Genomic DNA, 113,194 nt, shown 5'->3' with positions numbered 1-113,194 from the left:
CAAGGCGATCGCGCCCCATCAGGCGTGCTGCCGCCTCGCGCATCGCACCCAGGCGTTGCAGTCGCAGCTGCAGGCGCAAGGCCAGTTCTTCCGGCCCCGGATCGGCCTGCTCCTCTTTGGGGAGCAGCAGCGCGGACTTGAGGTAGGCAAGCCAGGCCGCCATCACCAGATAGTCCGCCGCCAGTTCCAGCCGCAGCGCTTCGGCCTGCTCGATATAATCGAGGTAAGCCGCGACCAGTTCGAGGATCGAGATACGGCGCAAGTCCACCTTCTGCCGCCGCGCAAGGTCGAGCAGCAGGTCGAGCGGCCCTTCCCAGCCGTCGATCTCCAGATAGAGCGCTTCCTTGCGGGCTTCGGCCCGTTCCTCTCCATCCCAACCGGCATCGACGGCGGAAACGTCAAGGGAAAGCTGCGAAGGCGCGTCCATGCTCAGGCCGCCTGCGCCAGCAAGGCATCGCGCCGGGCGAGAAGTTTGGCGTGAGTGCCCGTCGGCGTCGCACCGGCGACCGAGGCCAGCGCACGCTCCATCCGCTCTGCCGCCTGCACCGGCATAGCCGGCACGCGATTGGCGATGCCGACCATGTCGTCCATCTTCGCCCAGCAGTTGAGCGCCAGGTCGCAGCCCGCGGCGATCGCGCGCTCGGCCAGTTCGGGCACGCTGCCGGACAGCGCCTGCATGTCGAGGTCGTCGCTCATCAGCAGGCCGGTGAAGCCGATGCGCCCGCGAATGATCTCCCGGATCACCACGGGAGACAATGTCGCCGGATTTTCCGCATCCCAGGCCGTGTAGCGCACATGCGCGGTCATTCCGAACGCCGCGTCCTTCAGTGTGCGGAACGGCGCGATGTCGCGTTCCAGTTCCTCTTCGCCGGCTTCGACGGTCGGCAGTTCCTTGTGACTGTCCGCCATGGCGCGGCCGTGGCCGGGGATATGCTTGACGCAGCCGACGATCCCGGCGCGGGCAAGGCCCTGAAGCGTGGCGCGACCGAGCGCGGCAACGCGCATCGGGTCGGCGCCGAAGGAGCGGTCTCCCACGATGTCGTGCGCGCCGGGATGGCGCACGTCGAGCGGCGGATGGCAATCAGCGGTGACGCCCACTTCCGCAAGGTCGAGCCCCAGCGCTTCGGCATTGTCCCGCGCCGCCTCGATCGCACTGGCGGGGGCGAGGTCGTAAAGCCTGTCGAACACCTCGCCCGGCGGATAGGCGCACCATACCGGCGGCTTCATCCGCGCGACGCGGCCGCCTTCCTGGTCGATGGTGATGTAAAGCCGATCACGCCCGTGGATGGTCCGCAGTTCATCGGTAAGCGCGCGAAGCTGCTCGCGGTCCTGCACGTTGCGGCCGAACAGGATGTAGCCGGCGGGGTCGGCATCGCGAAAGAACGCGCGCTCGTCGGCGCTGAGGGTCAGCCCGGAAAGGCCAAAGATGGCGGGTGTCATAAGCGCGCTTGGTCACAGGATTCTGCGATTTTCGCAAGAATTCGGGCTTCGGGAAGTGTGGACAGGACAGGGAGAACCCCCTCCCCGGCGCCCCGCCATGGGGGACGGGGGAGCCCGGAAAGCCGGGAGCTCCCTGCTTTCCCCTGCCTTACTGCTTCACCTGGCAGCTCAGCCCGGCCGATTTCATGCCGCTGCACAGCGCCCGCGCTGCCGCGAGATCACCCGGTACGGCCTGAAGACGGTAGACCTTGCCGATGTCCGCCTGCCCTTCGACGATCCGGTGGCTGACGCCGGAGAGCGCGGGATATTGCACCTTGAGCGCATTCCAGCCGGCTTCGGCGGTGGGCTTGGAGGTATAGGCGCCGACCTGCACGCCGACACCGCTCACGACCGGTTCCGGCTTCGCCGCGGCGCTGGCAGCCGGCGAAGGCTTGGCGGCGGGCTTCGCGGCGGGCGAAGGCTGCGGGGCGGGCTGACCGTCGAAGCCCGGACCCGGCGTATCGCCCTGGCCGATCTGCGGGATGCGGCTCTGGCCTTCGGCGACGGCGTAGCTCGTATCCCCGGTGCCGGCCACGACGTCTCCGCCGGGATTTTCCGGCCGGGTCTTGTAAGGGGTCTTGGGCGCTTCGATCACGCCGCCGCTGGCGACCAGCGGCTGCTCCGAACTCTGGCGCGTAGCCCACCAGATACCGCCGACGATGACGAGAATGGCAACGACCGCCAGCGCGACGAGCAGCAGGGTCTGGCCTGAGCCGCCACCCTGCTGGTCTTCGAATTCCTCATCCTCGCCTTCGAGCCAGGGCAGGCGGACATCCTCGTCGCCCAATTCCAGCTTACCGGGTTCCATCTGGCCGGGTTCCATCTGGCCGGGCTCGTCGTAGCCCGAGATGCTGCCGGAGCGGTTCGCGTTCAGGTCGTCGTGAAACGTGCCCCTGCGATCCTCTCCGCCTTCCTGATTCTGGCCCCAGTTCGCCATGGCTTACATTTCCTCCACTGCCTCGACGCCCAGCAGCGCGAGACCATTGCGGACAAGCTGCCCGATCTGCGCCGCCAGGAAAAGCCGGGCGCTGGTAAGATTACCGTCGGCGGCGTTAACAAAGCGCTTTTCGACGCGGTCGTTGCCGAGATTCCAGTAGCCGTGGAACGCGGCCGCCACGTCGCCGAGGAAGAAGGCGATGCGGTGCGGTTCGCGCGCGGCGGCGGCGGCTTCGACGATGCGCGGGAACTGCGCGGCCAGCTTGACCAGCTCCAGTTCTTCCGCGCCCAGCAGTTCGAGGTGCTCGGACGAAGGCTTGAATCCGCCCTCGGCCTCACCCTTGCGCAGGGTCGAGTGGACGCGGGCATTGGCGTACTGCACGTAGAACACCGGGTTGTCCTTCGAGGCTTCGACCACCTTGGCGAAGTCGAAGTCCATCTGCGCTTCCGGCTTGCGGGTCAGCATGGTGAAGCGCACGACGTCCTTGCCCACTTCGGTGACGACTTCGGCCAGCGTGACGAAGTTGCCCGAACGCTTGGACATCTTCACCGGCTCGCCGTCGCGCAGGAGCTGGACCATCTGCACCAGCTTGATCTCGAACGGCGTGGGTTCTCCATCGGCGCCGGTCATGGCAGCCACGGCGGCCTTGATGCGCTTGACGGTGCCTGCGTGGTCAGCACCCCAGATGTCCACCAGCGCGTCGGCGCTCTGGGCCTTCTGGAAGTGGTAGGCGAGGTCGGCGCCGAAGTAGGTCCAGGTGCCGTCCGACTTCTTGATCGGGCGGTCCTGATCGTCGCCGAACTGGGTGGACCTGAACAGCGGCAGTTCCACCGCTTCCCAGTCCTCAAGCGTCTTGCCCTTGGGCGCTTCGAGCACGCCGTCGTAGACGAGGCCCTTCGAACGCAGCCATGCCTCGGCCTCGTCCGGCTTGCCCGAGGCCTGAAGCTCGGCTTCCGAGGAGAACAGGTCGTGATGGATGCCCAGCAGCGCGAGGTCCTGCTTGATCATCACCAGCATGGCGGCAACGGCCTTCTCGCGGAACAGCACAAGCCATTCCGATTCCGGCGCTTCGGCGTAAGTGTCGCCGAATTCGGCGGCAAGTTGCTGGCCGACCGGGATCAGGTATTCGCCCGGATAGAGCCCCTCGGGGATCGCGCCGACGTCATGGCCCAGCGCTTCACGATAACGCACATGCGCCGAGCGGGCGAGCACCTGCACCTGCGCGCCGGCATCGTTGACGTAGTATTCCTTGATGACCTTGTGGCCCGCGAACTCCAGCAGAGTCGCCAGTGCATCGCCGACGACCGCGCCGCGGCAGTGGCCCATGTGCATCGGACCCGTGGGGTTCGCCGAAACGTATTCCACGTTGACGGTGGCGCCGCCGCCCATGGCCGAGCGACCATAGTCCGCGCCCATCGCGCCGATCGCGCGCAGTTCGGCGATCCAGGTGGCGTCGGAAAGGCGAAGGTTGATGAAACCGGGTCCGGCGATCTCCGCCGAAGTCACCGAATCGAGCTTCGACAGCTCCGTCACCAGCGCTTCGGCCAGGTCGCGCGGCTTCATGCCGGCGGGCTTGGAGAGCACCATCGCCGCATTGGTCGAAAGATCGCCGTGCGAAGTATCGCGCGGCGGCTCGACCGTGATCGCGCTTCGCTTCAGGCCGCCGGGCAGCGTGCCGGCTGCTTCGAGCGCATCGAGCGCGGCGTTGAGGTGGCCTGCGAAGGCGGCGTAAAGGGTCTGGTTATCGCTCATCCGCGCGCGGATAGCCGAAGTGCGGCGAAAGGGAAACAGGCTGCACGAGGACGGACGGGTTTACGCGGCACGCCCGATCGGGGCAGACCCCGGTCAATCCTGCGGAGCCACGCTCGCGCCGCGATGCGCGATGGCGCCTCGCGGGAGCCCCGGCCGCCCCGGAAAGCGCAGGATCAGGAAGCCCCGGCGTTCACGAATGCCTGGACGCGCAGGCGCGGGAACACTTCCTCGATCGGCTTGGTATCGGGCAGGACATAGACATATCCGCCCTTCTTCTCGAACAGCGGGCGAACCTTGCCGTAGAAGGCGACCGGGACGTTGATGCACCCGAAAGTGATCCGGTTGTCCTCGATCGTGGGCGACAGCATTCGGTCGCGGCGGTGTTCCTTGTTGGCGGGCGGAATGGTGTGAAGCGCCACCGAGGTCGCATAGTCCACCCACAGCACCCGCTGGCGTCCCGCGGCCCAGCCGAACCGGGCAAGGAACCGCCCGGCAGGCGTGGTCTTCTCGGCAGGCCCGATCTCGGAAAGGGATTTCGCCCCGACGCCGGGCGTGGCGTCGTCGCCCAGGGCGATGCCCACCAGCGCAGGCCCTTCGGAAACCAGTTCGCCCTTGGCATTGAACAGGAAGACCGCAGCGGACTTCTTGTCGACGATGACATAGGGCAGCGAACGGTTGTCGCCGGAGGAGGCCACCCAGTCGGCGACCCGCGCGGTATCCTCGGAACGCGCCATCGGCGGCTTCGGTGCGGGGGCAGCCTTTTTCGCCCGCTTCTTCCCGGCGGTCTTCGCAGAAGTGCCGGTCTTCCCGGCAGGCGCCTTGGCCTTCTTCGCGGCAGTAGTGGCGGAAGCGGGCGCATTCGCCGCCTGCGCGGCCGGGGCAACGGCCAGCGTGGCCAGACCGACCAGCGCCAGGAACACCTTCATCATCGATCGGAGCACTCGGGAAGAACGGTCGGCGCCAGGAGCGGCGCCGACGCTTATAGTCAGCCTGTAACCGGCAAGTGTCCGGGGCGAAACCCCGGACGTGCCGTCAGAAGCGGTCCGTCAGTTGCGAGCGCGCTTGCGCTGGGCCTGGGCCATCTGCTGCTCGACGCCATCGACGCGGCCGTTGAGCTGGTCGATGCGCTGGCCGTTGTTCTGGGCCTGGCCCGATGCAGCCTGCGCTTCGGCAAGAGCCTGCTTGGCGGTGCCGTCGGTCTGCTGGAGACGCGAGTCGAGCCCGTCGATGCGCTGGTTCACGGTCGCGATCTGTTCGCGCACGAAGCCCTTGCTGGCGCAGCCGCCCAGACCCATGGCGCCAACCATGACGACGACGGCGGGAGCAAGCTTCAAAAGTGACGGCGACATGGAATTCTCCTGATTGTTAACAATTGTGCAATTGTCCAAGCCCAGCAGCGCTTTTCCGACAACGCGATTCTGGCCGGTCGTGCTTCTGCTCAGGTGAACGGAGGCCCGCGCATTCCGTGGGTTTCGAGTATGAACAACGGTTCATTTCCAGCCTGAACAACGGTTAATCTCCAACATTAACAGTTGTTCATATTGCAACCGCAAAATGCCTGAGTCGGCACCGTTCCGACCGCGCGGCGGCGCCCCTTCAAAAGCCGCGCGAAGGCGTGTATTCGCCCGGCCATGCCTTCCACCCAGAATCCCAGGACCTACCGGGTCAAGAGCTTCGGCTGCCAGATGAACGTCTATGACGGCGAACGCATGGCCGAACTGCTCGCCGAACAGGGCATTGCCGCCGCGCCCGAGGGCGAGGATGCCGATCTCGTCGTCCTCAACACCTGCCACATCCGCGAAAAGGCGGCGGAGAAGGTCTATTCCGATATCGGCCGCCTTCGCCGCGCCGACGGGTCCTCGCCGCTGATCGCCGTTGCCGGCTGCGTCGCGCAGGCCGAAGGCAACGAGATCATGAAGCGCGCGCCCGCGGTGAAGATGGTGGTCGGCCCGCAGGCCTATCACCGCCTGCCCGACATGATCCGCGAAGCCGGCGAAGGCCGCCGCGTCACCGATACCGACATGCCGGCGGAAACCAAGTTCGGCGCCCTGCCGAAACGCAGGCGCTCGGGCCCCACCGCCTTCCTCACCGTTCAGGAAGGCTGCGACCGGTTCTGCACGTATTGCGTGGTTCCCTATACCCGCGGCGCCGAAGTCTCGCGCCCCTACGCCGATCTGGTCGACGAGGCGAAGCGGCTGGTAGACGCCGGCGCGCGCGAGATCATGCTGCTGGGCCAGAACGTCAACGCCTGGACCGGCGAGGACGCCAGGGGGCGCCGCGTCGGCCTTGACGGGCTGATCCGCGAACTGGCCGGGATCGCCGATCTCGCCCGCATCCGCTATACCACCAGCCATCCCAACGACATGGTGGACGGGCTGATCGCGGCCCACGCGGAAGTCGAAAAGCTGATGCCCTACCTTCACCTGCCGGTACAGGCGGGGAGCGACCGGGTGCTGAAGGCGATGAACCGCAGCCACACCGCCGAAAGCTATCTCAAAGTGCTGGACAAGGTACGTGCGGCGCGGCCGGACATCGCCCTTTCCGGCGACTTCATCGTCGGTTTCCCCGGCGAGACCGATGCCGAGTTCGAGGATACGCTCAAGCTCGTCGATGCGGTCGGCTATGCCCAGTGCTTCAGCTTCAAGTACAGCCCGCGCGCAGGCACGCCCGCCGCGACGATGGCAGGCCAGGTTCCCGCCGAAGTCATGACCGAACGGATCCTGCGCCTTCAGGCCGCGCTGGGCCGGGACCAGACCGCCTTCAACCAGGCCTCGGTCGGCAAGACCTGCGACGTACTGGTGGAACGCAAGGGCAAGTTCCCCGGCCAGTGGCTCGGCAAGTCGCCATGGCTGCAGTCGGTCTATTTCGACGGCGATGTCGCGGTGGGCGATCTGGTGACGGTGGAACTGACCGAAGCCGGCTACAACGCGATCTCGGCAAGGCTGCTGAGCCCGGGCCACCCGTGAGGGAAGAGCGGGCGGCGGAACAGCGGGCGGCACTGGTTCTCATCCCCGGCCTGTCCTGCGACCGGCACGTCTGGCAGGCGCAGGTCTCGGGCCTTTCGGGGATCGCGGATATCTCCATCGGCGATACCCTGAAGGACGATTCGATCGCCCTGATGGCCAGCCGCGTGCTTGAAGCGGCACCGGCACGGTTCGCCGTGGCCGGGTTCTCGATGGGCGGTTATGTCGCCATGGAAATCTGGCGCCGCGCGCCCGAGCGGGTGCTTCGCCTCGCCCTTGTCGACACCAATGCGCGGGGGGACACCCCGGAACAGGCGGACTTGCGCCGCGCCGCGATCCGCACCGCGCAGACCCGCGGCTTCGAAAGCGTGCTGCGCGGTTCGCTGCGCCAGCTCGTCGCGCCGGAATGCCCCGAAGCGCTGTTCGAGGAGGTCGTGCAGATGGCCCAGCGCGTGGGTTTCGGCACGTACATGGACCAGCAGGCCGCGATCATCGACCGCGCCGATTCGCTGGAGACGCTCGCCACCGTCACCGTGCCCGCCATGGTCATGGTCGGAGCGGCCGATGCCCTCACCCCGCCCCGGCTTGCCGAGGAAATGGTGCAGGCCCTGCCCGGCGCCACTTACGAAGTGATCGCGGGAGCCGGGCACATGGCGCCGATGGAGCAGCCAGACGCCGTCAACGCCGCCTTCCGCCGCTGGCTTATCAGTCGAGCGGCTTGAGCGCGCCTTCCGCGATCAGCGGCTTGCTTACCGGCTCCGCGTCGGCGCTCACTTCCACGCTGGCATTGGTGGGATAGCTTTTGCCGGTGAAGCGCAGCCGCGAGACACCTTCCGCCATGCCGCCACCCGAAACGGTGACGGCCAGATCGCGCCAACCGTGGGACTTGCTCTCCAGCACGCCCACCGGAAGCTGGACGACGCTGGTTTCGCTCACCTTGCGAAGATCGGCGCCCTCGCGCTTCAGCACCACGAGATTGCATCCGCCGGTGCCGCAGAACATCGGCCCGCCGAGATAGACGAGCACCTCGGGCATGCCGTCGCCGTCGAGGTCGGTCTCGGCGGCGGCGTACTGCAACTTGCCGAGGTCGGTGGAGAGCGCATCCTTGTGATTGGCGCGAATCCAGTCCTCCACCGTCATCGTTGCGGGTGCGGTGACATCCTCCGCCGGTTCCGCCGAAGCGGTGGCCTCGGGCGGGGCGGCATCCTTCTTGCAGCCCGCCAGCGAGAGGCCAAGGACCAGAACGGGGGCGAGCGCCAGAATCCTGGCGGCGGGAGTTTTCCTGCTCATGCCCGCAAGGCTAGCCGCTTGCCCACCCCTGCCGCAAGATCGCCCTGTCGCAGACGGCGCACGAACGGCACGCATGGAAAGGGCCCCCGGCTTTTGCCGGAGGCCCTCCGCGACCCGCCCGGGTCAAGCCCGGCGGCGGTATTCTTACCAGAAGAAACCATTGTGGATGGTGACGACCCGGCCCGAACGCATGTTCACCATGGCCACGTCATTGCCGTAACGAACCCAGCGATGGCCGGCGCGCGGCGCGGGAAGGCGATAGCGGCCATAGTCGTTCACCCAGTAGCGGCTGCCGTAGTAGGACGGCTGGAAGCGGTGGCCGACGGCGACCGGGCGATAGTGATAGCCGCGCGGGCCGACATAGGCGGGACGGCGGTAATCGCCGCGATGGGCCTGGCGATAGTCGCGCCAGTCTTCGCGCAGTTCGCGGCGGTCGCGGTTGAGCTGGCGCTGCGACTTGTCGGCCGCGCGGTAATCGCCGCGGCGCACGTCGCGATCGACGCGGCGTTCGCTCTGGCGGACATCGCGGGCGCTTTCGCGGACTTCGCGGGCGCTCTGCGCCGAAGCCATGGTCGGCACCGCCGCTGCGGGAATGATGACGCTTGCTGCCAGGGCGGCCATGATGAACTTGCGCATTATGCTTCTCCTTGAACCGAGCGACCCATGATCCCCGAAGGGGCCTGGTCGGTCTGTGAGTTCAGGTTTGCACCCCGCAAGCTGAACGGACTTAAAATGTTGTTTGCAGGAAAATTTCAGGTGTGTCGCAAGCCTGCGACAAATCGCGGGCAGCGCGCCGAAACGGGAGGTTATCCCCCATGAAGCGAGCAATTTTCGAATAGAAGCGCCTTGCAGGAAACGATGCGCGGAGCCATCTTCGAGACAGAACGAAGCATCCTCATTCGAAAGGAGCACATGGCCCGCAAAGCAGCACGTGCCGGCGAACCGGCGCAGTTCAGGCCCGAAGCACACCGCCGGGCGCGTGTCGAAGTCGAGTTCGACGAACAGACTTTGCTGGGGGCCTTGTTCGGCCAGTTCGATTCAAACCTCGTGCAAGTCGAAAACCGGCTCGGCGTCTATATTGCCGCGCGCGGCAACAAGATCCAGATCGAGGGCCCCGAAGATGCCGTCGCCCGCGCGCGCGACACGCTCAAGGGCATGTATCACCGCCTCGAACAGGGTCAGGCGCTCGATTCGGGCGCGGTCGAATCGCTGATCGCGATGTCGGCTGAGCCCACCCTCGAAGGCATCATCTCGGGTGACACCGGCGCCCCGCCGATCATGATCCGCACCCGCCGCAAGACGATCGTGCCCCGCTCCGCGATGCAGATCGAATATATGCGCGCGCTCAACCGGTCGGACGTGATCTTCGCGCTCGGCCCGGCAGGTACGGGCAAGACCTACCTTGCGGTGGCCCAGGCCGTCTCGCAGCTGATGACCGGTTCAGTCCAGCGGCTGATCCTTTCCCGCCCGGCGGTGGAGGCGGGCGAAAAGCTCGGCTTCCTCCCGGGCGACATGAAGGACAAGGTCGATCCCTACCTGCGCCCGCTTTACGACGCGCTTTACGACTGCATGCCGCCCGAACAGGTGGAGCGCCGTCTGGCAAGCGGCGAGATCGAGATCGCGCCGATCGCCTTCATGCGCGGCCGCACACTGGCCGATGCCTTCGTCATTCTCGACGAAGCGCAGAACACCACGCGCGAGCAGATGAAGATGTTCCTCACCCGCTTCGGCCAGAACAGCCGCATGGTCGTCTGCGGCGATCCCCGGCAGGTGGACATCCCCGGCGGTGACCGCATGAGCGGCCTGGCCGACGCGGTGAGCCGGCTTGAAGGCGTCGAAGGCATCGACGTGACGCGCTTCACCGTGCAGGACGTCGTGCGCCACCCGATCGTGGGCCGGATCGTCGAGGCTTACGAAGGGCCTTACGTCGATCCGTCGGCACAGAAGCCGGAGTAGCGCCGAGCGGCATTTTGCGCCAAGGGGCCAGGGATGGATCTCGAAATCGATATCGAAGCGCCCTGGCCCCCTGCGACCGACTGGGCCGACCTTGCCGAAGCCGCGCTGGAAGCGCTGGTGGAAGTGGCCCCGGAGCTTGAAAATCCGCGGCTTCTCGCCAGCCTGCTGTTCACATCGGACGAGGAAGTCCACGTCCTGAACCGCGAATGGCGGGCCAAGGACAAGCCCACCAACGTGCTTTCCTTCCCCATGCTCGAACGCGCCGACCTGCTGGCCCTCGCACCGGACGGCCCGCCCGAAATGCTGGGCGATCTCGCCCTCGCCTTCGAGACCTGCGCGCGTGAGGCGCAGGAGAAAGGCGTGCCGGTGGAACACCATGCCAGCCACCTCATCATCCACGGCCTGCTGCACCTTGCGGGGCACGATCACGAGATTTCGGACGATGATGCCGAGGCAATGGAGGCCCTCGAAACAAAGGCTCTTGCCCTCATCGGCATTGCCGACCCATATGGCGACAGATCTTAACCTGTAGGGGTATCATAAAACGATGGCCGACAATGGCCGCCATACCGAGTCCGGCTCGGGAGATGGGGACAGTACAGGCACGCTCTGGCGTGTCTTCAGGCGACTTTTCCAGAACGACGGCGATCAGTCGCTTCGCGCACAGATCGAGGACGTCATCAACGAGCACGAAGGCGACGCCGACGATAGCGGTCCCGCCAACGGCGATCTATCCCAGCTTGAACGGCAGATGCTCCGCAATCTGCTCCACTTCAGCGAGCACGATGCCGACGACGTCGCCGTGCCGCGCAGCGAGATCGTGGCGATTCCAGCCTCGGCAAGCTGGGCCGAAGTGGTCGAGGCCTTTGCCGAACATGGCCACAGCCGCATGCCGGTCTATGGCGAATCGCTCGACGCGATAAAGGGCATGATCCACATCAAGGACGTGTTCCCGATCCTCGCCCGCGGCGAACAGCCGCCCGAGGACTGGTCGGCCCTGCTGCGCCAGCCGCTCTACGTGCCGCAGTCCCGCGGCGCGCTCGACGTGCTGGTGGACATGCGGGCCCAGCGCACGCACCTCGCCGTCGTCATCGACGAGTATACCGGCACCGACGGTATCATCACCATCGAGGACCTCGTCGAGGAAATCGTGGGCAATATCGAGGACGAGCACGACGACGCCCCCGAGGAGTTGCTAATTTCGCAAGAGAGCGGTATCTGGGACGCCGATGCCCGCGTCGAACTCGATGACGTTGCGGAGCGGATCGACCCGCGCCTGGCCGAAGTCGAGGAAGCCGTGGATACCCTGGGCGGACTTGCTTTCGTGCTGGCCGGACAGGTTCCGCAGGTCGGCACCGTCCTGGAGCATGACAGCGGCTGGCGCATAGAAGTCACCGACGGCGACGAGCGACGCGTCACGCGGCTTCGCCTCCATCCTCCGGCCACGGAATCGGCCGAAGAGACAGATTAACCCATGGTGCCGCCCTGCCGGCGGCTCCAGACCCCGAGTGAAAAGACAAGCCATTGCCTGTACGTCGTCTCCCACCTCTGCGCGCGCTTGAAGCCTTCGTCCGCGTCGTCCGCCTCGGTTCGGCCAAGGCGGCGGCCAACGAACTGGCACTCTCGCCTTCCGCCCTCTCGCGCCGCGTCGCCGCGCTGGAGGACTTCACCGGCAAGCGCCTGTTCACGCGCCAGCACCAGTCGATGAAGCTGACCGACGAAGGCATGGCCTTCTACAACGTGGTCGGCCCCAAGCTGGAAGAACTGGCCGAAGCGGTGGAATCGCAGATCGACCGTGGCCAGGTGCTGCGCCTTCATCTCGGCGTGCCTTCGCTGTTCGGCGGCCAGCGCCTGTTCCCGCGCCTGCCGGAACTGCGCAAGCTGCACCCGCGCCTGCACATCGACATCGACACCGGCGCCCATCTGGAAGACCGCGTAGGCGACACGCTGGACGCCGCGATCATCCTCTCGCCCGAGCCGGACCCGGCCTATTACCGCATCCAGCTTGACCACAACAAGGTCTACGCGATCACCTCCAAGGAGATGGCGCAGGAGATCGGCAACGTCCCGGACGAGGCGATCCTGTCCAAGCAGACGTTCCTGATCCATCAGGACCTCCCGCAGAGCCTCGACGCGTGGAAGAACGCGATCGGCCTGTCTAAGCTGGAACCGGCATCGGTGGACCGTTTCGACTCCGGCCAGCTCGTGCTCGAAGCGGCGGCGCAAGGCCTCGGCATCGCCATCATGCACGACGACCACTTCCGCCGCAGCCACGACAACCGCCTGGCGCGGCTGTTCGATATCGATGTGGAAAGCCCCTACCGCTACTGGTTCGTCTGCAAGCCCAAAGCCCTGGAATCGCGCCCGGTGCGCATCTTCCACGAATGGCTGCTGCAAGCGGGTCTCTGACGCCCGAATACCATTCCCCCGGATCGCCGCGCGGTCTATGTTGCAAGCGACTTTATCGCGACATCCGGGGGCCTTGCATGAAATCCGCTTTCCTTACCGCTGCCACGGCGGCCGTCCTTGCATCGACGGCGCCGGCATGGGCCGCGGAGCCTGCCGCACCGGCGGCTGCCACCCCCGTCACCGACCCCGCCCGCATCGCCGCCGCCCGCCAGACGGTGGACTACGTGTTTCCAGCCGGGACTTACGCCCGCCTGATGAACGGCACGCTCGACAAGATGATGGACTCCATCATGGATTCCACCATGAAAATGCCGCTCCGGCAGCTGGCGGGGCTGAGCGGCGTCGATCCCGGGAAGCTTGGTCCCGCCTCCCTCGCCGAGATCATGGAAATCTACGATCCGGCCTTCAAACAGCGCATGCAGATCTCCACGCGCACCATGATGAGCGAGATGATCCCGCTGATGACCCAGGTCGAACCGGACGTTCGCGCCGGGCTGACGCAGGCTTATGCCGGGAAGTACACCGCCGCCCAGCTCGACGAACTCAACACCTTCTTCGCGACGCCGACCGGCAAGGCCTATGCCGCCGATTCCTATCTCATCATGATGTCGCCCGAAGTCATGGAGAAGATGCAGGCCTTCGCTCCCAAGCTGATGGAACAGATGCCGTCCATCGTCGAAAAGGTGAAGGCCGCCAGCGCCGGACTGCCGGCACCGCGCAGCTACACGGACCTTTCGAAGAGCGAGAAGGCCCGCCTCGCGAAACTGCTCGGCATATCGGAAACGGAGCTCGAGAAGAGCGAAAAGGCAAAGGCCGCGCAGTAACGAAGGGGTAACGAAAAAGGGCGGCGCCAGCGGCACCGCCCTTTTCACTGTCGGCAAGAGCCCGGAAAGGATCAGCCTTCCGAAACGGTCGCCTTGACGATCTTGCCCGGCTCGCGCGGCGGCTCGCCCTTGGGCAGCGCGTCGACGAGTTCCATGCCTTCGACCACCTGGCCCCACACGGTGTACTGCTTGTCGAGGAAGCGTGCATCGTCGAAGCAGATGAAGAACTGGCTGTTGGCCGAGTGCGGATAGCTGGTGCGGGCCATCGAGCAGACGCCGCGCACGTGCGGTTCGGCGTTGAATTCCGCCTGCAGGTCGGGCTTTTCCGAACCGCCCATGCCGGTGCCGTTGGGGCAGCCGCCCTGCGCCATGAAGCCCGGGATCACGCGGTGGAACTTGATACCGTCGTAGAAACCTTCGCCGGTCAGTTCCTTGATGCGCTCGACGTGGCCGGGGGCGAGGTCGGGGCGCAGCTTGATCTTGACGTCGCCGCCTTCGCCGTTGCCGGTGTCGAGAGTGAGCGTCAGGTATTCGTCAGCCATTGCCTATCTCCTTCTGCCGGCGCGAGCTGCGCGCCGGTCGGGCATTGGCGCCCGATATAGGGAATGGCGCGGCAATGTCACGTCAGGACATGGTAGTTTGGCCTCGGCCCGGCAAATCGAATGCGCGCTGTTGCAATTGCGAAAATGGCGCGTAGACCGGCCAGCATGACGGAAACGGACCTCGAAGAAGAGCTGAAGGATCGCGCCCATGAAGCGCAGGACGCTCCTCCCGAAGCGCCGTCCGAAAGCCTCGACGACGACAACCGCCTGAAGGCCGAATTCGTCCGCAGCGTTAAGGACGCGCTGGACGACGAGGATTTCGAGCGCGTCTACGATCTCGTCGAACCGCTCCACCCCGCCGACATCGCCGACTTGTTCGAGCTGGTCGACGAGAACGAGCGTCTCGGTCTGGCCCGCGCCATCCGCGACCTGATGGGCGTTGAGGTCATCGCCGAGCTGAACGACTGGGTGCGCGAGGCGCTGATGGAGGCGCTGCCCGCCGAAGTCGTCGCCGAGATCGCCGAACAGCTCGATACCGACGACGCGGTCGCCATGCTGGAGGATCTCGACGAGGAGGACCAGCAGGCCGTACTCGCCGAGATGGAGCCGGAAGACCGCGCCGCCATCGAAAACGCGCTGTCCTATCCGGAAGAATCCGCCGGCCGCCTGATGAGCCGCGATTTCGTGGCCGTCCACGAATCGATGACCGTCGGCGACCTCATCGATTTCCTGCGCGAACACCGCGAGCTGCCGACCGAGTTCTGGGAAGTGTTCATCGTCGATCCGATGCACCGCCCGATCGGTACTTGCGCGCTCTCCTGGATCCTGCGCACCCCCCGCAACATCCCGCTCTACGACGTGATGGCGCGCGACCAGACCCTGATCCCGGCCGACATGGACCAGGAGGAAGTCGCGCTGCGCTTCCAGAAATATGCGCTGATCTCCGCCGCCGTGGTCGACGAGGCCGGGCGGCTGATCGGCCAGGTCACGGTCGACGACATCGTCCACATCATTCAGGAAGAAGCGGGCGAGGATACCCTGCTGCTGTCCGGCGCGGGCGACGGCGACATCAACGAGCCGATCCGCGATGCCTATTCGGCGCGCGTGCGCTGGCTGATCGCCAACCTGCTCACCGCCACTCTCGCCTCGTCGGTCATCGCGATGTTCGAAGGGACGATCTCGAAGATGGTCGCGCTGGCCACGCTCATGCCGATCGTGGCGGGCCTCGGCGGCAATGCCGGTACGCAGACGCTGGCCGTCACCGTTCGCGCGCTGGCCACCAACCAGCTTACCGCGTCCAACGCCTGGCGCGCAGTGCGGCGCGAGATGTCCATCGCGCTGCTGAATGGCTGCACGATCGCTGTGGTCATCGGCATCGTCGTCAGCCTGATCTTCGGCAATGTCACGCTGGGCCTGGTCATTGCGCTGGCGATGATGACCAATATCCTGATCGCCGGCATGGCGGGCGTGTTCGTGCCGCTGACACTGGAACGGCTCAAGGCGGACCCGGCCATCGCATCGTCCATCTTCGTGACGATGACGACGGACTCGATGGGCTTCCTCGTCTTCCTCGGGCTGGCGACGGTTTCCGGTCTGGTGGGTTAAACCTCCAGTACCTATCTAGCGCCCATGCCGCTGCACATGACCAAGATCGCCTTTTCCGCCGAGAGCCCGGCGGACTTGCGCGCCTGGCTGGAGAGCCACGAAGCGATCGGTGAAGCCCGCCTGACCACCCGCTACCTGCCCAAGCGGCAGGAAGAGATGGTCGGCGGCTCGCTCTACTGGATCTACGAACATGCGCTGATCGGCCGCTCGCCCATCCTCGGGTTCGAGCAACGCGAGGACGGGCGCTGGCACATCCGCCTCGCCCCCAGCCTGATCCCGGTCGTCACCCAGCCCAAGCGCGCCCATCAGGGGTGGCGCTATCTTGCCGAGGAACAGGCCCCGCGCGACCTTGGCGAGGGCGAGAGCGCCGGCGATGCCATGCCCCCTGCGCTCGCCCGCGAACTGGCCAAGCTGGGACTGGTCTGACAGGGACGGGTGCAAAAGGCCTGTCCCGCGCCAAAGCGGAGCATTCCTGATGTTCAGTGACGGAAGAACAGGGACACCGAGGCGACGTGGTTCACTCGCGTCCGGCCCCGGCTCTGGTCTATCACCTGGTTGAGATAGCCCAGTTCCACGGTCGTCGCCTCCTTCACGCCCAGTTCCACGCCCACGAAGGAGCGGAGCTGATCGAAGCCGCCGCGCGCGCCCCAATCCGTGTCGTTGAGCGCAAGGAAGCCTTCGGCATAGACCAGCGCGTTCACGGCATTGCTTCCGGGCTGCAGCGGCTTTTCGTAACGCAGCATCTCGCGCAGGCGCCAGCCGGTATCGCTGCCGTCCGAACGCCAGCGCTGCTCCAGCCGCGTACGTGAGGTGAGTTCGCCGCCCAGCGGCCTGCCCATGAACCAGTTGAGCTGCTGGAAGCTACGCTCCTCGTTCACGTCCCTGCCGCCGTCCACCGGCACCACGACATGGGCATAGCCCTGATAGAGCGTGACGGAGGGAGAAAGCTTCAGGCCCACCGCCCCGCGCAGCAGGAGCTGGTCCAGCCGCGAGGCTCCATCACCCATGCGCGGCTGAAGCTCGGCGAAGTAGACGACATCGCCCGAGATCGGCCCCATCGCCGTAAGATTGACCCAGACCTGTTCGTCCTCCCGCGTTTCGGCAGCGGCGGCTACCGGCAGGAACGAGGCGAAAGCCATGGCGAAACGGCTGGCGAGGCGGATGGGGGAAGCGCGGCGCATGAAATGTCCAGATCGAGGAAGCGGGTCATGCTCCTCTATGAACCGTCCGTTGCCCGGTCGTGTCCTGCCTGTATTCGCTCGTGGCCGCGCGTTCTTCGGCCACCCCCCGATGCTGGCATACGAACGGCATGCCGACACGCGAACGGGCCCGGCGCTCTGGGGACTGGCGCCGGGCCCGCGCGGCCGGTCACGCAGGACCGGCCGCCAGTCGATGAGCTTCGCTTAGCGGAGCAGCGACAGCACGTTCTGCTGGCTCTGGTTGGCCTGCGCGATCATCGCCGTGGACGCCTGGCTCAGGATCTGGGCCTTGGCCATCTGCGTGGTCTCGCTCGAATAGTCGGCATCCTCGATCCGCGAACGCGCGTCCGACAGGTTGGTCACGTTGTTGGTGAGGTTGTTCACCGCCGATTCCAGTCGGTTCTGGCCGGCGCCGAGCGAAGCGCGGGTCTTGTTCACATCCGCCAGCGCGAGATCGACGCTGTCGATGGTGTCCGAAGCGGCCGAGGCCGAGGAGACGTCGAGCGCAGAAGCGTCGATATTGGTGCCGTCGATCGCCGAGGAGGTCAGCGTGATCGTCTCGCCCGAATTTGCGCCGGTCTGGATGTCGAAGGTCACGTCGCTGCCCGAAGTGGTCGAGAACAGCGTGTTGCCGTTGAAGGTCGTATCCGAGAGGATATCGTCGATCTGGCTGGTCAGCGCCGTCACTTCCGACTGCATCGCCGTGCGATCCGAATCCTGGTACGTGCCCGAGGCCGACTGGATCGCCAGTTCGCGAACGCGCTGGAGCATGTTGGAAACTTCCGAAAGCGCACCTTCCGCCGTCTGGGCGAGCGAGATGCCGTCATTGGCATTGCGGATGCCCTGGCTCATGCCGCGGACCTGCGCGGTCATCGAAGTGGAGATGGCAAGGCCGGCGGCGTCGTCCTTGGCGGAATTGATGCGCTTGCCGGTCGACAGGCGCTCCATGGCGGTGCCGAGCATCTTGTTGGCGGAATTCGACGCATTGGCGGCGCGAATCGCGCTGATGTTGGTGTTGATGACGGACATGTATTGGCTCCCGTTGAGTGTCTCGAGGTGGAAACAGCGTCTGCCGGCCCATCCGGTGCGGCTGTCGGGGCTAAGACCGGCAACGGGACGGCAAATTTAAGCCCGCCTGCCGCACGGTTCGTCCCCGAAACCCCCGGACTTCCGCGAAAATTCACTTTCACTAAGGGTCGCTACGGGGCCTTAAATTTCCCAAAGATTCGCCGTTAGGCACGCATATCGAACCCCGGAACTTGTTAATTCCACGGGGACGCGAGACATGGTCGAACCGGTTTTCGACACGGAATTTAATCGCCGGCACGGACCGCTCGCTCACCGGGCAGTGGCTATTGCCGGATCTTTGCTCGACTGTTCGGCGATCGAACTTCGGGACGGTGCGGACGCATCCATCGGCACGATTTCGGCCATGCCGACCTCGCGCAAGGTGCGGCTGTCGCGCGGCGCCGTGCCGGCGCTCTCACGCGAAGGCGGATCCGAAATCGCGCTGACTTACGCCGACCCCGTGAGCGAGGCGTCGCTCGCCATGCTGCTCGCCGCCATGGCTGCGCCTGACGAGCCGATCGCCGCCGATCCCGAGAGCATCTCGGTTTTCGCCCTGGCGGACCGTCTAGCGAACAGCGACATTCCCGTGCTCGTCAACGGGCCGACCGGCACCGGCAAGGAAGTGCTCAGCCGCTTCATCCACAACCGCAGCCCGCGCCGCAGCGGCCCGTTCATCGCGGTGAACTGCGCCGCCATGCCCGAAACCATGCTGGAGGCCATGCTGTTCGGCCACCAGAAGGGCGCCTTCACCGGCGCCACCCAGTCGAGCGAGGGCTTCATGCGCGCCGCGGACGGCGGCACCCTGCTACTGGACGAGATCGCCGAACTGCCGCTTTCCCTCCAGGCCAAGCTGCTGCGCGCCTTGCAGGAACAGGAAGTGGTGCCGATCGGCTCGACACGCCCGATCAAGGTGGACATTCGCGTGATCGCCTGCGCCAACCGCGACCTGCCGACCGAAGTGGCCGAAGGCCGCTTTCGCGCCGACCTCTATTACCGCCTCAACGTCTTCCCGCTCACCCTGCGCCCCTTGCGCGAGCGGGCGGACGATATCGCCCCGCTCGCCTTCGGCATGACCCTGCGCCATGCGCCCGATCCGGCACGCGTGCCCTGCCTGAACGATGCCGCGCTGGCCCTGCTGCGGCTTCACCCCTGGCCGGGCAACGTGCGCGAACTGGAGAACGTCATGCGCCGCGCCCTGTTGCTGGCACATGGCAAGGGCACGATCACGCCCGCGCACATCGTGTTCGACAGCCCGGCGCGCCTGCTTCCCTTCGCGGCAGGCGGCGGAACCGGCCCTGGCGCAATGCCGGGCGACGGCCCCGAAAGCGACGGCGGCCGCAAGCTGTCGAGCATCGTCCAGAACTCCGAGGCCCGCGCCATCGCCGAAACCCTTGAAGCCTGCGGCGGCAACCGCGTGCGCGCGGCGCGCGAGCTGGGCATTTCCGAGCGGACCCTGCGCTATCGCCTCGCTTCCCTGCGCGAAGCCGGCATCGAGATCGGCCGCAGCGCGGTGGGAGGCATCCGGTGAGCGCCATCCCCGCCCTTTCCGCCAACGCGGGCGGTATCCAGCAGATCATGGCCATGCGCCAGCAGATCATCCAGCGCAGCGACCTGCTCCAGCAAATTCACGCCGCCCAGGGCGCGGCGCCCACCGCGGTCGGCTCTGCCGGGACGACGGCGGCTCCGGCGCAGGGGTTCGCCGATACGCTGAAGTCCGCGATCGACGGTGTGAACGCGGTCCAGTCCCGCGCCGACGGCGTGACCGAAGCCTACCAGAAGGGCGAAGTCACCGATGTCGCCAAGGTCATGCTCGCGCGGCAGGAGGCCGGCGTCGCCTTCGAAGCGACCATGCAGGTGCGCAACAAGCTGCTGTCCGCCTACCAGGACATCATGCGGATGGGAGTCTGATCCAGCATGGCCGACCTCGTACCCGCGGCCGCCGATGGCGGCGCCCGGCTTCCCGCCACCACCTCCATGTTCGCGCCATTCACCGATCGTTCCGGCGGCTCGGTGCTGACACGCCTCGGCACATTCACCGCGCAACCGGCGGTGAAGAAGATGCTGCCTGCCTTCATCGGGCTTGCCGCCGTGGGCGGGGCGCTGCTGGCGTGGACCATGCTGGCCCCGTCATCGCAGCGCGTGCTCTACGCTCAGCTCGGCGATGCCGACCGCGCCGGTGTCGCCGCGGCGCTGGACCAGGCGGGGATCGACTACCGGATAGACAACCGGACCGGCGCTCTCACCGTGGGCGAAGGCGATTTCTACAAGGCGCGGATGCTCGTGGCCTCCGACGGCGCACTGGCTACGCCCGAGAGCGGCGACCAGATGCTCGACAAGCTGCCGATGGGCGCCAGCCGCACGCTGGAAGGCGAGCGCCTGCGTTCCGCCCGCGAGCATGACCTGCAACTGACCATCGGCGAGATCGACGGCGTGGAATCCGTGCGCGTCCACGTTGCCGAGGGCGAGAAGTCCGTGTTCGTGCGTGACAACGTGCCGCCCACCGCCTCGGTGATGGTGCGGCTGAAGGCCGGGCGCCAGCTTTCCGAGAGCCAGGTCTCCGCCATCGTCAACCTCGTCGCCGGCTCGGTGCCGGGCCTTTCCCCCGATGCGGTGAAAGTGGTGGACCAGCACGGCCAGCTCCTCTCGCAGGGGGGCGGCGCGCAGTCCGACCGGCTCGACCTGCAATCGCGCATGGAGGCGAAGATCCGCGAGCAGGTCTCGCAATTGCTCAGCCCCGTGCTCGGCGCCGACAACTTCACCACCGAGGCGCAAGTGGCGCTCGACATGGACGAGGTGACCTCGGCCCGCGAAAGCTACGACAAGGACGGCGTGGTCCGCACCGAGACTCAGGAACAGTCGCAATCGACCGGTACGGCGCCGGCTGCCGGGGTGCCCGGCGTGCTGTCCAACACGCCGCCCCCCGCAACCCAGGCCCGCCCCGGCCCGCCGCAGGGCACGCAGCCCGCACCCGCCGCCACGCCGCCCAGCAACGGCGAATCCTCCTCCAGCCGCACTTACGAACTGGGCCGCCAGGTCTCTGTCGCCAATACCCGGCCTGGCGGGGTCCGGCGGATTTCCGTGGCGGTGGCCATCAAGGCGGACGCCATGAAAGGCGCGCGCGCGCAGGAGGCGCAGGACATCCAGTCGCTGGTGAGCGCGGCCGTGGGCGCCGATCCCCAGCGCGGCGATCAGGTCAAGGTCGTCGTGCGGCGGTTCGAGCAGGAAAGCGGCGAGACCCTGCCCTTCTACGAGGCCCCGTGGTTCGCCATGGTCGTGCGCAACGGCGCCGCATTGCTGGCGGTGCTGATGGTCCTGCTGCTTGGCGTTCGTCCGCTGATCGCGGCGATGCGCGGTGAAAAGGCCCCGCCGAAGGGACGGAAGCGGCGCAAGTCCGGCGCCGCCGCCGACGAGGAAGACCGGGACGATGCCGTCCAGCTCGCCCTCGAACGTGCGCTGGAGCGTCCGCTGGACGCCGTGCCGCTCGCCGGGGCCCTGCCGCACCGCCCGGAAATCCCCGGCGCCGACGGGCTCGACATCGACTTGCGCCGGGCCGACCTGCTTTCCCGCCAGGTCAACCTCGCCCAGCGCCTCGTTTCCGAAAAGCCCGACAGCGCGGTGGCGGCGCTGCGCCAGATGATCAACGAGCCCGCCCCTGACGGCCAACCGGGACCGGAAGCATCCGGGCGGGCGAAAGCGGCCTGATGAGCGAACCTCCAACCCCGCCCCCCGCCACGTCAGACCTGCCCGCCGCCGACAATGCCGCGATCATGATGATGCTGCTCGACGAGGACCAGACAAGCCGCATCCTCTCCGAACTCGAACCGGAAGAATTGCGCCGTCTTGGCGAGAAGATGTGCGCGCTCGGCGAGATCGGGCCGGACGTGATCGCGGAGGCCATCGCCGGATTCGTCTCCCGGACCGAGGCGCTCGGCCTCGTCGCGCATGACCGGGTGGGGCAAGTGCGCGGCATGTTCGCCAGAGCGGTGGGCGAGGTGAAGGCGGACAACATGATGCGCCGCATCCTGCCCGGCGCCGCGCCGCATTCGACCCTCGAACTCGCACGCTGGCTCACGCCTGAATCGCTGGTTCCGCTGGTGCGCGGCGAACATCCGCAGGCCATCGCCGTGCTGCTGGTGCAGCTCGATCCCGAAGTGGCCGCCGCCGTGCTTCATGCCCTGCCCGCCGAATCCCAGCCCGAGATCGTCCACCGCATCGCCACGCTCGGCCCGGTTTCGCCGCAGGCCATCATGATGCTGGAGGAACTGCTTGCCCGCCGCATCACCGAATGCCACGGCCAGCGCCCGCTCACCATCGGCGGCGCGCGCGAGGCCGCCGAGATCATCAACGGTGTCGGCAAGGTCGTGGAAAAGCGCGTGCTGGGCGAACTGACCCGCCGCGACAAGCTGCTGGCCCGGCGCATCGAGGACGAGATGTTCAAGTTCGAGCATCTCTTCGTGCTTGATCCCAAGTCCATGGGCACGCTGCTGCGCGACGTGCCCAACGATTCGCTGATCGATGCATTGAAAGGCGTGAGCGAGGACGAGCGCGAGCACTTCTTCCGCGCCATGTCGAGCCGCGCCGCGGACGGCGTGAAGGACGAGATCGTCGCACGGGGGCGGACACGCCTGGCCGACGTGGTTGCCGCGCAGAAGGAGATCGTGGCCATCGCCCGCCGCCTTGCCGCGGACGGCGCGATAGCCTTCGGGTCGGGAGACGACGACTATGTCTGACCTCGCCTTCTCCCGCCGGACCGAACCGGGCCGGGCCTCCGCAAGGCTGCTCGATACGCTGGCCCGGCCGCCCCGTCATCAGGTTCCCGGAATCCAGCCCGAGGGTTTCAAGGCGGATGCCCGCTTCGGCAGCAAGGCGCAGGCCCCTTCCCCGCACGAACCGGATCCGGCCCCTGCTGCCCCGGAAAGCGAAAGCGGCGATCCCGTTGCGGAGGCCTTCAGCCATGGCTTCGCGGTGGGCCACGAACAGGCCTCGCACGAAGCCCGGCTTCGTGCCGAAACCGACGAAGCCGCGCGGGAAAAGCTCTCTCTCGCATTCGCGCGTCTCGACGAGGTGCTGGAGGAGGAACTGCGCCTGCGCCTGCGAGACACGGTGTCCGCCCTGTGCGAATCCGCCATCGCGCCGCTGGCGATCGATCCCGATGCCCTCCTGCGCAGGGTGAGCGTGGCGGTTTCCATGCTGACCCGCGCCGAGGACGAGCGGCTCGTCCGGCTCCACCCCGAAGACCTCAGGCTTGTCTCCTCCCGCCTTTCGGCCGAATGGCAGGTCCAGCCCGATACCACGCTCGAACGCGGAACCGTTCGTGTCGAAACGGCGACCGGCGGCGTCGAGGACGGTCCCGCCAACTGGCGCCGCGCCATCGCCGAGGCGCTTCACCGGTGCTGAAGCTCTGGGAACCGATCCTCGCCGATCTCGCAGCGGAACCGCTGGACCTCGCGCCCCGTCGCTTCGGCCTTGTCGCCGCCTGCGACGGCGGGCTTCTGGAAGTGAGCGGCCTTTCCGTGCCGGTGGGGGCGATGTGCCGCGTCTCCCACGCGCCGGGCAAGTCGCTCGCCGCCGAAGTGATCGGCTTCCGCAACGGGCGGACGATGATGATGCTGCTCGGCGACATGATCCTGCTGCGGCCCGGCGCGCGGGTCTGGGCGGAAGGGCGGCCCGGACTGTTGCCGGTGGGGGAATCCTTCCTCGGCCGCGCGGTGGATGGCGAAGGGTTGCCGATCGACGGCGGCTTTCCGATCCACAGCCGCCTGGAATGGCCGTCCGGCGGCGTGCGCACCTCCGCGCTCGACCGCAGCCCGGTGCGCCTGCCTTTCGACACCGGCGTGCGCGCGCTCAATGCGCTTACCACATTCGGCGTCGGCCAGCGTATCGGCGTGATGGCGGGCTCCGGCGTCGGCAAGTCGGTGCTGATCGACATGATCGCGCGCGGCGCATCGGCCGAAGTCGTGGTGGTCGGCCTGATCGGCGAACGCGCGCGCGAGGTCTCGGATTTCGTCGAGCGGCACATGCAGGCGGAGAAGAAGGACAAGACCATCGTCGTCGCCGTGCCCGCCGACCATGCCCCCAACCTGCGCCTGCGCGGCGCGATGCTGGCAACCGCGATGGCGGAGCATTTCCGCGCGCGCGGACGGCGGGTGCTGCTCATCATGGACAGCCTCACCCGCGTCGCCCATGCCGCGCGCGAGATCGGCCTGTTGCTCGGCGAACCGGGCGCGGCACGCGGCTATCCGCCCTCGGCGCTGGCCACGATCACCAAGCTGGTGGAGCGCGCGGGCAATTCCGCCGCATCGGGCGGCTCGGTGACGGGGCTCTACACCGTGCTGGCCGATGGCGACAATCAGGACGATCCGGTGGTCGACACCGCACGCTCGATCCTCGACGGGCACATCGTGCTTTCGCGCGACCTTGCCCAGCGCGGGCAATATCCCGCCGTGGACATTGCCGCCTCGCTCAGCCGCGTGATGAACGACATCGTTCCCGCCGGGCACCAGCAGCTTGCCCGCCAGTTCCGCGCGCTCATCGCCGGATACGAGGCCAACCGCGACCTCGTACTGATGGGCGCCTATCGCGCCGGAGCCGATCCGCAGCTCGACCGCGCCATCGCCATGCACGACCGGCTGACGGACTTCCTCAGCCAGCCGCAGGGCGAGATCGTCGATCTTGCCGCCAGCGCCGACGCGCTGGCCGTCTTGCTCGGTACCTGATCCGGTGCAGGAAGAGCGCAAGCGATTGCTTCGGCTGCGCAGGCTCGAAAGAATCCGCGCCATCGCCAGGCAGTCTGCCGCGATCGAGGCGGCGCATGCGGAAAGCACGCTGTCGAAACTGCGCGACCTTGCCGACCGCACCCGGCAGATGGCGAACGATTACGGCAGCCGCCGCGAAATGGCGGACGGCGCGGCCCTGCATCAGGTCGGGCGCTTCGTCAGCGGCTTGCAGGCGATCTCGCGCTCCACTGACGGCGACGCCCTGCGCGCCCGGTCTATCGCCGATGCCAAGCAACAGCTTCTTGCCGAGGCCGAACGCCGCCGCGCCGCCATCGAGGAACGCGCCGCCCTGCAGGAACGCACGATCGCCAAGGGCGGAGAGACTCCCGTTCTGGCCGGCCGGAAGGCGACTGGCACGGGTCTTGAATAGAGATGTTCATGCTCGACACGAGGACCCCGCAACGCATGATCCAGTTCTCCGCCCCGGCCCCTGCAGCCGCCCCGGCATCGCCATCCACGGTGGCACCGGGAGCGGCCGGAGCCCTGGCAAAGGCTCCTGAAAACCGCCAGTTCTCCGAGGTTCTCGGGGCGACCGAAGATGCCGCCGCGCCTGCCGGGGCGGACGTGCCGGACCTCGCCCTCGCGGCCGCCGCAGACGGCAAGATCGGCAAGCGACCCGGCAAGATCCTGCCGGAAGCGATGGAGCCCGCCTCCGCCCTTCCGGATCCGGCCGAAGCACCGGCAAGCGACATGCCCGAACCGCTGGCCGCGCCGCTTCCGGACACAGGCGGAGCCGCCGCTGCCATGCTTCCCGTCATCCTCCCGATCGCAGCTTTCACGGCTGCCGCGATCCCCGCGATCCCCATCACGGCGAGCAGGACGCCCAAGGACGGTGCCGCGCCGATTGCGCCGCAGCATCCCGCGGCATCGGCCATGGTTCCGGCAGCGGCACAGCCCGCACCTGCTGCCGCGAAGGGACTGGCCGCCGCCCTATCCACGCCAGCCGCCGACGCCGCGCAGTTCCGGCTGATCGCCATCACGGCAGGCGAGGCCGACAGCGGCGATGCTCCGCCGCCGGCGCAGCCTTTCCCGGTCAGCACCACGCTGCTCGGCCGGGTGCAGGGACAGGCGCCGAAGATCGCGAGCCCTGTGCCGCCCGCCGCCGCCGTGACCGAGGCGCCCACCTCGCCCTCCGCTGCGATGCCCGGTCCCCCGAACGCCATCGCTTCGGCGACCGATCCCGAACCGCCTCTTGCTTCCTCAACCCGGCAACCTGCCGAAGCGGACATGGAATCGGCGGTGGAAGTGCCGAAAACCGGGGCGACCTCGCTTTCTCGGGAGCAGTTTCCGGCACCGCTCGCAATCACCGTCACTGGCACCGGCACCGTTCCTTCCGCCGATACCGGCAGTCCGCGCACCGCCTCCGCCGCCCCTGTCGCGGAAGGTCCGCAGGACTTCGCCGCGCTCGTCGGCAGACTGGCGCAAGCGCGCGAGGCCGCCGATCCACAGCGTGTCCGCGCCGCGCTCAGCCATGCGCAGTTCGGCGCGGTATCGCTGGAATTCCGGCACGAGGATCGCGGGCTGTCGGTGACCATGGCAAGCGCCTCGGCGGGCTTCACCGGCTCGGTTCAGGCCGCCGTCGCGGCAACCCTTGCGAGCGGGCAGACCGGCGACCCGCCACGCGACACCGGACAGCAGACAGCCCAGAACGCCCCGCAAAACCCGGCATTTGCAGGCGGTTCCGGCGGACAGACCCCGGACCAGCGCCAACAGGCTTCGGCCGCCGATGCCCGCGCGGGGCAGGAGCAGTCCCGCAGGCATGGCGCTCACCACGAACAGCGGCCGGGCGAAGCGCCGGAACAGCGGAGCGACGATGGCGGACGCGGCGGAATTTATGCCTGATCCGGCCGAACGGGGGGATAACGCGTGAACGAGAAGGCAGCACAGGACGCGCCGGCCGCGAAGAAGGGCAAGCTTGGGCTCATTCTCGTGGCGCTCGCCATGCTGGTGGTGGGGGGAGGCGGGGTTCTCGCGCTTGTGATGTCCGGCATAATCGGCGGAAATCATGCGGAAAATCGCGAGGACAACCAGCCCAAGCTGATCCGCAAGGGCGAGGATGACCCCTATATGCCCAAGGCCGAGGGCGAGGGAGAAGGCGCCGCCGTGCCCGAAGTGGAAGGCGATGGCGGCGATCCCTATCGCACCGCCTACTTCACGTTTTCCGACGATTTCACCTCGAATCTCAAGGATTCGGATGCGCTCGTGCAGCTCAGCCTGGCCTGCTCGACCCGGCGTGACGGGCGCGTGCTGATGTGGCTCAAGAAGCATGAACTGGCGATCCGATCCGCCCTGCTGGAGATCCTCGCCGATACGCCCGAGGATGACGTCTACACCCTCCCCGGCAAGGACCGGCTGGAGAAACGGATGACGGCCGCCATAAACAACGTATTGATTCAAAAGGAAGGTTTTGGCGGCATCGACGGCGTCTACTTCCGCACCTTCATCATCCAGTGAGGGCGCGGTGACAGGGGGCAGAACGACACCTAAACGCACCACAGCGCGGCACAGCGGCGAGCTGGTGGCATCCGGCCCGGCGCTGGCCGAACTGGTGCCCGCGCTGGTCCTGATCGGCGAGCGTCTCACCCGCGCACTGGCCATCGGCCTGGCCAGGCTGTCAGGCACCGATGCGCCTATCGTGCGCGCGGGGATGCCGATGGACGCCACGCTTTCCTCCCTCCAGGGCGAGATCGAGGGGCTGGCCGCGCATACGCTGATGGTGCTCGGCCCCGCCGCGCTTCCGCTGCTGGCGACGTTCGAGGCCGCCCCGGTATTCCGCCTCGTCGACCGGGCTTTCGGCGGCCCCGGCGAAGTGCCCGCGCCGCTGCCCGAGAGTTTTCCGCTGTCCGCCGAACTGCTGCTCGCCCATATCGAAAGCTGCGTGGCCGAGGCGCTGACTTTTGCCTTCGGGGCTCGGGACGATCACCGCGTGCGCCCGCTGCGCCGCGACACCAGCCTGCGCCAGCTCGATCCCTTCGCGCCCGGCGCCGACCTGCTCACCCTTTCGCTCGATATCGAGGAGCCGGAAATGCCGCCCTGGTCGCTGCTGCTCGCCATTCCCGTGGCGACGCTGGCGGAAGCGGTGGCGGCGCCGCGCAGGGAGGCGAAAGGCGGGCCGCGCCGCTTCGCCGCGCCCGAGCCGACCGACGAACCCTTCGCCTCGATGCCGCTGGAAGTGACCGCGGTGCTGGTCGACATGCGCCTCTCCATGGCCCGTCTTTCCGCGCTGCGCACCGGCGACGTGCTGCCGGTGGCGGTGGCGCGCAGCGTCCCCCTGCAAGTCGGCGGCCGCACCCTTGCCAGCGGCACCATCGGCGAACTCGACGACCGCGTCGCGGTCCAGATCACGCACGCGTTCTGACAGAAGGACATCCCAGCCCGATGAACATCCATCCCCGCGGCCTCGACTTCCTGCGCGATGTCGACGTGCGCCTGACCGTGGAACTGGGCCGCACCCAGATGAAGCTGAAGGACGTGCTCGCGCTCGGCCCGGAAAGCGTCGTCGTGCTTGACCGGCTGACCGACGAACTGCTCGACGTGCTGGTCAACGGCAAGCCCATCGCGCGCGGCGAGGTGGTTTCGCACAACGGCCGCTTCGGTCTCAGGATCGTCGAGATCGTCGGGCAGGAAGCGGAAGCGGGGGGCGGGGCGGCTGACGACGCGCTTTCCCCCGCCCTGCCCGATGGCGAGGAAGGCCAGTCCTGATGCTCTGGTATGTGCTCAAGCTGATCGTGCTGCTGCCGCTGATCGGCCTGCTGGCATGGGGCTGCCTGCTGCTGGCGCGGCGGATGCAGGAACGCGCCGGGCTGAACGCGGGCACCCGTTCGCTGCGCGTGGTGGAAACCATGATGCTTTCGCCCACCCAGCGCCTTGCCGTGATCGCCTTCCACGACCGCGAGATCCTCGTCGCCGCGACCCGACACGGCCTGACCCGCCTTGCCGAAGCGCCCGCGCGCCCGGATTTCGATGCGCTCATGGCCGCAAGGACGCCCGAGCCATGAAGCGCGCGCCCGCTTCCTGCCTCCTCTTCGCGTTCGCCCTGCCCGCCGCGCTGATACCCACGGCGAGCCGCGCGCAGGCCGCGATCCCCGGCGCGCTCGACCGGGCGCTGGGCTCGCTCGGCGGCAGCGGCGCCGGCGGTCCGGGTCTCAGCATGTCGCTGCAGCTCCTGCTGGTCATGGGGCTGCTGACGATCCTGCCCAGCCTGATCCTGATGATGACCAGCTTCACGCGCATCCTGGTGGTGCTGGCGATCCTGCGGCAGGCGCTCGGGCTCCAGCAGTCTCCGCCCAACCAGGTGCTGATCGGGCTGGCGCTGTTCCTCTCGCTTTTCGTGATGGCGCCCACGCTCGAACGGGTGAACGCCAATGCGGTGGCGCCCTATGCGGCGGGCCGCATCAATGCCGAGCAGGGAATTTCGGCCGGCGGGCGCGAATTCCACGCCTTCATGATCCGCCAGACCCGCGAACGCGACCTTACGATGTTCGCGGACATGGCCAATGCCCCTCCGTTCACGAACACCGTGGACGTGCCCTTCTCGATCCTGCTGCCCGCCTTCGTGACGAGCGAGCTGAAGACCGCGTTCCAGATCGGCTTCATGCTGTTCCTGCCGTTTCTCGTGATCGACCTGGTGGTGTCCTCGGTGCTGATGAGCCTGGGCATGATGATGATGAGCCCGATGGTGGTCTCGCTGCCGTTCAAGCTGCTGCTGTTCGTCATGGTGGACGGCTGGGCCCTGCTGATGGGCTCGCTGGCGGCGAGCTTCGGCTAGGTTTCGCCCGTGGAGGACATCACCGCCCTGCTTGCGCTGGCCGACCGGATGCTCTGGGTGACCGCGCTCGTCGCCGCGCCGGTGCTGATCGCCTCGCTTGCGGTGGGCCTTGCGGTCGGCGTGGTGCAGGCGGCGACATCCGTGAACGAGCAGACGCTGACTTTCGTGCCCAAGCTGGCGATTACCGCCGTGGTGCTGGTGATCTTCGGCGGATCGATGATGACGCTGGTGGGCGAGTTCGCACAGGAAGTCTTCGCCCAGATCGCCCGCACCGGGCAGGCCGAGCAGGTGGCGCGGTGATCCAGCTCGATTTCGGCTTCGGCGCGCTGGAGGCCGAATTCTGGCGGCTCGTCTTCGTGATGACGCGGATCGGCGCGGCGCTGGTTGCCGCGCCGCTGTTCGGTATCGCCGGGGTGCCGCCGCAAGTGCGGGTGATCGGCGCCGGGGCCATTGCCGTGCTGGTCTGCGCCTGGACCCCGGTGATGCCGCCGCCGGTGCTGCTTTCGGTGGCGGGGATGCTTGCCGTCATGGGGGAGATCCTGGTCGGGCTCTCGCTCGGCTTCGTGCTGCAACTGTCCTTCGCCGCACCGATCCTTGCCGCCGAGCTGATCGGCGGTTCGATGGGCATGAACGTGGCCACCGCCGTCGATCCCAATTCCGGTGCGCAGTCGCCCGCGCTGGGGCAATATTTCGCCGTCGTGCTCTCGCTGGTGTTCCTTGCGCTGGGCGCCCACCTGCAATGGTTCGCGCTGATCGTGGACAGCTACCGCGCGCTGCCGCCGGGCCAGACCTGGCTGGGCGCCGCCCGTTTCGCGCTGATCGGCCGGTTCGCCGCGCACATGTTCGCCACCGCCGTGACCATCGCCCTGCCCGCCTGCCTGATCCTGCTGGTGGTGCAGATCGTGACCGGGGTTCTCGGCCGCTCGGCCCCCTCGCTCAACCTGTTCTCGCTCGGGCTTCCGGCCGGCGTGCTGGGCGGGATCGCCGCGCTGCTGGTGGGCGCGCCGGTGCTGACGGACCTCGTGGTCCGCCTTTCGGCCGATGCCATCGCGCAGACCGCGCAGCTGCTTGCGCCATGAGCGAGCAGGAAGGCGAAAAGAGCTTCGCCCCTTCGGAAAAGCGCAAGCGCGAGGCGGCGAAACAGGGCGATGTCATCCGTTCCCGCGAACTGGCGACCGCCGCCTCCGTGGCGATCGGCGCGGTCTGGCTCATGGTGGCGGGGCCGTGGATACTGGACCTGCTGGCAGGCGTGCTGCGTGCCGGCTTCACGTGGAACAAGGCCGCGCTTGACGACTTCACCCCCGGCCGGTTCCTGCTGGGCGCGCTTGCCGCGATGCTGCCGCCGATCCTCGTGCTGGGCGCGGCGGTGATCCTCGCCTCGCTCGGCTCGCAGCTCGGCTTCGGCGAGGGACGCTGGCTGGGCGGCAACCTCGCGCCCAAGGGCTCGCGCATAAACCCGATGTCCGGCCTCAAGCGCATGTTCGGGCCGACCGGGCTGATCGAGATGGCCAAGGGAATCGCCAAGGTCGCCCTGCTGGGCACGATCGCCTGGACATGGGCGGACGCGCGGCTGGAAACCTTCGCGCGGCTGGGGCGCGGCAACCTGTTCGGGGAACTGGCCTATGCCTGGGACGCGCTGGTCCAGTTGCTGCTGTGGCTTTCGGCCGGCCTTTTCGTGATCGCCCTGGTGGACCTGCCGGTGCAACTCGTGCGGCGAATGCTGCGCCTGAAGATGACGCTTCAGGAAGTGCGCGATGAAGCCAAGGAAAGCGAAGGCTCGCCCGAGAAGAAAGGCGCGATCCGCGAACGCCAGCGCAAGATCGCCATGGGCGGGCTGGTGCCGGCGATGAAGGAGGCGCAGTTCATCGTCACCAACCCTTCGCATTTCGCGGTGGCGCTTGCCTACGATCCGGCGAAGGCGCCCGCGCCCGTCGTCATCGCCAAGGGCCGCGACGAGCGGGCGCTGGCCATGCGCGAAATGGCGCCCGAGTTTGCCGTGCCCGTGCTCAGCTACCCGGCGCTTGCCCGCTCGGTCTACTTCACCACGCGCGAGAAGCAGATGATCCGCGAGGACCACTATGTCGCCGTCGCCGCGATCCTGGCCTTCGTGCTGGCGGTGAAGCGGGGCGAGCACCGCCATGCGCCGGACGTCTCGGTGCCGGTGACGGTGCGCTTCGATGCCGAAGGGCGGCTCGATCCGAAGCAGGACTGAAAAATATTCCTTAACAAATTTCCAGGGCCGCCGTTCTCCCACCCATGGCTACGACCACTTCCACTTCGCTGACCACGTCCTCGCTGGTGACCGCGCTCGGCGGCGGCAGCGGCGTGGACATGGCGGCGCTGGCGAACAACCTCGCCGCGGCCCAGTTCGCCAATCGCAGCGACCGGCTGACGGCGCGGTCCGACAAGCTGACCACGCAGATCTCCACCGCATCGAACATCAAGTCGATGATGCTCTCGCTCAGCACGTCGCTGGGCACGCTGGTGCGCTCGGGAGACCTTTCGCGCAGCCCTACCGTCGCCAACAGCGCCGTCGCCGCGGGCACGCTGACCGGCAGCGCGATCCCCAGGGGCACCTACTCGCTCGAAGTGACCCAGCTTGCGAGCGGGCAGCAACTGGCCGGCAAGGCTTTCGCGGCATCGACCGCGGCAGTGGGCGCCGGCACGCTGACCTTGCGCTTCGGCACCGTGGCCGGCGGCGGCTTCACCGCGGATACCGCCCATGCCGCCGTGGACTTGACGATCGCGGCCGGGGCGACGCTGGCGGACGTGGCCAAGGCGATCAATGCCGCGAATTCCGGCGTCAGCGCCTATGTCGCCCAGACCGTGGACGGCGCCCAGCTTGTGCTCAAGGGACAGGAAGGCGCGGCCAACGGCTTCGTGCTGGAGACGACCTCCGGCCTTTCCGACCTGGCCTGGAACCCCTCTTCCACCAACGGCCAGCTTCTGGCGAGCGCCAAGGATGCCGCCTTCAAGATCGACGGGCTGCAGATGACGGCGAAGTCCAACACCGTGTCCGACGCCATCCCCGGCGTGAAACTGCAATTGAAGGCCGCCAATATCGGCGCGCCCACCACGGTCAGTTTCGCCGATCCGACCACTTCCATCGCCGGCGCCATGCAGGACCTGACCGATGCGCTGAACGAGGTGATGTCGGCGCTGAACACGGCCACCGCGATCGGCGGCGACCTTGCGGCGGACAGCGGCGCGCGGGCGCTCAAGCGCGCGCTCTCGGGCTTTGCGGGGACGACGATCATGCCGAACGCCACCGGCATGGCGAAGACGCTGGCGGACCTGGGCCTCAAGACCCAGCGCGACGGCACTTTCGCGCTCGACACCGACCGCCTGAACGCCACCATCGCCGCCGATCCCGAAGGCGTGGCGGCGATGTTCACCAACGGGCTCTACGGGGTCTACGCCAGCTACGACAAGATCTACCGCGCCGCCAGTTCCACCACCGACGGCGGTTCGCTGGGCGGCTCGATCAGCCGCTATACCAAGCAGCTCACCCAGATCGCCGAGGACAAGACCGACCTTGCCGAGCAGCAGGAAAAGCTGCGCGCCCGGCTCGCCACGCAGTTCACCGTCTCCGAAACGCGCATCGGCGTGTCGAAATCGACGCTGACGATGCTGCAGAACCAGATCGCCCAGTGGAACAAGAGCAGCTGAAATGCGACGACAGCTTTCTCCGGTGGAAGCCTATCGCCGGGTAGACTTCGACGCCCGCGTCACCGGCGCCGGCCCCGCCGAACTGGTGCACTTGTGCTACGAGCACCTGGTGGCCGCGCTGGGCACCGCCGTCCATGCCGACCGGGGCGGCGACAACGGGCTCAAGAGCCGCTCCCTCACCCGCGCGCTGACGGCGATCACCGCCCTGCAACTTGGCGTATCGGGCGAGGACGGCGTGGCGGCCGCGCTCACCCAGCTTTACGAAGCGGCGCGGCGCACCGTGCTGGACAGCGCCGTGTCGTTCGATGCGCGCCGGATCGAAATGCTGCGCAGCGACTTCGCCGAAATCGGACGCGCGCTGATGGGCCACCATTGAGCGGCTATCTCACCGAAACAACGCGGTTTAACAGATCGATTCCGATCTACTGCGGCAAATGAAATAGATCTTTTGTAAACTATAGGTCGATTTCGGAGCATGTACCGCAAGCACTGAACAACGCCTGCGAATATCTCCCTAGGCACATGCCGAAAAGGGAGAATTGCCGTGGAGCGTATTTCCAATCTCATCCTGATCGACAACGACATGCGTCGCAGGGCGGCGATCAGTCATGCCCTTTCCGTCGGAAACATTCACGTCGAACCGTTCGAGAATATTTCCGAGCTTTCGCATTCCTGGCCGCGCTCGGGAGTCATCCTGATCCATGACGGGGCCGGCGCGATCGACGATCTGGTGGAGAACATGGCCCGCCACGGCGAATGGTTCCCGATCATCGCCTTCAGCGAACAACCCAGCGCCAACCGCATCGTCGAAGCCATTCTCGATGGCGCGATCGACTATATCGCATGGCCCATCGCGGCGGACGAACTGAACGCCACGCTGGCCCGCGCGATCGAACGGGCGGAACATGTCGGCAATGCCAAGCTGCGCGAAGTCATGGCCCGCGCCCGGATAGACCGCCTGACCCGCCGCGAACGCGAAGTGCTGGGCGGCGTCGCCAGCGGCCTGTCCAACCGCCTGATCGGCGAAAAGCTGTCCATCAGCCCGCGCACGGTGGAAATCCACCGCGCCAACATGCTCAACAAGCTGGGTGCCAATCACACCTCGGATGCAATCCGCATCGCGATCGAGGCCGCGCTGGTGAATTGACCGGCGCGGCCCCCGGTCCGACCGGACCTTGATAGCGCCGGGCGGCGGGCCGGCATCGTTTGCCCCCAACCTCCTGCCGGAACTGCCCAAAACCCCTAGGCGCAATCCTACCAATGCTTAGGCAGCGCCATGGCAGAAGAATCGGGCCGGCTCGCACTCCACCCGATAGCTGCCGGCCCCGCATGACCTGCCCGTCCGGCCGCAAATCCCCTCCCGGCCGGACACCTTGCGGGAAACGCCAACGGACTGAACCGGGCCCGGAAGCGGGCTCCAGAACTGACGGCGCATCCGGTTACCGCGCAGCTTCCCGGAGCCGCGGCCGGATGCGCCGCCTCATTCGTGTCGCCTCGTCCGTGCCGCCTCATCCGTGCAGTTCAGCCGCGCGCTCTTCGCAATGTCAGTGAAGGCGCATCCCGCCGGAAAGGCCGATTGGCGGCACCTCCTTCTCGATCCGTTCGGAATCCGCCAGCAGCATCGAGACATAGGCCCCCAGCAGCGCCAGCGAGAGCGTTGCCGCCTCGCAGATCATCTCTTCCGAACCATCCGCCATGACCAGCGTGGCCAGGCACGTTCCGCTGGTTCCGCGCGACAGCATGAAAGTGGCGCATCCGCCCATCAGCGTCAGCACCGCGCTTTCGGGCGCGCCGCAAGACAGCATCGCTTCCACCGCCGCCGGATCGAAGTCCCGCTTCGCGCCGGTATGGGGATCGTGCAGGAGCAGCAGGATCGCCTCGCGAATGCGATCCGGTTCTTCCACGGGTGCGCTTCCCGCGCAGTCGTGCAGGAAATCGCGCATCCGCGCGTTCCACACTTCGGTACTGCAAACGACCTGGTTCAAGGGACTCGCCACCATTGCTGCTGCCTGTGATGCGCCAAAGTCCCCATGAGCGGCGCGCTGTCAATCCGCACATTCCGCGCGACTTCACGCCTCGTCCCGCGTTGCGACAGGCTCACCGCGAAACGTGAAGCGCGCTCAGGCCGCCGCAACCGCCTCCAGCCGCTCGGCCACCCAGTCAGGCTCGGTCAGCATGAGGTCGTGTCCGGTGTCGATATCCCACACCCGGCCTTCGGAACGCTCGGTCAGCAGCGCCATGTCGCGGCCCGGAATGGTGGAGGTGCAGATCAGGTGGCTTTCCGGGATCGCCCGCATCGCCGCCTCGTTGCGGAAGGCGATCTTCTGTTCGAAGCACTTCCACGGCTGCGCGGTCAGCCTTGCGTCGGTCCAGGCGCCGAGCTGCGGGTCGGTCACGCCGAAGAACGCCGCAAAGCCGGGCATCGGCGCCATGACCATGGCCACGCCGTTCACATCGTGCAGGCCCTGCTTCGCCATGTGGATCTGTTCATGGGCGTGCTCATAAAGCGATTCCCCGTCGCGCGGGTAGGCCGCATCGAGATAGACGCGGTGGCCCACCCGCGCGGGCTTGCGATCCGCCGCCCCGGTGATGACCATGCCGCCGTAGCTGTGGCCCACGAGGATGGCATCGGTCAGGTCCTCGTACTCCAGCAGCCCGGCCACGTCGTCGATATGGGTATCAAGATCGATGGCGCCGCTCAGGACATGGGCACGATCGGCCAGCCCGCTGAGGGTGGGGGTGTGGACTTCGTGGCCCGCCGCGCGCAGCCGCTGCGCCACCGGCTTGTAGCACCACCCGCCATGACCGCCGCCATGGACCAGCACGAATATGGCCATCGTTCCCCTCCCTCTTGGTTTGGGCGAAGGAAGCGCCGTGGCAGGCGGGCGGTCAATCGCGGCATATTCGCCCGCGCGATGAATGAGCGGGTGGCATATTGGAACCTGCCGGGTGAGGATTCAGCCTGAACGGACGGGGAGGCCGGCTCCGGGCTGTCGCCTTGTCCTCACCCCCGCGCCGCGAACCAGGGCACCATGCGGGCGATGGCATCCTCCACCAGCGCGGTGGAAACGGCGAAGCTGAAGCGGATGAAGCGGTGGCCGTCCACGGGGTCGAAGTCGATCCCCGGCGCCGTGGCCACGCCGGTGTCGCGCAGCAATTGCTGGCAGAAGGCCAGACTGTCGTTCGTCAGGTGGCCGATGTCGGCATAGATGTAGAAGGCGCCGTCGGGCGGGGCGATCCGGTCCAGCCCGAGGCTCGGCAGCGCGGCCAGCAGCAGTTCGCGGTTGCGGGCATAGTTCTCGACATGGCCTTCCAGTTCCGCCGTCTCGTCCATGGCGATGAGGCCCGCGTGCTGGGCCAGGACCGAGGGGGTGAGGAACAGGTTGTTCATCCGCGCCCGCGCCGGGGCGACCACTTCGGGCGGCACCACCAGCCAGCCGAGCCGCCAGCCCGCCATCGAATAGTACTTGGAGAAGCTGTTGACGATCACCGCATCGGGCAAATGCTGCAAGGTGGACTGCGCCGCGCCCTCGTACGTGAGGCCGTGGTAGATCTCGTCCGAGACGACGCGGATGTTCTTGCGGCGGCAGACTTCGGCAATGGCGGCCAGTTCCTCGGGCGCGATCACGGTGCCGGTGGGATTGGCCGGGCTGGCGAGGATCAACCCGTCCGGCGCGGGATCGAGCGCGTCGAGCGCGGCGGCGGTAACCTGGTAGCGCTCCGCCGGGCCGCAGGCCATCTCCACCGGTTCGAGGTAGAGCGTCTTGAGCGTATTGCGGTAGGCGACGTAGCCGGGCCGGGCCAGCGCCACCCTGGCGCCGGGCACGAAGAGGCTGGAGAGCGCCAGCACGAAGGCGGGCGAGGCGCCGCAAGTGAGGATCACCTGCTCGCGGTCGACCTCCACCCCGTAAGTCTCGCGGTAATGGCGGGCGATGCGGTCCAGCAGCGCGGTGCTTTCCCAGTAGCCGCCCGGATCGCTGTCCAGCACGCGGTGCGCGGCGGCGATGGCGGCGGCGGGCGCGCCGGTGGAAGGCTGGCCGTATTCCATGTGGATCACGTCGCGCCCCTCGCCCGCCAGTTCGTAGGCGAGGCGGCCGATGGCCATGGCGTGGAAGGGGTCTACCTGTGCGATCTCGGGAGCTTTCATGGCGGCGTAGCTAGGCCGCCTGGAACCGGCAGGCAATCCCGCTTGCCCCTGCCCGCATGTCCGCGCCGGGACAGTGGCCCGAACCCGCCCCGCCGGTCACAAGCAGGCCGATCCCGAAGGAGAGACCCGCCGATGCCCACCCAGCTCGATCATTACCGCCTGCTCGGCCGCTCGGGCCTGCGCGTCTCGCCGCTGTGCCTCGGCACGATGACCTTCGGCGCGGGCTCCGGCGAAAGCGGGACCGGCTCCTGGGGCTCTACCGACGAGGACGCCGCGCGGATGCTCGATATCTATGTGGAGCGGGGCGGCAATTTCCTCGACACGGCCGACTTCTACGGCGGGATGGGCGGTTCGGAAACCTTGCTCGGCCGGCTCATGGGCGCGCGGCGAGAACGGCTGGTGGTGGCGACCAAGTATTCGCTGACGACGAGCCCTGGCGATCCCAATGCATCGGGCAATTCGCGGCGCAACATGGTGCGCTCGGTCGAAGCCTCGCTCAGGCGCATGAAGACCGGGTGGATCGACCTGCTCTACCTCCACATGTGGGACTTCCGCACGCCGGTGGACGAAGTGCTGCGCGCCTTCGACGATCTCGTTCGCAGCGGCAAGGTGCTCTATATCGGCCTGTCCGACACGCCGGCCTGGCAGGCCAGCCGGATGCAGGCGATCGCCGAACTGCGGGGCTGGAGCCAGTTCTGCGCGCTCCAGATCCAGCAAAGCCTGATCGAGCGCACGGTGGAGCGCGAACTCGTGCCGATGGCGCGGGAAATGGGCATGGGCCTGTGCCCGTGGTCCCCGCTCGGCGGCGGCGTGCTGACGGGCAAATATACCGCGAGCGACCTTGCCCCGCCGCAGGGCGAAAACCTCGTCACGCGCAAGGCGATCAATGCCGCGACCGGGCGCCTGTCGGATCGCAACCTCGCCATCGCACGCACGGTGCAGGAGGTAGCGGAAGAGATCGGCGCCACGCCCGCGCAAGTCGCACTGGCCTGGCTGCTGGCGAACCCGGACGTGGATGCCCCGGTGCTGGGCGCCCGCACCCCCGCGCAGCTGGAGGACAACCTCGGCGCGCTCACCCTCGATCTTGGCGAGGAGCAGCTTGCCCGGCTCGATGCGGCCAGCCGCGTGCCCAGGGTCTTCCCGATGGACGTGCTGAGCGGCCCCGCCGAGGCGATGATGAACGGCGGGGTAACCGTCGAGCGGCGCGACTGACCCCGTTTCGCACCGCCGGGGCGCCGAAGCGTGATTTGCCTCACACCGGACCGAGCGCGATGCTGTCATAACCGCCGCGTCCGAATCGCAGGCGGCAACGCCCGGGACAAGGACACTGCCGCAAGCCAGCCGAACCGTGATGCGACCCCACGGCAAGGCCCTTTCGGCAGGCACTTCGCATAACTTGGCGGCAGTCCGGCCCACCTGGCCGAACCCGTTCCCTTGGGGACTGCCGCCAGCTTTGTACGGTTTCCATCCGGCACGGCCGGATCGCGGCGCCGGCCCACGCTCGCCAAGGGCTCGATAATCCCGGGGGGGAAATTATCGGCTGGGGGTGATCTCTTCGAGATCAGGCGATTGAAGGGGGCCGGCGCCGCGCCAGTACCGGAACGGTGCCTCAGCCCGGATTGACGCTGGCGATGCCGGGCCGCTCCGCGCCCATTCCCGAAAAGCCGATGCAGTAGCCGCCATCCACCGGCAGGACCACGCCGGTCACATAGGACGCCTCGTCGCTGGCGAGATAGAGCGCGGCCTGCGCAATGTCCCTGGCCGAGCCCCACCGGCCCATCGGGATCCCGGCAAGGACCGGAAATTCGGCAGGCGGTTCGGCATGGGTGCGCGATGCTTCCACCAGCCCGGTCCACATCGTGCCCGGCGCGATCGCGTTCACGCGGATGCCCTGGTCCGAATAGTCCAGCGCGGCGACCTTGGTAAGCTGGTTCACACCCGCCTTGGCCGCTCCGTAGACCGAGTGATGCTTCCACCCGATCACCGCCGAGGCCGAACTCGTGTTCACGATCGCCCCGCCGCCGGTCTTCAGCATCGAGGTGATGCCGTGTTTCATGCCGAGGAACGTGCCGCGCAGATTGGTGGCGTGAACCCGGTCCCATGTCTCCAGCGACTGCGTGTGCAGCGGCGCCATCGGCCCGCCGAACCCGGCATTGTTGCACAGCACGTCGAGCCGCCCGAAGCGCTCCTCCGCCGCCGCGATCATCGCCGCCACTTGCGCCTCGTCGGAAACGTCGCACTGCACGCCCACCGTGTCGCCGCCGAGCGCGGCCGCCACTTCGTCCTGCCTGCCCGAGATATCGGCGAGCACCAGCCTCGCCCCCTCGGCATGGAACAGTTCGGCCATCGCCCGGCCCATGCCGGACGCCGCGCCGGTGACGATGCAGACCTTATCCTGAAGCCTTCCAGCCATAATCGTTCTCCCTCAGGCGCCGAATTTCTCAGGCACTCGTATCGATGGTCGGGCGGATGGTGATTTCCGAGATGTTGGTGCGGCGCGGCATGGCGAGGATGAAGACCACGGCCTCGCCGATATCGCGCGGCTTCACCGCGCCGTCCTTGCTGACATGCGCCTTGATCGCGCTGCGCCACTGCGGATCGGAGATCGAATCCGCCACTTCCGTCTCGGTTGCGCCGGGCATCAGCGTGGTGACGCGGATGTTCCTGCCGCCCAGTTCCTGTCGCATCCCGTCCGTCATGAAATTGACCGCGTGCTTGCTGGCCGAATAGGCACTGGTCATCGGCCCGCCCTTGCGCCCCGCGAGCGAGGAGATGGTGATGATATCGCCCACGCCCTGCTCCAGCATGTGCGGCACGGCGGCGGCGCTGGTGTAGACGGTGCCCATCAGGTTGATGTCGATCACCCGGCGGTAGATCGCGGTATCGCAATTCTCGATCCCGCCCGCTTCCATGATCCCGGCCGAGTTGACGAGGATATCGATCCGCCCGAACGCCGCGACCGTCTTCTCCACTGCGCCGCGCGCGTCCTCTTCCACGGTCATGTCACCCGGGATGGCAAGCGCCCTGCCGCCTGCGGCCTCGATCCGGGAGACCAGCCCGGCGAGCCGTTCGGCCCGGCGGGCGCAGACCACCACGGCGGCCCCAGCCTCTGCCATGCAAAGCGCCGCCGCCTCCCCGATCCCCGACGACGCGCCGGTAACGAGCGCGACCTTTCCTGCAAGCTGGCCCGACATCCTTCTCCACTCCACCGCGCGGCACCTTGCGGCCGCTTCGTATCCATTGGCTGGAGATCATCTGGCCCGAAGTCAACGGGAAATGCTGAACATATGTTCAAATCGCTGCTGCGAGGTTCTGGAAATGTATCCAAATCACAGGAAACACGGCGCCCCCAAGGACCGCCCGGGACGCGTGGAGAAATCTCGGGATGGAGGGTTGCCCGCGTTCAGCCAGCCGATGGTTTAGCGTAAATGACAGGAAGGGGCCGTGAAGCGACTGTCCGGTTCTGGCGAGAATGGCGATGAAGCTGCCATGGTAATGGAAGGAAGTGGCAGACTCAAAGGGCGAAGCCTTTAGTACAATAGCTTCCAACATCACATCGGCATTCCAAAAGAACTACTCCCAAAAAATGCAAAACGGCATGAGCCAGCGATGTTATTCTCGTGAAGTTTGGAGTGCGGAAGGGAGCACGACACATGTGGTGGGAGATTGCGAAAGAGGTCGTGACAGCTTTAGCGGAGCGCGAAGCGAGTCGTCAGCAAAACCAGTGGATGGGTGACGTCATCAATAAGCTGGATCAGATCAACGGCAAGCTCGACCTTTTGCTCGATGAGGTCAGGTTAATCAGAGAAGAAATATCCCGACTTCCCAACAAATTTGACGAAATAATGAAAGATGTCGAAGAATCAAGAGCAATGGGCGCGCGGTCTGGAGTGTTGGAAATATTGAGTACGGCGCAAGAAACTGAACTCAGTCCCGCAATGCTAGAAGGCCTGGCTGAATATCTCATAGTTTTATCCGGGCAAGAAGGGTTGCTCGAAAACAAATGGGGGTACTCAAGCGCGTGGACTATATTGACAAGCTTTCTCACACGAGCCGCAGGGTACAAAATATTGGCCGCCTATAACCCAGCGTGGGCGGTCCAATTAAAAACATCACGAAATCGGAAGCTTGCGTTTTTTGACGCTGGGCTCGCAACCGATGAAGCATCCAGCGGCCCTGGACGAGCACTCTTGACGCGGACACTCGAGCGAGCCGCCATCGAGGATCTTGTACGTCCATGCCTTGGCACCACCGTTCAAATCTGTTGGTGGAAGGGGAGAATTACTCAGCCCGAGCTTTATTCGGGGAACAACTATGCATGGACCGTAGTGACCCAACCTTCGATCAGCGGCGGATTTGAGCGGGGGTATGTTTGGATGGACGTAGAGTCGGAACGACAGCCGGAAATTTTAACGGCAGACGAAAGGAAGCCTTCATTCCCGGGCAAAACATACAGCCCCGTCGGCGCGCCGGAAATTATTCCCACGGGAGGGGGCGAGGCGCTAAAGGAAATGATTTATGAAAAGCGCCGCATTCTCGAAGCCGACATGAACTCAAAGATCAATCGACACTCGGCGATAAATGAAACCATCACTCACTTGACCCCCATTGTCTCAGGATTGAAGGAGTCCAGAGATATTATAAGTAAAGTATAATCTATTAAAAATAATTTACAAATGTATTATATTTTCTGACAATAAATGTCGCGGAGGTTGAAATGCTACGATTGATAGCAATTGTTTTTGCATCTTTTAGCATTATGCATGGTTCTGCGCATGCTCAGTACGTCGTGCTGGCGCTACCTGCCAACACCAAAGTCGACATTTCTGCATCCGCTCATCCTGACATGAATACACAATTGCTTGAGCCGAAACGCCGGCTGTACTTCACCACCAAAGGCGTCGTCGCCGGCAAAAACGACTCGATTGTTTGCCATAGCGAAGCTGAGTACCCGCCGGGCAGGCAGGCCCCCTTGCCATCCTGCCAACCCTACGGCCGTCCCACGACGCTCGAACTAGTAGGTGAGTTTGGAACAAACTTCTGGGCGAGAAGCATACCCCACATTTCCTATTTCGATGTCTCGAGGGCGGAGATCACCTACATCGATGATTTCCAAAAAGCTGGACTAGTGGTGACGCTGAACTTCACGCCTCCCTTGGGCCCTGATGCATCTCCGCCAGTCGTTGTTAGATGACCGGCGCCTCGCGCGTGAGTCCGAAACGGGCGGCAAAATCTGGCCGCGTTGCTGACTTTGCACGCCAGCTATGCCTATGTCCGCAATCCACCCATTTCGGCCCCTCCCGACGCCGAGAGTCGCGTTCCATAGGGGCCTGTCCGGTTCTCGCCGCGCGCGAAGAAATGCAGCCTGACCGTACACGCCGACTTTGCAGACATTAGGCTTATCGCTAGTTTGTCGATAATTGGAGGCGAATGACGTGGGTTATTTAGACGGGGCGTACCGCCTTCATCGGCAAGAAGACGTTGCGCGCTTCACTGCGCTCGCGATTGAAGCATTTCCCGACTTCACTGACAGGATAGAATGCTTCGGAGCCGACTGGTTGGGTCGCCAGTTTGCGACCGACGAGCGGCGGATAGTCGATGGTGCTCCGCAGGTTCTCATGCTCGAACCGGGCACAGGGGAAGTACTTGAGATACCCGTCAATCGGGCCGTGTTTCATGATGACGAGCTAGCGAACGAGCCTGACGCAGCGGCGGCGTATTCATTTTTCCAGCAGTGGTTAGAGGCAGGCGGCACTCGCCCGAATTACGATCAGTGCATTGGTTACAAGCTGCCGCTCTATCTCGGCGGGACAGATGATGTTTCAAACCTCAGCTTGATCGACTTTAGCGTTTACTGGACCCTCTCGGCCCAAACCTTAGCGCGGGTTCGAGGGCTGCCCGTCGGAACGACGATACGGGACGTATCTATCTCAGGCTAGGAACCCGACAAAGCGGAATGGCAGATTTTCAGGGATTTAACCGGGAATCTGCCGTTCCGGACACGCCCCATGGCGGTCTTTCTTACTGTGCTGAGACGGAAACAAAAGCGGACGCGGCAACGCGATCTTTGTCACTCGTCACTGCCTCAAGTAGCGGCTTTAAGTGATAGAGAAGAAGATCACGACGAGGATGATTTGCAGGGACCACTTCGCCTAATATTCCGAGGAGACTGCGGAAACCAATCAATTTGGCGAAAACTTGGTAAGGTCGATCAGATGCGTAGGGGGCTCGGCGAAGATAATGCGCAGCAAGCCGTCGTGCATCTCCCTTTGAAAAAGAGGCATGGCCAATCAGCGTCAAAGCTTCACCCCAGTTCTCACTTTCACAGGGATAACGGGTAAGCAGCCAATCGACAGCTTCAGGTGATTGCATACTACGAAGTTGGACCGCTAAATCGCGCAAGCTGTTATCCATCGTGCTCTTCTGACTGTGTCTGCTTGCTACCCTTATTCTGCAAAAGCTGACTGTCGCCAACCCACCCTTCATAGCCGCTTACACTGCGGATCTGCACCGCCAGGAAACGGTCGGGCAGCTTTACGCCACCAACAATGGGATCGGCGATCCGGAAAGGCAATCATGGGTGGGTAGCAGACATTCTTGGCGGGAAGCGCTAGCTACAATCCCCCACTCTGGAAACTGCGCTGCCATCCCTGCGCTTCGCGGACACGGCCCTGATCAAACTTGAACTGAACTTGTGAAACCAAATGATCGGACGCATTCGTAAACTCGACTGTCACGGTCTGCTCTCTGCATCCGTCCGCCGGGCCGTCCATGTAATCCCACCCGAAAAACCTAAATCCATCTGCATTCATCGCTAAGGCTAATGCTTTTGCTCCGACAGCACCCGCTCCAAGAGGTCTGCCAACGTCGCCTGCACCAAGGCTAAATTGCGCGTTGTCATCGACGAAGCGTGACAGTTGTGAAGCGTCGTTATCGTTTGTCGGCGTCAGTGCTGCGGCGACAAGCTGAACGGCTCGATTTGCAAGAGCGTTGTGAACTGCCTTTGCAGACGTAATGTTGTCTAAGTCACACGAATGAGCCGGAGCAGCAGCGAGGATTAAGAGCGCGGAGAGCATTGCGGAAGGCTGCAACAAATGGAGAATGTCTGCAATGGGGCGTGTCCGGTCAGGCTGCATTTCTTCCCGAGCGGCGAGCACCGAACGTACGGCTTTCGAGCGCGGCGCTCCCCGCCCGGAATGGCGAAAACGGGCGCCTTTCGGAAGGGCAGCTTCATCGGAAGCCTCCGCCCCTGCTTCACGCAATCGCGAGTACGCTGCGATGGATGAAACGGACGAGATCCGCCTGCCCCCGCGCTCCGGTCTTGGCGTAGATGCGCTTTGAATAGGTCCGTGCGGATTCCACCGTCAGCCCCACTTCCGGCCCCGCCTCGGCGATCGACAGTCCCCGGCTCAGGGCCAGCGCCAGCCGCGCTTCGCTGGCGGTAAGGTCGAACAGTTGCGCGAGCTGGCCGCAGCGGTCGGCCGAGGACCAGTGATCGGCATGGAGATAGCACAGGATCGCCGGCGCCGCCCGCGTCGTGCCCATGCGGCGACCGGAAGGGACGAGCAGCAGGTCCAGCCATGGCTCGCGGCAGAGCACCAGTGCACGGGGGCGAGCCTGCGGGTCCTGCGCGAGTTCGGCCACCGCTTCGGCAAGCTGCCGCCGCAGGCGGGGATCGCGGGCGCCCAGCCGGCCGTCCCGGCCGCGCGTCAACCCGTCCGCCCCCTGCAGCATCTTCGCGCCGAGACGGTCAGCGTCGAGCACCTTGCCCTCCCCGTCCAGCGTGACCCAGCCGAAGTTCATCCGCCGCACGGCCTCGCGCTCGATCTCCGCGCCCATGCGTTCGCGCTCCAGCGCCACGAAGCTGCCCAGCGCGGCGCGCAAGTGCGGGGCGAGGTCTTCGAGCAGCAGGTCCACCCCGGAGGCGAACTCCCCGCAGCGCCGGGTGATCGTGATCCAGCCGTTGACCCCGCCCGGTTCGGCGAAACGGATCATCCGCATATGGTTCATGCCCGAAGGAACGAGCAGCTGGTCGAGATAGGCATCGTGGCCGGGGTCGCCGTAGCACAGCAGTTCGTTCAGGGCGTAAGTCCGCCCCTCCTGCATTGCGTGATAGGGCATGGGATCGCGAAGATAGAGGCTTTCGCGGTAGAGCCGCGAGATCGGCGGCGGCGAAGGCTGGCCGGAATAGAGGTGGATCACCCGCGCCTCCGGCGTGCCCTGCGGCAGGGGCCGGAACACGAGGCTGGCATAGTCCGCCGCAACCCGCGTGCGCAGGGCATCGAGGAAGCGCCGCCAGGGCGGGTCTTCCACCAGTCCCTCGATCAGCGGCACCAGCAGCGCCGCGTCCTCTCCTTGCAGCATTTTCGTGATCCCCAAATGGGAATTTGCCTTGGCCGGGGGCTACCTCACAACGGTGCCCGGAAACAACGAGCGGCGCCGAACCATCACCCTGGCGGTACGGAAAGGACGCTGCCTGAGAGGATGAACCCATGCCCGTGGCCATGAAAGTGCAGCCCGCAGCCTTCCTGCGAACCACCCTGCCGCTCGGCATCCAGATGGCGCAGGACTACGATTCGGGGCGCTACCACTCGATCTGGCTGCCCGATCACATGGTGAGCTTCTGGCCCGATTCGATCTGGACGCCGGAATTCACCGACCTCGCCAAGGCCTCCCCCAGCCCGCACCGCCATCTCGACGGTCTGGCCGTGGCGGCGGCAACGGCGGTGCTGACGCAGAACACGCCGCTGGCGACCACGGTGGTCGACACCGTGCGCCGCCACCCCTCGCTGCTGGCGCAGACCGCGCTGACGATCAGCCACTTGTCGAAAGGCCGCTTCATCCTCGGCCTGGGATCGGGCGAGCTGGAAAACACGGTTCCCTACGGCTTCGATTTCGACAAGCCGGTGGGGCGGCTGGAAGAGGCGATCAAGGTCATCAAGCTGCTGTGGCATTCGGACGGCCCGGTCGATTTCGAAGGACAGTTCTTCCACCTCCACCACGCCCGGCTGGACACCGAGTTCTACGAGGGCAAGGCGCCGCCGATCTGGCTGGGCGCGGCAGGGCCGAGGATGCTGTCCATCACCGGGCGCGAGGCGGACGGCTGGTGGCCCGCGGGTTCGTGGACGCCGGAAGACTATGCCGCCAAGCTCAAGGTCATCCTTGACGCGGGCGATGCCGCCGGGCGCGACATGAGCCACTTCACCCCCGCCATCACGCAGATGTGCCTGATCGGCGAACCCGAAGAGATCGACGAGATGCTGCGCGCGCCGATGGTGAAGTCGATCATCCTGATGATGACCGCGAAAGACCTTGCGCAGTTCGGCTACGACCATCCCATGGGCCCCGACTGGCGCGGCATCATGGACTTCGATCCCGTGCGCCTCAGCCGCGACAAGATGGTGAGGTTCTGCAACGAGATGGACCCCCAGGCCATCCGCGACGTGCTGCCCACCGGCACGCCGAAGGAAGTGGCGCTCAAGATCAAGGGCTTCGCCGATGCCGGGATGCGCGTCTACAAGCTGATGGAATACGGGGCGATGGGCGGCATGAAATTCTCCGCCACCAGCGCCGCCAAGGTCCGGGAAACCGAAGACGAAATCGCGAAGCTGGTGGAGGGTTGAGATGGCCGAACTCGACGCGCAGAAATTGCTGCTTGAAGCGCAGCAACGCACCGGCCTTTCGGACTGGGCCGACCACGGTTTTCCCCAGCGCTTCGCCCTCGCCGTGGAACATATCAATACCATCGCCATGGACGCTGCGGGCCGCGCGGCGGCGGCGGAGAACGTGCTCTGGCTGCTGACCGACCGCCTGCGCTTCTTCGAGGACCGCCAGCGCTTCCCGCTCGCCGAGGAAGCGATCGACCGCCCGATGTTCGTCAGCGGCGAACCGCGCTCCGGCACGACACTGATGCACGCCCTCCTCGCCGTCGATCCCGCGGCACGGGCGCTGCGGTTCTGGGAGGTCATGCACCCCTCGCCGCCGCCGGGGACGGTCGATGGCACCGATCCCCGCATCGCGGCCGCCGACGCCGAATGGCGCGAGATCAACGCGAAGATGCCGCGCTGGCTGCACTGCCACCCCTATAACGACATGCTGGGCGAAGGCCTGCCCGAAGACGAGCGGACCTGGGCCTTCGATTTCCGGGTGATGACGCCCACGGCTTGGTGGCGCGTGCCGATGCAGAACCTCTCCTTCGGCCTGCCCACCGATCCGCCCGCTCAGTACCGCATCCACAAGGCCATGCTGCAGGCGCTGCAATACCGGCGCCCGGCACGCCACTGGGTGCTCAAGGGGTTCCACACCACCCGGCTCGATGCCTTCTTCGATGCCTATCCGGATGCCTCGCTGGTCTGGCTCCACCGCGATCCGGTGATGGTGGCCGCCAGTTCGACGATGATGATGGCGGACATCATGGACGGCGTGGTCGGCAAGATCGATCTGGTGAAGGAAGCCCGCGCCCATCTGGAGCGCGTGCGCTGGTCGATCGGCAATACGATGGCCCATCCGCTGGCAAGCGATCCGCGCATCCACCATGTGCGCTACCGCGATTTCGTGGCCGATCCCGTCAGCGTGATCCGCGATTACTACGCCTTTGCCGGCCGTGCCTTCACGCCCGAAGCGGAAGGCGCGATGCGGCGCTATCTGGCGGAAAACAAGGGCGACCGCCACGGCAAGTTCCATTACTCCACCCAGGTGCTGGTCGATGCCGGATACGACCTTGAAGCCCTGAACGAAGAGTTCGCCCCCTTCCGGGAGCGCTTCGGCGTCGAGATCGAAAGGCGCCATTGATGCACCCCCGCGTCAGCCTGCACCAGGTCGCCATGGTCGATCGCTCGACCGCCGGGTTCATCGACTTCTGCTGCACCATCGGCGTGCAGCATGCGACGCTGGTTTCCCCGCGCCTGCTTCAGCCGGAAGACATCCATGCTGCGCACGAAGCAGTGCAGCGCGGCAGGGTGACGGTGAGCTGCATCAACCATCCCTTCGCGCTCCACCCCGATCTCGAACGCGATTCAGGGATGGCCACGCCCGCACTGATGCGCGTGATCGACCTTGCGGCGCAGCTCCGCGCGCCGTCGATCTATCTCATCACCGGCGGGCGCGGCGCGCTGTCATGGGAACAGGCGGCGCAGCGCTTCGCCGCCCTGCTGGCGCCCTGCCGCGAACACGCCGCCGCCAGCGGCGTCTCCCTGCTGGTGGAAAACGCCTCCCCGCTCACGGTGGACATCCACATCGCCCATACCCTGCCCGATGCCCGGCATCTTGCGCAGGCCGCCGGGATCGGCCTCTGCGTCGATCTCCACGCCTGCTGGAGCGAGGCCATGCTGCGCGAAAAGCTGGCCGAGGCCCTGCCCCTCACCGGCCTCGTGCAAGTGAGCGACCATGTCCCCGGCGACCGTACCACCCCCTGCCGCGCGGTGCCGGGCGATGGCGCGGTACCGCTGGAGGCGATCCTGCGCGACGTGCTGGAACTCGGCTACACCGGCCTGTTCGACCTCGAACTGCTCGGCCCCCGCATAGAGGCCGAAGGCGCGGCAAAAGCCTGCACACGCGCGGCACGAAACCTTTCCGACCTCCTCACCCGACTGGGAGCCTGACGATGGCCTTTGGCGACGCAATCGACGATCCCGCGCTCAAGGCCGCGTGGGACAGCTTCTGCGAGCAGTTGAAACGTGCCGGACAATCCGCCTTCAAGGACGCGAACCCGGCCAACCCGCTTCAGCGCGCGGACGCCTTCCGCTTCCTCACGCAGAACCTCGGACAGGCCTTCGACCTCGCGCTGGAAACCCGCGACCCGGCCTTTCCGCAGATCCACCCCTTCACCACGCCGACGATGAAGCTGGGCGGCGACCTGGCGGACTTCACTTATCGCCAGGCGTGGATTTCCGGGGAGCACGTCTACCGCCTCTCGGGCCGTCGCGGCACGGCGCGCTGGCTCAACATCACGGTGCAAGGCCCGCGCCCCGACACGATCCCCGGCACCGACTGGCCCAGCCTGCACGAACCCTTCGGCGACATCCCGGAAGCCAACTTGTTCGGCCACCAGATCGAAACCGGGGCGGACGGCACCTTCGCAGTGACCATCGGCGGGCCGCCACGGGACAGGAACTGGCTCCCCACCACGCCCGGCTCGCGCAAGCTGTTCATCCGCGAGGCCTTCGACGCCTGGGGCGAAACCCCCACCACCCTCACCATCGAGCGGACCGGCATGGCCACGCCCCGCCCCCTGCCCTTGCCCGCACAGATGGGCGAGGCGATGAACTGGGCCGGAGATTTCGTCACCGGCCTGATGCGCGACTGGCCCGAACACGCCTGGCGCACCTCGCGCGGGGTATGCGATCCTGCCAGCCTCAACATGTTCCCGGCAGACAAGGCCGCCAACGACACCAGCGACGCCAAACGCGGCCGCATGGCCGCGCACATGGTCTGGCGCCTCGAACCGGACGAGGCGCTGATCGTGGAGATGGACTGGCATCCCGGCTTCTGGCTGTTCGGCATGGGCGGCGCGCTGATGGGATCGATGGACTTCCTCCACCGCCCCGTCAGCTACACGCCCGCGCGCACGAAAGTGGACGGCGACGGCATCGTCCGCCTGATTCTCTCCCACGAAGACCCCGGCCTCCATAACTGGCTGGACACGCAGGGCTTTTCGGACGGAAACCTCACATACCGCAACCTGATGAGCCAGCAGCCCGCCACGTTCCGCACCCGCCTGGTCAAGGCCATCGAACTGGCCGATCACCTCCCGCCGGGAACCGCCCGCACCTCGCCCGACCAACGCGCCGAACTGCTCCGCCAGCGCTACCGCGCCATCAAACTGCGCTATGGAATATAGGGATTTGCGAGCAGAAAGCCGGAGATCGCACGATCGATAAGAAAGCCCCTTGCACGCGCCCCCACTCCCCGGTAAAGGCGCCCCCTGCCCCGGCGCCGGATTGCACCCGGCCCAACCAAGGCATGCCGCTTTAGCTCAGTTGGTAGAGCACATCATTCGTAATGATGGGGTCACGTGTTCGAGTCACGTAAGCGGCACCACCTTTCCCTCTCAGATCGTCCCTAACGCTCGAAAATATGGCTGAATTCTGCCATTCTTGAGCCTCCCCGGTCTAAGAGTGTGTCAGGCAGTTCCAGGCCATCTTGAGCAAAATGGGGCCACGAAATGGCACCAAAACCTCCTTGAGAGGACTCACAACGATGGCCCACCTGGACGGCCCCCTTACGCGCTTCGACCTTATCGAGGAGAATCGCGCGTGGCACTTACCGAAACCCAAATTCGCCAGCTTGAACCTGACGCCAAGACCTACCGGTGCAGTGACGGTCGAGGTCTCTTTCTGGAAATCCACCCCAACGGGTCGAAGCTGTGGCGCTTCAAATATCGTTTTCTCGGCAAACAGAAGCGCCTCGCGCTCGGCCGCTATCCCGATGTCGGCCTGGAAGGCGCGCGCAGGAAGCTCGACGAAGCCCGCCAAGTCCTCGCCGGAGGCGAAGACCCACTGGCGGTGCGAAAGCTGCACAAGCTCGTCGCCTCCTTCAAAGCCGCCAACTCGTTCGAGGATGTCGCAAAAGACTTCATCGAAAAAATGATTGCCGAGGAGAGAGCGCAGGTAACGACCGACAAAATGGTTTGGCAACTGACGCTGCTGAAGCCCATCGCACATCGGCCAATTTCTGAAATCAAGCCACTCGAAATTCTCGCGATTCTGAAAGCGCTGGAAAAGCAAGGGAAGCGGGAAACGGCGCGGCGCTGTCGCGAATTTGCCAGCCGTGTTTTCCGCTATGGCGTGGCGACAGGGCGCGGCGAAAATGACCCCACGACCATCCTGCGCGGCGCGCTGATCGCGCCCAAGGTTACTCATCATGCTGCGCTGCTCGACCCGCAGCAAATCGGAAAACTGCTCCGCGACATCGACTGCTACTCCGGCAGCGCAATCACGCGCTTTGCCATGCGGATCTCACCCCACGTCATGTCCCGGCCGGGCGAACTGCGGAAAGCCGACTGGTCGGAGTTCGACTTCGAGGCTGGTGTTTGGACTATCCCCGCTGAGCGTATGAAAATGCGCAAATCTCACCAGGTGCCGCTATCTCGGCAAGTGATCGCTTATCTGCGAGAACTGCAAGAGGTCACCGGGCCGGACGGATACGCGTTTCCCGCCATACATACCTCGCGAAAAACAATGAGCGAAAACACCGTCAACAATGCATTTCGGCGAATGGGATATCGCAAAGACGAGATAACCGCGCACGGACTGAGGACCACTGCATCGACGCTTCTGAATGAGAGCGGCCACTGGAGCGCAGATGCAATCGAACGTTCGCTTGCGCACGCGGATGCCAATGCCATTCGCGGAATCTACAATCGCGGCCGCTATTGGGAGGAGCGTGTTGCAATGCACCAATGGTGGAGCGACCATCTGGACGAATTGCGCGGGCAGGGCTCGGCTGTCGGCTGATTTCGTGTTTGGATTGGGGGCAGGCGCCACGCTCAGGTGGTTACCTGCCTCCTCGGCTCCTAACCTCACAAATCAGCGTGATCGCCAAATAGCTATCCTCGGTTCTCCGAGCCGTGGACGACGGTGATTGGGACAAACTCGTCGTTTTGGAGGTCGCTAGCGAATGACCGGTGCCGGACGAAGCGGCCGTTCAATTCAAGACCTAAAGCCAGACCATACCTCTATTGCGACTATTCATGTGAGAGCAATTCTATAACAATTGGAAGGATGACGAAGTCGTCGGGCCTTCCGAAGCCTTCGCCTCTCCTAGCAGGTGAACGATGTAGCAATGGATCTGCTTGAGCTCGAACGCAGGGTTCATTGACGGGGCTACGATACGTGCGTCAAGCCGCCGGCTTGCCGAAGCGAGTTTCCGGACTATTCAGCAATCGGCGCGCGGCCGCATTGTGACGCGGAGGCGCCCAGCGCACGCCGTCCTTGGACGCGGCCGTCAGTTCGACGACCGTGCAGGGAAGCCCTGCTGCATCGAATTTTCGCGCGATGAACTCCCCTTCGTCCCGCTTGTGGCTGGACATGAGCAGTTGATAGCCTTCGATTTCGACTAGGTTACGCATGACGTCGACGAATGCCGCCGCGTGAATGATGTCGTTATGCTGAAGCGGATCGTCGAGCAGCAGGGCGCGCCAGCGAGACCATCGATAGGCGGTGCTCGCCGCGCACAATATGCTGAAGCCGTTCGCCGCCATCTGCCCTTCGCTCAGGACCAGCTGTGGCGGTAGATCCGTCTGGTACTGGGCGTTTTCGATCGGGTCGGCGTAACGGAGCCGCATGGCAAGCGATGTGCGCTCGACCGTGTGGGCCGATTTGAACTGCACGCTTTCGCCCGGGGTGCTCAGCAGCGCGCGATTGAACGCGTCAATCAGGTCGTTGAGCGGCAACAGGAACTGCGTCGAAAAGCCTTCAGCCTCCGTCTTCAGATGTTCGGCATAGGCCACGACCGCAGCGCGGGTGTCCGAGGAGAGCTTTAGGGCGGCGCGGTGCGAAGCCAAGGTCGCCTCCAGCCGTTGTTCGTGGGCCGCAGGGTTGCCCGATGCGCCTGCCCCGCCCGCCGCGTCCATGGTCGCCGCCAGGTCGCGCAGGTCCTCCTGCTCGAGCAGAGCCTCATGGCTGCTCGCCAAGGTAGATGCCTCGGCGAGCCCTTCCAGGACGGCGGTCGAGCGCTCGTCCAATGCCGCTTCACCCACGGCTATCGCGTCCTCCGACGGCGGAGCGTCCATCCCCGCTGCGGCCCACCGGGCCAGCACCTCCTTGATCACCTCGGAAGCCGCAGCTATGGCTTCGGCCGCACGCTGGACTTCCGCCTGCGCCAACGCAGTGCGTTGGCGAGCCGCGTCCTCGGCGACGCGCGCCGCAGCGGCCGCGGCTCTCGCCGAGATGTCGTGTTCCCGCAAACGAAGAAGCGAAGCGGATTGGTTGTCGATGAGGGCATCTACTGCAGCGAGGCTCCATGGCGTGGTCTCGTCGCTCAGCAGCTCGGCCGTCTGGACAAGGCTGGCTTCGCCGCGGGCCCGCCGTTGACCGGCCGCTGCCCGGTTCTCCTCGATCGACGCGATCGACGCGGTCAGTCGATCAACCTCGGATTGCGCGGAAGCAACGTCGATCGATTTGTCGAGATCGAGTTCCCTGGATCTGTCCGCAAGGAGCGCGGCCAGCCGAGAGGCAATCACGCCGGCGAAATCGGCGTCCTCGTCCAGGCCCAGCGCTTTGGCGATGGCCTCGCGTTCAAGGGCTACGGCATTCCGGGCGACCTCAGCCTCGGCGACAGCGGTCTCGCTCGCGCTGATCGCAGCCTCCGCTTCCTCCACCTGGCGGGCCGCGGCGCCATGGCGTTCGCGCAGGACATCCTGCGCCGCCGACTCTTCGGCCAGCCGACTGTCCTGGGCGGCGATCGCGCCACGAGCGCGTTCGAGCAGCCGGCCGGGTTCGAAGCTGGTAGCACAAACCGGACAATCTGTGTCGTCATGGCCGATATGAGCCGTCAGCTGGGACAGCAGGCCTGCCAGGTCCGACGAATCGCGTTGGCGAGACGACAGTTTCTCTGCGCCGGCTCGCTCGGCCTCGAACGCGGCCTGCAATGACCTTTTCAGACCATCGAGCGCGTTGTGGGCATCCTCGGCCGCATGGGTCGCCGCGTCGGCCGTAGCCTGGCGGGTTGCCGCTGTGGCCTCCAATCCTGCAAGCGCGCTCGCGCGATCGGCCCAGCGCTGCAGGGCCGCCTGCACGCTGTCGAGCTCGGCGAGACGCTTCTGCTTTTCCTGAGAGGCTGTCAGGCCCTGCCTCGCCTCGTCGAGCGCACGCCTGCGGGACTCATGGTCGGCGACTAGGACAAGCTCGGCCGCCCGCGCCGACGCCACCTCGGTTTCCAATCGATCATGTTCGACGATGGCGGCACGAATGCGCTGCAGGCGCTCCTGCTCGGCCTCCGCCTGGGCGACCGCTTCGACAGCGTCCCGCGCAGCGTGATCCGCGACGGTCGTTGCCTTTTCCGCCGATGCGATCGCGCTGACGGCCTCGCTCAGGGACTGCTCCGCCCCGCGCTTGCGATTTTCAGCAGTGGCTAGGTCTCGTTCGGCGGCATGGAACCGAGCGACCGCGTGCCGAAGGGCATCAAGGTCACCCCGATCGCGGGCGGTGCCCAGCTGCAATTCCTCGAGGCTGCTGCGGATTTCGGTCAGACGGTCCGCGATTGCTGCCGATACCACAGTGATATCGAAACGGCTTTCGAGCGTGTTCAACCGTTCGATTAGTGCTGGCTCGCTTTGAGCGCCAGCCGCGGCCGCGCGGGCCGTGAGGTCGGCAAGTCTCAGCGATTGAGCGCGCCATTGCTCCAAGGCCGCCTGCGCAGTCGTGACCTCGAGCTCTTCGCGTTCGGAGCGGCGCCTGAAGGCCGACATGGTACTGCGGCCGCGCAGCGCGGTACGGATCGCTTCGAGCCGATCGATGCCGCTCGGTCCCTTCAGAGCCTCCCACTGCTCGCTCTGCGCACGACTGGTGAAACGCTGCTGCGAGGCCTGTCCCAAGAAGTGGGTGAACGCCAGATAGGCGCCCAGGTCCTTGATGTCCGTCCATTGCGGTTGCTTGAGCAGCTCTCGCAGTTCGGAAATCGACGGCTGCAGCCTTTCCGTGCGCACCAGGGGATCACCTTCGGTGAAGGAAAGTCCGACCTCATGCGAACCCGCCGGCGCACCGCGCCGGGTCAGATAGTCGCGTTCCTTGAGCCTGCCGACATGCGTTTCAAAGCGCCGGATCCCGCCGGTCAGACACCATTCGAGACCGTCGAAAAAGCTGCTCTTGCCCAGCCCGTTGGTTCCCACCAACAAGGTGAGCCCCGGCCCTGGCGCGATATCCAGAGTGAAACTGCCGAACGTCCGAAAGTTCGTCAGGTGCACCGCGTTGAGGAAAACGTCCGTCATTTCGAACTCCTCTGGCGCCAGGCGGCGATCATACCGTCGACCATCGCGTCAGGGTCCCGATCGTCATCCTCGTCGGCCGCGCTGGCCAGCTGGATCCACGTGCTAGCCGTGTCGCGCGGGACTTCGCCTGCGGCGGCTGCGCGGCTGATATTGTCGAGAGGCGCCATCGAGAACACGGCGTCGGTGACCCAGGGACGGGCGAGAAAAGTGCGTTGGGTGAACTCGGCGAAGGAGGCCTCATCCGCCGCCGGATCCTCGGGCCTGAGCCAAACAAGCTTGCGCGCAACGCGCTCGTCACGTTCCGCAATAAGCGCAAGCGCGCGCCAGGTGTCGGAGCCTTCGCTTCCTCGCGGGCCGAGCAGGATCGCATGCAGGTCGAGCGCGGCGGGCGAGGTCAAATAGGATCTGGCGACGACGCACTGGTTGCGCGCGCGTCGCACGGTATCGGCGACCCCCTCCTCGCTCGGCGCCTCGGGCATGAGTGCGAGGACGATGGCATAGCGGTCGATCTGCAGACCTCGGACGTGGGCAGGCAGATCATTTGTCTCCAGCCGCGCCGACGCGCTCTCGCCCCCGCCAGCGAACACGCGCTCGGCGAATCGCGGCATTTTCCGGATTTCGAGCTTCAGTTCGCCCGCCCGGGCGCCGAGTAGCGCTTCCGCGGCATCGAGCGCCCTTTGCGCGGGAGACGACGGTGCTTCTTCGGTCATGCGGGGTCTCCGTCGACGGGCTCGCGATCGATCGATCGCTGCAGGGCGGCAAAGTGTTGCTCCTCCAAGGATTGCAGCAAGTCGGCCAGAGGAGCCAGGCCGGCCTCGGCAGCCGCACGGAAGGTACGATCGAGCGTCAGCATCAGCCTGCCGTCGCCGACATCGGTCAGTGACAACGCACCGGAGCCGGATCGGGCCAACGAGACATTCGCCCGCGAGAACATGGCGGGCGGCAAGGCTTGCATGGGGAGAAGCACGAAATCCGTCGACCACATGTGCTGGAGCGCGGCGATGGCCATCTCCTCCCCTTCGATAAGCGCGGCACCGCAGACGTGACCAGTCCGCGTGCTGGCGTCGGTCGCCCGGCCCAGATTGCCGGGGTGGACTCCGCGCGGCGTGGTGTTCTGCCAAGCGGTCGCGACCGCAAGCCCGGCGGCGCACACGCGGATGACAGACGAAAGCAGGCGAGGCCCCGCCAGAACCGTGGCTTCCCAGGCCGGGGCTTCGTCGTCGCGGGCGCAAATCGCCAGATTGAGGAAACGGGCCAGCAATACCGGATCGGCGGTAAAAGCAGCCTTCCAGTTTCCCCATATCGGACGCATCTGGGCTCGTAGGTCTGCTGCTGCGACGATCGACACGGCGCGTCCCGGATCATCGCCGTGCGCCAGGTATCTCGATAAGTGGCTATCGATGCGTTCAAGCAGCCATCCATCCATCGCGCCATGGAGGCGCGCGGCGACCTCGTCGGGTGCCCCGACGGTCAGATTGAGGATCGACGCGTCTCCCCCGAGTGCGCGCAAGCTGGGAAGCGTGAAGTCTGACGCATTGGGAGAGCGGGTCGACGCCCTCTCCAGGAACGGCCGCCACTGCGCGACGTCGAGAAACAGGGTGACCCGAGGTGCGTGAACGGCAAAGCGCGCTACTGCATGCGCGAGCGGGTCGCCGATGTCATGGGGCGTGGCCGTGACCATGAGTTCGATAGGCGAAGTATCCGCCGCCCATCCCGAGGTAATCGCAGCGAGGCCGATATCTCCGCTCCAGCGGATTTGCTCGCCGTCGAGCGCGAGTTTGATCCGCAGCGGCAACGCGGCCTCGACCGCCGCGAGACGATAACGCGGTGGGGGAAGTTGCGCTTCCCGAGCGAGGCGCTGGTAGTAGGAAATCGCGGACTGACCGAGAACCGGCGCAATGCCATCCTCCGGGAAGGCAGTGACCCAAGCCTTGTGGTCCTCCTCGAAACCGGCAAGGAGATCAGCAAACGGATGTCGCACCTCGGTTTGGTTGGGTCCTCTCCGCGCGATCAACTGGTCGACCTCGACCTGCTGCCCGCCGCAATCGAAGCGAAAATTGGCCTGGTGCGCTCCGGCAACCGCTGGAAGCGCCACCAACTCCGGACAGACGAGGTGCTCGAAGCGCTGCGGCGCGGCGCATGCCTTCGTCAGCAGGTAGACCGCCAGGCGATTGAGCCGCGCTGTCCGGATAGAGAGCATCTCATGTTCGCGCGTCTGGAAAAAGAGCTGGACACCCGGCCGCAGCCGACCACGCAAATCGCCGACCAGTCCCAAGGCCTCGACGTCGGCGCCGATCGACGCATCATAGGCCGCGATGAAGTCAAACCCTTGGCCCTGCGCATCGTTCTCCCTGGCTAGCCGGTCGATTTCGAGCAGGCGCGGGGCGAGATCTCTCACGCCCGGCCGTTGGGCGATCCCACGAATGATCTCGTTATGGTCGAAGTTCAGGCTTGCTGCCGCGATAAGGTCGATGAGGCCACCGTCACCGTTCCCGCTCACGAGGAAGGCCGGCCGCGCCTTGCCGGTAATTTCGGGTCCGGGAACCCCGGCATCCCTCCAATAGCTCTGCGTTACGGCCCCACCAATCGGGACGGGCGGTTCAGTCCCGAAGCCCACCGCGAGGATGACGATGTCATACTCCGCCTGATCTTCGACGCGTTCGCCATTTGCCCCCTCCCGCGTGAAGGAGAGGATGAAACGGCCGTGCTGTGGCTGGACGTGCGTTACGTCATGAAGGAGAGAAACCTCGAGCCGGTTGTCGGCGAACGCGCGGATGTTGGCGAATTCTTGCAGGACCGCGGTGCGCACATCGATCGCGGAGCCGGATCGCCAGTCGAGCAGTGGCAGCTCGGCGAGCTCATGATCCGCGTCGGGTTTCGGCCACTCATAAATATGGGGATCGAGCCGCCGGCGCCGGGAGTCGCGCTGGAGCGGCAAGAGGACATCCGACCGTTCGAACAAACGGACGTTGGTCCCGGGCTGGAGCGCAAGCCCGGCGGCTGCGGTCAGCCCGGCTGCCCCGCCGCCGATGACGGCGATCCTGGCGTTGGCCCGGATCAGATGCTCATGCTGCAACGCATGGGTAAGCTCCAGGGCTCTCACCTGTTGAGAGTAGAACGTGATGCGCGTGTCGTAACAGCCGATTACGTAGAAACCTGGATGCGCCTGGACGCCTGATCCAGCGACGATGTCCGTCGGGTTCAACATGGCTGAAAGGCCGAGCACCGCGCGATCCAGTCGCGCAATGAATGAGCGTTGCAGGGCACGGTCATGGGAGGTGAGATCATCTCGACGTCAAGCATCATTCCAGTATCGAACTCCCCCACTCCATTCCCGGACCCAAACTTTACAAGGCCGTGCGCTATGAACCAAAATGATTTTGAACCCCGCTGACGTCTAAGGTTCGCCTCTGTCCCGCGGGATGATCGCCGATCTCAATCGCGTGCGCCAGTCGCCACGAGGACGCGGCTTCGTTTCATCAGGTTGACGGCGGCAAGACACCGCCCGGGGGGAATGGTTGGGGTACCGGTATCGGTGGGGATATGGATGACTGACCGGGAATCGCTGGCGGCGAGCCCCATGCACTGGTGCGCGGCACAAAAGGTCGAGTGCCGAGCTCCCAAAGCGAATCTATGTTGGCCAGGTAGAGTTCGACCCTGTTTTCGGCAGCCGAGATGATGCCTTCGAAAATCCGGTTCTGCGGGCTCCCCATCCGTCGGTCGAAGCAACCGATCTCAACCGGCCACGGGTCGTCCAGGCTCTGCCCGATCGCCTCGAGCGCGCGCTTATAGGCGTCCGCTTCGTTGCGTGGCGTCCAGTAGTGCGGGGATGCAACGATAACGGTTAGGCAACCCTTGCGCTCGCCAATGAACTGGACCGGGGATAGGAGTCCGGCGAGATAGATGCGTTCGATCGCGTCGATAACCCTCTCGTCGTGATCCTCATCCCAGATCACCGCGAAATCATGGACGTGCGGAATTGGCAGGCGTCGACGCTGGACATCGAGCCATTCGACGCTTCGCAAGACCGAATAATGAGTTCCGCGTCCGAGTGACCCGACTGGCCCGGGTTCATCGTACAAGCATGAGAAATATGTCGAATATTGCCGCACGGCGTTCATGGCCAACTCCTTGGTCCGCAGGGTTGATATGGATTCCTCCACGGCGGCACCGGTTTCGCCGGAACCACCAAGCCTGCTCACAATACTATTCCGCGTGCCGAGCTGAAACTGAAATTTGCGCCGCGACCGACGGTTTGCCGGCCATTTACCTCCGAGGCCAAGACCAAGTTGTCCCACTGCGGACGCGGCGGCAGTTTGAGAGATCGTCGCCGCGGCACTGCGGATCGGCCGCGCCAGCGACGGTGATCAGTTCATCACTTATGAAATCCACTCGCAGGCCGGCCCATTCTCGCCTAAACGAATGGCCCGTTTCGGGATCGCCACCGGGCCACATGAACTTCGCAAATTTACGCGCGTAGCTGCTAGGCTATCAAAGTTGCGAAAGACCGGTTTCGGCGGGAGCGCGCATTCCCGCTACTGCATGGGAAGGGCAATATCTGGTCGACTGCTGCCGGCTGCGCCTGGGGCAGACCTTCACTCAGGGGGATGATAGCGAACGGCTGGTTCGGCGTGAAACAGTTGTTCACGCAAGCGGCGGGTTGCTATTCGAGGACCGAGTGCTTCAAGTCGCAAACGAGATACCATGTCTTCTACGGACTAGATGCTCCACGACTGTCAAATGTAGTTGCGAACACAATCGCACTCCCTAGAGGCACGGGTGACCAAGCTTACAGGGATGACGACACGGTGAGTGACAAAATGAGAGGGCTGCATTCAAATGGCAGCCATCCCGCTCTGCGCTTCCAGCGGCTGGTTGCCGAAATCTTCGCCGCAAATGGCTTCTCGGTCGCAACTGATCAAATGACTGATTTTAAGAGCATGCACGCCGAAGCCGATATCATCGCGACCTGGAATGGCGATGTTAGGACCGTCATTGACGTGAAGGTCTTTCGGTCGCGTATGCCGGCGCTGCGTGACTTGGACCGATCATTCGACAACGCAATGCGACTGAGGTTCGCGTTCAAGGCTGATCACGCCATCGTCGTCACAAATCTCCGCCATGCACAGATGCCAAAATCCAGGCCGAACGCGCCGGAACACATGCTGTTGGGTATAGAAGACCTAATTTCGCTTTCCTCGGGCAACGAGAAGCTCACCGGCGCGCTCATGGAAATGGATCGCGAACTAAGTTCGGCGCTCCACGATTTCGACAACCCCCTCGATCTTCGGGCGACATCGAAACCGACCGATATCACACCGTTGCAAAGCATGATGTCGTCCCCGGCAGCACCCACAGCGCCGCTGCCCGCGGAGGGAGATCGGTTGGCGACCGAACTTGAAAGCGTGCCGACCGGGCGCGACAGCGGTGTCGTCCTGCCGTCCGGACGGACCGGCGCCGCGTGGCGCCTGTTTGAGGAGGTGGGCGTTGAAGCCCTAAGATACCTATTCCATAGACAATTTCATGCTTGGCAAGAGCAAGAGAATGTTGGAGGCGACGAACAGCGCTTCGACGTTCTGGCGAAGGTTAAGGGCGATGATGTCTTCTCGCGGATGCTCGTGGAGGATTTTCGCAGCCGGTACGTGTTGTTCGAATTCAAAAATTACGCTGCTCCGGTAAAGCCCAATCTCATTCACGTGACCGAAAAATATCTTTTCCCGACGGCACTCCGCGCGACAGCGATCGTGATCTCTCCAAAGGGTTTGTCCCCAAGTGCAACGGCTACCACGCACGGTGCGTTGCGCGACGTCGGCAAGCTAATCCTTGACCTAGATGTTCCCACGCTCTGCCGGTTGCTGCGCGCTGAGGATCTTGGCACGTCGCCTGACGCAGAGATGGAGCGGCTTCTAGACGCTTTTCTGCAGACCGTCGGCCGTTAAAACATTCGTGTTGCCGACCGTCCGCTTCGCCCGGTGCAATCGACCGCTATTGGCAGAGTCAGTCATTCCGCCGCGTGAAGTCGCTGCGCCTTCGGGCGCCCTATCCCGGCGCGATTAGCCTTTTGGTTGGCAGACTTTCCGGTTTCTGCGCTCTGATTCTCGACTGACCGGATAGCGGCCTGCATCTTCGCCCACCTCTGAGGATCGGCGACCACCAGAAGTCGCTCACCGGCGGCCCACTCATCGCGTCCAAGTATCGCCGCCGCCCGCTGCTCGGGAAAATGCAAACTGGCGGGCGCCATCCAAGTTACGAAGTCCCGACCCACACCCCCCAGAAAGACCGCGAAAACAAGCGTCGCGCCGACCGCGATGGTCATCTGCTTCTTCTGCGCCTCGCCTGTACGGGCCTTGGTGACGACGCTGGCGATTGTAGCCGTCTCTGCCTGAAGCTCCCTTCGCGCCCGCTCCCAAGCCTGCTGATCGGCAAGCCGCCCATCCCTGCCAGCCGCTTCGATCTGCGCGGCGACCGTCTTCGGCGTTAGCGCCATGACAGGCCGCTCGGTGAATTCCTTCACCGTCAGCCGCACGGCCTGGAACTGACCTTCGATCTTCGCGAATTCGGTGCTGTAATCGCGGGCATGCATCTCCTGAAATTTGACGGCGAGGCCGTCGATGGCGGCGGTAAGTCCTGCCAGGCGCTGGCCCATGGCCTCGAACGCAGCGGCAGGATCGAGCTCGTTGGGGGTGTGCATTTCGCTCATCCGATCAGCTTATCCCAAGTCCACGGTCGCGCGAGCGGCCGAGCCATTCCTGGATCTGGTGCGACACCGTTTCTTTCCCGGTTGGTTTCAGCCCCAGTTCGCGGACCCTGTTCCGCAGCCGCGACTCGAGTTCGGGGTCGCGGTGAAGGCTCTTGGCGAGCTGATCGATTCGCGCTTCCGCCCGCTCTTCGCCGATCTTGCGCATCCGCATGAGTTGCCGGGTCTGGGTCTGGAACTCGTTCACGAAGCGATCTGCGCGCAAGTCGCCATCGATCCGGATCTCGCGCTCGGCCATCATCGCCTGGATCGCGCGCCGGGTCTGCCCCTTGCCGGCTTCATCGGCGAGATCGGGGTCCTTGTGGATCGCCGCCCGGAGATCGCGGGCACCATGCTCGCGCACCTTGTCGAGAGCGCCCGCCGCCTGCTCCATCGCCTGGTTCTGTATCCCGATGGGATTGAGCCCCATTGCCTGCATGCGCAGGATGTCCTGCGCCGCGCGTCCATAACGCTGCACCGCAACCTCGAGCGGCTTCGGTTGCGCGGCAATCGTCGGCGCCCTGAGCTTGAGCCCGGCAAAGGGATCGCGCTTGATGACGACCTCGGCTTGCGGCTCGCGCTTCATCTCGAAGGCCGGGCTGTAATCGGACGCCATGTCCTTCGAACGATCCCGGCTGAGCGCGCGGACCAGCTTCGAGCGGTCGGCAAAATCGTCCTTGCCATAGTGGAGATCGACCTGGGCCCGGTGGCGCGACAGCGCCACATAGGCGCCATGCCGATCGAGCCCCGGCGTGGCGAGGACTTGCACGCGGTTCACCGTCATGCCCTGCGCCTTGTGAATCGTCGCGGCGTAGCCATGATCCACATCGGCATAGTCTTTGAGATCGAAGGCGACCGAACGGCCGTCGTCGAGCATGACCGCCATGCTGAAAGGCGAGACGCTGCGCAGCGTCCCCAGCGATCCGTTCTTCACCCCCATGCTGCGCTCGTTGCGGAAGAACATCACACGGTCACCGACGGCAAAGGCCCGCTCACCGCGTTCGACCTTGAGCGCGACATCCTCGCCCAGCTCGCCGGCCTCGCGCATCTTCCCGCGCGCCGCCTGGTTCAGCTCACCCACTTCGTCATTGGTGTGGGTTAGAATGATCCGGCTCGCCTCGCGATTGCGCTGCCGATCACGATCCCACTGCCCGACCAGCGCTTTGCGCGCGCCCTCGCGGGAGGGAGCAACATGGACATGCCCCGCCTGCTCATAGGCCAGCACCGCTTCCCCGGTCCGACCGGTTGCCAGATCGCGCGTGGCCTCCCGCTGCCACTCCTCGCTCTGCCGGCGCACCTGCATGATCTCGACGCTGCCATGGCGCTCAGCAATGCTGCGGAAGGCAGCACCGGCTTCGATCGCCTGCAACTGTTCGGGATCGCCGACCAGCACGACCTTGGCGCCGCGCTTTTCGGCCTCGGAGAGGACGCGCTCCATCTGCCGGGTGCCGACCATCCCGGCCTCGTCGATCACCAGCACCGAACGGTCGGTCAGCAGATCGCGATCCTGCGCCCACTGCCGCTCCAGGCTGGCGATGGTGCGGCTTGAAATCCCCGAGCCGCTTTCCAGGTTCTCGGCGGCGATCCCGGAGAGCGCCGCACCGCGCACTTCATAGCCGGCCGCGTGCCAGGCATCGTGGGCGACACCGAGCATCGCGCTCTTGCCGGTACCGGCATAGCCGATCACCGACGATAGGCCCCGGCCATTGGTCACATGCTCCAACGCGCCGCGCTGCTCGCCGGAGAGTGAAAGGCCCCTCGCCTCGGCTCGGGCCAACGCCTTTTCCTGTATGGCCCGGCTGACGCCATGCCGCCGACCAGCATCCAGCTTGATCGTGGCCTTCTCGAGCCGCTTCTCGGTCTCGATCATCGACCGCGAGGTAAACCGATCCTCGCCGCGCCCGTCCTTGCCCAGTGCGATCAGTTCGGGCGAGGATTTGACCGCCCCCAGGACCTGATCGAACTGCTCCTTGCCGTCGCTGTGTCGGTGCACGAACCTGGCGAGATCGTGGGTGGTGAAGGTCGCCTGCTGGTGGGTGATGGCATCAAGCGCGATGGAAGGATTGGCGAGGATCTTCTCGCCATTCGCCCTGGCAATCGCGTGATGCTCTTCAAGCCGCTCGCTCTCCAGCCCCTGCCCCGCCATGCGCGAGGCGGCCGGACCGATCTTGTGCTGCGGTTCCAGCTCGATGCCCTGGGCCTCCAGCGAACGGTGATCGATCCGCGCATCGATATCGAGTTCGGCCAATCGCTGGTTGACGTGGTCGGCCCAGGCTTCGCGCCAATGGGTGAGCAGTTCCGTGCGGTTCCAGTCGCGCACTTTGGGACCGAACCCTTCCTCGCTCACTTCGCGCATGCCGAGCATCACATGGGCATGGGGCTTCGGCTGGCCGTCCTCGCCGATATCCCAGTGCACATTGAGATCGGCGACCATGCCGCGCGCTACGAACTCGCGGGAAACGAAGTCGCGGGCCAGGCGAATGCCTTCGACTTGATCGAGCTCGCGGGGAATGGCGAACTCAACCTCACGGCAGAGCTGCGCGTCCTTGCGCTTCTCGGCCGCCTCGGCGTCATTCCACAGCCGCTCGCGGTCGAGCCACTGCTCGGGCGCGTTCTCGGGGAGCAGCACTTCCGAGTGGACGACACCCGCCTTGTTGGAAAAGTCATGATCGCGCCCCAGCCGCTCATCGCGCAGCCGCGAGGCGGAGCGATAGGCGGCGGCGGCCACCGCTGAGGAACCGACAGCGCGCGAAATGACTTTGGCCGAGAAGTGGTAGATCGCCATGACGGCCATCCATTTACACTTCAAGCAGCACGTCGGCACGACGTATAAGCGCGCCCTCGAGCGATTTCATCGCACTCGGGAACGCGAAATCCCAAGAGATTTCACGCTATTGTTCGGCGCTGAGACTCCCGATAGCTGAACCGTCCGCCTCGATCAAAGAAAGGACGGACGATGCGCAAACCCCGTGACTATGACGCCGAACTCAAAGCGCTTACCGACAAGGCGCGGCAACTCAAAACGCGCAAGACCAGCCAGCTCGGCGAACTGGTGAACGCGACAGGTGCCGATGCCCTTTCCGCCGAGATTTTGGCCGGCGTCCTGCTCGATGCGGCCACCACCACGGACGCTGCCAGAAAGGAGGCGTGGCGCAAGCGCGGCGCCGCGTTCTTTTCAGGGGACGGCAAAGGCGCTCGCACAGGAACTGGCAGCGAGGATCGCAGCGCTGCGGCGGAGCCGGGCAGCGCGCAATTGCCACTTGGCGAGCCGGGCGCGGCATGATGCCCGCGCGTGGCAAGTGAAGCGGCGCGAACGCACCCGCCAGCTCATCGAACTCGGCGGGCTCGTCGTCAAAGCCGAGCTGGTCGAACTGACCGGGGATGACCGCGCGGTGATCCTCGGTCTGCTGGTCGAAGCAGCGGCCAAGTTGCGCGGCGAAGATCGCGAACAGGCGCTGACACTATGGCGGCGGCGCGGCATGCGCGCGTTCGCCGACGATGCTGCCGCGAAGGACGAACGCCAGAACCGTTCGATAGAGGGCTGACCGGGCGAAGCTCCACCCTCGGTTTGCGCGGCCTTGGCGTAAGGATTCCCGTCTGTTATTCTGCCAAGGCGCTGCGCAAAGGGCCGCGCCGGGACTGGTAATCCCGCCAGAGAAGCAAACTCGGAAAACTCAGTTTTCCGGGGTGCCGTCGCGCATGTCCAAACCTTCGGGTTAAAGGCGGCGGCGCATGTCTCTGGCATGTTACCAGCTCCGGCGGCTCCCGCGCGTTAGCGTGCGGGAGTTCGGGACTGGTCCGCAGGTTGTTCCGAAGCCTTCCGCCAACCCGCCTTGATGCGGACCCGGAGGTGCCAATGGACGTTCAAGTTCCTGTTGCTTCGCCCGATGAAATCGCCGCTGTCTCTGCGGCGCTCAACTCCTTGCCGGATGAGAATTCCGCGCTCGCCGCGCTCTGGAAAATCTACGATGCCGAACCGGTGCGGTTGCTGCGCACCAAGCAGGGCCGCAGCCTCAGCCGGGACCGCTACAAGCGGGCCGAACAGTTCGCGGCGATGCTCTCTCCCGATGCGCCGTTCGACTGGCCGGACTTTCTCTATTCGACCGGCATCGTCGTGCAACTCGCGCTGTCCTCGCATCTGCTCGATGTCGGCTTTCCGGACAGCTGGTGTGCCCGGTACATCAGCCTGCATGTCGATCGGTCGCTAGCCTATGCCAACGTCACCGCGTTCGGCTACGATTGCCCGGAGACGGCAAGGCTGATGCAGGTGCTCGCGCCCTACTGGAAATGGAACCGGCGCAACCTGATGGACGGCAAGCATCCCGACGACGACGGCTTCACGCCCGACGAGGTTCGGACGCTTGTTGCCGCGCTGCTCGGTCATGTGTGCCAGGTAACCGGCCATGCGCGGTCGCGACAACGGGCGGTGCGATCCTGATCGCACCACTGCGGCGCTGACATTCCAGACTGAGGCGCGGCGGATCGCCGCCGAGGTCTGGCGCGATTCGGGCTCGTGAAATGGTCGCAGCTCGCGTGCGACGCGCGCGGCGAGACGGTGTGAGACCGAACCGCCGGTCGCGTGGCTCCCAGCGACCAAATTTTTTTGGTGTCCGTAGAGTGCCGCCAATGTTCACTACGGTGCACGGAGAGGAATCTCCGGCGTTCTGCGCTGTTTAGCGCGATTTCGCGCCCTTGCGCTGGGCTCGAATTGGCCCAATCTTGCACATGGCCGGCCAGTCCACCTCATGATTAGGAAAGGACAACGCCAATGAACATGACGCTCCATGATCGTTTCCTGCGCCTCAATGTCGTTCTCGAACGCACGGGCCTTTCCCGCGCGACCCTCTACCGCAAGATCCAGTCGGGCACTTTCCCGAGGCAGGTTCGCATTGCCGAGCGCTGCTGCGGCTGGCGCGAAAGCGCCATTACCGAATGGATGAATAGTCCGATCTCATACCTGGTCGACGACTTCCCGCAGGCCTGAGCAACTATCGCCCCCGAAATAAGGCCGGGGCGCGTCCGCCGCAGCGGACGCGCCCCGGCCCCTTACCAGCCCTTGCGCTCCTGCCGATCCCGTGAGCGCACGATCATGCCCATCGCGCAGCCGAGCTCTTTCTCCACCCGGCGGACACTGATGCCCATACGCTCGGCGATCTGCTCAAAGCGGAGGCCCTCGAAGCGCCAGAGGCAGAAGGCCCGATTGGGCAGGTACGGCAGCGAATAGATCGCGCGTGCCAATCGTCGCTGTTCGGGCTGCTCGTACTCGGGGAAGGCATTACGCAGAAACGCCTCGTGGATGCGCTGCTCCAGCAGATAGAGATACCACCTCATGCCGCGTCCCCCCCGAATGCGAGGAGGTAATCGGCTGCCTTGCTGGCAGCGCTGGCCGCCCGGAAGATCGCCTTTTCGTCGGCGCGCAGCACTTCAAGCCATGAGCCAATGTAATCGCTGTGCCGCACCGTGGGCTGGATACCCAGCGACGCGCAGGCAAAGGCCGAGGTCATCTCGGCGATAAGCTCTTCCTTTGCGTACGATGCAGAGCCGTATTTGCCGGTATGATCGCGGTCCAATCGGCCCTTTCCGCCACTCCAGTGACCAAGTTCATGAAGGGCCGTCCGAAACCAGTTCACCGGCTCATGGAAAGCTGCCTGCGGGGGCACCTGCACATAGTCCAGCTTGGGTGCATAGAACGCCTCGTCCCCGCCGATCCGGAAGTCCGCGCCGGTCGCCGCAATCAGCCTATCCACCTCGGCAATCGCCATGACCGGATCGGGCACCGCCGGTTCGTCGGCATACCGCTCCGGAAGCCCTTCGATCTGATCGAGGTTGAACACGACGAAGCGCTTCAGGAACGCAATGGTCCGCGCCTCGCGATCCTCGCACCGCGCCTGCTCGGTCTCGCCCTTCGGCGTGAAGCGATCCGCATAGCAGATGACCGTGCCCTTCTCACCGCGCCGGACATGACCGCCCGCCGCCAGGGCCTGCTTGTAAGTCAGCCAGCGCTGCGATGCGAACCGCCGTTCCACCGCCTCGCACCAAAGGATCAGAATATTGATCCCCGAATACACTCGCCCGGAAACCGCATTATGCGGCATCAGGCAGGGGCACCGCGCGCTGTCCCAGGGCTGCACCCAAGGGAGCCTGCCTTCTTCTAGCTCGGCAATGATGCGCGACGTGACCTCTCCATAGAGGCTCTGACGATTGGTCCTTTCCATTTCTCCTGTTCCTTTCCTCAACCGCCATTGACCGGCGCCGGGGTGGCGGGGGGCGGCAGGAGCGGACCAAAAGCCTCGCCAAGATGGCGGGGTGCACCGAAAGGCCGGAACAGGGTGGAGGACCTGGGCCTGCCCAGGTTGCGGCTCGCCATGGCGGGGCTAAGGGGCCGTGACGCCCCCCGTCACCCTGGAGCCGAGGCACACGCCGACGCGCCACAGGCGCGGAGACCGCTGACGGGGCGCGAATAGCGTCCCGCCCCCGCCAGTGATCGTTGCGGCTATGCCGACGAGACGCCGCAGGCGGCTCGGTTGAGCGTTAGCGAAATAGAGCGCGGCCGTGCCCAAGCACGGGGCGGCCAGCCGAACCAACCTCCCGAGCGGAATCCATCCCACGTATCCGCGCGCAGAGATTTTGATGACAAGTGAAGCACATCACAGATAGTCATCGTCACATGAGCGGATCCCACAGCAAGATCATAGCCGCGGCCGCCAAAGCCGAACTCGGCCCTCTCGGTTTCAAACGACGGGGCCAATCGCGGCTTTGGCTCAAAGACCACGGCTTCTGGCTGAATGTCGTCGAGTTCAAACCCAGTAAGTGGTCGGTCGCGATCGATCTTAGCAATGCAGCCCACTGGATTTGGGGCGGCTGCGGATTCATGAGCTTGGACTATTACGTTCCGAGCGGTCCCTGCACAGGATACCGGGACGAAGATCAGTTCGGTGCGGCAGTCGCCGAAATCGCAAGTGCAGCCGCCGGACAAGCCCAAGAGACCTACGCCAAATTTGCGTCATTCGAGGCCATCGCCAACCATACGATCACAGAAGCGCTGGATTCCGAGCGGATGCAGCCCAGCTGGTTCGGCTACTACGCCGGTGTAGCCTGCGGTATTCTCGGAGATCTCGATCAAGCAGCATCATTTCTGCGCGACATCACCGACGAGAGAGTAATTCCCCGTGCCGAACGCTTCCTGCCGAAAATCGATAATCCAACCGCTTTTCGGGAGAAGGCCAATGAAATTGTCGCTCAGCAGCGAACCGCGCTCAAATTGCCGCCACTGGCGCAGAATCCGTTCTGATGCCTCCAAGAGTGCAATCTATGTGCATACAAGCTGAGCAGATAAGGCGGCAGCCATGAGTTCTCGCACTCCCGAAGAAATTGCTCACGAGCTCCAAGCGCTGGACGCCGCCCATGCGCAAAATGAAACCGGTCGAGATGCGTTCATCGCCCTCGCTCATACCGCCCTCTTTGCTGCGTCTGTTTCTTTCGTTGGCGACATAGCGCCACTCACGGATGCGATCTGGCAACCCGCGCTGCTACTGGCATGGTTTGCCGATGTTGTCGGGCTGCTCGCACTCACGGTAAGTTTCGGTGCCGCCCGACGTTTGATCGATGCTCGCCGCAAGGCGCTCTATGATCCGACGGCCCCATCCCACTTTTGGGGAGATTTCATTAACAGCGTAGCCCTATGGTCTTTTCCCGTCGCCCTTCTATGTTTGTTCTCCTTCGTCTCAGCAAATGTGATTCACGCAAATGGTCGGAAAATTCGTCCCGCCGTCGTCTCAGGGTCATCGCCAACGGGGGGCGACACCGCCCCCTCGCGCTCCATCGCCTGTGCCAACGGGTCCCCAGTACGGAGTGATCCCGGCACCTCGCGCTCCGTCCCCGCCACCCCCACCGCCGCCGCCCAAACCGTAAGGGCGCTTGGTACGAACAGTCCCGCCCATGGTCCGAGGAGGTTGCTGGAGGTTGACCAGTTCACCGCTCGGTCCAACTCGTCGCCGCTCCACGCGTCGGCGAAGGCCGATGTTTGCGCGGATAAATTGCAAGGAGCATCGAATGCTCCAGAGTGACAGGTGAGCATGGCGACCAAGTTCGAGGTAGGCCGCACTTACACAAGGCCCGAGGTGGCGCAGGCCATCAATATGCCGGAGGTGCGCCGAAAGGGGAACTGGCACACTGGCTATGACAAATGGGAAGATGAATTTTTAATCTTCGCCAACGTCGGCACGCCTGGACGCACCGGGCACGACTACCTCAACAGATGGCACGGCAACCATCTCATCTGGTACGGTAAGGGATGGACGACCGCGTCCCAGCCAGAGGTACAGGAACTGCTTTCGGGATCGCTGCCCGTGCACCTGTTTTGGCGCGGGAAAGACCGCTCGCCATTTACATATGCCGGCCTTGCCATACCTGTCGGAGTTCGTAGCTCAACCCCAGTCGAAATAACATGGCAGTTCGACGCCGAACCGATGCAGCTCACACAAACTGGTGCTATGCCCACGTGGCGAAGGGGGCCTCCACCCTCCACAGGCGACGTCGTCATTTCGAGGGAAAGCGGCCCCGTTAGCGTCTACCTCTTCACGCTGGAAGGAGCTGACACTCCCACCTTTCCCGGCAAGCCCGATGGGATGATGGTCGTCAAGATTGGCATTTCCAACGATCCTGAGCGCCGTCTAGCGGAGCTAAATTGGGGATTTCCGCCTGGATGCTCGTTAAGATGGCGAGAGTTCCACACGAAGAGCTACAAAGACGGATTAACCGCTTTCGAAGCAGAGGGGCGGCTGCTGGACGTGGCTCGCATAGAGGGTCGTTGGCTTGGAGGCGAGTACGTTTACGCTACTCCAGAGTTACTGTCCGAATTGCTCAGAGACTAGCCGAGCTGCAACTTTACCCTCGATCGGTCACCCGCATCATAGACCGAGCAAACTCGGTTTGCTCCACGCTATGGCGGGGTGAAGGGACACCGACACTCCCACCGACCGGGGGTGACCACAAGCAGTTGTGCCAAGGACGCAGAAAACGCTGACGGCGGAGGTTAGCGCCCCGCTCCACCGGTGGCTTCCGGCAAAGCGGTGCAAAGCGACTGGGTTAATCGCAAGCGAAATGGATCGCGCACGCGCCTCCGCGGGAGGCGCCGACTCCCTGGGCGGAGGACGGGACTTTCACTTTCCACCGTTGGTGACCGTGCGATTCGATACGCCCAAAGAACCTTCTCGAAATGTAAGCAAGAAGGCATGCGCCTCAACGCGGTTCCACATCGACAACAATACCGACGAAAGACCGATCAAAGCCCATTCGGATCAAGCTGAGGCGAAAGAGCCGCCGGGCAAATCGTAGTCGCCTTCGCGCTCGAGAGCTCGTCTACAAGGCGGTATCCACACAAGGCGTGTCTGATCCCGGCAGTCACTGTGCCAAACCAGCCAACAATATCCCTTAGCCGTCGAAGCCAGTGGGTCCACTCTGCCTCGCAGAATCGGGACTCGCTCCACGAATTGCGCGACAATGGCCGGAGGCTTCTCGCGGAAGAGCCTATTGAACCTACCTACGCCTTCGATGAAATTCGTCCGAACCAGCATGGCCGAGCCGATGCTCGATTGGCGGATCGCACGTCGCGCGAACTCCTCCGCCAACCTGAAGGGAGGATTGGTGATTACCCAATCGTACGATTGCGATGCAGAATCCTCGCCGTTCAAAAAATCCAGAACTTCGCCGAAACCGTACGGATGGACATCGCTCGAGCGCACCTGCCCAAAATACTCGGCCAAGGTCTTCGCCATGAAGCCGCGCCCGCACGTGGGTTCCCAGCAACTCCGGCCTCGAACGAGGTCCGGATCCAAGACATGCTCGGCCAGCGCTCTGGTAGCCCAACGGGGCGTGGGGAAGTCGTCCAGGCTATCGAGCGCCTCGAACCGCTGCGCCATAACTGCCGGCGATCGATTTTGAGGACCTTCAGTTCTCGGATAGCGAGGAGATCGCCGGGGCTTCCATTCCGTCACAGGCTTGGCGGTCAATTGCGATAGGACGCGATAGCTGCGCGATCGAGACCTTCCGCAGGCAAGAGCTTGTAATGCTTTTCCTCGACGACGACGACCTGGTTGTCGACGACGGCGAGCTCGAACATGGCAACTTTATCGTCCTCCATGAACTGCGCCGAGATCGCTCTGGCGCGTAGTCCCGGAAAACGTTGCTCGCACCAAGCAAGGTCCTGCTTCGTCTGTACGACCGAAATCTGATCGGTTCCGCCCTTGGCCTGAACGGGGATCGCGTAGTGGCAGCCTTCGCGATCAATTCCGAGGTAGAGCTCGTCGATTTCGATCTGGCCGATACCCTTAACGGTCGTGCGCAGATGGTTCTGAAGACTGTAGGTCGTCAGGCCCAAGAATATGTCGATCAGGCGGTTGTAGCGCACGATTGCGAGCAGAGCCTGCTCGTCGTCGAGCGCGTAGGCCCTGATAATTTCGGGCGTGCCGTTGGGAATGCCGATGGTAATGAGATCGAGACGCGGCAGGACCCGATTGAGAGGGACGAGAACAAACTTGTATTTCGCCCGGCCCGCGCCCTCGATGATCCACTCCATGCCTTCGGGATGGGTAGCCAGAATACTTTCCGGAAGACCGGTGCGATATCTCACCGAATAGATGACGTCGCCGATGTTTTTCGGACGAGGCAAATCCAAGGCGCTGGCGGCTTCCGGAATATCCTCTCGATCGAACAAGAGTTCCGAAGCCCCCTCGTAATGTCGTTCGAGGAAGATGCGTTCGAGAATGGCCTGATATGCGGTGAGGCCTTGCGCCTTGGGAGTTGTCACGTCCGGATCAACCGATCGCCTGCAGGCGTTCCGCTTCGATCTCGTGCTGTTTGCGCTTTTTGGCACCGCTCTTTCGATCGCGCTTGCCGATAGGCGCTGCCACGCGAAAATGCTCCGACGCCTCGCTCATTCCCATGCGCAGCAGCCGAGGGTCGCCCATCCGGAAACTGCCCTTCGGGGCCACTGGCTCGTAACCCATCGCAGCAAGTACCTGGCCTGCGACCGCGCGAGCGAGCGGCGGAGGGACCGAATTACCGATTTGCCGCGCACCATGCCACTTGGTCTCGTGGAAACGGAACCAGTCGGGATAGCCGTGCAACCGGGCCATTTCGCGCACCGTAACGCAGCGAGCATACTTGTAGTGAATGGGTCTGGGGCTGGTGAATGCACCACGCGCGGCGTCGGTTCCTGCCCTCAGCGTGTTGCTGAGGCCGCCTGGCGCGAGCTTGAAGAAGCGCGAAATCGGTTCGACCTGCCCCGGCGTGGTGGCCGCGAAGCGTCCCTTGGAAATTTCCGTATGAATCGTCCGTGCGCTGGAAGTCAGCGAACCGGCGTTCCATTCCCGAACGCGACCGAAGTGCCATGCGTTGTTGGTTAGGCAGCGCATTTCCTTGGCATAATCGGAAAGCTCGCCCCACGTTTTGATCTCGACTTCGTCGGTGTCGAGAAGCGACTTGTATTTATCTGCGTCGGGAATGTCCGAAAGGGCATCATTGCAGTTCGGCCCGACAGGCAAATCGGCCACTGCCTTCGATGTCTTGTCGGCGGGGATGGTCGACTGTGCCGGGTAAGAGGGGATCGGAAGCCCCTTCTTTGCACCGAGGAGAAACAGTCGGTGGCGATGCTGCGGCGTTCCGTAGTCGGCAGCATCGAGCACCTGCCATTTCATGCGGACGTCGTAGCCGGCTTCGCCGGCCGCAGCGATAAGCTCCTCTAGGAATGCCTTGTGCCGCCCGACCGTCAGGCCCTTCACGTTTTCGAACACGAAATAATTCGCATCCAACTCCCGAACAATTCGCAGAAAATCGCGAACCAGTCCGTTGCGCGGATCGTCGAACGCGCGCTGGCCGATCATCGAGAAGCCTTGGCAAGGCGCGCCCCCGAAAACGACGTCGACCGAGCGATCTCCGAGACCGGCCGTCAACCTGATTTCGGCACCGGTCAGCCCGACAACCGAGCGGCAAAGCACCTTTGTGTTCGGGAAGTTGTATTCGTGGATTGCGCAGTGGATCGGGTCAATCTCGACTGCCGCAACAACATCGAACCCAGCCTGCTCGAAGCCCAGGCTCATTCCGCCTGCGCCTGCGAACAGGTCGATGCCGATGGGTCTCATGTGAAATTCCTTGAATACGTGTCCGTTCTAGATCCGTTCTAGCAGCCGGATCCCGTCAAGTCGATCGGAAATTTGCCAGGAGGTCCGAGAAAGCTGTGGAGGCGCTGTTTCAGTGCCCCAAGGTCCTTGATTTCGCATTGCCACACGACATCGACGTCCCATCCTGCGGCTTGCAGGCTCTCGACGTTTGCCAAGTCGCGGGCTCGATTGCGCGCCAACTTCGGCAACCAAAAATCGGGCCGCGATTTCGGAGGTTGACCGATCTTGCATCCATGCGCGTGCCAGAAGCAGCCATGAACGAAAATCGCCTTCCGCCGCCCAGGGAGCACGATGTCCGGTTTACCCGGTAGATCTCTGCGGTGCAGTCGGAAACGGTAGCCAAGGCCGTGCAACAAACGCCGAACCGTAAGCTCCGGAACGGTATGCTTCGATCCGATCCGCGCCATCAGGGCGCTACGACTTTCTTGGCTGCGGTTGTCGGCCATCCGAACCTTGAATGGGGAGTGCCGCGCGCAATTTAAACCGCCCACCCGGCCTTTCCCGGCCGCAATCGAAAATCCCCGTCTAAATTACTGATATGCAACACTTTGGTGTGCAGTGATCGGCAGTTGAGTTTTTACGAGGATTCGCGATGGACGAGGCTAAAGAAAACAACGACGGCAAAATGGAAGTTGTAAAATTTCTGTATCAGAAATTCCTAGACGATGGAATCGCGCAGGAAGATATGATTGTATTCAATCATTACCTTTCCGATGCAATCAAGTCGCATGGAAAAGGACTTAGCTCCAACAACCCCGCTAATTTTCTAAAGGATATTCTAAGATCGGATGTCCGCAACAATAGATGGCCACAAGAACTAAAGAATGCGAAGATTACCGCACGGCAAAAATATCGAAAAGGTAGGGTTTTCGCATTCGATAGCTACGGCACCAATCAGGTCGAGCCCTTTCCGGATATCTGCATTCTGCCCGAGGACGCTGCGCATCACGAAATTGAATCGGTATCTTTACCGTCATCGGCGCGAGCTTTGGGCCGCAACGACGAAGCATGGCTTATTCAAGTCTGCGTCCATCAACGCCTCGTACAAACTCATTTCGGATTGTACTCACCGCTCCGCGACAAAGCGATCGATCTATTCCATCTTCAAAATAGCGTGAAAATGACCCCCGAAATCGATGCCATTTTCCTTCTTAGCTTGCGAGGCATGGGAAAGGCATTGGTGACGCTCGAGGCAAAAAGAAACGAGCCCGTTTTGATGGATCAAATCAGGGCGCAAGCCGCCCTGATGGCGAAGACGTGCAGTAAAACCAAAGCCCTTTCCGATGTGAATTGGATTATCCCGCTCGCGGCAAAAAGCCAAACGCACGCCGGGCAACGTGTGGTCGGACTGTTCGAAATGGAACCGATCGATGTTAAGACGGGGGCCGAGGCTTACGCGGCCGATCGGGAGCACCTCTTAGATTTGAAGATCCGAAAATCCGTAGCTTATCGTTTCAGTCCGACAGTGTCGGGCATCTAAGTAGCGAACCCCGATCAAGCAGCCGGTCCCCATCTAGCCGTAGCAGCAATCGCAAAACATGATCCTGCCCGTCACAATCAGGCGGGCAGGAACGTAAGCATCCGACACGTCCAACATGCCGCCCGCCATCGCAAGGTCCGATACGTTCCCCCGAAAATTATCCAGATACATGAGAATGCTAAAAAAATTGCTCGCACTGCTTGAGCTCGCCACGCAAGACCGCAGCCGAGTTGCCGCCTCGAAACCAGAGCCAGAGCTCCTGACCATTTTACAAGAATTAAGCAGGCTGGAATGGCAATGGATGAGCGTCATTCACTCCGAAAACGATATCCCGCTTTACGTTGCCCAGCGCCTTGTCGCCTGCATATTAAAAGCGGAAATCGACACAAATCACGAAGGTATGATCGCGCTATCGGATCTCATAGTCGAAGACCCTTCCTATCCGACCGATGTGGCGATCGAGCACATCCGAGGCATGTCGGCGATGCGCGGTCCGTATCAATTCAACCTTGCCCAGGCTCCGGAGCAAATGCACGGAACTTGGGAGGGTAGCTTAGGCCCCTTGTCACCCATGAATGAAGAGCGACTTTGGGCCGCCATCGAGAGAGAACTCGGCGGATTCGATGCCGACGGAAGACTGCGCATGCATTGCCAAAACTGGGACGGAAGCCATATCGTCTGCAACCAGGGTTCCGCACACCGCTTTGCCTTATGGTGGCGGTTGCAGCAGCACATCAGCGATCTAAATGATGGGCGCATCAGAAGCCTACCTGCTACAGTCTGGCCAATCTCCCTGCGGGAATCGTCTATGGACGTGCTCCGATCTCGATTCCGGCTAATTCTATTCCGGCATTCGGACGAAATCGAACGTGCAGCAGGCAGTTCGATCGCTCGCGAGGCCGGATTTCTCTACATTAGGCCCTGGCATGGCGATGGTTACGACTCCGATCCGGCGGCCCTGTTCCTTCCCTACCCCTGGTGCATCGACTACGATGCCGAATGCTCCCGCACCCTTGTAGACCTTCATCGCCGCGTAGATAATTTGTTCGATTTGGGCAGGTATTTCGTCGAGCGAGCAGCAAATTACACCACATCTCAGTAGGACGTCCGAAAGCCCCCGTGTCCACCGCCATCATCGATGACGGTCGTGTAACGAGCGATCAGAGACTAAAGCAGGCCCAAGTCGTTTTAGGGAACATCTGCCAGGGCAGCCCCACGACGTGCATCGCGTTCCTTCTTCTAAGCTAGCAGGTCTTCCGCACGAATGCGGCGGTGCCTCCCCACGAGAACGCGAAGAATAGCCTCCTTGTCCTCCGCCGCGGCTTTCACCGGATGGCTACGCAAATCTGGCCGATTGCGGAATGTCCGGTTCGGCACTGGAATGGACGGTAGCGGACGCTGGGGTAGGTCGCCTACTGCCAAGTTAGTCGTTCACCCGCAGCGCTCTGAACAGCAGCTTGGCCTCGAACAGACCACCACGGCGGCGCGAAGCCATTTGGCAGTATCCACGCCCTCTGCAGTGCGTCAGTCTAAGACCCTAGAAAAATGATGTTAGGGTCGTTGGGATCATCGATCTCATCGATCCACCCCTCTCTGGAAGATCCGATCGTGAAGTTCGACATCGAGTTTTCATAATATTCGGCGCTATCGATTTGGAACCGATCACTGTAGGGGTTGGTGGCTACGTACCGAACGTCCCAATGCGTCTGATACCATTCGCCAGTATCATCCGAGTGAAGACCTCGTCCATTTTCAAGGACGGCATCAATCGCGCTAGGCGACAGCACCGTCTTCAAGTCAGTCTTTGGGTAGAGGTAATCAGCGAAGACACTGAACTGCTCATGTTTGTCGTCGTAATAGACAGCGCGCAGGCGGAGATAGTGCTTGGCCCAGCCGTTACCGGGTAGGGCGATAGATTCGAGCTTGGCCGCAATCGCCTCTATCTCAGTAAGGGCAGGAAAGGAGTGCCCAATGCGGCAACTCATGTAGAGGAAATAATCCTTGTAGTTGGCCGCCCACACTGACGGAGCCTGAGTCGCATAAATTTTCCAAGGCTGCGTTTTCGCGCTCTCAGGCATGAATTGGTGCACCAGCGGGAAAAGCTCTGGGATATTGAGGCGCTTTTCGATTTCTACGCCGTCCCAAAACGTAGTGAGGACCTTGCCGCTGAGTTGCAGCTCCTCGAGGCGTTTCACCACGCCGGACGACGGCTGGGTTGAACATGCGAGGAGATAGCCCTCTGCATCCACGGCACCGCACGCGTCAACAATGTCAACGACGTCGGGAAGGCCGACTGAGCCGCCACCATGCGCCTTGTGCTTGCAGCTCACCAGCCACTTGCGGGAGAAAGGTGCGAGCATCCCCGCTGCCCTTTCGGTTGCGACAAGGTCCCGCCCACCGTCAGGTCCCACACCGGTCCAATGCACCTCAAACCCGCTCCGGATGAGCATCTCCCGAACGAGCTGTTCAAAGCGGACACCGTCCGATGGAAGTTCCTTAAAGTCGAGCATAGCTACTTCGTCGCGCGATGCGCAATCCGTGTCAACAAGGTTACAAGACCGCAGATTGGCGGCGAGTTCACCCCGCAATCGATGCTGAGCTTACGCCCCCCCAAAAAAATTTGAGCCACCCGTATAGCAGCTGACGCCCAAGTTGGATCGTCCGCAGGCGGAGACCGAAAAGCGTTCGATCGCCTGGTTCTTCTGAAACCTCCCGTTATCGCATTGTCTGTAAAGACGGCTTGGTCTCAGCCCCAGGCATAAGTAGAATGTCCGCTCATAAACGCGATAATATCGCTGTTGAACGGCTTGGATGAGGCGCACTGCCGACCTACGGCTTGAGCTGTGATCGGTCCATCGGCTGCTAGCCGTGAGGAAACGGGCGGCTTTCCGATGATAGCGGTGAAATTGCTGCCGTTTTGTTGGCCAACGTGGCGGGCATGGCGTGGGTTCGTTATGTTGCCCGAATGAACGATAGACAGCGGGAAATTTGCAATCGGTTCGGCGCTGATTTCGTGCCCTCCGATGATAACCTCATTGTGGGCATCTCAAAGGGTGCCCTGAAAGACGAAGTTCCTCTTCACGGCCTTCGCCATCCTCCCGATCAAGGGACGACCGGTTGGTTTATCTGGCAGGTGAATATTCTGCTGCTGCAGACTTCTTCCGGCCTGCGCACCTCTCACATCTGCAGGGATCATGCCCAGCAGCAGTCCCTTACCTTGCACTGCCGCCGGGGTGGAGGTTTCTGATTGCTCCCGGACACGAGGATGTGTGGTTTGACGAAAGCCTGCTCGCAGGTTGACCCAGCGCGACCACTATTCCGGATCTGCTGCCTTTCGTGTGGGCTCCGCCTGGCGATATTGAGCGTCCGGTTTCGGAGATGTCAAATCGGCCCTCGGACGACCAAATTGGGCGCGCTGCTGCCTGACGGGTCTACAAGAAGCGAACGACTGGTTTCGGCGTGAGCCGACCTTCCCATATCGGCGTTGGAACATCACAAACCATTCAGCAGGTGCCTCCTGGCAAGATGAAGCGTTTGACAGCCGCCATCCAGGATCGCCTTCCAATACAGCGGTAAGCCCTGACGCACCGGAGAGGCGCGCCTATCACCTCGGCGGCTTCGCCCCGTTAGCGACACAGAAACGCACCACAAGGCCTGAAGGAATCCACAATTCTGCCCGATCTCAAAACATTTCTTGACGCATCGTCCGCGATGAAAGAAACCACTCTTGGTTCACGATGAGAAATTATACGAACTTCACCACAACAAAAGGAGGTTAAATTGGGGCCAATTGACTTTTTTTCGTGATTTTTAAATTTTATAATCAAATTCTTATCAAAACTATTCGAAGTACGTAAGCGCACCACTTTCTCCATAAGCAAGCTTTCCACGCCGCCGCGTAACGGCTGTCGCTGTGATGGCGCGGGCGGGCAGGCCCGCTTATACTGCCTTGCGGGAAGTGCGCGCGCCGGACAGCAATCGCGTCCACGACCACTTGCGCAGGATCACGCGGGCCGCGAACATGACCGTCAGGGTGAGTACGAAAGCGATGATTGCCCCCGGAAGCTCACCCGCACGCTTGTAGATCAACTCCTTGGCCCCCGCGATCAGGAAAGGGTGCCAGAGGTAGAAGTAGAGCGAATCGTATCCAATCGAATGTGCCAGCGGCACCGGGATTCGCGTGCTCAGCAGGATCGGCAGGCCGGCAATGAGCGCTAAGTTCAGGATCGCATAAGGGATGATCTCCGCCATGCCGGCGGGATGGGCGTAACAGGCCTGGAAGCCCGCAAACCCCGCCAGGATCAGGATCGCCACCCACAGCGGGGAAAAGCGCCTGCCCGACTGTCTCAGCCAGTAGCCGAAGGCGAAGAACGGCATCATCGTCAGGTAGCGCTGGTCCGGCAGGGAATATCGGTCCAGCGGCCCGACGTGGTGAGACAGGCCGAATGCCACCATGCCAAAAGCGCCCAGCACCAGCGCGATCGCCAGGAAGATCGCCGGGTTCACGCGGCGAAGCAGCCAGGCGAGCACCACGAAGGCGAAGAACACCGGAACATACCAGGTGTGATAAGGCGGCTTGAGCAACATCTCGCCCAGCATCGCCATGCTCAGGCCCGTCTTCAGCCCCGTCAGCAGGACATAGGCCACGGAAGCCAGGAACCAGGGCAGAAGCAGGCGCGTGTCATACTTGGAGATCAGCGAGCGGAAGGTTTCCCGCTGGAGACTGGCGGAGGTCAGCAGGTATCCTCCCAGCCCCAGGAACAAGGGCATGTGGAAGGAATAGATGCCCCATTTCACGGCATTCCCGCTGACGCTGGCCGTGAACAGGTGGCCCACGATCACCAGCAGGATCAGCCCACCCTTGAGGCTGTCTATGGCGGGGTTGTACCCCTCTTTCGGACCGGAAACGCGCGATGCTGCCTGCGGAGACGGTGTTTGCATCGGTTCGCGTTTCTCCGTGTTTGCTGCGCCGCAATCCGCTTAGTGCGGCAATTGCCCGAGCTTCAACCCGGAGCGACGAGTCGGCCCCTCCTTGCGATGGGAAGAGCGGATCGGCAGGATATCCGCTTCAGGCCCGCCCTCCCAACATCTCTTAAGTTCCTGACGATGCTCACCAACACCGGACATGTCGCCAAACGAAACGCCCCGGAAGCCTAGGCTTCCGGGGCGTTGAAAACTACGTCATGCGCAGCCTTACTGGCAGGCGAGGCACTCGTCGTAATCGGTTGTCTCGCCGATCTCGAACTTGGGTGCTTCCGGCGTGTTGTCCGCCTCTACACCGCCTGCGAAGCCCGCGCGCTGCACCGACTTCGAGCGCAGGTAGTAGAGCGACTTGATGCCCTTTTCCCATGCCTGGAAGTGCAGCATCATCAGGTCCCACTTGTCGACATCCGCAGGGATGAACAGGTTCAGCGACTGGGCCTGGTCGATGTAGGGCGTGCGATCCGCCGCGAATTCGAGCAGCCAGCGCTGGTCGATCTCGAAGCTGGTCTTGTAGACGGCCTTCTCGTCCGGCGTCAGGAAGTCGAGGTGCTGGACCGAACCGCCGCGTTCGAGGATCGAGTTCCAGACGTTGTTGGAATCCTTGCTCTTCGAAGCCAGCAGCTTCTGGAGGTAGGGGTTCTTCACAACGAACGAGCCCGAGAGCGTCTTGTGGGTATAGATGTTGGCCGGGATCGGCTCGATGCAGGCCGAAGTACCGCCGCAGATGATCGAGATCGACGCGGTGGGCGCGATCGCCATCTTGCAGCTGAAGCGCTGCATCACGCCCATGTCCGCGGCATCCGGGCACGGTCCACGCTCGTTGGCGAGCAGCAGCGATGCCTCGTCCGCCTTGGCGGCGATGAGCTGGAACATCTGCATGTTCAGCGCCTTGGCCATCGCGCTCTCGAAGGCGATGCCGCGCTTCTGGAGGTACGAGTGGAAGCCCATCACGCCCATGCCGACCGAACGTTCGCGCGCAGCGGAGTAGCGTGCGCGGGCCATCTCGTCGGGCGCACGGTCGATATAGTCCTGCAGGACGTTGTCGAGGAAGCGCAGCACGTCTTCGACGAAGCGCTTCTCGCCCTTCCACTCTTCCCAGGTTTCCAGGTTGAGCGAGGAGAGGCAGCACACGGCCGTGCGGTCGTTACCGAGATGGTCGCGGCCGGTCGGCAGCGTGATTTCCGAGCACAGGTTCGAGGTCGAGACCTTGAGGCCGAGATCGCGGTGATGCTTGGGCATCATGCGGTTCACGGTGTCGGAGAAGACGAGGTAAGGCTCACCGGTGGCGAGGCGGACCTCGACCAGCTTCTGGAACAGCGAGCGGGCGTGGACGGTGCCCCGCACCGAGCCGTCCTTGGGGCTCTTGAGGTCGAAGTCCTTGCCGTCGCGCACGGCTTCCATGAACTCGTCGGTCAGCAGCACGCCGTGGTGCAGGTTGAGCGCCTTGCGGTTGAAGTCGCCCGAAGTCTTGCGGATTTCGAGGAACTCCTCGATCTCGGGGTGCGAGACGTCGAGGTAGCAGGCGGCCGAGCCACGACGCAGCGAGCCCTGCGAGATCGCCAGGGTCAGCGAATCCATCACGCGCACGAAGGGAATGATGCCGCTGGTCTTGCCGTTGAGGCCGACCGGCTCGCCGATGCCGCGCACGTTGCCCCAGTAGGTGCCGATGCCGCCGCCGCGCGAAGCGAGCCAGACGTTTTCGGTCCACGTGGCCAGAATGCCTTCGAGGCTGTCATCCACCGAGTTGAGGTAGCACGAGATGGGCAGGCCCCGGCCCGTACCGCCGTTCGAGAGGACGGGGGTGGCCGGCATGAACCACAGCTTCGAGATGTAGTCGTAGATGCGCTGCGCGTGGTCCTGATCGTCCGAGTAGGCATCGGCCACGCGGGCGAAGAGGTCCTGATACTTCTCGCCGGGGAGCAGGTAGCGGTCGTCGAGCGTTTCCTTGCCGAAGTCGGTCAGCAGCGCGTCACGCGCATCGTCGGTGACGATGGTGAAACGACGTGCGTTGATCGATTTCGAATCGACGGGCTTGCGGCTCTTCTCAGCGGGTGCTTCAGCAGGCGCGGCAACGGCCGCGAGCAAGGCTTCGGCCACAAGAGCGGCCGTAGCGGTATCGGTCTTGTCCATCGCGATTGCCGGGCTCTCGCCCGCCTCCTTTTCCTTTTTCGCCGCCGGTTTCCTGGCGGGCCTGGGAGCCGCTTCGGGCTTGGGGGCCGCTACCTTGGCAACCTGGGGCGAAGTCTCGAAACCGGGCATTTCAACCTGCCCGTCATCCTGAATCATATCTTCCTGCATCACGTCGGAGCTGTCTAAGTCAGCGTTGTTTCTGAAATCCAATTGTCGCCCCCCGTTTGCTCGTACCAGCGTCATCGAAGCGCCAAAAAGCGCGTCCAGCATTGCACCGGGGTCGGTTCGGACCGGGGCGATTCGTCAGGGCGAAGAGCCCACCGACATACCACCACCGGTACGATAGAGAACGATAATCCCCTGACCGACCCGGCGCGCGGTGCCACCTTGCGGTATTCACCTTGCAGTATCACGGGGGTCTCGAACACAGCAAAACCGTCCTTCGAGGCACCTGACTGCCCTGGAACGATTTGTCTAGGTCTAGATGCCCCGCCATCGACGCGCCACAACCCATAGTGCCTGTTCTGGATTTTGACGCAAGAGGGTGACTCTCTCCCGCAAGGCGGCAAAGCCGCGCCCCTTTACAGCGCAGGCCATGGCGCGACGCGTGGGAACTCCTTCACCGGGCTCCGGCGCAAGAGCCTATTTCGAGGTCTTCGCTAAAAATTTTTCCACATAAAACGGCGGCGAAACGAATCCCGCTTGCGACGAAACGAGTCGCCGGAATCTCGTGATTCAACCTGTGTCGAGACACTTGCCCCGCCTGTCCCCATATCTTTGGAGAAGTGGATACGTCCATCCGGCGCCGGACGGAGCATATGCGCGCTTCGCCGACCGGCCGTTGCAACCGCCGCGCGATTCGCGATTTCTACGAACCGCAAGGTCGCAGCGTCATTTTTCGAGGAATCAGCTACCCATGTTCAACATCATCGGCGCCATCATCAGCGGGCTCATCATCGGCGTGCTGGCGCGTTACTTCTATCCCGGCGCGGTGCCGATGACCTGGCTCGCCACGATCCTGCTGGGCATCGGCGGCTCGCTCGTCGCCGGTCTCGTGACCACGCGCGGCAGCGCCGACTTCCAGCGCGCCGGCTGCCTCGCCTCGGTGATCGGCGCGATCGTGCTGATCTTCATCGGACGCGCGCTCGGCATCGGAATGTAACGCCGCGGGATGTAACGCCGCCGCCGGTACCTCTGCCGGAAAAAACGGGCGAGCCCGCCCGGCGCCGCGGCCATGGCGCCGGACGGGCTCGCCCCGTATCGCCTTACCTGTTCAGTTCAGCCTCGATCGCATCGACCAGCAGCGGGTCCTGCGGCGCGGTGCCCGGCGCAAAGCGGCCGACGACTTCGCCATCGCGCGAGATCAGGAACTTCTCGAAGTTCCACAGCACTTCGGGATCGTCGTTCGGAGTCATTCCGTAGCCCTTGAAGCGCTCCTTCATGCCTTCGACATCGCCCTGCTTGGTGGGAACCGCCTCGGTCAGCGCGGCATAGAGCGGCTGCTTGGCTTCGCCGGTAACGTCGGCCTTGGTGAAGAGCGGGAACGAGACGCCGTAGTTGAGCTGGCAGAATTCGACGATCTCCTCGTCCGTGCCGGGTTCCTGCGCACCGAAATCGTTGGCAGGGAAGCCGAGCACTTCGAGACCCTGCGCCTTGTAATCCGAGTAGAGCTTTTCGAGGCCTTCGTACTGCGGGGTCAACCCGCACTTCGAGGCGACGTTGACCACGAGCAGCACCTTGCCCTCGTGATTGGCGAGACTGTCGGCGCTGCCGTCGATGCGGGTCAGCGGGATTGCGGTGATATCGGCGGCCATAGGGAAGTCTCTCCTGTTCGGATTCAGGCTGGGAACATGGGGTATCGCCATGACCGCCGCAAGACGGCCGCGCTTATCCTTCCTGTCCGAGCACCGGGGATATCCATTCGGGATCATGCACATAGGGCAAGGGATCGCCGGAGCGCAGAGCTTCCAGCACCGCTGCAAAGTCCGTCCCGGCCCGCCAGCCGATCAGGCGCCGGGCCTTGGCGGGATCGTAGACCCGCTCGATCCGCTCCGGCAGCACCCAGCCGCGCCGGGCGTATAGCTCCGCCGCATCGGGGTAATAGCGCGCGATCACGGCGCGGGCATCGCGGGCCAGTTCCGCCGCATCGGCGCGCACGAACGGCGGCGGCGCGGAAAGCACGAATGTCTCGCAACCCTCGATCCGCTCCAGCGCGGCGAGGTGGGCGAGCGCCGCATCCTCCACGGTGAGACGGCGGTTCAGCAGTTCGTTCGCCTTGAGGTTCGGCCCGGAAGGCACCGCGTGGGTATCGTCGTCCTCCGGGAAGAAACGCCCGGTGCGCAGGATCGCCACCGCCATGCCGCTATCGCGAGAGACGACGCGGCACAGGTTCTCGGCCGCCAGCTTCGTGGCGCCATAGACGTTGCGCGGTTCCACCGGGCCGAAGTCCTCGTCCATCCACCAGGCCCCCTCGGCGCCGGCCCCTGCGCGCACGTCGGCGCGGACCATCAGCGAAGTGGTGGAAGTGAAGAGGAAGCGCCTGTGCCCCGCACCCGCTGCCGCTTCCAGCAGGTTGAGCGTGCCGGTGACGTTGGTGTCGATGAAGGCCTGCCGCGGATTGCGCACGATATCGGGCTTGTGCAGCGCGCCTGCGTGAATCACCGCCTCGATGGCATGATGCGCAATCGTCTGGAACACGAGAGCGCGATCCGCCACCGAGCCGACGATTCGGGTATGCGCACCGGGCACGACGTCGAGCCCGATGACTTCGTGGCCATGCGAGGCCAGCAGGGCCGCAAGGTGTCGGCCCAGCCAGCCGGACGATCCGGTCAGCAGGACGCGCATGGGATCAGGCCCCGTTCCGATAATCCGCGATGACTTCGCCGCAACCGGCGAGTTCCGCTTCGTGGCCTTCCTCGCGCCATGCCTCGCCCAGCGCTTCGGCTTCCCACTGCTTCATCGCCGGATGTTCGAGCACGGCATCGACCCAGACCTGGCAGGTGCCGACATCAAGGCCATAAGTGCGGATGCGGAAGGCGACCGGCGCGAAGAACGCATCTAGCGCGGTGAAGCTGTCCCCCGCCAACCATGGCCCACCGAAACGGGACAGGCCCTCGCCGAAGATTTCGCGCAGGCGGGCAACGTCGCGCACCAGTTCCGGACGCATCGCCTTGGGCCGGACCCGCACGCCGACGTTCATCGTGCAGTCGTTGCGCAGGGCGGAGAAGCCGCCGTGCATCTCGGCCACCGCGCATTGCGCGAAGGCGCGCGCGGCATCGTCGGCGGGCCAGACGCCGGGGTGGCGGTCGGCCAGATAGAGGGTGATGCCCAGCGAATCCCACACCGTCCGTTCGCCGTCGACCAGCGCCGGAACCTGCCCGGTAGGCGAGAAGCTGCGGAAGGCCTCGTAATTGGCGGGGGCGGTGAAGGGCTCGATCCGATCGGTGAAATCGATCCCCAGCGCCTTCATCAGCACCCAGGGCCGCAGTGACCAGCTGGAGTAGTTCCGATTGGCGGTAATCAGTGTGTAAGCCATCCGGAACTCTCCTCTGTTTGAAAATCCGCCGAGGGCGGATTTTGCGGCACCGCGACTCTCAAGTCACATAATGCGCCGTGGTCTTAGCGGCGACTTCATCGGCCGTCACGCCCGGTGCCAGTTCGATCAGCCGGAACGGGCTCTGGTGGTCCACCCGCTGGAACACGGCAAGGTCGGTGACGATCATGTCGACCACGTTCTTGCCGGTCAGCGGCAGGGTGCAAGCCGGGATGAACTTGGGATCGCCGTTCTTCGCGTTGTGCTCCATGACGACGATGATCTTCTTCACGCCGGCCACGAGATCCATCGCGCCGCCCATGCCCTTGATCATCTTGCCGGGGATCATCCAGTTGGCGATGTCGCCGTTCTCGGCGATCTCCATCGCGCCCAGCACAGCCAGATCGATATGGCCGCCGCGGATCATGCCGAAGCTGGTGGCGCTGTCGAAATAGGCCGACTGTGGCAGTTCGCTCACCGTCTGCTTGCCCGCGTTGATAAGGTCGGGATCGACTTCATCGGCATAGGGAAACGGCCCGATGCCGAGCATTCCGTTTTCCGACTGCAGCGTCACGGTCATGCCGGTGGGCACATGGTTCGCCACCAGGGTCGGGATGCCGATGCCGAGGTTCACGTAGAACCCGTCCTGAAGCTCCTTCGCCGCGCGGGCGGCCATTTCGTCTCTGCTCCAGCCTTTAGTGTCTTGGGACATCAGGCGGTCTCCCTCTCGCGGGTCGTCATGAATTCGATCTTCTTGTCGTAAGGCGCGCCCAGCACGAGGCGCTGGACGAAGACGCCGGGCAGGTGAATGCCGTCCGGGTCGAGCGAGCCGGTGGGGACGATCTCCTCCACCTCGACCACGCAGACCTTGCCGCACGTGGCGGCAGGCACGTTGAAATTGCGCGCGGTCTTGCGGAACACGACGTTGCCGGTCTCATCCGCCTTCCACGCCTTCACGATCGAAAGGTCGGCGAAGATGCCTTCCTCGAGGATATATTCCTCACCCCGGAAGACCTTCACTTCCTTGCCCTCGGCCACTTGCGTGCCGACGCCAGTCTTGGTGTAGAAGCCGGGAATGCCGGCGCCGCCGGCGCGCATGCGTTCGGCCAGCGTGCCCTGCGGGCAGAATTCGACTTCCAGTTCGCCCGAGAGGAACTGGCGTTCGAACTCCTTGTTCTCGCCCACGTAGGACGAGATCATCTTCTTCACCTGCCGGGTGCGCAGCAGCTTGCCGATGCCTTCGTTGTCGATCCCGGCGTTGTTGGAGGCGAAAGTCAGGTCCTTCACACCGGAATCACGCAGGGCATCCAGCAGGCGCTCGGGGATGCCGCAAAGGCCGAAGCCCCCGGCGGCGATGAGCAGCCCGTCCTTGAGCAGTCCGTCCAGCGCCGCCGCGGCGCTGGGATAGATCTTGTTCATGAAATTCTCCCGTTTGGAGCGAACCTAGACAGCCATTCCCATTACGAATAGCGATTGTTTTTTATCGGAAGCGATAATTCACGCTTATGAAACGTATCGCCCTCTTTCACCTTGAAACGCTGATGTGGATCGATCGGCTCGGCACGTTCGCAGGTGCGGCACAAAGACTCAATACCACCCAGCCCGCCATTTCCGCCCGCGTGCGCGAGATCGAGGAGCAGCTTGGCGTACCCCTGTTCCAACGTGACGGGCGCCGCATGGTGCTGACCGCGCGCGGCCGCCGTCTCGTGCAGGATTGCGAGCCGCTGCGGCAGGGCCTCGAACGCGCCCTGCTCGATGCCAGCGACTTCGCGGGCGCCACCGGCACCGTGCGGATCGGCTCGGGCGAGATCGCGGCGGCAAGCTGCCTGCCGGACTTCATCGGCGCGATCGAACGCGAGCGCCCCGGCGTGACGCTGGAGATAGAGCTGGACCTCACCGCCCGGCTTCTGCAGCAACTGCTGGCGGGCACGCGGGACATCGTGTTCCTGGCGGGGCCGGTGGCCAGCCCCGGCCTGCGCACCGCGCCGATCGGTTCGGTCGAACTGGTCTGGGCGGCCAGTCCTGCCACTGCGGCGTCCGGCAAGTTCGAGGCGGCCGTCCCGGTCTGGTCGCTCCCGGACCATTCCCCGCTTCACGGCGTCACGCTGTCCACGCTGGAGGAGCAGGGGATCACGCCCGGCGCGCTCCACACCTGCAACAACGTGCGGATGCTGATCGAGATCGTCGCGCGGGGCCGGGGCGCGGCCGTGCTGCCGGAGACCATGGTGCGCGACGAACTGGAGCGCGGCACGCTTGTCGAAGTCCTGCCCCGCCCTGCGCATCACGTTCATTTCGAAGCCGCGATCCGCACCCGCGAGCGCGAGCCCGTGATCCTGGACCTGTTCGAGCGCGCTGCCCGCCTCTCGATCGAAACCCTTCCGCATCCTCGGAGTTTTTGATCTTCGTCATGGCAATTCCATGACCTTGCGATACCTTGGCCGGCAGACAACGGGAGAATTACCATGCGCTCGATACTCGTGAACGCCGACCGCAAGCCCGACAGCGACGCCCGCATCGCCGCCGCGGTCGAACTCGCCCGCAATCTCGGCGGTCATCTCACGGTGCTCGTCGATACCCCGGTTTCACGCTATATCGCCATGGACCCGATGGGCGGCAGCTACGTCATTTCCGAAGCGCTCGACAAGGCGCGGGGCGAGGATGACGCCGCCGCCGAAGCGATCGAGGCGCGGCTGACCCGCGGCGATATCCCCTTCGAAGTGATCCGCAGCGAGGAAGACCCGGTTCCCGCCCTTGCCGGAGCGGCGCGTCTTTCCGACCTGGTGGTGGTCTCGCGGTCGAGCGGGATCGCCGGACAACTGGCGATGGTCTCCCGCGCACCGGTGCTCGCCCTGCCCGAGGGCCACACGCTCTCCCTGCCGATCCGCCGCGCCTGCATCGCCTGGGACGGCGGCGAACAGTCTGCAAGCGCGCTCAAGGCGGCGGTTCCGCTGCTTCAGGGCTGCGATGCCGTGAAACTGGTGACGGTGATCGAGAAGACCGGCGGCTTCCCGGCCACGGACGCGCTGCGCTATCTCTCGCGAAACGGCATCCACGCCGAATACGAGGAGCACGAAAGGCGCGGCTCGACCGAGGAAACCCTCGCCGTCGCCGTGAACCAGTCCCACGCGGAACTGCTGGTGATGGGCGCTTACGGCAAGAGCAGGCTGCGCGAATTCCTGTTCGGCGGCGTCACCGCCTATTTCCTTTCGGAAGCGAGCGCGCCCGCGGTCCTGTTCTCGCACTGATCCGCCTGCCGGGCACGTCCCGGCCATATGTCCTCTGGAAAAGGGCGTCGGTGCCGGTCACCGGCGCCTTTTGCTTTCCCATTACGGCAATTCAGGCTTTTCGGATCAGATACTTAGCAAGGACAGGAAATTCCGCACCGCAACAGTCAACGTTTGCAGCGCTCCGGCGATCCACATCGCCTTGACGATTGCGTCAAGGATAAGCCGAAGCGCAGTTCATGTTCTAAGATGTTGTTTTTATTGATTCAGTCATTGATTACCCCGTGTAGTTACGCCCTGCGCAACCATGGTTGCACCGTTTGCAACCGTTCTTTTGTGTTTTCGCACTTGCACAAAAGCCTGATTCGGGTCATACAGACACTGCCTTTCAGGCATCCTCTCCCAAAACTTTCACGGCCCGGTCGGCAACGCCCGGGCCTTCTTTTTGCCTTGATGAGAACAACGTTCTCAGGCGCGCCTACCGGAAACATCCGCAACGGGCACGGGTTGGTTTGAAATCCGGGAAGCCGATACCTAGTTCCAATCCACATCCCGGACGGCCCGCGCGAACCGGCGCGGCGTCGGAACCGGGAGCACGGAAAGGACACCCATGGCGGACGCCCCAACCCATGTCGACGAACGGACGGTGAAGCTGCAGGTCGCGGCAGCCCGGCAGGAAGAGAGCGGCCAGGGCATCGCTCGCCTCTCGCGCGGTTCGCTCTCGGCGATCGGCGCGATGGAAGGCGACGTACTCGAATTGACGGGCAAGTCGGTAACTGTCGCCCGCGCGGTCCTCGCCTATGCCGAGGACGAAGGCCTCGAAGTCATCCGCCTCGACGGCCTCCAGCGCGGCAATGCCGAAGTCGGCTCGGGCGATCACGTTACCGTGCGCAAGGCCGAATCCCGCCCGGCGCAGCGCGTGGTCTTCGCCCCCGCCCAGAAGGACATGCGCCTTCAGGGCCCCCCGGCCGCGCTCAAGCGCAACTTCTTCCAGCGCCCGATGGTGCAGGGCGATCTCGTCGCCACCACCGGCCAGCAGCAGGTCGCGGACATTCCCCCGCAGCTTCGCCGCATGTTCAATGCGCCGGCCTATGCGCTGACGCAGATCCGCCTCAACGTCGTCTCCACGACGCCGCGCGGCATCGTCCACATCGACGAGAACACCGAAGTGGAACTGCGCGAGACCTTCGAGGAAGCGCACGACGCCCGCGGCGACGTCAACTATGACGACGTCGGCGGCATGAGCGACACCATCCGTCAGCTGCGCGAGATGGTGGAACTGCCGCTGCGTTATCCCGAACTGTTCACCCGCCTCGGCGTCGCCCCGCCGAAGGGCGTGCTGCTCCACGGCCCGCCGGGCACCGGCAAGACCCGCCTGGCACAGGCCGTGGCGAACGAGAGCGAGGCCAGCTTCTTCTCGATCAACGGTCCCGAGATCATGGGATCGGGCTATGGCGAGAGCGAGAAAGCGCTGCGCGAAGTCTTCGAGGAAGCCACCAAGGCCGCGCCCGCGATCATCTTCATCGACGAGATCGATTCGATCGCGCCCAAGCGCAGCCAGGTGCACGGCGAGGCGGAAAAGCGCCTCGTCGCCCAGTTGCTCACGCTGATGGACGGGCTCAACAGCCGCGCCCACGTCGTCGTCATCGCCGCCACCAACCGGCCCGATGCCATCGACGAGGCACTGCGCCGTCCCGGCCGCTTCGACCGCGAAATCGTGATCGGCGTCCCTGACGAGGCCGGCCGCCGCGAGATCATCGGCATCCACACGCGCGGCATGCCGCTGGGCGACAAGGTGGACCTGGGCGAGCTTGCCCGCACCACGCACGGCTTCGTCGGGGCCGACCTGGCCGCACTTGCCCGCGAAGCGGCGATCGAGGCGGTGCGCCGGATCATGCCCCGGCTCGACCTCGAGGCCCGCACCATCCCGCCCGAAGTGCTGGAAGACCTGCAAGTGATCCGCGAGGACTTCGTGGCCGCGCTCAAGCGCGTCCAGCCTTCGGCCATGCGCGAGGTCATGGTGCAGGTTCCCAATATCGGCTGGGCCGACATCGGCGGACTGGACGAAGCGCAACTCAAGCTCAAGGAAGGCGTCGAGCTTCCGCTCAAGACGCCCGAAGCCTTCCACAAGCTGGGTATCCGTCCGGCCAAGGGCTTCCTCCTCTACGGCCCGCCCGGCACCGGCAAGACGCTGCTCGCCAAGGCCGTTGCCAAGGAGGCCGAGGCCAACTTCATCTCGATCAAATCGTCCGACCTCCTCTCGAAGTGGTACGGCGAGAGCGAGCAGCAGATCGCCCGCCTCTTCGCCCGCGCCCGCCAGGTCGCGCCCTGCGTGATCTTCATCGACGAGATCGACAGCCTCGTGCCCGCACGCGGCATGGGCGGCGGTGGCGGCGAACCGCAAGTCACCTCGCGCGTGGTCAACACGATCCTCGCCGAGATGGACGGGATGGAGGAATTGCAATCGGTCGTGCTGATCGGCGCCACCAACCGCCCGGCCCTTGTCGATCCGGCGCTGCTGCGGCCGGGCCGCTTCGACGAACTGGTCTATGTCGGCACCCCGGACGAGGCCGGGCGCGAGCATATCCTCGGCATCCACACCGGCAGGATGCCGCTGGCGGACGACGTCTCCCTGCATGACATCGCCGCGCGGACCGAGCGCTTCACCGGCGCCGATCTCGAGGACGTGGTGCGCCGTGCCGGCCTCATCGCCATCCGCAAGCGCGGAGCCGAAGTGGAGCAGGTCCGCCGCGAGGACTTCGAGGACGCCCTCGAAGACAGCCGCGCCACCGTGACCGAGGAAATGGAGGCCGAGTACGAGCGCATGAAGGGCGAACTCAAGAAGCGGGCCATGGAAGTGATCCCGATCGGCTTCATCGCCCCCGGCATGGTCGAATCCCGCCGCGAAAAGAAGCACGGCGATTGAGCGATGCCGTCGTCCCGGACCCGGTCCGGGACGACGGCATCCTCCCAACCCCATCGCCCCTTGCGGAGGCCGCGCCCTTGCGGCACCTGCATCGCATGAATTCTCCCGTCCGCGCCCTGCTCGCCGCTGCACTCGCCCTCACCGCTGCCCCTGCCGTGCAGGCGAAGGACGTGCCGGTCTGCACCTACCGCATCGACAATGCCTTTCCCCACGATACCGGCGCCTTCACCGAAGGCCTCCTGTTCGATCAGGGCCTGCTTTATGAAAGCACCGGCCAGAAGGGCGATTCCCGCATCGTCGTCCGCAAGCTGGAAACGCTCGATCCGGTGAGGGAGGCCGAGGTCGATCCTTCCGTCTTCGGCGAAGGCCTGGTGGACTGGAAGGACCAGCTCATCAGCCTCACCTGGCGGGACCGCATCGGCTATCGCTGGGACCGCAAGTCGCTGAAGCTGCTGGGAACATTCTCCTACGAGGGTGAAGGCTGGGCCATGACCCGCAGCGGGAACACGATCTACCAGAGCGACGGCTCCGCCAGCCTGCGCCTGCGCGATCCGGCAACGATGCGCCAGACCGGCAGCCTTGCCGTTACCGCAGATGGCCGGCCGGTGGAAAATCTCAACGAACTCGAATGGATCGACGGCGAGATCTGGGCCAATGTCTGGATGACCGACCGCATCGCCCGGATCGATCCCCGGACCGGCAAGGTATCGTCCTGGCTGGACCTGACGGGGCTGCGCGAACAGGCTGGCGGCGCGGGCGTGGACGCCGTGCTGAACGGCATCGCCTGGGACGCCGCAGCGCGGCGCGTGCTGGTGACCGGCAAGAACTGGAACCAGATATTCCAGATCACCCCGATCTGCCCGAAAGGCGGCTGACTTGCTCCACCGGGGCGGTTCGGCTAAAGGGTAGCCCGCAAGCAAGGGAATGGATCGATGGACAACTGAGCACATAGCCCGTTTTTCCCAAACGCTATCTGCCGGTGTTCGCATGACATTCCTGACAATTGACCGCGTGGCCTGCTCGGCCCCCGACGGTACTCCCCTCTTCACTGACCTCACTTTCTCGCTCGGCCGCGAAACGCTGGGCCTCGTCGGCCGCAACGGCGCGGGCAAGAGCACGCTGCTGCGCGCGATCGCCGGGGATGTGCCGGTCTCCGAAGGAACGATCGTGCAGCAGGGCCGCGTGGGCCTGCTGCACCAGCTTCCGCCGGACGAACATGCCAGCGTGGCCGCGGCGCTGGGACTTTCCGAACAGTTCGCCCGGCTCGAACGCATCACCGAGGGCCGGTTCGAGGACGGCGATTTCGACCTCGCCGACTGGACCCTGGCCGAGCGCTTCGAAAAGGCCGCGGCGCTTGCCGGCTTCGCCGATCTCGATCCGCAGCGGACCCTCGCCAGCTTCAGCGGCGGCCAGCGCACCCGCCTGATGCTGACCGGGCTTCTGATGGACGAGCCGGACGTGCTGCTGCTCGACGAACCCACCAACAATCTTGACGAGGCCGGGCGCAAGGTCGTGGCCGACCTGCTTGACGGCTGGAGCGGCGGCGCCCTTGTCGCCAGTCATGATCGCGAGCTGCTGCGCCTTGCGGATCGTATCGTCGAACTGACCGGGGTGGGAATCCACATGGTCGGCGGCGGATGGGATGCCTTCGACGAACAGCGAAGCGCCGAACGGGCCCGCGCGTCAGCGGCGCTCGAACGCAGCGAGGACGCCCTGCGCCACGCCCGCCGTGAAAAGCAGCAGGAGGCCGAGAAACAGGCCCGGCGCGACAGCAAGGGCCGCAAGGATGCGGCAAGGGGCGGCGATCCGAAGATCCTGCTCGGCGCGCGGCGGCAGCGGGCCGAGGAGAGCGGCGGCCGCCAGCGCAAGCTGGGCGACGAACTCGTCGGCCGGGTGCAGGAACGGCTGGATGTGGCCCGGCGCGACGTGGAAGTGCTCGCCCCCATCCACATCGATCTGCCCCCCTGTCACTTGCCCTCGGGCCATACCCTGATCGAGGCGCACGGTCTGGCCTGCACGCGCGGCGGACGGCGCCTGTTCGGCCCGCTCGATCTTGTGCTGCGCGGACCGCAGCGGATCGCGATTTCCGGCCCCAACGGTTCGGGCAAGACCAGCCTGATCCGCATACTCGCCGGAATCGACCGGCCCGACGCGGGAGACATCCGCGCCGATACCGCCCGCTTCGCGCTGCTCGACCAGCACGTCTCGCTTCTTGGCGAAGGCGGTACCGTGCTCGATGCCTACCTGCGCCTCAATCCCGATGCCGACCGCCACGCCGCCCATGCCGCGCTCGCCCGCTTCGGTTTCCGCAATGCCTGGGCACAGCGCGAGATCGCCGGCCTTTCAGGGGGTGAGCGAATGCGGCTGGCGTTGGCCTGCCTGTTCACGCGCAAGGACGTGCCGTGGCTGCTCGTCCTCGACGAGCCGACCAACCATCTCGACCTCGCTTCGGTGGAGATGCTGGAGCAGGCGTTGCGGGGCTATGACGGCGCGATCCTCTGCGTCAGCCACGACGGGGATTTTCGCGAGGCGATGGGCCTTGGCGAGACAATCCTGCTGGGCGAGGGCTAGCGGGACGATCGCCCGCCGCCGTCAGTTCGGCTGCCGGGCCTCGCCATTGGCCGAAGCCGCGACCAGTTCCGCCAGCCCCGCCGTCGCCCCCATCTCCACCGGGCCGACCGGCAGCGTGCGGCGCCTTACCAGCGCCTCGGGCTGGCTGCGTCTGATCCAGTCCATCATGCTTTCCCGGATCTCGCAGCGCAGGTCGAACAGCGTCGGGCCATCCTTCGCGCTCATCAGCAGGCGAACCTCGATCGCATCGTCCTTGCAGTCGGTCACCTGAAGGATCTGCGCGCGCCTGTCCCAGAGGCGGTGGGCCTGGATCTGCCGTGTATATTCTTCTCGGATCGGTCCGATCTCGGTGCCCTGGTCAAGGTAGAGGAACACCGTGCCGAGAAGCTGAGAGGTGGTCTTGGTCCAGTTCTGGAAGGTATCTTCGAGAAAGCGGTTGGACGGCACCACCAGACGGCGATCGTCCCACAGCCGGACGACCACGTAAGTCGTGCGGATATCCTCGATGCGGCCCCATTCCCCGTCGAGGATGATGACATCGTCGATGGAGATCGGCTCGGTCATCGCCATCTGGAAGCCCGCGATCAGGGCCTTCAGCGCAGGCTGCGCCGCCGCGCCAACCGCGAGGGCCGCAAGCCCGGCGGAAGCCATCAGCGTAACGCCGATCTCGCGCACCCCGGGCACCGAGGCGAGCATCCCGGAAACCGTCAGGAACACGATCAGGAACGTGCCGATGCGGCTGAAGATCGCCAGCCGCGTGCGGCGGCGGCGGGCGTTGCGGTTGTTCTCTACCGAAATGTCCGCCCGCACGATCATCGCTTCGACGAACGCCCGCAGCACCGCCACCGCGACCCAGCCGGTCAGCAGCGGCATGACGAACGGCGCGAAGCGTTCCCACACCGCTTCCAGCGCAGGCGTCTCCCGCGCGGCCAGAACCACGCCCATGGCGAGGAACGCCCAGCGCGTGGGCCGGTTGAGGCGATTGACGACGATGTCGTCCGCCTCGCTCGCGCTCCGGTTGGTGATGCGGTGCAGGATACGGAACAGCACGGCATGGGCCAGCAGCGCCAACGCCAGGCCGAGCATGGCCGCGAGAACCGCCATGAGGGGCCGCTCGGCCCACGAAGGCAACCCGGCGAGGATGCTGTCGATGAACTGGATCATGGTGATGAAACGATGCTGCACTGCAGCAGTTTCATCCGCACGCTCGGTTCATCGGCCTTGCGGGGCAGGTCGGAGAAAGAAATGCCCCGGATTCGGACCAATCCCGTCGTCCCGGATCGGGTCCGGGACGACGGGAAACTGGCTTCAGTGTGCCGCGCCCCAGCTCAGGCCGGAGCCGATCTCGACGCCCAGCGGCACGTCCAGCGACACCGATGGCTCGGCCGCGCCCGCCATGACCGCGCGGATCACCTCGGATGCGGCCGCCACGTCGGCTTCGGGCAGTTCGAACACGAGTTCGTCGTGTACCTGCAGCAACATGCGGACATGGCCGAGACCCGCCGCTTCGAGCGCCGGGTTCATGCGGACCATGGCGCGCTTGATGATGTCGGCGCTGGTGCCCTGGATCGGCGCATTGATCGCCGCGCGCTCGCTGCCCTGACGCTCGGCGCCGTTCTTCGAGGTGATGCGCGGGAACCAGGTCTTGCGGCCGAACAGCGTCTCCGAATAGCCGCGCTCGCGCACCTGTTCGAGCGTGTGGACGATGTAGCGCTGGATGCCCGGGAAACGCTCGAAATAACGATCGATCATCGCCTGCGCCTCGTCGGCCTCGGTACCGAGACGCCCGGCGAGGCCCCAGCGCGAGATGCCGTAGAGAATTGCGAAGTTGATCGTCTTGGCGCGTCCGCGCGTATCTCGGTCCACCGTGCCGAACATCTCCATCGCCGTGCGCGAGTGGATATCCTCGCCCTGCGCGAAGGCTTCCTTCAGGCTCGGCACGTCGGCCATGTGCGCGGCAAGGCGCAGTTCGATCTGCGAATAGTCCGCGGCGAGCAGGACGTGGCCCGGCTCGGCCACGAAGCAGTCGCGGATCTGGCGGCCGATCTCGGTGCGGATCGGGATGTTCTGGAGGTTCGGATCGGTGGAAGACAGGCGCCCGGTCTGTGCGCCGACAAGGCTGTAGCTGGTGTGGACACGCCCGGTCTTCGGGTTGATCGCCGCCTGAAGCGCCTCGGTATAAGTGGAGCGCAGCTTGGAAAGCTGGCGCCATTCCAGCACCTTGGTCGCCACTTCGGCGCCTTGCGAGGCGAGGCCTTCCAGCACCGACTGGTCGGTGGAATACTGGCCGCTCTTGCCCTTCTTGCCGCCCTTGTAGCCAAGCTTCTCGAACAGGATGTCGCCCAGCTGCTTGGGGCTGCCGATGGTGAATTCCTGCCCGACCTTGCCATGGATCTCGCCTTCCAGCGCGCCGATGGCCTCGGCGAACTGGCTGGAGAGCCCGGCCAGCTTCTCCCGGTCCACCTTGATGCCATGGCGCTCCATCTGGGCCACGACGGGGATCAGCGGACGGTCCACGCGCTCGTAGATGCGCGTGCCGCCCTCATCGGACAAGCGCGGCTTGAGCAGCTTGTGCAGCCGCCAGGTGACGTCGGCATCCTCGGCCGCATAAGGCGTGGCCCGGTCGAGCGGGACTTCGCCGAAGGGGATCGCCTTCTTGCCGGTACCGCAAACGTCCTTGAACGCCATCGTCTTGTGCGAAAGGTGGCGCTCGGACAGTTCGTCCATGCCGTGACCGCCGCCGATACCCTCGATCTGGCGGCCCGCGTCGAGGCAGAAGCTGACGATCATGGTATCGTCCACCGGCGCCACGTCTATGCCGTGGCGAGCCAGGACGTTGAGGTCGTACTTGATGTTCTGGCCGACCTTGAGAACCGCATCGCTTTCCAGCAGCGGCTTGAGCAGCGCCAGCGCGGTCTGAAGCGGCACCTGCTGCGGCTTCTCGGCGAACATGTCGGTGCCGCCGTGGCCCAGCGGAATGTAACAGGCATCGTTCGGCCCGAGCGCGAGGCTGATGCCGGCAAGGTCCGCCTTCATCGCATCCAGCATCGAGGTCTCGGTGTCGACCGCCACCACGTGGGCAGCCAGCGCCCGCGCCACCCAGCGCTCCAGCGCCTCGACCGTCTGCACGCATTCGTAGGCGGCATAGTCCACCGCCGGCCATTCCGGCAGCGGCTGACGCGCAGCGCCTTCGCCGGGACCGCTACCCGCGGTGACGGGCTTGGCCGGATGAAGCTGCGTTGCCCGTTCCGGGCTGCCATTGCCCGCGCCAAGGCGCTTGAGCAGGCTGGTGAAGCCGTGCTTGCCGAGGAAATCGGCGAGCGGCTGCGGCGGGATCGCGTCCAGCTTGAAGTCCTCCAGCGCCATCGGCAGCGTGCAGTCTTCCTTCAACGTGACCAGCACCTTGGACAGACGCGCCTGCTCGGCCTGTTCGATCAGGCGTTCCTGCAGCTTGGACTTCTTCATCGACGGCGCGGCGGCGAGCGCGGATTCGAGATCGCCATAGTCCTGGATCAGCTTGGACGCGGTCTTGGGGCCGACGCCGAAAACGCCGGGCACGTTATCGACAGAGTCGCCCATCAGCGCCAGCACGTCGCCCACCTTCTCGGGCGGGACGCCGAACTTCTCGACCACTTCGGGAATGTTGATCCGCTGGTTCTTCATCGTGTCCAGCATGTCTACGCAGCCGCCGCCGATGCCGCATTTGCCGACGAGCTGCATCAGGTCCTTGTCCGAGGACACGATCGTCACGTCCCAGCCCTGCGCGGCGGCGGCGCGGGCGTAGGAGGCGATGAGGTCGTCCGCCTCGAAGCCCGCTTCCTCGATGCAGGGGAGCGAGAACGCGCGTGTCGCGTCCCGGATCAGCGGGAACTGCGGAACCAGGTCTTCCGGCGGCGGCGGCCGGTTGGCCTTGTAGTCCTCGTAGATGTCGTTGCGGAACGAATGACTTCCGGCATCAAGGATCACCGCAAGGTGGGTCGGGCCGTCGGCCTTGTTGAGGTCGTCCGCCAGCTTCCACAGCATCGTCGTGTAGCCGTAGACCGCGCCGACCGGCGTCCCTTCGGGGTTCGTCAGGGGCGGCAGGCGGTGATAGGCGCGGAAGATATAGGCCGAGCCGTCGACGAGATAGAGATGCTGCTTGGAATCCATGGCACGATCCGTAGCAGCGTGGGCACCGGCCGTCAGCAGCCCAGTGCGACGAGACGGGTGAAATCGCCGGGAACAAATTCGCTCCACCGCCGTTTGCCCGCGACTGCTTGAAACGCATTTGCGACCGGCTTAGTTTCGCTCCCCACGGGGCGAAGCCGCCCGCATCTGCGCGGATGGGCTCACGGGGTTTGTCTTTTCAGCAAACGAGGGAATACCGAAATTATGCGCAAGATCGTTATCGTCGCCACTGCCGCCGCCGCGGCCCTGTCGCTCGCCGCCTGCTCGGAAAAGACGCAGGACGCCGCCTCCGACACCGCAACCTCGGCCGCGAGCGACTTCTCGGAAGCCGCCGAAGACGTGGGTGACACCGTCAACGATCTCGGCGCCAAGGCCTCCGATGCCGCCGACGATACCAAGGACGCCGCCAAGGACGCCCTGAAGCAGGCCGAAAAGACCACGGACGATATCGCCGCAGACGCCGAAAAGGCCGCTGCCGACGTGACCGACGCCGAAGGCCAGCCGCACGACACCCCGCAGCACTGAGCCGCCGGGCAGACAACGAAAAAGGCGCCGGAGACAGTGTCTCCGGCGCCTTTTTTCATGCCCCCCGGTTTTTCATGCCCCCCGGTCAGCGCGCGGCGGTGCGATAACCCGGAGCTTCGGCCAGATAGCCGTTGTAGATGGTGCGGGCGATGCTGGCGATGCGCGCTTCGCGGTTCGGGCGCGTGCCCTGCCCGGTAACGTAGATCGCCACGGCATAAGCGTGGCCGTCCGCCGTCTCGATGATGCCGATATCGCTGGACGTGTTGTTGAGCGAACCCGTCTTGTGCGAAACCGAGACTTCCGCCGGCAATCCGGCACGAATGCGGCGCTTGCCGGTCACGCAGCGGCTCATCGCGCCCAGCAGCACATCGCGGCCCTGCTGGCTCATCCACTTGCCCTGGTAGATTCCCGATAGCAGCTGGACCACGGCGATCGGGGTGGCACTGTCGCGCTTGTCCACCACCTTGGCCGGATCGATGGCGCCATCGTCACGCACCAGCGTCGCGATGTCGCGGTCGATGTGCCAGTCGTCGATACCCGTGCGGCGCACCCAGGCGTTTACCGCCGAAGGCCCGCCCACCACCTTGAGCAGGGCATCGGTGGCGTAGTTGTTGGAGCGGGTGATCATCAGCTCGATAAGCTGGCGCGCGCTCATGTAGGTTCCGGCCCGGACCGGCGCCACCGCGCTGGAAAACGGCGCGGAAGGCACCGGCACCATCAGCGGAAATTCGCTGGAAAGCGTCCACTTGCCCTTGTCCACGCCTTCGAGGAACGTCGCGGCGATGGCGATCTTGCTGGTGCTGGCCATCGGGAAACGCTGGTTCCCCAGCACGTCCACCATGCGGCCGCTGGAAAGGTCCATCGCGGCAACGCCGATACGCCCCTGCGAGGCTTCCGCCACGGCGGCCAGTTGCTTGCCGAAATCGCTCGAATAGGTTCGCGGTGCACGCTGTTCGGTGCCGAAGACCGAATCGAACGAATCCTGCACATCGTTGATGGAGCCCGCATGGGCAGGCGCCAAGGAAAACGCGGCTAGCGCCATCGCGGCCGCGGCCTGAAGGAAGCGTCGCGGTGCATTGCCGCCCCGCGAGAGGAGTTTCTCTGCCCCGATCATGCAGATCCCACCCTGTTCTTGTACATGTTCCCGAGAGTTACGCCGAACGAGATAAAACGCCAGCCTCGCGCGACGAAATGCATGACCCATGCGGGCAATTGCTTGGAATCGTAAAATCCTGTCGCTCAGATGAACGAATCCATCCGTTTTGAATCGCAAAACGAAAAAGGGCCGGAAGGATCGCTCCTTCCGGCCCCAATTCGCGTCGGTGACGTGAGCGCTTTAGAAGCCGCCCATGCCGCCCATGCCGCCCATGTCGGGCATTGCCGGCATGGAGGCCTTGTCTTCCGGCTTGTCGCTGATCGCCGCTTCGGTGGTGATCAGCAGGCCGGCGACCGAAGCCGCATCCTGCAGCGCGGTGCGAACGACCTTGGTCGGGTCGATGACGCCGGCGGCCTTCAGGTTTTCGTAGACGTCGGTGGCGGCGTTGAAGCCGATGCCTTCGTCCGACTGGTCGAGCAGCTTGCCTGCGACGACGGCGCCGTCGCTGCCGGCGTTTTCAGCGATCTGCTTGACCGGAGCCGAAATCGCCTTGCGGACGATGTCCACGCCGCGGGTCTGGTCTTCGTTGGCGCCGGTCAGGCCGTCGAGAGCGCGCGTTGCGTAAAGCAGCGCGGTGCCGCCGCCGGGGACGATGCCTTCTTCAACCGCAGCGCGGGTCGCGTGGAGAGCGTCGTCGACGCGGTCCTTGCGTTCCTTCACTTCGACTTCGGTGGCGCCGCCGACCTTGATGACGGCCACGCCGCCAGCAAGCTTGGCCAGACGCTCCTGGAGCTTCTCGCGGTCGTAGTCGCTGGTGGTGACTTCGATCTGGGCGCGGATCTGCTCGACGCGGGCCTTGATTTCGTCATGCGAACCGGCGCCGTCGACGATGACGGTGTTGTCCTTGTCGATGGTGACCTTCTTGGCCTGGCCAAGCATGCCGAGCGTGACGCTCTCAAGCTTGATGCCGAGGTCTTCCGAGATCATTTCGCCGGCGGTCAGGGTCGAGATGTCGCCCAGCATGGCCTTGCGGCGATCGCCGAAGCCCGGTGCCTTGACGGCAGCGATCTTCAGGCCGCCACGCAGCTTGTTGACGACGAGCGTGGCCAGGGCCTCACCCTCGATGTCTTCGGCGATGATGAGGAGCGGACGGCCCGACTGCACCACGGCTTCCAGGATCGGAAGCAGCGCCTGGAGCGACGACAGCTTCTTTTCGTGGATGAGGATGTACGGGTTTTCGAGCTCGACCGTCATCTTCTCGGGGTTGGTGACGAAGTAGGGCGACAGGTAGCCGCGGTCGAACTGCATGCCTTCGACGACATCGAGTTCGAATTCGAGACCCTTGGCCTCTTCAACGGTGATGACGCCTTCCTTGCCGACCTTTTCCATCGCTTCGGCAATCTTTTCGCCGACTTCGACGTCGCCGTTGGCCGAGATGATGCCGACCTGGGCGATTTCCGAAGAACCGGCAACCGCGGTCGAACGGCTCTTGAGGTTCTCGACAACCTTGAGGACGGCGAGGTCGATGCCGCGCTTCAGGTCCATCGGGTTGATGCCGGCGGCAACCGACTTCATGCCTTCGCGAACGATCGCCTGGGCGAGAACGGTCGCGGTGGTGGTGCCGTCACCGGCTTTGTCGTTGGCCTTCGAGGCCACTTCGCGCAGCATCTGCGCGCCCATGTTCTCGAACTTGTCCTTGAGTTCGATTTCCTTGGCGACCGAAACACCGTCCTTGGTGATGCGGGGAGCGCCGAAGCTCTTCTCGATCACGACGTTGCGGCCCTTGGGGCCCAGGGTCACCTTGACGGCGTTGGCGAGGGTGTCGACGCCGGCGAGAATGCGTTCACGCGCGTCGCGGCCGAACTTTACGTCCTTGGCTGCCATTTTGAATTCCTTATAGAAAATCTGTAAAAATGCAGAAAATCAGAATGCTCAGCCGATAACGCCGAGGATGTCCGATTCCTTCATGATCAGCAGGTCTTCACCGCCGACCTTGACTTCGGTGCCGGACCACTTGCCGAACAGCACGCGGTCGCCAACGGCAACGTCGAGCGGAGTGATGGTGCCGTTTTCGGCGCGGGCGCCGGTGCCGACGGCGACGATTTCGCCTTCAGCCGGCTTTTCCTTGGCGCTGTCGGGGATGATGATGCCACCGGCCGTCTTTTCTTCGGCCTCGACGCGGCGCACGAGAACACGGTCGTGCAGCGGGCGGAAAGTCATGGGATTCTCCCTACGAACTAAAAGGGCAAGAAACTGGATTGGCACTCAAGGTTGGAGAGTGCCAACGGGCGTGGATATGGTTCCCGCCGCAGGCGCCGTCAAGCAGGTCGCCTCCAAAAAATTCTCACCCGGTATGGGCGCGGGATGAGACGAGACGGTTACACCCGGTCGAGATGGAACTCGTCGCGCCAGTGCCAGCGCGCCAGCAGCAGGACCGCGGCCACCGTCAGCCCCACTGCGAGACCGATCCACACACCCACGCCTTCCAGCCCGGTGTAGAGGCCCAGCACCGCCGAAGTGGCGAAACCTGCGGCCCAGTATCCGAACAGGGCGATCGCCATCGGCACGCGGGTATCCTGGATGCCGCGCAGCGCGCCTGCCGCCACGGCCTGCAGGCCGTCGGTAAGCTGAAATATCGCCGCCACGAACAGGAAATCGAGCGCAAAGTGCACGAGGACGGCGTTCTGCGGCGCCGTCACGTCGACATAGGCCGAGAGGATGAATCGCGGCGCCAGCAGCATCGTCGAGGCGGAGATGACCATGAAGATCATCGCGACGGTGATCGCCGCCCAGCCCGCCCGGCCCACGCCGCCGCGATTGCCTGCGCCGTAATGATAGCCGACCCGGATCGTCGCCGCCTGCCCTACGCCGAACGGCACCTGGAACGCGAAGGCGGCGATCTGAAGCGCCACGGTATGCGCGGCCAGTTGCGCCTCGCCGATGCGGCCCATCAGGAAGGCCGCGCCGCTGAACAGGCCGCCCTCGGCGATGAGGGTGGCCGCGATCGGCAGGCCGAGCGCGAGGATCTGGCGCAGTCGCTGCCATTCGGGCCGCCACAGCCGTCCCAGCACATGATAGCGCCGCAACCGCCGATCGGCGCGGATGGCGACGACATAGGCCAGCACCGTCGCGCAGGCGGTGGTGATGCTGGCGATCGCCGAGCCCGTCAGGCCCAGCGCGGGAAAGCCGAAATGGCCGAACACCAGCACGTAGTTCCCTGCTGCGTTCACGGCGATCGCAAGGGCCGTTATCATCGTCGCGAAGATCGGCCGCCCGAGCGCCGAAACGAAAGTGCGCAGGACGTTGGCGATCGTCATCGGCAATACCGCGAGCGACACGACCTTGAGGAACGCCGCCGACAGGACGGAGACTTCGGGGTCCTGCCCGGTCGCCGTCATCAGCAGTTCGCCGAGGTGCGAAAGGGCGATGGCGCCAAGGCTGAACATCGCCGCCACCCACAGTGCCATGCGTGCCGAGCGCCGCACTTCGCGCACGGCATGGCGGCGGCGGCCGATTTCGGCGGCGATCAGCGGCGCCACGGCGCTGGTCACGCCGTTGATCCCCATCATCATCAGCGCAACGATGGCGATGGCAAGGCTGGACGCCGCCAGCGATTGCTGGCCGAGACGGGCCACGAAGATCACGTCGGTGGCGAAGACCGCCATCTGCAGCAGGTTGGCGAGCGCCAGCGGCCCCGCAAGGCGCAGGGTAGCGGCCAGTTCGGCCCGGAAAGTCGAAGGAAGATGATGCGTCGCCATTGTCGGCCCGGCGATAGGCGCTGGAATTGTGGGACGAAAGCACTATTCGCTTCAAGTCTCGATGAATTGCTATAAAATAGAATATTCGAGACCCATGACCTTGAAAAGAGCCGTCCCACAGGAGAGAATGCATGAAGTTCAGGGCCCTCCCCCTTGCCCTTGCGCTGCCCCTTGCGGTGCCGCTTGCCATGCTGGGCGGTTGCGGCGGTTCGGGCGGCGAACAGGGCAAGGCCGCGGAACCGGCCGAAGAAACTTCACCGGCTGCTGCCGTTCCGGCTTCTACATCGGCCCCGGCTTCCGCCTCGGCGCCCACATCCCAGCCTCCTGCGGCCTTCGCGACCTGCCGTTCGTGCCATTCGGTGGAGCCGGGCAAGAACGGGGTCGGCCCCTCGCTGTTCGGCATCGTCGGGACCAGGGCGGGCGACGTTCCGGGCTACAACTTCAGCCCCGCCCTGAAGAATTCCGGCGTGACCTGGGATCGCCAGTCACTCGACACCTGGCTGCAAGGGCCGATGAAGATGGTGCCGGGCACGAAGATGGTGATCGGCGTGCCGAACCCTGAAAAGCGCAAGGAAGTCATAGACTACCTCGAAACCCTGAAGTGACGCCGGCGTCCGGCGTCCACCCGGTTACGATCCGCGACAATTTGCGACGGCGCTCCTGCGCGCCCCGCTGCTAGGAATGCCCATGGTGCGACATGGGTTTCCAGCAGAAGAAGAACGCATGGACAGACAGGAACGGGAAGGCCTCCACGCCGACCTGACGCGGATCGAGCGCATGAACATCGACCGCCGCCGAATGCTTTCGCTTGGCGCGATGGTCGGTATCGGAGGCGGGGTAGCCGCGCTTGCCGGATGCGCATCCCCGGCAGGCTGGGACGGCCCCGGCGGCCCTCCGCCGCCGGACGGACGGTTCGGACCGCCTCCGGGGGACTTGGGCAGCATGGGTCCGGGCAGCATCGGTCCGGGCGGCCATCCCGGCGGACCGCCTCCACACATGGACAACGGCCCCGTCGTCACCGCCACCGCGCCGGACGGCAATCGCTGCGTGTCCTTCGCCCGCGAAACGCAGGGCCCCTATCCCGCCGACGGTTCGAACGGCGCGCGCGGGGCGATCTCCAACGTGCTCGGCCAGTCAGGCCTGCGACGGCAGGATATTCGCGGCGATATCGGTGGCGGCCACGACGTGGCGGGCGTTCCGCTCGAACTCACGCTGCGGCTGGTGGACGTCAACACGGGATGCGCGCCGCTGGCGGGCTATGCCGTATACCTCTGGCACTGCGATCCTGCCGGGCAGTACTCGCTCTACGACCAGCCGGAACGGTCCTGGCTGCGCGGCCTCCAGGTCGCGGACGCCGATGGACTGGTGCGGTTCAGCACGATCGTTCCCGGCTGTTACATGGGCCGCTTCCCGCACATCCATTTCGAAGCCTTCGCAAGCCTGGACGTCGCCACCACCGGCAAGTTCGCGCGGCTGACCTCCCAGCTCGCGGTGCCCGCCGACGCGTGCGATGCCGCTTACCGGCAGCCTGCCTATACGCGTTCGGTCCGCCCCTGGGCGCAATCGCGGGACATCGCGCGCGACATGGTGTTCGGCGACAATGGCGCCGAGCGGCTCAAGGCGATGACGCTGGAAGTGACGGGCTCGGCGCGGGAAGGCTTCAGGGGCCGCGCGCTGATCGGGCTACCGGGATAAATGGAACGGCGCCGCAGGGGGGCGCGGCGCCGTTCCTTCATCCGGCCTTCGCAAAGGGGGGGGTGCGCGAAGACCGGGAAACCGTTTCGTGTCAGACCTTTCTGCCCGGCAGATCCTGCTGCTGTTCCACCGGCTTCTCGGCCTTGGCGGGGATCGCGCGGTCGCCGGGGCGGGTAGCATCGCATCCGTCGGAGGCCGCCTGCGTCATCTGCGGAGCCGCGCCCGAACCGTCCGAGCTATAGGAAACCGAGCGCGTGCAGCCATTGCCGTCGGTAGACGAGGAGTAATACGTCACATGCATGCCCTGGGGGGTGTCCCCCGCTGTCAGGAGGCGCGGAGCGCCTTGGGCATTGCCGGTGGCGACCGCCTGCTGCTGCATCTGCACGGCATGTTGCTGCATGAGCGCGGCCTGCTGCATCATGGCGTTCATCCGCGCATCCATGATCGCGGAAATCTGCTCCATCTGCGAGAAAGGATCGACCATGGCAGGAATATCGCCGTCCTGCCGTGCGGAGGCTGCCCGGACATCAGCGGGAACGATCTCTACCCGCGGGGCGACATCGCCGGTGTAGCGGACGTGGACCACCGAGCCGTCCGGCGCATCCACCTTCATCGTATGGAGCCCGGCCGTGGCCGCCTCCGCCACTCCCGCCCCGAGGAGGGCAAGCGCAGCGGCACCGAAAAGATACTTCCTCGAAGGCATTCTCATCGTTCGCATGGGGGAATTACTCCTGTGACTCGACCCTTTCGCGAAGCCCGAAGCTGCCTTGGCCAAGCTGAACGCCAGATGACGGAACGGCTCAACCCATGTGTATCATGGCCACGTCGCACCGCTCGTATCGGGCGCCGTATCGCGCCATGATCCCGGCATCGTGCCGGAAGCCGAGCTTTTCGTAGAGATGGATCGCAGCCTCGCAGCGCTTGTTGGTCAGCAGGTAAAGCGGCTCGGCGCCCATCTCCCGCGCGCGCGCGATCATCGCCGAGAGCAGGAACTCACCCGCCTTCAGGCCCCGCGCAGAGGCGCGAACGCCCATCTTGGTCAGTTCGAAGGCGCGATCCCCGGTCTTCTGCAAGGCGCAGGTTCCGACGATCCCGATTCCCTGTGCCTCCACGAAGAGGATCGTCCCGCCCTGTTCGACGATGCGGGCGCGCGGATTTTCCAGCACCTCTCGATCCGTCGGTTCCAGCGTGAACATCGCCTCGATCCACTCGGCGTTGATATCGTGGAAATCCCGCGCCAGATCATCGCTGAATTCACGGATACGCAGAACCTCCGGCTTCAGCCGTTCATAACGTTCCACCATCGAGGACTGGTCGAGCGCGGTCTCGATCCGGCCCACCAGTTCAAGCAATCGTCCGGTTTCACCCCCGCTCATCTCATCCACCGCAAGGCCAACCCCCGGCCAGACATGCATCTTCACGCGCGCCATCACCGCCCGGCCTTCCGGCGTCAGCGAGAGATGGCGCTGCCTGAGATCGCTGCCCTGCACCGCCTGCACCAGCCCGAGCGCCGCGAGCTGGCCGATCGCGCGCGTGACGCCCGGCTGGCTCGATCCCACGGCCTCGGCCAGTTGCCCCACGGTCAGTTCACGGCCGTCAAGCGCGGTAAGCAGGGGAATCTGCGCAGGCTGCACCGATAGGCCGGTGGCCTGGATGATCTGCGCGGCATCGCCCTGAAGCCGCTCCGCCAGCCGCTTCAGCCGGCTGCCCAGAAGAATCCCGCCCTTGTCGGCGATAGCGTCGATCACAATAAACTCCATATCGCGTTATATACTATGTTATGGAGTCATTCGCACAGGTCAAGTGCCCACGAAAAAAGGGGAGCCGAAGCTCCCCTTCTTCCGCATCCGCGCGCCCTGCTCAAAAGCGATAGGATACGCCTGCGCTCAGCACCCACGGGTCGAGATCGTGGCGGGTCCTCAGCGCCAGGTCCCCGTCCTCGTAGAACGACGCGGTTGGCTTCACCCAGTATTTCTTGGCGTCAAGCGAAAGGCCGAGCCCCTTGTCGTTGATCGCGATATCCACGCCTCCCTGAAGCGCGAAACCGAGCTTGTTCGACATCTTCACCTTGTCGACCCCCAGCGCACGGGCCGTTTCTCCCGGCTTCTCGTCGAACACGAAGAACCATGCCGGACCCGCGCCGACATAGGGCTTGAACGGGGTGCCGGTGTCGAGATGCGCTTTGGCGGTTACCGTGGCCGGCAGGATCAGCACATGATCCACCAGCCCCGCTCCGGCAACGTCGCCCGTGCCGCTCACGTGATGCTGGGTGAAGCAGCAGATCGTCTCGACCGAGAAGTTGCGGTTGAAGAAATATTCAACAGCGAGTGTCGGCACCACATTGTCGTTCGCCCTGGTGCCCACCGTATCCAGCGCGGCAAGCGTGCCGCCCAGCGTGGTATCGGTGTCGATCGACTTGATCTTGTCGATCTTGCCATCGGGAAGCACTGCGGTGCCGAGCACCTTGACCTGCCACTTGCCGTCCGGGCTTCCGGCCATGGCCGGGGTGGCGATCGCGGTGGCGGCGGCGAAAGCAGTCGCCGCCAGCATGGTCAGTCTACGCATGATCGGTCTTTCCTGCGCCGCCGGGGCCGCACCGTGCGGGTCCCCCCTCTTGAGCGGCAGCAGCGACCGTGTGGCCGCATCCATCGCCAAGGGAATTGATCGCGCGCAAATTCGGCGAAATTCCGCGATTTTCCTCCGGTTGATCGATCGCAATGACGGCCGCTGCGCGCTGCGCGATCCTGCGTGCATGTGGACCTATCACCCCGATCTGCTCGCGATCCCCGTTCCCCGCTACACCAGCTTCCCGACGGCCGCCGAATTCGACGAGAGCGTCGGCACGCCCGAACTGGTGCAGGCACTCGAAGGCGTGGACGGCGACGTTTCCCTCTACGTCCACATCCCCTTCTGCGAGAAGATCTGCTGGTACTGCGGGTGCAATACCAGCGCCGCCAACCGCACCGATCGGGTCTCGGGCTATCTCGATGCGCTTCACCGCGAGATCGGCCTCATGGCGGAGCGGCTGCCGGCAAGCGCGCGCATCACGCGCATCTCTTTCGGCGGCGGCAGCCCCAACGGCATCTCGCCGGTGGACTTCGTCCGGCTGGTCGATGCCCTGACCCTGCAGTTCTCCGCCTCGCGCCCGGTCATGTCGATCGAACTCGACCCGCGCACGATGACGGCGGACTGGGCCTCGGTGATCGGCGCGGTCGGCATCAGCCGCGCCAGCCTGGGCGTGCAGACTTTCGCGCCGCCCCTCCAGCAGGCGATCGGCCGCATCCAGCCCTCGTGGATGATCGAGGAGACGGTCGCCCTGCTGCGCCGGGCCGGTATCCTTTCGCTCAATTTCGACCTGATGTACGGATTGCCCGGCCAGACGATGGCGCAGCTCGACGATTCGCTGGAGCGCACGGTGGCGCTCGGCGCGGAACGAATCGCGCTGTTCGGCTACGCGCACGTCCCGCACCTGATCCCTCGCCAGCGGCGGATCGACGCAAGCGCCCTGCCTGACGCCGAGGCTCGGTTCACGATGGCCGCACGAGGCCATGCGAGACTGGTCGAGGCTGGCTACGTTCCCATCGGTTTCGATCACTTCGCCCTGCCGGGAGACGCCATCGCGCAGGCCGCGCTTGCCGGGCAGCTGCGCCGCAACTTCCAGGGCTTCACCGAGGACCGCGCGCCGGTCCTGCTCGGCCTCGGCGCTTCGGCGATCAGCGGTTTTCCGGGACTCCTTGCCCAGAACGAGAAGAACACCGGTCGCTATCGCATGATGCTTTCCGAGGAGCGGCTAACAGCCAACCGCGGCATCCGCCGCACCGCCGAGGATCGCAGGCGCAGTGCCGTCATCGAATCGCTGCTGTGCCGGGGGCGGTCGCGCATCGATGCAGACCTTCAGTGCGAGGCATGGCCGCTGCTGCTGCCCTATTTCGACGCCAGCCTGTGCGAGCCCGATGGCAATGACCTGGTGATCCTCCCCGGCGGCCTGCCCTACGCCCGCTCGATCGCCGCGCGGTTCGACCCATATCGCAAGGATTCGCTGCGGCGTTTCAGTTCGGCGGTGTGACGGATTCGCGGGCGCGCGTATCAAACTCGACGCCGAACAGGTTTCCGTCCGTCCAGCGCACCAGCCCCCACAGTTCCCGCCCGTCCTCCATCACCGCGCACACCACCTCGTTGCGTGGCGGCGGCGCGCCTGCAGCAGCGGCACTGAACCCGTGCGAGGATACGTCGCGCACGATGATATCGATCGCGCGCCCCGCCGAATCGGCCAGCGTGATGTGTGCGCATTGCCCGATCCGGCGTTCGCGGAAGATCGGCGTCGGCTTGAAGCGGCGGGAATCCATGCGGACGCTGAACGGCCGCCGCGAATTAAATTTAAGGGCAGGCTCCGCATTTGACGGCGATCAATGCGATTCGGCGCCGCAGAGGCGATGGAACCCCTGCCGGTCGCGCACCGCCACCCCACACCTTGCGGGCGGTGCGAACCGCTTCTCCCCGACTTCGGGCGGCCCTGCCTTGTTACGGGCCGCCCATTTTTCGTTTGAGCGCGAAAAAACCCGGCCGCACGGACGCTCCGTCGCTCGAAATGCACAACGGGCTCAGATTGTCGCGAAATTTCATCATGTTGATCGTCGGTCGATAGCAAAACCGATCAAGTCGTGCATTTAATCTTCCGCACCCTTTCGGATAAATTCGCACAACCGCGCCTGTAATAAACCCGCCAGATTCTTGCCACAATTTCCGCATTGCAGCGAAGTCCAAAGGGCTGTATTTCAAGAACTTCGCACGAACAGGCAGGGGTGCGCTGCGCTGCGTTGCAATTATGCAAACGCCACTTTTTCAGCATTCCCCCTATGTGAGTATTCACGATGCCCCCGCTGCTGCCGCAAGCCATCCTGTGCAAACTCAATCGCCATCGCCCCGCCCGTGACAAGGTTCACTGGGACGGCCAGCACTATACCGGCACGTGCGAGCACTGCGGAACCGAAGCCCGCCGCGCCAGCCGCGGCGTGTGGCGCAGGGAATGGATGAAATAGACGCTGCGCCGGGCCATCGGCACGATACCGCACAGGCATCGCGCGCAATCGCGCACCGGCCACCGGATCACCCGGCGGGCAGCAAAATCAGCGATTTAGGGAAAATTGGATGCCCCGCGAGGATTCGAACCTCGATAGACGGAATCAGAATCCGTAGTCTTACCATTAGACGACGGGGCATCGGGAGGCGCCCCTCTAGTCGGGGTCGTGATTCGCGTCAAGCCACCTTTTTGCAGTCAGGGTTGCCCCTTTGCCCGGGGGGCGTTAGCATCGCGTCAGGTATCCGCCGCTGGCGGTAAGATTTATTCGAACGAGATTACATATCATGGCGGAGCAAGATCCGCCGGCAGCAAGAGTCGATGTGTCGGGCCGCCCGGGAAGGCGGCGCAAGGCGAGGAAGGGCAAGTCACGCTCCTCCGGACCCGGCACGGCCAAGGCGCGCCCTCCGGGCAGCGCCGCCGAGGCAGGCGGAGCGCCGCGCGAAGAAACGAATTCCGACGCGCAGTCGTCACCCCGCCAGTCGCAATCGCGGCCGGGAAGTCCGCGTCAGAAAGGTTCGCGAAAATCCTCGTCTCGCCGGGGCAAGAGCGGGCGCGCGCCCGTTGCCCGCGCCAAGGCGGCCGGAAACGCGTCCAGCCCCGCACCGGAACTCCAGATCGAACCGGCCGCCGCCGCCGATCCGAAACCCGCCATCGCCCGTTTCTCCCCGGTCGCGCCGGGGCAATCGCTGCGGACGCCGTACCGGCAATCCTATGCGGCGATCGACCTCGGCACCAACAACTGCCGGCTGCTGATCGCGCGTCCTTCGGGCGAGAATTTCACGGTGATCGACGCGTTCAGCCGCGTCGTGCGGCTGGGTGAAGGCCTGGCCCAGTCCGGGCGACTGTCCGAAGCGGCGATGGACCGCACGCTGGCGGCATTGCGCGTCTGCGCCGACAAGTTGATGCGGCGCAACGTCTATCTCGCCCGTTCGGTGGCCACCGAAGCCTGCCGCCGTGCGGAGAACGGGCCGGAATTCATCGAACGCGTGCGGCAGGAAACCGGCATCGCGCTCGACATCATCAGCGCCCGCGAGGAAGCGCGGCTGGCCGTGCTCGGCTGCCACGTCCTGCTGGAGGAAGGTTTCGGCCCGGCGATGATTTTCGATATCGGCGGCGGTTCCACCGAACTCGTCCTGATCGAAAGCACCGGGACCGTGCCCCGCATCCTCGATTGGCAATCGGTGCCCTGGGGCGTGGTCTCGCTCACCGAGAGCTGCGGCCCTGAAGGCACCACGCTGGAAGAGCGCCTGGAACGCTACCGGATCATGCATGGCCTCGTGTCCGACAGTTTCGCCGACTTCGCCAAGCGCGTCTCCCCGGCGCGCGAAGGCGCGGCGCAGACCGGCCCGCTGCGCCTGCTCGGCACCAGCGGCACGGTAACCACGCTCGCCAGCCTGCACCTCGAACTGCCGCAGTATGACCGCCGCATGGTCGACGGGCTGATCGTTCCCGCCGAATCGATGCGCGAGATCAGCTCGCGGCTTTCCTCGATGTCGATCGAGGAACGGCGCGAGGTGAACTGCATCGGCCGTGAGCGCGCCGATCTCGTGGTTGCCGGTTGCGCGATCCTCGAATCGATTCTCGACCTCTGGCCCGCCGCCCGCCTCGGGGTGGCCGATCGCGGTATCCGCGAAGGCATCCTGCGCAGCCTCATCGCTTCGCATTCGGCCAGCAAGACCCTGGCTCCCGCCGGGCACTCACACCAATTGGAGAACCGGCCATGAGCCGTTCCGGACGCGACCCCAACGAGCGGCTTCGCACCGCCAAGAAGCGCACGACCAGCTCTGCGCGCTGGCTCACGC

Annotated in this window: 108 protein-coding genes, 2 tRNA genes and 1 pseudogene (2 of these 111 running past the window's edge); 61 read left to right on the top strand and 50 right to left on the bottom strand. The window is 64.7% G+C overall.

The window, feature by feature from the left end; translation table 11 throughout:
• The 6 genes from U9J33_RS03360 to U9J33_RS03335 form a co-directional block, all read right to left on the bottom strand.
• Positions 1–427: the 5' portion of a ScpA family protein gene (locus U9J33_RS03360; RefSeq protein WP_324697885.1), read on the bottom strand. Its footprint begins 386 nt before the window's first position; 427 of the gene's 813 nt are visible here — the first part of the coding sequence; its start codon is at positions 425–427; the stop codon falls past the left edge of the window.
• A gap of 2 nt (positions 428–429) precedes the next feature.
• Positions 430–1,440, bottom strand: coding sequence for a beta-N-acetylhexosaminidase (gene nagZ / locus U9J33_RS03355; protein ID WP_324697883.1), 1,011 nt, complete (start codon positions 1,438–1,440; stop codon positions 430–432).
• A gap of 148 nt (positions 1,441–1,588) precedes the next feature.
• Positions 1,589–2,416: an SPOR domain-containing protein gene (locus U9J33_RS03350; protein ID WP_324697881.1), complete on the bottom strand. Its 828-nt coding sequence runs from the start codon at positions 2,414–2,416 to the stop codon at positions 1,589–1,591.
• A gap of 3 nt (positions 2,417–2,419) precedes the next feature.
• Positions 2,420–4,168, bottom strand: a complete 1,749-nt coding sequence (gene argS / locus U9J33_RS03345) for an arginine--tRNA ligase (protein ID WP_324697879.1) — start codon at positions 4,166–4,168, stop codon at positions 2,420–2,422.
• 173 nt (positions 4,169–4,341) lie between these two features.
• Positions 4,342–5,097 carry a hypothetical protein gene (locus tag U9J33_RS03340; protein WP_324697877.1) on the bottom strand — a complete coding sequence of 252 codons (756 nt, stop codon included), beginning with the start codon at positions 5,095–5,097 and terminating at the stop codon, positions 4,342–4,344.
• A gap of 117 nt (positions 5,098–5,214) precedes the next feature.
• Complete coding sequence (locus tag U9J33_RS03335) at positions 5,215–5,517, bottom strand: hypothetical protein (protein WP_054436956.1); 303 nt, start codon at positions 5,515–5,517, stop codon at positions 5,215–5,217.
• Positions 5,518–5,799: 282 nt separating this feature from the next.
• Here U9J33_RS03335 and miaB point away from each other — a divergent pair, with 282 nt between their 5' ends.
• Both miaB and U9J33_RS03325 read left to right on the top strand, forming a co-directional pair.
• Positions 5,800–7,134: a tRNA (N6-isopentenyl adenosine(37)-C2)-methylthiotransferase MiaB gene (gene miaB / locus U9J33_RS03330; protein WP_185998140.1), complete on the top strand. Its 1,335-nt coding sequence runs from the start codon at positions 5,800–5,802 to the stop codon at positions 7,132–7,134.
• A complete protein-coding gene (locus tag U9J33_RS03325; RefSeq protein ID WP_324697874.1) occupies positions 7,131–7,853 on the top strand; it encodes an alpha/beta fold hydrolase in 723 nt (240 codons plus the stop codon). The genes miaB and U9J33_RS03325 overlap by 4 nt, the downstream gene beginning before the upstream one ends.
• Here U9J33_RS03325 and U9J33_RS03320 read toward each other — a convergent pair.
• Both U9J33_RS03320 and U9J33_RS03315 read right to left on the bottom strand, forming a co-directional pair.
• The gene (locus U9J33_RS03320) at positions 7,837–8,421 is read right to left on the bottom strand and encodes a hypothetical protein (protein WP_324697872.1); all 585 of its coding nucleotides are present in this window, start codon (positions 8,419–8,421) and stop codon (positions 7,837–7,839) included. The two genes, U9J33_RS03325 and U9J33_RS03320, sit on opposite strands and share 17 nt — an antisense overlap.
• 144 nt (positions 8,422–8,565) lie before the next feature.
• The gene (locus tag U9J33_RS03315) at positions 8,566–9,057 is read right to left on the bottom strand and encodes an RcnB family protein (protein WP_054436949.1); all 492 of its coding nucleotides are present in this window, start codon (positions 9,055–9,057) and stop codon (positions 8,566–8,568) included.
• 276 nt (positions 9,058–9,333) lie between these two features.
• Here U9J33_RS03315 and U9J33_RS03310 point away from each other — a divergent pair, with 276 nt between their 5' ends.
• From U9J33_RS03310 to U9J33_RS03290, 5 genes are all read left to right on the top strand, one after another.
• Positions 9,334–10,377 (top strand): PhoH family protein, encoded by a 1,044-nt coding sequence (locus U9J33_RS03310; RefSeq protein WP_054437017.1) that lies wholly within the window; start codon positions 9,334–9,336, stop codon positions 10,375–10,377.
• A 33-nt stretch (positions 10,378–10,410) separates the two neighbouring features.
• Positions 10,411–10,902, top strand: a complete 492-nt coding sequence (gene ybeY / locus U9J33_RS03305; protein ID WP_132469860.1) for an rRNA maturation RNase YbeY — start codon at positions 10,411–10,413, stop codon at positions 10,900–10,902.
• 22 nt (positions 10,903–10,924) lie between these two features.
• Positions 10,925–11,848: a hemolysin family protein gene (locus tag U9J33_RS03300; protein WP_054436947.1), complete on the top strand. Its 924-nt coding sequence runs from the start codon at positions 10,925–10,927 to the stop codon at positions 11,846–11,848.
• Positions 11,849–11,901: 53 nt separating this feature from the next.
• The gene (locus U9J33_RS03295; protein WP_054436945.1) at positions 11,902–12,786 is read left to right on the top strand and encodes a LysR substrate-binding domain-containing protein; all 885 of its coding nucleotides are present in this window, start codon (positions 11,902–11,904) and stop codon (positions 12,784–12,786) included.
• Positions 12,787–12,863: 77 nt separating this feature from the next.
• Positions 12,864–13,610 (top strand): DUF2059 domain-containing protein, encoded by a 747-nt coding sequence (locus U9J33_RS03290; RefSeq protein ID WP_324697865.1) that lies wholly within the window; start codon positions 12,864–12,866, stop codon positions 13,608–13,610.
• A gap of 71 nt (positions 13,611–13,681) precedes the next feature.
• Here the strand turns inward: U9J33_RS03290 and U9J33_RS03285 are convergent, their stop codons facing one another.
• Positions 13,682–14,152, bottom strand: coding sequence for a peptidylprolyl isomerase (locus U9J33_RS03285; RefSeq protein ID WP_185998143.1), 471 nt, complete (start codon positions 14,150–14,152; stop codon positions 13,682–13,684).
• Positions 14,153–14,317: 165 nt separating this feature from the next.
• On the opposite strand from U9J33_RS03285, the gene mgtE reads away from it, so the two are divergent.
• The gene (gene mgtE / locus U9J33_RS03280; RefSeq protein ID WP_132469858.1) at positions 14,318–15,757 is read left to right on the top strand and encodes a magnesium transporter; all 1,440 of its coding nucleotides are present in this window, start codon (positions 14,318–14,320) and stop codon (positions 15,755–15,757) included.
• Between the two features lie 24 nt (positions 15,758–15,781).
• Positions 15,782–16,183: a DUF1489 domain-containing protein gene (locus tag U9J33_RS03275; RefSeq protein ID WP_324697861.1), complete on the top strand. Its 402-nt coding sequence runs from the start codon at positions 15,782–15,784 to the stop codon at positions 16,181–16,183.
• Positions 16,184–16,236: 53 nt separating this feature from the next.
• Here U9J33_RS03275 and U9J33_RS03270 read toward each other — a convergent pair whose 3' ends face one another.
• Both U9J33_RS03270 and U9J33_RS03265 read right to left on the bottom strand, forming a co-directional pair.
• The gene (locus tag U9J33_RS03270; RefSeq protein ID WP_324697859.1) at positions 16,237–16,938 is read right to left on the bottom strand and encodes a DUF2490 domain-containing protein; all 702 of its coding nucleotides are present in this window, start codon (positions 16,936–16,938) and stop codon (positions 16,237–16,239) included.
• A 222-nt stretch (positions 16,939–17,160) separates the two neighbouring features.
• A complete protein-coding gene (locus tag U9J33_RS03265) occupies positions 17,161–17,985 on the bottom strand; it encodes a flagellin (protein WP_132469857.1) in 825 nt (274 codons plus the stop codon).
• Between the two features lie 256 nt (positions 17,986–18,241).
• Between U9J33_RS03265 and U9J33_RS03260 the strand changes: the two genes are divergently transcribed.
• The 19 genes from U9J33_RS03260 (at position 18,242) to U9J33_RS03170 (ending at position 34,384) form a co-directional block, all read left to right on the top strand.
• Positions 18,242–19,552 (top strand): sigma-54 interaction domain-containing protein, encoded by a 1,311-nt coding sequence (locus tag U9J33_RS03260; protein WP_324697856.1) that lies wholly within the window; start codon positions 18,242–18,244, stop codon positions 19,550–19,552.
• Positions 19,549–19,932, top strand: coding sequence for a flagellar hook-basal body complex protein FliE (fliE, locus tag U9J33_RS03255; protein WP_324697854.1), 384 nt, complete (start codon positions 19,549–19,551; stop codon positions 19,930–19,932). Before U9J33_RS03260 ends, fliE begins: the two co-directional genes overlap by 4 nt.
• A 6-nt stretch (positions 19,933–19,938) precedes the next feature.
• Positions 19,939–21,726: a flagellar basal-body MS-ring/collar protein FliF gene (gene fliF / locus U9J33_RS03250; RefSeq protein ID WP_324697852.1), complete on the top strand. Its 1,788-nt coding sequence runs from the start codon at positions 19,939–19,941 to the stop codon at positions 21,724–21,726.
• Positions 21,726–22,754 (top strand): flagellar motor switch protein FliG, encoded by a 1,029-nt coding sequence (gene fliG / locus U9J33_RS03245; RefSeq protein ID WP_054436931.1) that lies wholly within the window; start codon positions 21,726–21,728, stop codon positions 22,752–22,754. The genes fliF and fliG overlap by 1 nt, the downstream gene beginning before the upstream one ends.
• Positions 22,747–23,421 (top strand): FliH/SctL family protein, encoded by a 675-nt coding sequence (locus U9J33_RS03240; RefSeq protein ID WP_324697850.1) that lies wholly within the window; start codon positions 22,747–22,749, stop codon positions 23,419–23,421. The genes fliG and U9J33_RS03240 overlap by 8 nt, the downstream gene beginning before the upstream one ends.
• On the top strand, positions 23,415–24,740 hold the full coding sequence (locus tag U9J33_RS03235; protein ID WP_324697848.1) for a FliI/YscN family ATPase: 1,326 nt from the start codon (positions 23,415–23,417) through the stop codon (positions 24,738–24,740). The genes U9J33_RS03240 and U9J33_RS03235 overlap by 7 nt, the downstream gene beginning before the upstream one ends.
• Before the next feature lie 4 nt (positions 24,741–24,744).
• Complete coding sequence (locus U9J33_RS03230) at positions 24,745–25,170, top strand: hypothetical protein (RefSeq protein ID WP_324697846.1); 426 nt, start codon at positions 24,745–24,747, stop codon at positions 25,168–25,170.
• A gap of 8 nt (positions 25,171–25,178) precedes the next feature.
• Positions 25,179–26,642 (top strand): hypothetical protein, encoded by a 1,464-nt coding sequence (locus tag U9J33_RS03225; RefSeq protein WP_324697844.1) that lies wholly within the window; start codon positions 25,179–25,181, stop codon positions 26,640–26,642.
• Between the two features lie 24 nt (positions 26,643–26,666).
• Positions 26,667–27,254: a flagellar basal body-associated FliL family protein gene (locus tag U9J33_RS03220; protein WP_324697842.1), complete on the top strand. Its 588-nt coding sequence runs from the start codon at positions 26,667–26,669 to the stop codon at positions 27,252–27,254.
• A 64-nt stretch (positions 27,255–27,318) separates the two neighbouring features.
• Positions 27,319–28,158, top strand: a complete 840-nt coding sequence (locus U9J33_RS03215) for a FliM/FliN family flagellar motor switch protein (protein WP_324697840.1) — start codon at positions 27,319–27,321, stop codon at positions 28,156–28,158.
• 20 nt (positions 28,159–28,178) lie between these two features.
• Complete coding sequence (gene fliN / locus U9J33_RS03210; protein ID WP_054436914.1) at positions 28,179–28,502, top strand: flagellar motor switch protein FliN; 324 nt, start codon at positions 28,179–28,181, stop codon at positions 28,500–28,502.
• A complete protein-coding gene (locus U9J33_RS03205; protein ID WP_324697837.1) occupies positions 28,502–28,798 on the top strand; it encodes a flagellar biosynthetic protein FliO in 297 nt (98 codons plus the stop codon). Before fliN ends, U9J33_RS03205 begins: the two co-directional genes overlap by 1 nt.
• Positions 28,795–29,568 (top strand): flagellar type III secretion system pore protein FliP, encoded by a 774-nt coding sequence (fliP, locus tag U9J33_RS03200; RefSeq protein ID WP_324697835.1) that lies wholly within the window; start codon positions 28,795–28,797, stop codon positions 29,566–29,568. The genes U9J33_RS03205 and fliP overlap by 4 nt, the downstream gene beginning before the upstream one ends.
• Before the next feature lie 9 nt (positions 29,569–29,577).
• Positions 29,578–29,868, top strand: a complete 291-nt coding sequence (locus U9J33_RS03195; RefSeq protein ID WP_054436907.1) for a flagellar biosynthetic protein FliQ — start codon at positions 29,578–29,580, stop codon at positions 29,866–29,868.
• Positions 29,865–30,647, top strand: a complete 783-nt coding sequence (gene fliR, locus U9J33_RS03190; RefSeq protein WP_132469854.1) for a flagellar biosynthetic protein FliR — start codon at positions 29,865–29,867, stop codon at positions 30,645–30,647. Before U9J33_RS03195 ends, fliR begins: the two co-directional genes overlap by 4 nt.
• Entirely contained in the window at positions 30,644–31,780 is a 1,137-nt protein-coding gene (locus U9J33_RS03185; RefSeq protein ID WP_185998154.1) for an EscU/YscU/HrcU family type III secretion system export apparatus switch protein, read from the top strand. The genes fliR and U9J33_RS03185 overlap by 4 nt, the downstream gene beginning before the upstream one ends.
• A 44-nt stretch (positions 31,781–31,824) precedes the next feature.
• Positions 31,825–33,237: a flagellar filament capping protein FliD gene (gene fliD / locus U9J33_RS03180; protein ID WP_324697831.1), complete on the top strand. Its 1,413-nt coding sequence runs from the start codon at positions 31,825–31,827 to the stop codon at positions 33,235–33,237.
• Position 33,238: 1 nt separating this feature from the next.
• Positions 33,239–33,613, top strand: coding sequence for a flagellar protein FliS (locus U9J33_RS03175; RefSeq protein WP_185998156.1), 375 nt, complete (start codon positions 33,239–33,241; stop codon positions 33,611–33,613).
• Positions 33,614–33,781: 168 nt separating this feature from the next.
• Complete coding sequence (locus U9J33_RS03170; RefSeq protein WP_132469852.1) at positions 33,782–34,384, top strand: response regulator transcription factor; 603 nt, start codon at positions 33,782–33,784, stop codon at positions 34,382–34,384.
• 397 nt (positions 34,385–34,781) lie between these two features.
• On the opposite strand, the gene U9J33_RS03165 is transcribed toward U9J33_RS03170, so the two are convergent.
• The 3 genes from U9J33_RS03165 to U9J33_RS03155 form a co-directional block, all read right to left on the bottom strand.
• Complete coding sequence (locus tag U9J33_RS03165; RefSeq protein ID WP_231635819.1) at positions 34,782–35,222, bottom strand: hypothetical protein; 441 nt, start codon at positions 35,220–35,222, stop codon at positions 34,782–34,784.
• Between the two features lie 135 nt (positions 35,223–35,357).
• Positions 35,358–36,074, bottom strand: coding sequence for an alpha/beta hydrolase (locus tag U9J33_RS03160; RefSeq protein WP_054436901.1), 717 nt, complete (start codon positions 36,072–36,074; stop codon positions 35,358–35,360).
• Between the two features lie 167 nt (positions 36,075–36,241).
• Positions 36,242–37,384, bottom strand: a complete 1,143-nt coding sequence (locus tag U9J33_RS03155) for an aminotransferase class I/II-fold pyridoxal phosphate-dependent enzyme (RefSeq protein WP_324697826.1) — start codon at positions 37,382–37,384, stop codon at positions 36,242–36,244.
• 132 nt (positions 37,385–37,516) lie between these two features.
• Here U9J33_RS03155 and U9J33_RS03150 point away from each other — a divergent pair, with 132 nt between their 5' ends.
• Positions 37,517–38,596, top strand: coding sequence for an aldo/keto reductase (locus U9J33_RS03150; RefSeq protein WP_324697824.1), 1,080 nt, complete (start codon positions 37,517–37,519; stop codon positions 38,594–38,596).
• 397 nt (positions 38,597–38,993) lie between these two features.
• Here the strand turns inward: U9J33_RS03150 and U9J33_RS03145 are convergent, their stop codons facing one another.
• Both U9J33_RS03145 and U9J33_RS03140 read right to left on the bottom strand, forming a co-directional pair.
• The gene (locus U9J33_RS03145) at positions 38,994–39,797 is read right to left on the bottom strand and encodes an SDR family NAD(P)-dependent oxidoreductase (RefSeq protein WP_185998159.1); all 804 of its coding nucleotides are present in this window, start codon (positions 39,795–39,797) and stop codon (positions 38,994–38,996) included.
• Between the two features lie 28 nt (positions 39,798–39,825).
• Complete coding sequence (locus U9J33_RS03140) at positions 39,826–40,578, bottom strand: SDR family oxidoreductase (RefSeq protein WP_185998160.1); 753 nt, start codon at positions 40,576–40,578, stop codon at positions 39,826–39,828.
• Positions 40,579–41,037: 459 nt separating this feature from the next.
• Here U9J33_RS03140 and U9J33_RS03135 point away from each other — a divergent pair, with 459 nt between their 5' ends.
• The 3 genes from U9J33_RS03135 (at position 41,038) to U9J33_RS03125 (ending at position 43,323) form a co-directional block, all read left to right on the top strand.
• The gene (locus tag U9J33_RS03135; protein WP_324697820.1) at positions 41,038–42,039 is read left to right on the top strand and encodes a hypothetical protein; all 1,002 of its coding nucleotides are present in this window, start codon (positions 41,038–41,040) and stop codon (positions 42,037–42,039) included.
• Between the two features lie 62 nt (positions 42,040–42,101).
• On the top strand, positions 42,102–42,578 hold the full coding sequence (locus tag U9J33_RS03130; protein WP_324697817.1) for a hypothetical protein: 477 nt from the start codon (positions 42,102–42,104) through the stop codon (positions 42,576–42,578).
• Between the two features lie 226 nt (positions 42,579–42,804).
• The gene (locus U9J33_RS03125) at positions 42,805–43,323 is read left to right on the top strand and encodes a T6SS immunity protein Tdi1 domain-containing protein (protein ID WP_324697815.1); all 519 of its coding nucleotides are present in this window, start codon (positions 42,805–42,807) and stop codon (positions 43,321–43,323) included.
• An 82-nt stretch (positions 43,324–43,405) separates the two neighbouring features.
• On the opposite strand, the gene U9J33_RS03120 is transcribed toward U9J33_RS03125, so the two are convergent.
• The 3 genes from U9J33_RS03120 to U9J33_RS03110 form a co-directional block, all read right to left on the bottom strand.
• On the bottom strand, positions 43,406–43,798 hold the full coding sequence (locus U9J33_RS03120) for a hypothetical protein (RefSeq protein ID WP_324697813.1): 393 nt from the start codon (positions 43,796–43,798) through the stop codon (positions 43,406–43,408).
• Positions 43,799–43,998: 200 nt separating this feature from the next.
• Positions 43,999–44,460, bottom strand: coding sequence for a hypothetical protein (locus U9J33_RS03115; protein WP_324697811.1), 462 nt, complete (start codon positions 44,458–44,460; stop codon positions 43,999–44,001).
• A 178-nt stretch (positions 44,461–44,638) separates the two neighbouring features.
• Positions 44,639–45,748 carry a helix-turn-helix transcriptional regulator gene (locus U9J33_RS03110; RefSeq protein ID WP_324697809.1) on the bottom strand — a complete coding sequence of 370 codons (1,110 nt, stop codon included), beginning with the start codon at positions 45,746–45,748 and terminating at the stop codon, positions 44,639–44,641.
• Positions 45,749–45,876: 128 nt separating this feature from the next.
• On the opposite strand from U9J33_RS03110, the gene U9J33_RS03105 reads away from it, so the two are divergent.
• The 6 genes from U9J33_RS03105 to U9J33_RS03080 all read left to right on the top strand — a co-directional run bounded on the left by U9J33_RS03105 (position 45,877) and on the right by U9J33_RS03080 (position 51,837).
• Complete coding sequence (locus tag U9J33_RS03105) at positions 45,877–47,007, top strand: LLM class flavin-dependent oxidoreductase (RefSeq protein WP_324697807.1); 1,131 nt, start codon at positions 45,877–45,879, stop codon at positions 47,005–47,007.
• A gap of 1 nt (position 47,008) precedes the next feature.
• Positions 47,009–48,175 (top strand): sulfotransferase, encoded by a 1,167-nt coding sequence (locus tag U9J33_RS03100; RefSeq protein ID WP_324697805.1) that lies wholly within the window; start codon positions 47,009–47,011, stop codon positions 48,173–48,175.
• The gene (locus U9J33_RS03095) at positions 48,175–48,984 is read left to right on the top strand and encodes a sugar phosphate isomerase/epimerase family protein (RefSeq protein ID WP_324697803.1); all 810 of its coding nucleotides are present in this window, start codon (positions 48,175–48,177) and stop codon (positions 48,982–48,984) included. The genes U9J33_RS03100 and U9J33_RS03095 overlap by 1 nt, the downstream gene beginning before the upstream one ends.
• A gap of 2 nt (positions 48,985–48,986) precedes the next feature.
• Positions 48,987–50,222, top strand: coding sequence for a hypothetical protein (locus tag U9J33_RS03090; protein ID WP_324697801.1), 1,236 nt, complete (start codon positions 48,987–48,989; stop codon positions 50,220–50,222).
• A 124-nt stretch (positions 50,223–50,346) separates the two neighbouring features.
• Positions 50,347–50,422: transfer RNA gene (locus U9J33_RS03085), tRNA-Thr, on the top strand.
• A 215-nt stretch (positions 50,423–50,637) separates the two neighbouring features.
• Positions 50,638–51,837, top strand: a complete 1,200-nt coding sequence (locus U9J33_RS03080; protein ID WP_324697799.1) for a tyrosine-type recombinase/integrase — start codon at positions 50,638–50,640, stop codon at positions 51,835–51,837.
• A 383-nt stretch (positions 51,838–52,220) separates the two neighbouring features.
• Here U9J33_RS03080 and U9J33_RS03075 read toward each other — a convergent pair whose 3' ends face one another.
• The 4 genes from U9J33_RS03075 to U9J33_RS03060 all read right to left on the bottom strand — a co-directional run bounded on the left by U9J33_RS03075 (position 52,221) and on the right by U9J33_RS03060 (position 59,512).
• Entirely contained in the window at positions 52,221–55,310 is a 3,090-nt protein-coding gene (locus tag U9J33_RS03075; RefSeq protein ID WP_324697797.1) for an AAA family ATPase, read from the bottom strand.
• Positions 55,307–56,020 carry an ABC-three component system middle component 1 gene (locus U9J33_RS03070; RefSeq protein ID WP_324697795.1) on the bottom strand — a complete coding sequence of 238 codons (714 nt, stop codon included), beginning with the start codon at positions 56,018–56,020 and terminating at the stop codon, positions 55,307–55,309. Before U9J33_RS03070 ends, U9J33_RS03075 begins: the two co-directional genes overlap by 4 nt.
• Positions 56,017–58,518: an ABC-three component system protein gene (locus tag U9J33_RS03065; protein WP_324697793.1), complete on the bottom strand. Its 2,502-nt coding sequence runs from the start codon at positions 58,516–58,518 to the stop codon at positions 56,017–56,019. Before U9J33_RS03065 ends, U9J33_RS03070 begins: the two co-directional genes overlap by 4 nt.
• A gap of 271 nt (positions 58,519–58,789) precedes the next feature.
• Positions 58,790–59,512, bottom strand: coding sequence for a hypothetical protein (locus U9J33_RS03060; RefSeq protein WP_324697791.1), 723 nt, complete (start codon positions 59,510–59,512; stop codon positions 58,790–58,792).
• Positions 59,513–60,118: 606 nt separating this feature from the next.
• Between U9J33_RS03060 and U9J33_RS03055 the strand changes: the two genes are divergently transcribed.
• Positions 60,119–61,249, top strand: a complete 1,131-nt coding sequence (locus tag U9J33_RS03055; protein WP_324697789.1) for a hypothetical protein — start codon at positions 60,119–60,121, stop codon at positions 61,247–61,249.
• A gap of 62 nt (positions 61,250–61,311) precedes the next feature.
• Here the strand turns inward: U9J33_RS03055 and U9J33_RS03050 are convergent, their stop codons facing one another.
• Complete coding sequence (locus U9J33_RS03050) at positions 61,312–62,010, bottom strand: DUF6118 family protein (RefSeq protein WP_324697787.1); 699 nt, start codon at positions 62,008–62,010, stop codon at positions 61,312–61,314.
• A 4-nt stretch (positions 62,011–62,014) separates the two neighbouring features.
• Positions 62,015–64,831, bottom strand: a complete 2,817-nt coding sequence (gene traA / locus U9J33_RS03045) for a Ti-type conjugative transfer relaxase TraA (protein WP_324697785.1) — start codon at positions 64,829–64,831, stop codon at positions 62,015–62,017.
• Between the two features lie 171 nt (positions 64,832–65,002).
• Between traA and U9J33_RS03040 the strand changes: the two genes are divergently transcribed.
• The 4 genes from U9J33_RS03040 to U9J33_RS03025 all read left to right on the top strand — a co-directional run bounded on the left by U9J33_RS03040 (position 65,003) and on the right by U9J33_RS03025 (position 67,030).
• A complete protein-coding gene (locus U9J33_RS03040; RefSeq protein WP_324697783.1) occupies positions 65,003–65,329 on the top strand; it encodes a conjugal transfer protein TraD in 327 nt (108 codons plus the stop codon).
• Between the two features lie 16 nt (positions 65,330–65,345).
• Positions 65,346–65,591, top strand: coding sequence for a conjugal transfer protein TraD (locus tag U9J33_RS03035; protein WP_324697780.1), 246 nt, complete (start codon positions 65,346–65,348; stop codon positions 65,589–65,591).
• 311 nt (positions 65,592–65,902) lie between these two features.
• Positions 65,903–66,484, top strand: coding sequence for a hypothetical protein (locus U9J33_RS03030; protein WP_324697778.1), 582 nt, complete (start codon positions 65,903–65,905; stop codon positions 66,482–66,484).
• A 330-nt stretch (positions 66,485–66,814) separates the two neighbouring features.
• Positions 66,815–67,030 carry an AlpA family transcriptional regulator gene (locus U9J33_RS03025; protein ID WP_324697775.1) on the top strand — a complete coding sequence of 72 codons (216 nt, stop codon included), beginning with the start codon at positions 66,815–66,817 and terminating at the stop codon, positions 67,028–67,030.
• A 62-nt stretch (positions 67,031–67,092) separates the two neighbouring features.
• Here U9J33_RS03025 and U9J33_RS03020 read toward each other — a convergent pair whose 3' ends face one another.
• Together U9J33_RS03020 and U9J33_RS03015 are read right to left on the bottom strand one after the other, a co-directional pair.
• The gene (locus U9J33_RS03020) at positions 67,093–67,377 is read right to left on the bottom strand and encodes a sigma factor-like helix-turn-helix DNA-binding protein (RefSeq protein WP_324697773.1); all 285 of its coding nucleotides are present in this window, start codon (positions 67,375–67,377) and stop codon (positions 67,093–67,095) included.
• Positions 67,374–68,261 carry an ArdC family protein gene (locus U9J33_RS03015; protein WP_324697770.1) on the bottom strand — a complete coding sequence of 296 codons (888 nt, stop codon included), beginning with the start codon at positions 68,259–68,261 and terminating at the stop codon, positions 67,374–67,376. Before U9J33_RS03015 ends, U9J33_RS03020 begins: the two co-directional genes overlap by 4 nt.
• Positions 68,262–68,683: 422 nt before the next feature.
• Between U9J33_RS03015 and U9J33_RS03010 the strand changes: the two genes are divergently transcribed.
• The 3 genes from U9J33_RS03010 to U9J33_RS03000 are packed head-to-tail and all read left to right on the top strand — an operon-like array spanning position 68,684 to position 70,919.
• Complete coding sequence (locus U9J33_RS03010; protein ID WP_324697768.1) at positions 68,684–69,337, top strand: hypothetical protein; 654 nt, start codon at positions 68,684–68,686, stop codon at positions 69,335–69,337.
• Between the two features lie 55 nt (positions 69,338–69,392).
• The gene (locus U9J33_RS03005; RefSeq protein ID WP_324697766.1) at positions 69,393–70,112 is read left to right on the top strand and encodes a hypothetical protein; all 720 of its coding nucleotides are present in this window, start codon (positions 69,393–69,395) and stop codon (positions 70,110–70,112) included.
• Between the two features lie 9 nt (positions 70,113–70,121).
• Positions 70,122–70,919: a DUF3427 domain-containing protein gene (locus tag U9J33_RS03000; protein WP_324697765.1), complete on the top strand. Its 798-nt coding sequence runs from the start codon at positions 70,122–70,124 to the stop codon at positions 70,917–70,919.
• A gap of 426 nt (positions 70,920–71,345) precedes the next feature.
• On the opposite strand, the gene U9J33_RS02995 is transcribed toward U9J33_RS03000, so the two are convergent.
• From U9J33_RS02995 to U9J33_RS02980, 4 genes are all read right to left on the bottom strand, one after another.
• Positions 71,346–71,822, bottom strand: coding sequence for a hypothetical protein (locus tag U9J33_RS02995; protein ID WP_324697763.1), 477 nt, complete (start codon positions 71,820–71,822; stop codon positions 71,346–71,348).
• Positions 71,823–72,052: 230 nt separating this feature from the next.
• Positions 72,053–72,853 carry an endonuclease gene (locus U9J33_RS02990; RefSeq protein ID WP_324697761.1) on the bottom strand — a complete coding sequence of 267 codons (801 nt, stop codon included), beginning with the start codon at positions 72,851–72,853 and terminating at the stop codon, positions 72,053–72,055.
• Positions 72,854–72,860: 7 nt separating this feature from the next.
• Positions 72,861–74,186 carry a DNA cytosine methyltransferase gene (locus U9J33_RS02985; protein WP_324697758.1) on the bottom strand — a complete coding sequence of 442 codons (1,326 nt, stop codon included), beginning with the start codon at positions 74,184–74,186 and terminating at the stop codon, positions 72,861–72,863.
• A gap of 38 nt (positions 74,187–74,224) precedes the next feature.
• On the bottom strand, positions 74,225–74,671 hold the full coding sequence (locus tag U9J33_RS02980) for a DNA mismatch endonuclease Vsr (RefSeq protein WP_324697757.1): 447 nt from the start codon (positions 74,669–74,671) through the stop codon (positions 74,225–74,227).
• A 146-nt stretch (positions 74,672–74,817) separates the two neighbouring features.
• Here U9J33_RS02980 and U9J33_RS02975 point away from each other — a divergent pair, with 146 nt between their 5' ends.
• Both U9J33_RS02975 and U9J33_RS02970 read left to right on the top strand, forming a co-directional pair.
• Entirely contained in the window at positions 74,818–75,705 is an 888-nt protein-coding gene (locus U9J33_RS02975; protein WP_324697755.1) for a hypothetical protein, read from the top strand.
• Between the two features lie 187 nt (positions 75,706–75,892).
• Complete coding sequence (locus tag U9J33_RS02970; protein WP_324697753.1) at positions 75,893–76,807, top strand: hypothetical protein; 915 nt, start codon at positions 75,893–75,895, stop codon at positions 76,805–76,807.
• A 427-nt stretch (positions 76,808–77,234) separates the two neighbouring features.
• Here U9J33_RS02970 and U9J33_RS02965 read toward each other — a convergent pair whose 3' ends face one another.
• Entirely contained in the window at positions 77,235–78,215 is a 981-nt protein-coding gene (locus U9J33_RS02965; RefSeq protein ID WP_324697751.1) for a restriction endonuclease, read from the bottom strand.
• A 428-nt stretch (positions 78,216–78,643) separates the two neighbouring features.
• Here U9J33_RS02965 and U9J33_RS02960 point away from each other — a divergent pair.
• Positions 78,644–79,005 (top strand): annotated as a pseudogene (locus U9J33_RS02960) (immunity protein Imm33 domain-containing protein).
• Between the two features lie 639 nt (positions 79,006–79,644).
• Here U9J33_RS02960 and U9J33_RS02955 read toward each other — a convergent pair.
• Positions 79,645–80,646: an acyltransferase gene (locus tag U9J33_RS02955; RefSeq protein WP_324697747.1), complete on the bottom strand. Its 1,002-nt coding sequence runs from the start codon at positions 80,644–80,646 to the stop codon at positions 79,645–79,647.
• 252 nt (positions 80,647–80,898) lie between these two features.
• Positions 80,899–82,818 carry a ribonucleoside-diphosphate reductase subunit alpha gene (locus U9J33_RS02950; protein ID WP_292636390.1) on the bottom strand — a complete coding sequence of 640 codons (1,920 nt, stop codon included), beginning with the start codon at positions 82,816–82,818 and terminating at the stop codon, positions 80,899–80,901.
• Positions 82,819–83,734: 916 nt separating this feature from the next.
• Between U9J33_RS02950 and U9J33_RS02945 the strand changes: the two genes are divergently transcribed.
• A complete protein-coding gene (locus U9J33_RS02945; RefSeq protein ID WP_054434636.1) occupies positions 83,735–83,980 on the top strand; it encodes a GlsB/YeaQ/YmgE family stress response membrane protein in 246 nt (81 codons plus the stop codon).
• Between the two features lie 103 nt (positions 83,981–84,083).
• Here U9J33_RS02945 and U9J33_RS02940 read toward each other — a convergent pair whose 3' ends face one another.
• The 5 genes from U9J33_RS02940 to U9J33_RS02920 form a co-directional block, all read right to left on the bottom strand.
• A complete protein-coding gene (locus U9J33_RS02940; RefSeq protein ID WP_054434638.1) occupies positions 84,084–84,632 on the bottom strand; it encodes a glutathione peroxidase in 549 nt (182 codons plus the stop codon).
• A gap of 73 nt (positions 84,633–84,705) precedes the next feature.
• Positions 84,706–85,662, bottom strand: a complete 957-nt coding sequence (locus tag U9J33_RS02935; protein WP_324697744.1) for an NAD(P)-dependent oxidoreductase — start codon at positions 85,660–85,662, stop codon at positions 84,706–84,708.
• Positions 85,663–85,666: 4 nt separating this feature from the next.
• Complete coding sequence (locus U9J33_RS02930) at positions 85,667–86,353, bottom strand: glutathione S-transferase family protein (RefSeq protein WP_324697743.1); 687 nt, start codon at positions 86,351–86,353, stop codon at positions 85,667–85,669.
• 58 nt (positions 86,354–86,411) lie between these two features.
• Positions 86,412–87,062, bottom strand: coding sequence for a CoA transferase subunit B (locus U9J33_RS02925; protein WP_185998182.1), 651 nt, complete (start codon positions 87,060–87,062; stop codon positions 86,412–86,414).
• On the bottom strand, positions 87,062–87,769 hold the full coding sequence (locus U9J33_RS02920) for a CoA transferase subunit A (RefSeq protein WP_054434644.1): 708 nt from the start codon (positions 87,767–87,769) through the stop codon (positions 87,062–87,064). The genes U9J33_RS02925 and U9J33_RS02920 overlap by 1 nt, the downstream gene beginning before the upstream one ends.
• Before the next feature lie 86 nt (positions 87,770–87,855).
• Here U9J33_RS02920 and U9J33_RS02915 point away from each other — a divergent pair, with 86 nt between their 5' ends.
• The 5 genes from U9J33_RS02915 to U9J33_RS02895 all read left to right on the top strand — a co-directional run bounded on the left by U9J33_RS02915 (position 87,856) and on the right by U9J33_RS02895 (position 95,071).
• Positions 87,856–88,749, top strand: a complete 894-nt coding sequence (locus U9J33_RS02915) for a LysR family transcriptional regulator (protein WP_324697739.1) — start codon at positions 87,856–87,858, stop codon at positions 88,747–88,749.
• A 63-nt stretch (positions 88,750–88,812) separates the two neighbouring features.
• Positions 88,813–89,595, top strand: a complete 783-nt coding sequence (locus U9J33_RS02910) for a universal stress protein (protein WP_054434648.1) — start codon at positions 88,813–88,815, stop codon at positions 89,593–89,595.
• A 589-nt stretch (positions 89,596–90,184) separates the two neighbouring features.
• On the top strand, positions 90,185–92,500 hold the full coding sequence (locus tag U9J33_RS02905; protein ID WP_054434650.1) for a CDC48 family AAA ATPase: 2,316 nt from the start codon (positions 90,185–90,187) through the stop codon (positions 92,498–92,500).
• A gap of 95 nt (positions 92,501–92,595) precedes the next feature.
• On the top strand, positions 92,596–93,375 hold the full coding sequence (locus U9J33_RS02900; protein WP_324697735.1) for a glutaminyl-peptide cyclotransferase: 780 nt from the start codon (positions 92,596–92,598) through the stop codon (positions 93,373–93,375).
• A 112-nt stretch (positions 93,376–93,487) separates the two neighbouring features.
• Entirely contained in the window at positions 93,488–95,071 is a 1,584-nt protein-coding gene (locus U9J33_RS02895; protein WP_324697733.1) for an ABC-F family ATP-binding cassette domain-containing protein, read from the top strand.
• Between the two features lie 21 nt (positions 95,072–95,092).
• Here U9J33_RS02895 and U9J33_RS02890 read toward each other — a convergent pair whose 3' ends face one another.
• Complete coding sequence (locus U9J33_RS02890; protein ID WP_324698997.1) at positions 95,093–96,235, bottom strand: mechanosensitive ion channel family protein; 1,143 nt, start codon at positions 96,233–96,235, stop codon at positions 95,093–95,095.
• Between the two features lie 144 nt (positions 96,236–96,379).
• Entirely contained in the window at positions 96,380–99,220 is a 2,841-nt protein-coding gene (gene polA, locus U9J33_RS02885) for a DNA polymerase I (protein ID WP_324697731.1), read from the bottom strand.
• 222 nt (positions 99,221–99,442) lie between these two features.
• Between polA and U9J33_RS02880 the strand changes: the two genes are divergently transcribed.
• Positions 99,443–99,763 (top strand): hypothetical protein, encoded by a 321-nt coding sequence (locus U9J33_RS02880; RefSeq protein WP_054440919.1) that lies wholly within the window; start codon positions 99,443–99,445, stop codon positions 99,761–99,763.
• Positions 99,764–99,848: 85 nt separating this feature from the next.
• On the opposite strand, the gene U9J33_RS02875 is transcribed toward U9J33_RS02880, so the two are convergent.
• The 4 genes from U9J33_RS02875 to U9J33_RS02860 all read right to left on the bottom strand — a co-directional run bounded on the left by U9J33_RS02875 (position 99,849) and on the right by U9J33_RS02860 (position 104,617).
• A complete protein-coding gene (locus tag U9J33_RS02875) occupies positions 99,849–100,805 on the bottom strand; it encodes a serine hydrolase (RefSeq protein ID WP_324698996.1) in 957 nt (318 codons plus the stop codon).
• 294 nt (positions 100,806–101,099) lie between these two features.
• Complete coding sequence (groL, locus tag U9J33_RS02870; RefSeq protein ID WP_054440921.1) at positions 101,100–102,743, bottom strand: chaperonin GroEL; 1,644 nt, start codon at positions 102,741–102,743, stop codon at positions 101,100–101,102.
• A 48-nt stretch (positions 102,744–102,791) separates the two neighbouring features.
• On the bottom strand, positions 102,792–103,079 hold the full coding sequence (groES, locus tag U9J33_RS02865; RefSeq protein WP_054440923.1) for a co-chaperone GroES: 288 nt from the start codon (positions 103,077–103,079) through the stop codon (positions 102,792–102,794).
• 158 nt (positions 103,080–103,237) lie between these two features.
• Positions 103,238–104,617: an MATE family efflux transporter gene (locus U9J33_RS02860; protein WP_054440925.1), complete on the bottom strand. Its 1,380-nt coding sequence runs from the start codon at positions 104,615–104,617 to the stop codon at positions 103,238–103,240.
• 131 nt (positions 104,618–104,748) lie between these two features.
• On the opposite strand from U9J33_RS02860, the gene U9J33_RS02855 reads away from it, so the two are divergent.
• The gene (locus U9J33_RS02855) at positions 104,749–105,222 is read left to right on the top strand and encodes a c-type cytochrome (RefSeq protein WP_054440927.1); all 474 of its coding nucleotides are present in this window, start codon (positions 104,749–104,751) and stop codon (positions 105,220–105,222) included.
• 118 nt (positions 105,223–105,340) lie between these two features.
• Entirely contained in the window at positions 105,341–106,312 is a 972-nt protein-coding gene (locus tag U9J33_RS02850) for an intradiol ring-cleavage dioxygenase (protein ID WP_324697726.1), read from the top strand.
• Between the two features lie 91 nt (positions 106,313–106,403).
• On the opposite strand, the gene U9J33_RS02845 is transcribed toward U9J33_RS02850, so the two are convergent.
• The 3 genes from U9J33_RS02845 to U9J33_RS02835 form a co-directional block, all read right to left on the bottom strand.
• On the bottom strand, positions 106,404–107,030 hold the full coding sequence (locus U9J33_RS02845; protein ID WP_324697724.1) for a hypothetical protein: 627 nt from the start codon (positions 107,028–107,030) through the stop codon (positions 106,404–106,406).
• Positions 107,031–107,112: 82 nt separating this feature from the next.
• Positions 107,113–108,060 carry a bifunctional helix-turn-helix transcriptional regulator/GNAT family N-acetyltransferase gene (locus U9J33_RS02840; protein WP_292636383.1) on the bottom strand — a complete coding sequence of 316 codons (948 nt, stop codon included), beginning with the start codon at positions 108,058–108,060 and terminating at the stop codon, positions 107,113–107,115.
• 112 nt (positions 108,061–108,172) lie between these two features.
• Positions 108,173–108,877 carry an OmpW/AlkL family protein gene (locus U9J33_RS02835; protein WP_324697721.1) on the bottom strand — a complete coding sequence of 235 codons (705 nt, stop codon included), beginning with the start codon at positions 108,875–108,877 and terminating at the stop codon, positions 108,173–108,175.
• Between the two features lie 187 nt (positions 108,878–109,064).
• On the opposite strand from U9J33_RS02835, the gene hemN reads away from it, so the two are divergent.
• Positions 109,065–110,378, top strand: a complete 1,314-nt coding sequence (gene hemN / locus U9J33_RS02830; protein ID WP_324698995.1) for an oxygen-independent coproporphyrinogen III oxidase — start codon at positions 109,065–109,067, stop codon at positions 110,376–110,378.
• Here the strand turns inward: hemN and U9J33_RS02825 are convergent.
• Together U9J33_RS02825 and U9J33_RS02820 are read right to left on the bottom strand one after the other, a co-directional pair.
• Positions 110,362–110,658 (bottom strand): hypothetical protein, encoded by a 297-nt coding sequence (locus U9J33_RS02825; protein ID WP_054440931.1) that lies wholly within the window; start codon positions 110,656–110,658, stop codon positions 110,362–110,364. The two genes, hemN and U9J33_RS02825, sit on opposite strands and share 17 nt — an antisense overlap.
• A gap of 799 nt (positions 110,659–111,457) precedes the next feature.
• A tRNA-Gln gene (locus U9J33_RS02820) sits at positions 111,458–111,531 on the bottom strand.
• A gap of 145 nt (positions 111,532–111,676) precedes the next feature.
• On the opposite strand from U9J33_RS02820, the gene U9J33_RS02815 reads away from it, so the two are divergent.
• Positions 111,677–113,116 (top strand): Ppx/GppA family phosphatase, encoded by a 1,440-nt coding sequence (locus U9J33_RS02815; RefSeq protein WP_324697718.1) that lies wholly within the window; start codon positions 111,677–111,679, stop codon positions 113,114–113,116.
• On the top strand, positions 113,113–113,194 hold the beginning of the coding sequence (locus tag U9J33_RS02810) for an RlmE family RNA methyltransferase (RefSeq protein WP_054441016.1). Its footprint extends 596 nt past the window's final position; only the first 82 of its 678 coding nucleotides appear in the window; its start codon is at positions 113,113–113,115; its stop codon lies beyond the right edge, outside the window. The genes U9J33_RS02815 and U9J33_RS02810 overlap by 4 nt, the downstream gene beginning before the upstream one ends.

The organism is Novosphingobium sp. RL4, assembly GCF_035658495.1.
Lineage (GTDB): Bacteria > Pseudomonadota > Alphaproteobacteria > Sphingomonadales > Sphingomonadaceae > Novosphingobium.
The sequence above is the reverse complement of the archived record's forward strand: the minus strand, read 5'-3'. Positions and strand labels throughout refer to the sequence as shown.

Excerpts from the sequence above, each read along its gene's own strand:
- U9J33_RS02815 (WP_324697718.1), top strand. The coding sequence starts at position 111,677 with ATGGCGGAGCAAGATCCGCCGGCAGCAAGAGTCGATGTGTCGGGCCGC.
- U9J33_RS03050 (WP_324697787.1), bottom strand. The coding sequence starts at position 62,010 with ATGAGCGAAATGCACACCCCCAACGAGCTCGATCCTGCCGCTGCGTTC.
- U9J33_RS02985 (WP_324697758.1), bottom strand. The coding sequence starts at position 74,186 with ATGAGACCCATCGGCATCGACCTGTTCGCAGGCGCAGGCGGAATGAGC.
- U9J33_RS03140 (WP_185998160.1), bottom strand. The coding sequence starts at position 40,578 with ATGTCGGGCCAGCTTGCAGGAAAGGTCGCGCTCGTTACCGGCGCGTCG.
- U9J33_RS03265 (WP_132469857.1), bottom strand. The coding sequence starts at position 17,985 with ATGTCCGTCATCAACACCAACATCAGCGCGATTCGCGCCGCCAATGCG.
- groES (WP_054440923.1), bottom strand. The coding sequence starts at position 103,079 with ATGACTTTCCGCCCGCTGCACGACCGTGTTCTCGTGCGCCGCGTCGAG.
- U9J33_RS02915 (WP_324697739.1), top strand. The coding sequence starts at position 87,856 with ATGAAACGTATCGCCCTCTTTCACCTTGAAACGCTGATGTGGATCGAT.
- U9J33_RS03270 (WP_324697859.1), bottom strand. The coding sequence starts at position 16,938 with ATGCGCCGCGCTTCCCCCATCCGCCTCGCCAGCCGTTTCGCCATGGCT.
- U9J33_RS03240 (WP_324697850.1), top strand. The coding sequence starts at position 22,747 with ATGTCTGACCTCGCCTTCTCCCGCCGGACCGAACCGGGCCGGGCCTCC.
- U9J33_RS02835 (WP_324697721.1), bottom strand. The coding sequence starts at position 108,877 with ATGCGTAGACTGACCATGCTGGCGGCGACTGCTTTCGCCGCCGCCACC.
- U9J33_RS02920 (WP_054434644.1), bottom strand. The coding sequence starts at position 87,769 with ATGAACAAGATCTATCCCAGCGCCGCGGCGGCGCTGGACGGACTGCTC.
- mgtE (WP_132469858.1), top strand. The coding sequence starts at position 14,318 with ATGACGGAAACGGACCTCGAAGAAGAGCTGAAGGATCGCGCCCATGAA.
- U9J33_RS03290 (WP_324697865.1), top strand. The coding sequence starts at position 12,864 with ATGAAATCCGCTTTCCTTACCGCTGCCACGGCGGCCGTCCTTGCATCG.
- U9J33_RS03205 (WP_324697837.1), top strand. The coding sequence starts at position 28,502 with ATGCTCTGGTATGTGCTCAAGCTGATCGTGCTGCTGCCGCTGATCGGC.
- ybeY (WP_132469860.1), top strand. The coding sequence starts at position 10,411 with ATGGATCTCGAAATCGATATCGAAGCGCCCTGGCCCCCTGCGACCGAC.
- miaB (WP_185998140.1), top strand. The coding sequence starts at position 5,800 with ATGCCTTCCACCCAGAATCCCAGGACCTACCGGGTCAAGAGCTTCGGC.
- U9J33_RS03260 (WP_324697856.1), top strand. The coding sequence starts at position 18,242 with ATGGTCGAACCGGTTTTCGACACGGAATTTAATCGCCGGCACGGACCG.
- U9J33_RS03145 (WP_185998159.1), bottom strand. The coding sequence starts at position 39,797 with ATGGCTGGAAGGCTTCAGGATAAGGTCTGCATCGTCACCGGCGCGGCG.
- U9J33_RS02945 (WP_054434636.1), top strand. The coding sequence starts at position 83,735 with ATGTTCAACATCATCGGCGCCATCATCAGCGGGCTCATCATCGGCGTG.
- polA (WP_324697731.1), bottom strand. The coding sequence starts at position 99,220 with ATGGATTCCAAGCAGCATCTCTATCTCGTCGACGGCTCGGCCTATATC.
- U9J33_RS03175 (WP_185998156.1), top strand. The coding sequence starts at position 33,239 with ATGCGACGACAGCTTTCTCCGGTGGAAGCCTATCGCCGGGTAGACTTC.
- U9J33_RS03070 (WP_324697795.1), bottom strand. The coding sequence starts at position 56,020 with ATGACCGAAGAAGCACCGTCGTCTCCCGCGCAAAGGGCGCTCGATGCC.
- U9J33_RS02850 (WP_324697726.1), top strand. The coding sequence starts at position 105,341 with ATGGACAGACAGGAACGGGAAGGCCTCCACGCCGACCTGACGCGGATC.
- U9J33_RS02925 (WP_185998182.1), bottom strand. The coding sequence starts at position 87,062 with ATGTCCCAAGACACTAAAGGCTGGAGCAGAGACGAAATGGCCGCCCGC.
- U9J33_RS03000 (WP_324697765.1), top strand. The coding sequence starts at position 70,122 with ATGGCGACCAAGTTCGAGGTAGGCCGCACTTACACAAGGCCCGAGGTG.
- U9J33_RS03005 (WP_324697766.1), top strand. The coding sequence starts at position 69,393 with ATGAGTTCTCGCACTCCCGAAGAAATTGCTCACGAGCTCCAAGCGCTG.
- U9J33_RS02825 (WP_054440931.1), bottom strand. The coding sequence starts at position 110,658 with ATGGATTCCCGCCGCTTCAAGCCGACGCCGATCTTCCGCGAACGCCGG.
- U9J33_RS03300 (WP_054436947.1), top strand. The coding sequence starts at position 10,925 with ATGGCCGACAATGGCCGCCATACCGAGTCCGGCTCGGGAGATGGGGAC.
- U9J33_RS02910 (WP_054434648.1), top strand. The coding sequence starts at position 88,813 with ATGCGCTCGATACTCGTGAACGCCGACCGCAAGCCCGACAGCGACGCC.
- U9J33_RS03340 (WP_324697877.1), bottom strand. The coding sequence starts at position 5,097 with ATGATGAAGGTGTTCCTGGCGCTGGTCGGTCTGGCCACGCTGGCCGTT.
- hemN (WP_324698995.1), top strand. The coding sequence starts at position 109,065 with ATGTGGACCTATCACCCCGATCTGCTCGCGATCCCCGTTCCCCGCTAC.
- U9J33_RS03275 (WP_324697861.1), top strand. The coding sequence starts at position 15,782 with ATGCCGCTGCACATGACCAAGATCGCCTTTTCCGCCGAGAGCCCGGCG.
- U9J33_RS03285 (WP_185998143.1), bottom strand. The coding sequence starts at position 14,152 with ATGGCTGACGAATACCTGACGCTCACTCTCGACACCGGCAACGGCGAA.
- U9J33_RS02860 (WP_054440925.1), bottom strand. The coding sequence starts at position 104,617 with ATGGCGACGCATCATCTTCCTTCGACTTTCCGGGCCGAACTGGCCGCT.
- U9J33_RS03320 (WP_324697872.1), bottom strand. The coding sequence starts at position 8,421 with ATGAGCAGGAAAACTCCCGCCGCCAGGATTCTGGCGCTCGCCCCCGTT.
- U9J33_RS03225 (WP_324697844.1), top strand. The coding sequence starts at position 25,179 with ATGCTCGACACGAGGACCCCGCAACGCATGATCCAGTTCTCCGCCCCG.
- fliG (WP_054436931.1), top strand. The coding sequence starts at position 21,726 with ATGAGCGAACCTCCAACCCCGCCCCCCGCCACGTCAGACCTGCCCGCC.
- U9J33_RS03095 (WP_324697803.1), top strand. The coding sequence starts at position 48,175 with ATGCACCCCCGCGTCAGCCTGCACCAGGTCGCCATGGTCGATCGCTCG.
- U9J33_RS03025 (WP_324697775.1), top strand. The coding sequence starts at position 66,815 with ATGAACATGACGCTCCATGATCGTTTCCTGCGCCTCAATGTCGTTCTC.
- U9J33_RS03065 (WP_324697793.1), bottom strand. The coding sequence starts at position 58,518 with ATGTTGAACCCGACGGACATCGTCGCTGGATCAGGCGTCCAGGCGCAT.
- U9J33_RS03120 (WP_324697813.1), bottom strand. The coding sequence starts at position 43,798 with ATGGATAACAGCTTGCGCGATTTAGCGGTCCAACTTCGTAGTATGCAA.
- U9J33_RS03115 (WP_324697811.1), bottom strand. The coding sequence starts at position 44,460 with ATGCTCTCCGCGCTCTTAATCCTCGCTGCTGCTCCGGCTCATTCGTGT.
- U9J33_RS02900 (WP_324697735.1), top strand. The coding sequence starts at position 92,596 with ATGAATTCTCCCGTCCGCGCCCTGCTCGCCGCTGCACTCGCCCTCACC.
- U9J33_RS03135 (WP_324697820.1), top strand. The coding sequence starts at position 41,038 with ATGTGGTGGGAGATTGCGAAAGAGGTCGTGACAGCTTTAGCGGAGCGC.
- U9J33_RS03105 (WP_324697807.1), top strand. The coding sequence starts at position 45,877 with ATGCCCGTGGCCATGAAAGTGCAGCCCGCAGCCTTCCTGCGAACCACC.
- U9J33_RS02930 (WP_324697743.1), bottom strand. The coding sequence starts at position 86,353 with ATGGCTTACACACTGATTACCGCCAATCGGAACTACTCCAGCTGGTCA.
- U9J33_RS02890 (WP_324698997.1), bottom strand. The coding sequence starts at position 96,235 with ATGATCCAGTTCATCGACAGCATCCTCGCCGGGTTGCCTTCGTGGGCC.
- U9J33_RS03155 (WP_324697826.1), bottom strand. The coding sequence starts at position 37,384 with ATGAAAGCTCCCGAGATCGCACAGGTAGACCCCTTCCACGCCATGGCC.
- U9J33_RS02980 (WP_324697757.1), bottom strand. The coding sequence starts at position 74,671 with ATGGCCGACAACCGCAGCCAAGAAAGTCGTAGCGCCCTGATGGCGCGG.
- U9J33_RS03130 (WP_324697817.1), top strand. The coding sequence starts at position 42,102 with ATGCTACGATTGATAGCAATTGTTTTTGCATCTTTTAGCATTATGCAT.
- traA (WP_324697785.1), bottom strand. The coding sequence starts at position 64,831 with ATGGCGATCTACCACTTCTCGGCCAAAGTCATTTCGCGCGCTGTCGGT.
- fliN (WP_054436914.1), top strand. The coding sequence starts at position 28,179 with ATGAACATCCATCCCCGCGGCCTCGACTTCCTGCGCGATGTCGACGTG.
- nagZ (WP_324697883.1), bottom strand. The coding sequence starts at position 1,440 with ATGACACCCGCCATCTTTGGCCTTTCCGGGCTGACCCTCAGCGCCGAC.
- U9J33_RS02935 (WP_324697744.1), bottom strand. The coding sequence starts at position 85,662 with ATGCGCGTCCTGCTGACCGGATCGTCCGGCTGGCTGGGCCGACACCTT.
- U9J33_RS03075 (WP_324697797.1), bottom strand. The coding sequence starts at position 55,310 with ATGACGGACGTTTTCCTCAACGCGGTGCACCTGACGAACTTTCGGACG.
- U9J33_RS03100 (WP_324697805.1), top strand. The coding sequence starts at position 47,009 with ATGGCCGAACTCGACGCGCAGAAATTGCTGCTTGAAGCGCAGCAACGC.
- fliF (WP_324697852.1), top strand. The coding sequence starts at position 19,939 with ATGGCCGACCTCGTACCCGCGGCCGCCGATGGCGGCGCCCGGCTTCCC.
- U9J33_RS03110 (WP_324697809.1), bottom strand. The coding sequence starts at position 45,748 with ATGCTGCAAGGAGAGGACGCGGCGCTGCTGGTGCCGCTGATCGAGGGA.
- U9J33_RS02895 (WP_324697733.1), top strand. The coding sequence starts at position 93,488 with ATGACATTCCTGACAATTGACCGCGTGGCCTGCTCGGCCCCCGACGGT.
- U9J33_RS03090 (WP_324697801.1), top strand. The coding sequence starts at position 48,987 with ATGGCCTTTGGCGACGCAATCGACGATCCCGCGCTCAAGGCCGCGTGG.
- U9J33_RS03350 (WP_324697881.1), bottom strand. The coding sequence starts at position 2,416 with ATGGCGAACTGGGGCCAGAATCAGGAAGGCGGAGAGGATCGCAGGGGC.
- groL (WP_054440921.1), bottom strand. The coding sequence starts at position 102,743 with ATGGCAGCCAAGGACGTAAAGTTCGGCCGCGACGCGCGTGAACGCATT.
- U9J33_RS03015 (WP_324697770.1), bottom strand. The coding sequence starts at position 68,261 with ATGGAAAGGACCAATCGTCAGAGCCTCTATGGAGAGGTCACGTCGCGC.
- argS (WP_324697879.1), bottom strand. The coding sequence starts at position 4,168 with ATGAGCGATAACCAGACCCTTTACGCCGCCTTCGCAGGCCACCTCAAC.
- fliD (WP_324697831.1), top strand. The coding sequence starts at position 31,825 with ATGGCTACGACCACTTCCACTTCGCTGACCACGTCCTCGCTGGTGACC.
- U9J33_RS03020 (WP_324697773.1), bottom strand. The coding sequence starts at position 67,377 with ATGAGGTGGTATCTCTATCTGCTGGAGCAGCGCATCCACGAGGCGTTT.
- U9J33_RS02875 (WP_324698996.1), bottom strand. The coding sequence starts at position 100,805 with ATGGCGCTAGCCGCGTTTTCCTTGGCGCCTGCCCATGCGGGCTCCATC.
- U9J33_RS02905 (WP_054434650.1), top strand. The coding sequence starts at position 90,185 with ATGGCGGACGCCCCAACCCATGTCGACGAACGGACGGTGAAGCTGCAG.
- U9J33_RS03150 (WP_324697824.1), top strand. The coding sequence starts at position 37,517 with ATGCCCACCCAGCTCGATCATTACCGCCTGCTCGGCCGCTCGGGCCTG.
- U9J33_RS02995 (WP_324697763.1), bottom strand. The coding sequence starts at position 71,822 with ATGGCGAAGACCTTGGCCGAGTATTTTGGGCAGGTGCGCTCGAGCGAT.
- U9J33_RS02855 (WP_054440927.1), top strand. The coding sequence starts at position 104,749 with ATGAAGTTCAGGGCCCTCCCCCTTGCCCTTGCGCTGCCCCTTGCGGTG.
- U9J33_RS02880 (WP_054440919.1), top strand. The coding sequence starts at position 99,443 with ATGCGCAAGATCGTTATCGTCGCCACTGCCGCCGCCGCGGCCCTGTCG.
- U9J33_RS03310 (WP_054437017.1), top strand. The coding sequence starts at position 9,334 with ATGGCCCGCAAAGCAGCACGTGCCGGCGAACCGGCGCAGTTCAGGCCC.
- U9J33_RS03040 (WP_324697783.1), top strand. The coding sequence starts at position 65,003 with ATGCGCAAACCCCGTGACTATGACGCCGAACTCAAAGCGCTTACCGAC.
- U9J33_RS02950 (WP_292636390.1), bottom strand. The coding sequence starts at position 82,818 with ATGGACAAGACCGATACCGCTACGGCCGCTCTTGTGGCCGAAGCCTTG.
- U9J33_RS02955 (WP_324697747.1), bottom strand. The coding sequence starts at position 80,646 with ATGCAAACACCGTCTCCGCAGGCAGCATCGCGCGTTTCCGGTCCGAAA.
- fliP (WP_324697835.1), top strand. The coding sequence starts at position 28,795 with ATGAAGCGCGCGCCCGCTTCCTGCCTCCTCTTCGCGTTCGCCCTGCCC.
- U9J33_RS02940 (WP_054434638.1), bottom strand. The coding sequence starts at position 84,632 with ATGGCCGCCGATATCACCGCAATCCCGCTGACCCGCATCGACGGCAGC.
- U9J33_RS03185 (WP_185998154.1), top strand. The coding sequence starts at position 30,644 with ATGAGCGAGCAGGAAGGCGAAAAGAGCTTCGCCCCTTCGGAAAAGCGC.
- U9J33_RS03315 (WP_054436949.1), bottom strand. The coding sequence starts at position 9,057 with ATGCGCAAGTTCATCATGGCCGCCCTGGCAGCAAGCGTCATCATTCCC.
- U9J33_RS03160 (WP_054436901.1), bottom strand. The coding sequence starts at position 36,074 with ATGGCCATATTCGTGCTGGTCCATGGCGGCGGTCATGGCGGGTGGTGC.
- U9J33_RS02975 (WP_324697755.1), top strand. The coding sequence starts at position 74,818 with ATGGACGAGGCTAAAGAAAACAACGACGGCAAAATGGAAGTTGTAAAA.
- U9J33_RS02845 (WP_324697724.1), bottom strand. The coding sequence starts at position 107,030 with ATGCGAACGATGAGAATGCCTTCGAGGAAGTATCTTTTCGGTGCCGCT.
- U9J33_RS02965 (WP_324697751.1), bottom strand. The coding sequence starts at position 78,215 with ATGCTCGACTTTAAGGAACTTCCATCGGACGGTGTCCGCTTTGAACAG.
- U9J33_RS03030 (WP_324697778.1), top strand. The coding sequence starts at position 65,903 with ATGGACGTTCAAGTTCCTGTTGCTTCGCCCGATGAAATCGCCGCTGTC.
- U9J33_RS03335 (WP_054436956.1), bottom strand. The coding sequence starts at position 5,517 with ATGTCGCCGTCACTTTTGAAGCTTGCTCCCGCCGTCGTCGTCATGGTT.